General features: G+C 69.2%; 88 protein-coding genes, 6 pseudogenes and 1 riboswitch (1 of these 95 running past the window's edge). Of the genes and pseudogenes, 46 read left to right on the top strand and 48 right to left on the bottom strand.

Annotated elements, in window-relative coordinates; all coding sequences use genetic code 11:
• The 5 genes and pseudogenes from ACIBCU_RS35400 to ACIBCU_RS35380 form a co-directional block, all read right to left on the bottom strand.
• Positions 1-617, bottom strand: the 5' portion of a protein-coding gene (locus tag ACIBCU_RS35400) for an SGNH/GDSL hydrolase family protein (RefSeq protein ID WP_399236576.1). 457 nt of this gene lie to the left of the window's left edge; only the first 617 of its 1,074 coding nucleotides appear in the window; it begins with the start codon at positions 615-617; the stop codon falls past the left edge of the window.
• A pseudogene (locus ACIBCU_RS35395) lies at positions 614-1,591 on the bottom strand (glycosyltransferase); the annotation flags it as partial. The gene ACIBCU_RS35400 and the pseudogene ACIBCU_RS35395, both read right to left, overlap by 4 nt.
• A 178-nt stretch (positions 1,592-1,769) precedes the next feature.
• The gene (locus tag ACIBCU_RS35390; protein WP_399236574.1) at positions 1,770-2,900 is read right to left on the bottom strand and encodes a glycosyltransferase family 4 protein; all 1,131 of its coding nucleotides are present in this window, start codon (positions 2,898-2,900) and stop codon (positions 1,770-1,772) included.
• A gap of 133 nt (positions 2,901-3,033) precedes the next feature.
• Positions 3,034-4,452, bottom strand: a complete 1,419-nt coding sequence (locus tag ACIBCU_RS35385; protein WP_399236572.1) for a HEAT repeat domain-containing protein — start codon at positions 4,450-4,452, stop codon at positions 3,034-3,036.
• A 230-nt stretch (positions 4,453-4,682) separates the two neighbouring features.
• The gene (locus tag ACIBCU_RS35380; protein ID WP_362937946.1) at positions 4,683-5,075 is read right to left on the bottom strand and encodes an ankyrin repeat domain-containing protein; all 393 of its coding nucleotides are present in this window, start codon (positions 5,073-5,075) and stop codon (positions 4,683-4,685) included.
• Positions 5,076-5,400: 325 nt separating this feature from the next.
• On the opposite strand from ACIBCU_RS35380, the gene ACIBCU_RS35375 reads away from it, so the two are divergent.
• Both ACIBCU_RS35375 and ACIBCU_RS35370 read left to right on the top strand, forming a co-directional pair.
• A complete protein-coding gene (locus ACIBCU_RS35375) occupies positions 5,401-5,595 on the top strand; it encodes a hypothetical protein (protein ID WP_014044751.1) in 195 nt (64 codons plus the stop codon).
• A 37-nt stretch (positions 5,596-5,632) separates the two neighbouring features.
• The gene (locus ACIBCU_RS35370) at positions 5,633-7,234 is read left to right on the top strand and encodes a hypothetical protein (protein ID WP_399236569.1); all 1,602 of its coding nucleotides are present in this window, start codon (positions 5,633-5,635) and stop codon (positions 7,232-7,234) included.
• Positions 7,235-7,246: 12 nt separating this feature from the next.
• On the opposite strand, the gene ACIBCU_RS35365 is transcribed toward ACIBCU_RS35370, so the two are convergent.
• Positions 7,247-8,746 (bottom strand): PLP-dependent aminotransferase family protein, encoded by a 1,500-nt coding sequence (locus ACIBCU_RS35365; protein ID WP_362937940.1) that lies wholly within the window; start codon positions 8,744-8,746, stop codon positions 7,247-7,249.
• Positions 8,747-8,847: 101 nt separating this feature from the next.
• On the opposite strand from ACIBCU_RS35365, the gene ACIBCU_RS35360 reads away from it, so the two are divergent.
• From ACIBCU_RS35360 to ACIBCU_RS35345, 4 genes are all read left to right on the top strand, one after another.
• Positions 8,848-9,516 carry a YitT family protein gene (locus ACIBCU_RS35360; RefSeq protein WP_399236567.1) on the top strand — a complete coding sequence of 223 codons (669 nt, stop codon included), beginning with the start codon at positions 8,848-8,850 and terminating at the stop codon, positions 9,514-9,516.
• 5 nt (positions 9,517-9,521) lie between these two features.
• Positions 9,522-10,286: a glycerophosphodiester phosphodiesterase gene (locus ACIBCU_RS35355; RefSeq protein WP_362938000.1), complete on the top strand. Its 765-nt coding sequence runs from the start codon at positions 9,522-9,524 to the stop codon at positions 10,284-10,286.
• Between the two features lie 46 nt (positions 10,287-10,332).
• Positions 10,333-11,697 carry an MFS transporter gene (locus ACIBCU_RS35350; RefSeq protein WP_399236565.1) on the top strand — a complete coding sequence of 455 codons (1,365 nt, stop codon included), beginning with the start codon at positions 10,333-10,335 and terminating at the stop codon, positions 11,695-11,697.
• Positions 11,698-11,961: 264 nt separating this feature from the next.
• Complete coding sequence (locus tag ACIBCU_RS35345; RefSeq protein WP_078598328.1) at positions 11,962-12,336, top strand: RNA polymerase-binding protein RbpA; 375 nt, start codon at positions 11,962-11,964, stop codon at positions 12,334-12,336.
• Positions 12,337-12,426: 90 nt separating this feature from the next.
• Here the strand turns inward: ACIBCU_RS35345 and fxsA are convergent, their stop codons facing one another.
• From fxsA to ACIBCU_RS35325, 4 genes are all read right to left on the bottom strand, one after another.
• Positions 12,427-13,026 (bottom strand): FxsA family membrane protein, encoded by a 600-nt coding sequence (fxsA, locus tag ACIBCU_RS35340; RefSeq protein ID WP_399236563.1) that lies wholly within the window; start codon positions 13,024-13,026, stop codon positions 12,427-12,429.
• Between the two features lie 68 nt (positions 13,027-13,094).
• Complete coding sequence (locus ACIBCU_RS35335; RefSeq protein ID WP_362937928.1) at positions 13,095-13,862, bottom strand: polyprenol monophosphomannose synthase; 768 nt, start codon at positions 13,860-13,862, stop codon at positions 13,095-13,097.
• 535 nt (positions 13,863-14,397) lie between these two features.
• On the bottom strand, positions 14,398-16,038 hold the full coding sequence (locus tag ACIBCU_RS35330) for an amidohydrolase (protein WP_399236560.1): 1,641 nt from the start codon (positions 16,036-16,038) through the stop codon (positions 14,398-14,400).
• Positions 16,039-16,105: 67 nt separating this feature from the next.
• Positions 16,106-16,546 (bottom strand): Lrp/AsnC family transcriptional regulator, encoded by a 441-nt coding sequence (locus tag ACIBCU_RS35325; RefSeq protein WP_033304241.1) that lies wholly within the window; start codon positions 16,544-16,546, stop codon positions 16,106-16,108.
• Positions 16,547-16,748: 202 nt separating this feature from the next.
• On the opposite strand from ACIBCU_RS35325, the gene ACIBCU_RS35320 reads away from it, so the two are divergent.
• On the top strand, positions 16,749-17,159 hold the full coding sequence (locus tag ACIBCU_RS35320; protein ID WP_362937922.1) for a hypothetical protein: 411 nt from the start codon (positions 16,749-16,751) through the stop codon (positions 17,157-17,159).
• 402 nt (positions 17,160-17,561) lie between these two features.
• Here the strand turns inward: ACIBCU_RS35320 and ACIBCU_RS35315 are convergent, their stop codons facing one another.
• Complete coding sequence (locus tag ACIBCU_RS35315) at positions 17,562-18,734, bottom strand: acyl-CoA dehydrogenase family protein (RefSeq protein ID WP_362937919.1); 1,173 nt, start codon at positions 18,732-18,734, stop codon at positions 17,562-17,564.
• A gap of 351 nt (positions 18,735-19,085) precedes the next feature.
• Here ACIBCU_RS35315 and ACIBCU_RS35310 point away from each other — a divergent pair, with 351 nt between their 5' ends.
• Positions 19,086-20,360, top strand: a complete 1,275-nt coding sequence (locus ACIBCU_RS35310) for a glycoside hydrolase family 18 protein (protein ID WP_362937916.1) — start codon at positions 19,086-19,088, stop codon at positions 20,358-20,360.
• A gap of 81 nt (positions 20,361-20,441) precedes the next feature.
• Here ACIBCU_RS35310 and ACIBCU_RS35305 read toward each other — a convergent pair whose 3' ends face one another.
• Together ACIBCU_RS35305 and ACIBCU_RS35300 are read right to left on the bottom strand one after the other, a co-directional pair.
• A complete protein-coding gene (locus tag ACIBCU_RS35305; protein WP_329226518.1) occupies positions 20,442-20,588 on the bottom strand; it encodes an SCO1431 family membrane protein in 147 nt (48 codons plus the stop codon).
• 256 nt (positions 20,589-20,844) lie between these two features.
• Positions 20,845-21,750 carry a LysR family transcriptional regulator gene (locus ACIBCU_RS35300; protein ID WP_362937913.1) on the bottom strand — a complete coding sequence of 302 codons (906 nt, stop codon included), beginning with the start codon at positions 21,748-21,750 and terminating at the stop codon, positions 20,845-20,847.
• Positions 21,751-21,877: 127 nt separating this feature from the next.
• On the opposite strand from ACIBCU_RS35300, the gene ACIBCU_RS35295 reads away from it, so the two are divergent.
• Genes ACIBCU_RS35295 through ACIBCU_RS35265 form a run of 7 tightly spaced genes read left to right on the top strand, consistent with a single transcriptional unit; the run spans position 21,878 to position 28,736 of the window.
• Positions 21,878-22,876, top strand: a complete 999-nt coding sequence (locus tag ACIBCU_RS35295) for a fumarylacetoacetate hydrolase family protein (RefSeq protein WP_399236556.1) — start codon at positions 21,878-21,880, stop codon at positions 22,874-22,876.
• Positions 22,873-23,835, top strand: a complete 963-nt coding sequence (locus ACIBCU_RS35290; RefSeq protein WP_362937907.1) for a cyclase family protein — start codon at positions 22,873-22,875, stop codon at positions 23,833-23,835. The genes ACIBCU_RS35295 and ACIBCU_RS35290 overlap by 4 nt, the downstream gene beginning before the upstream one ends.
• Before the next feature lie 24 nt (positions 23,836-23,859).
• Positions 23,860-24,990, top strand: a complete 1,131-nt coding sequence (locus ACIBCU_RS35285) for an FAD-dependent oxidoreductase (RefSeq protein WP_399236554.1) — start codon at positions 23,860-23,862, stop codon at positions 24,988-24,990.
• Positions 24,987-25,991, top strand: a complete 1,005-nt coding sequence (locus ACIBCU_RS35280) for an amidohydrolase family protein (protein WP_399236552.1) — start codon at positions 24,987-24,989, stop codon at positions 25,989-25,991. Before ACIBCU_RS35285 ends, ACIBCU_RS35280 begins: the two co-directional genes overlap by 4 nt.
• Before the next feature lie 13 nt (positions 25,992-26,004).
• A complete protein-coding gene (locus ACIBCU_RS35275) occupies positions 26,005-26,943 on the top strand; it encodes a VOC family protein (protein ID WP_399236550.1) in 939 nt (312 codons plus the stop codon).
• Between the two features lie 27 nt (positions 26,944-26,970).
• Positions 26,971-27,942 carry a fumarylacetoacetate hydrolase family protein gene (locus ACIBCU_RS35270; protein ID WP_399236548.1) on the top strand — a complete coding sequence of 324 codons (972 nt, stop codon included), beginning with the start codon at positions 26,971-26,973 and terminating at the stop codon, positions 27,940-27,942.
• Positions 27,939-28,736 carry an SDR family NAD(P)-dependent oxidoreductase gene (locus ACIBCU_RS35265; RefSeq protein WP_399236546.1) on the top strand — a complete coding sequence of 266 codons (798 nt, stop codon included), beginning with the start codon at positions 27,939-27,941 and terminating at the stop codon, positions 28,734-28,736. Before ACIBCU_RS35270 ends, ACIBCU_RS35265 begins: the two co-directional genes overlap by 4 nt.
• Here ACIBCU_RS35265 and ACIBCU_RS35260 read toward each other — a convergent pair.
• Positions 28,701-28,895 (bottom strand): annotated as a pseudogene (locus ACIBCU_RS35260) (iron transporter); the annotation flags it as partial. The gene ACIBCU_RS35265 and the pseudogene ACIBCU_RS35260 sit on opposite strands and share 36 nt — an antisense overlap.
• Positions 28,896-29,021: 126 nt before the next feature.
• Between ACIBCU_RS35260 and ACIBCU_RS35255 the strand changes: the two are divergent.
• The 5 genes and pseudogenes from ACIBCU_RS35255 (at position 29,022) to ACIBCU_RS35235 (ending at position 34,362) form a co-directional block, all read left to right on the top strand.
• A pseudogene (locus ACIBCU_RS35255) lies at positions 29,022-30,270 on the top strand (cytochrome P450).
• A 134-nt stretch (positions 30,271-30,404) separates the two neighbouring features.
• Positions 30,405-30,530: pseudogene (locus ACIBCU_RS35250) on the top strand (molybdopterin-dependent oxidoreductase); the annotation flags it as partial.
• Positions 30,531-30,744: 214 nt separating this feature from the next.
• Positions 30,745-31,539 carry a molybdate ABC transporter substrate-binding protein gene (modA, locus tag ACIBCU_RS35245; protein WP_399236544.1) on the top strand — a complete coding sequence of 265 codons (795 nt, stop codon included), beginning with the start codon at positions 30,745-30,747 and terminating at the stop codon, positions 31,537-31,539.
• Between the two features lie 75 nt (positions 31,540-31,614).
• A complete protein-coding gene (locus ACIBCU_RS35240) occupies positions 31,615-33,564 on the top strand; it encodes an ABC transporter permease (RefSeq protein WP_399236542.1) in 1,950 nt (649 codons plus the stop codon).
• Positions 33,565-33,645: 81 nt separating this feature from the next.
• Complete coding sequence (locus tag ACIBCU_RS35235) at positions 33,646-34,362, top strand: MerR family transcriptional regulator (protein WP_399236540.1); 717 nt, start codon at positions 33,646-33,648, stop codon at positions 34,360-34,362.
• 320 nt (positions 34,363-34,682) lie between these two features.
• On the opposite strand, the gene ACIBCU_RS35230 is transcribed toward ACIBCU_RS35235, so the two are convergent.
• Complete coding sequence (locus ACIBCU_RS35230) at positions 34,683-35,267, bottom strand: TerD family protein (protein ID WP_104790466.1); 585 nt, start codon at positions 35,265-35,267, stop codon at positions 34,683-34,685.
• Between the two features lie 344 nt (positions 35,268-35,611).
• Here ACIBCU_RS35230 and ACIBCU_RS35225 point away from each other — a divergent pair, with 344 nt between their 5' ends.
• From ACIBCU_RS35225 to ACIBCU_RS35215, 3 genes and pseudogenes are all read left to right on the top strand, one after another.
• Complete coding sequence (locus ACIBCU_RS35225; protein ID WP_399236537.1) at positions 35,612-37,648, top strand: ABC transporter ATP-binding protein; 2,037 nt, start codon at positions 35,612-35,614, stop codon at positions 37,646-37,648.
• Between the two features lie 15 nt (positions 37,649-37,663).
• A pseudogene (locus ACIBCU_RS35220) lies at positions 37,664-37,762 on the top strand (IS5/IS1182 family transposase); the annotation flags it as partial.
• Entirely contained in the window at positions 37,757-37,900 is a 144-nt protein-coding gene (locus tag ACIBCU_RS35215; RefSeq protein ID WP_399236605.1) for a hypothetical protein, read from the top strand. The pseudogene ACIBCU_RS35220 and the gene ACIBCU_RS35215, both read left to right, overlap by 6 nt.
• Before the next feature lie 4 nt (positions 37,901-37,904).
• On the opposite strand, the gene ACIBCU_RS35210 is transcribed toward ACIBCU_RS35215, so the two are convergent.
• The gene (locus ACIBCU_RS35210) at positions 37,905-39,266 is read right to left on the bottom strand and encodes a peptidase C39 family protein (protein ID WP_399236535.1); all 1,362 of its coding nucleotides are present in this window, start codon (positions 39,264-39,266) and stop codon (positions 37,905-37,907) included.
• Between the two features lie 186 nt (positions 39,267-39,452).
• Between ACIBCU_RS35210 and ACIBCU_RS35205 the strand changes: the two genes are divergently transcribed.
• Both ACIBCU_RS35205 and ACIBCU_RS35200 read left to right on the top strand, forming a co-directional pair.
• Positions 39,453-40,067, top strand: a complete 615-nt coding sequence (locus tag ACIBCU_RS35205; RefSeq protein WP_399236533.1) for a uridine kinase — start codon at positions 39,453-39,455, stop codon at positions 40,065-40,067.
• 367 nt (positions 40,068-40,434) lie between these two features.
• Positions 40,435-42,342 (top strand): AAA family ATPase, encoded by a 1,908-nt coding sequence (locus ACIBCU_RS35200; protein ID WP_362937523.1) that lies wholly within the window; start codon positions 40,435-40,437, stop codon positions 42,340-42,342.
• 50 nt (positions 42,343-42,392) lie between these two features.
• Here ACIBCU_RS35200 and ACIBCU_RS35195 read toward each other — a convergent pair whose 3' ends face one another.
• The 12 genes from ACIBCU_RS35195 to ACIBCU_RS35140 all read right to left on the bottom strand — a co-directional run bounded on the left by ACIBCU_RS35195 (position 42,393) and on the right by ACIBCU_RS35140 (position 53,329).
• Entirely contained in the window at positions 42,393-43,478 is a 1,086-nt protein-coding gene (locus ACIBCU_RS35195; protein ID WP_399236531.1) for a hemolysin family protein, read from the bottom strand.
• Entirely contained in the window at positions 43,475-44,842 is a 1,368-nt protein-coding gene (locus tag ACIBCU_RS35190; RefSeq protein ID WP_362937529.1) for a hemolysin family protein, read from the bottom strand. The genes ACIBCU_RS35195 and ACIBCU_RS35190 overlap by 4 nt, the downstream gene beginning before the upstream one ends.
• A gap of 188 nt (positions 44,843-45,030) precedes the next feature.
• On the bottom strand, positions 45,031-45,510 hold the full coding sequence (locus ACIBCU_RS35185; RefSeq protein WP_362937532.1) for a PH domain-containing protein: 480 nt from the start codon (positions 45,508-45,510) through the stop codon (positions 45,031-45,033).
• Between the two features lie 40 nt (positions 45,511-45,550).
• On the bottom strand, positions 45,551-46,399 hold the full coding sequence (gene hisG, locus ACIBCU_RS35180) for an ATP phosphoribosyltransferase (protein ID WP_362937535.1): 849 nt from the start codon (positions 46,397-46,399) through the stop codon (positions 45,551-45,553).
• A 54-nt stretch (positions 46,400-46,453) separates the two neighbouring features.
• The gene (locus ACIBCU_RS35175) at positions 46,454-46,726 is read right to left on the bottom strand and encodes a phosphoribosyl-ATP diphosphatase (protein WP_031097852.1); all 273 of its coding nucleotides are present in this window, start codon (positions 46,724-46,726) and stop codon (positions 46,454-46,456) included.
• Between the two features lie 35 nt (positions 46,727-46,761).
• Positions 46,762-47,247 carry a 6,7-dimethyl-8-ribityllumazine synthase gene (gene ribH, locus ACIBCU_RS35170; RefSeq protein ID WP_356712634.1) on the bottom strand — a complete coding sequence of 162 codons (486 nt, stop codon included), beginning with the start codon at positions 47,245-47,247 and terminating at the stop codon, positions 46,762-46,764.
• Between the two features lie 25 nt (positions 47,248-47,272).
• Entirely contained in the window at positions 47,273-48,559 is a 1,287-nt protein-coding gene (locus ACIBCU_RS35165) for a bifunctional 3,4-dihydroxy-2-butanone-4-phosphate synthase/GTP cyclohydrolase II (protein WP_362937539.1), read from the bottom strand.
• The gene (locus ACIBCU_RS35160; RefSeq protein ID WP_362937542.1) at positions 48,556-49,200 is read right to left on the bottom strand and encodes a nicotinamide mononucleotide transporter family protein; all 645 of its coding nucleotides are present in this window, start codon (positions 49,198-49,200) and stop codon (positions 48,556-48,558) included. The genes ACIBCU_RS35165 and ACIBCU_RS35160 overlap by 4 nt, the downstream gene beginning before the upstream one ends.
• Positions 49,197-49,817 (bottom strand): riboflavin synthase, encoded by a 621-nt coding sequence (locus ACIBCU_RS35155; RefSeq protein WP_362937545.1) that lies wholly within the window; start codon positions 49,815-49,817, stop codon positions 49,197-49,199. The genes ACIBCU_RS35160 and ACIBCU_RS35155 overlap by 4 nt, the downstream gene beginning before the upstream one ends.
• A complete protein-coding gene (gene ribD / locus ACIBCU_RS35150; RefSeq protein WP_399236527.1) occupies positions 49,818-50,918 on the bottom strand; it encodes a bifunctional diaminohydroxyphosphoribosylaminopyrimidine deaminase/5-amino-6-(5-phosphoribosylamino)uracil reductase RibD in 1,101 nt (366 codons plus the stop codon). It abuts the gene before it with no gap.
• 161 nt (positions 50,919-51,079) lie between these two features.
• Positions 51,080-51,210: riboswitch (FMN riboswitch) on the bottom strand.
• A 203-nt stretch (positions 51,211-51,413) separates the two neighbouring features.
• Positions 51,414-52,040, bottom strand: a complete 627-nt coding sequence (locus ACIBCU_RS35145) for a hypothetical protein (RefSeq protein WP_399236525.1) — start codon at positions 52,038-52,040, stop codon at positions 51,414-51,416.
• A 62-nt stretch (positions 52,041-52,102) separates the two neighbouring features.
• Positions 52,103-53,329, bottom strand: a complete 1,227-nt coding sequence (locus ACIBCU_RS35140) for a DNA sulfur modification protein DndB (protein ID WP_399236523.1) — start codon at positions 53,327-53,329, stop codon at positions 52,103-52,105.
• A gap of 174 nt (positions 53,330-53,503) precedes the next feature.
• Between ACIBCU_RS35140 and ACIBCU_RS35135 the strand changes: the two genes are divergently transcribed.
• The 4 genes from ACIBCU_RS35135 (at position 53,504) to ACIBCU_RS35120 (ending at position 62,274) form a co-directional block, all read left to right on the top strand.
• The gene (locus ACIBCU_RS35135) at positions 53,504-55,660 is read left to right on the top strand and encodes an N-6 DNA methylase (RefSeq protein ID WP_399236521.1); all 2,157 of its coding nucleotides are present in this window, start codon (positions 53,504-53,506) and stop codon (positions 55,658-55,660) included.
• Positions 55,661-55,748: 88 nt separating this feature from the next.
• Positions 55,749-57,866 (top strand): N-6 DNA methylase, encoded by a 2,118-nt coding sequence (locus tag ACIBCU_RS35130; protein ID WP_399236519.1) that lies wholly within the window; start codon positions 55,749-55,751, stop codon positions 57,864-57,866.
• Complete coding sequence (locus ACIBCU_RS35125; RefSeq protein ID WP_399236516.1) at positions 57,863-59,098, top strand: restriction endonuclease subunit S; 1,236 nt, start codon at positions 57,863-57,865, stop codon at positions 59,096-59,098. The genes ACIBCU_RS35130 and ACIBCU_RS35125 overlap by 4 nt, the downstream gene beginning before the upstream one ends.
• The gene (locus tag ACIBCU_RS35120; RefSeq protein ID WP_399236514.1) at positions 59,095-62,274 is read left to right on the top strand and encodes a type I restriction endonuclease subunit R; all 3,180 of its coding nucleotides are present in this window, start codon (positions 59,095-59,097) and stop codon (positions 62,272-62,274) included. Before ACIBCU_RS35125 ends, ACIBCU_RS35120 begins: the two co-directional genes overlap by 4 nt.
• Before the next feature lie 73 nt (positions 62,275-62,347).
• Here the strand turns inward: ACIBCU_RS35120 and ACIBCU_RS35115 are convergent, their stop codons facing one another.
• The 3 genes from ACIBCU_RS35115 to ACIBCU_RS35105 form a co-directional block, all read right to left on the bottom strand.
• A complete protein-coding gene (locus tag ACIBCU_RS35115) occupies positions 62,348-62,593 on the bottom strand; it encodes a DUF397 domain-containing protein (protein ID WP_399236512.1) in 246 nt (81 codons plus the stop codon).
• Between the two features lie 8 nt (positions 62,594-62,601).
• A complete protein-coding gene (locus ACIBCU_RS35110; RefSeq protein ID WP_399236510.1) occupies positions 62,602-63,474 on the bottom strand; it encodes a helix-turn-helix domain-containing protein in 873 nt (290 codons plus the stop codon).
• 197 nt (positions 63,475-63,671) lie between these two features.
• Positions 63,672-65,810: an AIPR family protein gene (locus ACIBCU_RS35105; RefSeq protein WP_399236508.1), complete on the bottom strand. Its 2,139-nt coding sequence runs from the start codon at positions 65,808-65,810 to the stop codon at positions 63,672-63,674.
• A 222-nt stretch (positions 65,811-66,032) separates the two neighbouring features.
• On the opposite strand from ACIBCU_RS35105, the gene ACIBCU_RS35100 reads away from it, so the two are divergent.
• Entirely contained in the window at positions 66,033-66,332 is a 300-nt protein-coding gene (locus ACIBCU_RS35100) for an NIPSNAP family protein (RefSeq protein WP_399236506.1), read from the top strand.
• Positions 66,333-66,345: 13 nt separating this feature from the next.
• Here ACIBCU_RS35100 and ACIBCU_RS35095 read toward each other — a convergent pair whose 3' ends face one another.
• The gene (locus ACIBCU_RS35095; RefSeq protein WP_399236504.1) at positions 66,346-69,894 is read right to left on the bottom strand and encodes an AAA family ATPase; all 3,549 of its coding nucleotides are present in this window, start codon (positions 69,892-69,894) and stop codon (positions 66,346-66,348) included.
• A gap of 793 nt (positions 69,895-70,687) precedes the next feature.
• Between ACIBCU_RS35095 and ACIBCU_RS35090 the strand changes: the two genes are divergently transcribed.
• The 9 genes from ACIBCU_RS35090 (at position 70,688) to ACIBCU_RS35050 (ending at position 84,485) form a co-directional block, all read left to right on the top strand.
• Positions 70,688-71,725 (top strand): MarR family transcriptional regulator, encoded by a 1,038-nt coding sequence (locus ACIBCU_RS35090; protein WP_399236502.1) that lies wholly within the window; start codon positions 70,688-70,690, stop codon positions 71,723-71,725.
• Positions 71,726-71,862: 137 nt separating this feature from the next.
• Complete coding sequence (locus ACIBCU_RS35085) at positions 71,863-73,566, top strand: hypothetical protein (protein WP_399236500.1); 1,704 nt, start codon at positions 71,863-71,865, stop codon at positions 73,564-73,566.
• A 132-nt stretch (positions 73,567-73,698) separates the two neighbouring features.
• Entirely contained in the window at positions 73,699-74,193 is a 495-nt protein-coding gene (locus ACIBCU_RS35080; RefSeq protein ID WP_399236498.1) for an ATP-binding protein, read from the top strand.
• 48 nt (positions 74,194-74,241) lie between these two features.
• The gene (locus tag ACIBCU_RS35075) at positions 74,242-74,733 is read left to right on the top strand and encodes an SseB family protein (RefSeq protein ID WP_399236602.1); all 492 of its coding nucleotides are present in this window, start codon (positions 74,242-74,244) and stop codon (positions 74,731-74,733) included.
• The gene (locus ACIBCU_RS35070) at positions 74,730-75,377 is read left to right on the top strand and encodes a hypothetical protein (protein ID WP_399236496.1); all 648 of its coding nucleotides are present in this window, start codon (positions 74,730-74,732) and stop codon (positions 75,375-75,377) included. Before ACIBCU_RS35075 ends, ACIBCU_RS35070 begins: the two co-directional genes overlap by 4 nt.
• The gene (locus tag ACIBCU_RS35065) at positions 75,377-80,050 is read left to right on the top strand and encodes a putative T7SS-secreted protein (protein WP_399236494.1); all 4,674 of its coding nucleotides are present in this window, start codon (positions 75,377-75,379) and stop codon (positions 80,048-80,050) included. Before ACIBCU_RS35070 ends, ACIBCU_RS35065 begins: the two co-directional genes overlap by 1 nt.
• Positions 80,050-80,526: a barstar family protein gene (locus tag ACIBCU_RS35060; protein ID WP_399236492.1), complete on the top strand. Its 477-nt coding sequence runs from the start codon at positions 80,050-80,052 to the stop codon at positions 80,524-80,526. Before ACIBCU_RS35065 ends, ACIBCU_RS35060 begins: the two co-directional genes overlap by 1 nt.
• A gap of 157 nt (positions 80,527-80,683) precedes the next feature.
• Positions 80,684-82,273 carry a serine/threonine-protein kinase gene (locus ACIBCU_RS35055; protein ID WP_399236490.1) on the top strand — a complete coding sequence of 530 codons (1,590 nt, stop codon included), beginning with the start codon at positions 80,684-80,686 and terminating at the stop codon, positions 82,271-82,273.
• A gap of 46 nt (positions 82,274-82,319) precedes the next feature.
• Complete coding sequence (locus ACIBCU_RS35050) at positions 82,320-84,485, top strand: UvrD-helicase domain-containing protein (protein ID WP_399236488.1); 2,166 nt, start codon at positions 82,320-82,322, stop codon at positions 84,483-84,485.
• A gap of 196 nt (positions 84,486-84,681) precedes the next feature.
• Here ACIBCU_RS35050 and ACIBCU_RS35045 read toward each other — a convergent pair whose 3' ends face one another.
• Positions 84,682-85,881 (bottom strand): ROK family transcriptional regulator, encoded by a 1,200-nt coding sequence (locus tag ACIBCU_RS35045; protein ID WP_362937561.1) that lies wholly within the window; start codon positions 85,879-85,881, stop codon positions 84,682-84,684.
• 142 nt (positions 85,882-86,023) lie between these two features.
• Here ACIBCU_RS35045 and ACIBCU_RS35040 point away from each other — a divergent pair, with 142 nt between their 5' ends.
• From ACIBCU_RS35040 to ACIBCU_RS35030, 3 genes are all read left to right on the top strand, one after another.
• Positions 86,024-87,253 carry an MFS transporter gene (locus tag ACIBCU_RS35040; RefSeq protein ID WP_399236485.1) on the top strand — a complete coding sequence of 410 codons (1,230 nt, stop codon included), beginning with the start codon at positions 86,024-86,026 and terminating at the stop codon, positions 87,251-87,253.
• Between the two features lie 152 nt (positions 87,254-87,405).
• Positions 87,406-87,573, top strand: coding sequence for a hypothetical protein (locus ACIBCU_RS35035; RefSeq protein ID WP_399236483.1), 168 nt, complete (start codon positions 87,406-87,408; stop codon positions 87,571-87,573).
• A gap of 174 nt (positions 87,574-87,747) precedes the next feature.
• The gene (locus tag ACIBCU_RS35030; protein ID WP_399236481.1) at positions 87,748-89,130 is read left to right on the top strand and encodes a uracil-xanthine permease family protein; all 1,383 of its coding nucleotides are present in this window, start codon (positions 87,748-87,750) and stop codon (positions 89,128-89,130) included.
• Between the two features lie 72 nt (positions 89,131-89,202).
• On the opposite strand, the gene ACIBCU_RS35025 is transcribed toward ACIBCU_RS35030, so the two are convergent.
• The 6 genes from ACIBCU_RS35025 to ACIBCU_RS35000 all read right to left on the bottom strand — a co-directional run bounded on the left by ACIBCU_RS35025 (position 89,203) and on the right by ACIBCU_RS35000 (position 99,132).
• Complete coding sequence (locus ACIBCU_RS35025; RefSeq protein ID WP_399236479.1) at positions 89,203-89,805, bottom strand: TetR/AcrR family transcriptional regulator; 603 nt, start codon at positions 89,803-89,805, stop codon at positions 89,203-89,205.
• A gap of 62 nt (positions 89,806-89,867) precedes the next feature.
• Positions 89,868-91,181 carry an MFS transporter gene (locus ACIBCU_RS35020; RefSeq protein WP_399236477.1) on the bottom strand — a complete coding sequence of 438 codons (1,314 nt, stop codon included), beginning with the start codon at positions 91,179-91,181 and terminating at the stop codon, positions 89,868-89,870.
• Positions 91,182-91,425: 244 nt separating this feature from the next.
• Positions 91,426-95,190, bottom strand: coding sequence for a S8 family serine peptidase (locus tag ACIBCU_RS35015; protein WP_399236475.1), 3,765 nt, complete (start codon positions 95,188-95,190; stop codon positions 91,426-91,428).
• 705 nt (positions 95,191-95,895) lie between these two features.
• Positions 95,896-96,441, bottom strand: coding sequence for a MaoC family dehydratase (locus ACIBCU_RS35010; RefSeq protein WP_399236473.1), 546 nt, complete (start codon positions 96,439-96,441; stop codon positions 95,896-95,898).
• A gap of 533 nt (positions 96,442-96,974) precedes the next feature.
• The gene (locus ACIBCU_RS35005) at positions 96,975-97,232 is read right to left on the bottom strand and encodes a WhiB family transcriptional regulator (protein WP_399236471.1); all 258 of its coding nucleotides are present in this window, start codon (positions 97,230-97,232) and stop codon (positions 96,975-96,977) included.
• Between the two features lie 1,414 nt (positions 97,233-98,646).
• Positions 98,647-99,132 (bottom strand): DUF1269 domain-containing protein, encoded by a 486-nt coding sequence (locus ACIBCU_RS35000; RefSeq protein WP_362937584.1) that lies wholly within the window; start codon positions 99,130-99,132, stop codon positions 98,647-98,649.
• Between the two features lie 293 nt (positions 99,133-99,425).
• On the opposite strand from ACIBCU_RS35000, the gene ACIBCU_RS34995 reads away from it, so the two are divergent.
• Both ACIBCU_RS34995 and ACIBCU_RS34990 read left to right on the top strand, forming a co-directional pair.
• On the top strand, positions 99,426-101,168 hold the full coding sequence (locus ACIBCU_RS34995; RefSeq protein WP_362937587.1) for a pyruvate dehydrogenase: 1,743 nt from the start codon (positions 99,426-99,428) through the stop codon (positions 101,166-101,168).
• Between the two features lie 559 nt (positions 101,169-101,727).
• Positions 101,728-103,047, top strand: a complete 1,320-nt coding sequence (locus ACIBCU_RS34990) for a CHASE3 domain-containing protein (protein WP_362937590.1) — start codon at positions 101,728-101,730, stop codon at positions 103,045-103,047.
• A 32-nt stretch (positions 103,048-103,079) separates the two neighbouring features.
• On the opposite strand, the gene ACIBCU_RS34985 is transcribed toward ACIBCU_RS34990, so the two are convergent.
• Complete coding sequence (locus ACIBCU_RS34985) at positions 103,080-103,700, bottom strand: hypothetical protein (RefSeq protein WP_399236468.1); 621 nt, start codon at positions 103,698-103,700, stop codon at positions 103,080-103,082.
• A 561-nt stretch (positions 103,701-104,261) separates the two neighbouring features.
• Between ACIBCU_RS34985 and ACIBCU_RS34980 the strand changes: the two genes are divergently transcribed.
• Together ACIBCU_RS34980 and ACIBCU_RS34975 are read left to right on the top strand one after the other, a co-directional pair.
• Positions 104,262-105,503, top strand: a complete 1,242-nt coding sequence (locus ACIBCU_RS34980) for a helix-turn-helix domain-containing protein (RefSeq protein WP_399236466.1) — start codon at positions 104,262-104,264, stop codon at positions 105,501-105,503.
• Positions 105,504-105,776: 273 nt separating this feature from the next.
• On the top strand, positions 105,777-106,142 hold the full coding sequence (locus ACIBCU_RS34975; protein WP_362937599.1) for a response regulator: 366 nt from the start codon (positions 105,777-105,779) through the stop codon (positions 106,140-106,142).
• Between the two features lie 58 nt (positions 106,143-106,200).
• Here ACIBCU_RS34975 and ACIBCU_RS34970 read toward each other — a convergent pair whose 3' ends face one another.
• The 8 genes and pseudogenes from ACIBCU_RS34970 to ACIBCU_RS34935 form a co-directional block, all read right to left on the bottom strand.
• Positions 106,201-106,866: a response regulator transcription factor gene (locus ACIBCU_RS34970; protein ID WP_362937602.1), complete on the bottom strand. Its 666-nt coding sequence runs from the start codon at positions 106,864-106,866 to the stop codon at positions 106,201-106,203.
• Positions 106,867-107,010: 144 nt separating this feature from the next.
• The gene (locus ACIBCU_RS34965) at positions 107,011-107,865 is read right to left on the bottom strand and encodes a LysR family transcriptional regulator (RefSeq protein WP_399236463.1); all 855 of its coding nucleotides are present in this window, start codon (positions 107,863-107,865) and stop codon (positions 107,011-107,013) included.
• Positions 107,866-107,977: 112 nt separating this feature from the next.
• Positions 107,978-108,556 (bottom strand): DNA starvation/stationary phase protection protein, encoded by a 579-nt coding sequence (locus ACIBCU_RS34960; protein WP_362937608.1) that lies wholly within the window; start codon positions 108,554-108,556, stop codon positions 107,978-107,980.
• Between the two features lie 150 nt (positions 108,557-108,706).
• Entirely contained in the window at positions 108,707-109,930 is a 1,224-nt protein-coding gene (locus ACIBCU_RS34955) for an MFS transporter (RefSeq protein ID WP_399236461.1), read from the bottom strand.
• A gap of 307 nt (positions 109,931-110,237) precedes the next feature.
• Positions 110,238-111,086, bottom strand: coding sequence for a fumarylacetoacetate hydrolase family protein (locus ACIBCU_RS34950; RefSeq protein WP_399236459.1), 849 nt, complete (start codon positions 111,084-111,086; stop codon positions 110,238-110,240).
• A gap of 48 nt (positions 111,087-111,134) precedes the next feature.
• Complete coding sequence (locus ACIBCU_RS34945) at positions 111,135-114,062, bottom strand: FAD-binding and (Fe-S)-binding domain-containing protein (RefSeq protein WP_399236457.1); 2,928 nt, start codon at positions 114,060-114,062, stop codon at positions 111,135-111,137.
• Positions 114,063-114,272: 210 nt separating this feature from the next.
• A complete protein-coding gene (locus tag ACIBCU_RS34940; RefSeq protein WP_362937620.1) occupies positions 114,273-115,127 on the bottom strand; it encodes an alpha/beta hydrolase in 855 nt (284 codons plus the stop codon).
• A 111-nt stretch (positions 115,128-115,238) separates the two neighbouring features.
• Positions 115,239-115,343: pseudogene (locus ACIBCU_RS34935) on the bottom strand (alpha/beta hydrolase); the annotation flags it as partial.

Here is a 115,343-nt window from a genome sequence, read left to right as displayed (position 1 = left end):
GAGGCGTGCAGATGGACGGCGTCGTAGCGGGCGGACAGGTCGTGCACCACGGCGTTGACCGCCTGCTGGCGCCGCGCCAGGGGTCGGCGCAGCGGGCCGGGGAGCCCCAGCGCCGTCCCGGGATCGGGCAGACACGCCGTCAGGAGTACGGCGCCGCCCCCGGCGAGCAGGGCGCAGACCTCGTCGAGCCGCCCGGTGAGACGGCGGATGTCGAAGGACCGGCGCAGGGTGTCGTTGACCCCGACGACGACCGAGGCGATGTCGGGCCGGAAGTCCGCCGCTGCCTCTGCCTGGCGTTCGTGGACGTCCGCGGACAGCGCACCGGCGACGGCGAGGTTACGGAACTCCACGTCCCGCTCCGTTCCCCCGAGACCCTCGGCGAGGAGCGCCGCCCAGCCCCGCCAGCCGCCCTGGAAGGGGTCGCCGATGCACTCGGTCAGCGAGTCCCCGAGTGCGGCGAACCGGACGGTGGCCGGGGCGTGTGTGGTCCGGGCCGGGGCATTGGTGCGCGGGGCGGGCAGCCGGGCGCCGACGGGCGTGGGAGGCGCCGGGGCGCCCGGGGGTGTGGCACGGCCGCCCGCGGTGGCCGCCGCCCCGGGTGTCACCGCCCCGCTCATGGCCGCGCCTCCACGGCGCCGCGCCGCTGCGGGATGTCGTGGGCGGCCAGGAACGCCGCCGTCGAGCGGTCCCAGCCGAAGAGTCCGGCCCGCGCCCGGGCCGCGGCCCGCCGCTCCGGTTCCGGCCTGGCCAGCAGGTCCCGGAGCGCGGCGGCGAACGCCGGGCCCGTGTCGGCGGCTGCGAGTCCGGCGGAGCCGATCACCTCCGGGAGCGCGGAACTGCCGCTCGCCACCACCGGGGTGCCGCAGGCGAGCGCCTCCAGGGCCGACAGCCCGAAGGTCTCCGCCGGCCCCGGTGCGAGGCAGAGGTCGGCGCTCGCCTGGAGGCGGGCCAGGTGCGCGCGGTCGCGTACGTGGCCCAGGAACTCGGCCGGCAGCCGCTCGGCCCGGGCCCTGCGCTCCAGTTCCGCACGGAGCGGGCCGTCCCCCGCCACCACCAGGGCCGCCCGCACACCCTGGTGGCGCAGTGCCGCCAGGGCGTCCAGCGCCCGGCCCGGCCGTTTCTCCACGGAGAGCCGTGAGCCGAGCAGCAGCAGGACGTCGGCGCCGCGCAGGTGGCGGGCGCGGAGCGCCGTACTGCGCAGTCCGGGCCGGAAGCGCCGCAGGTCCACCCCGAGGGGGGCGCGCACCACGTTGCGTACGCCGATCCGTACGAACTCGCGCTCCGCCCATTCGGTGGTGCACACGATCCGCGCGTAGGCGTGTGCACTGCGCGCGTTGAGCCGGTCGGCCGTCCCTCCCGCCACAGCCGGGGGCGCACCCCAGGCGCGGAGCACCCCGTCGGCCGTCTCGTGGGACACCATGACGGCCGGGACACGGGCGCGGCGTGCCCACTCCCCGGTCCAGCGCAGTGTGGTCCGGTCCGACACCTCCAGACGGTCGGGGCGCAGCTCCTCCAGGAGGCCGCGCACCCTTGCCCGTCCGCCAGCACCCGGTACCCGCCGCTGCCCGGCAGCACCGGCCCCGGAAGGGTGACGACCCTGCCCTGCGGGGTGTGTACGTCGCTCGCGGTGGCGCCGGGGACGATCAGCACCGGCTCGTGCCCTGCCGCGAGGTAGCCGCGCCCGAGCTCGTCCAGTGCGGTGCGCAGTCCACCCGAGGCGGGCGTGACGAAGTTCGCCAGCCGGACGATCCTGAGTCCGCCGGGCCGGTTCACGCGGCCACCGCCGTCCGGCCGCGCAGGACCTCGTCGTAGTGGCCCAGGAGCTGGTCCCCGACGGCTTCCCAGGTGCGGCCCTCGACCGCGGCCCGCGCGGTCCTGCCGAAGGCGTCGGCGCGCGCCGGGTCCGCGACGAGTGCGGCGACCGCCTCGCGTACCGCCCCCGCGTCGTGGGGCGGTGCCAGCAGCCCGGTGCTCCCGTGGGCGACGAGGTCGAGCGGCCCGCCGACCGCGGGGGCGACGACCGGGACCCCGGAGGCCATGGCCTCCTGGACGGTCTGGCAGAAGGTCTCGTACGGCCCGGTGTGCACGAAGACGTCCAGGGAGGCGAAGAAGCGGGCGAGCTCCTCCCCCGTACGGCGCCCGAGGAAGACCGCGCCGGGCAGTGCCGAGCGCAGCGACGCCTCGCTCGGTCCGTCGCCGACGACCACCACGCGCACTCCCGGCAGCGAGCAGGCGCCGGCGAGGAGTTCGACGTGCTTCTCCGGGGCGAGCCGTCCCGCGTATCCGATGATCTTCTCGCCACCGGGGGCGAGGGCGCGGCGCAGTGCCTCGTCGCGCAGACCGGGGCGGAACCGCACGGTGTCGACTCCGCGCGGCCAGAGTTTCACCCGGGGCACGCCGTGGTCGGTGAGGTCCCGGAGTGCGGCGGAGGAGGGGGCGAGGGTGAGGTCGGCGGCGCTGTGCACGGCGCGCATCCGGCGCCAGGCGGTGCTCTCGCCGGTACCCAGGTAGGTGCGGGCGTAGCCGGCCAGGTCGGTCTGGTAGACGGCCACGGCGGGCAGCCCCAGCCGGGCGGCGACCGCCATGCCCCGCACGCCGAGGACGAACGGGCCGGCCAGGTGGACGAGTTCGGCGCGGTGCCCGGCGAGTGCGGCGGCCAGCCGCCGGCCGGGCAGGGCCACGCGGACCTGCGGGTATCCGGGCAGAGGCAGCGAGGGGACGCGCACCACGGGGCAGGGATCGCCGGAGGACGCGGAGTGGGCGGTGGCCGTCGCCCCGGCGGGGGCGATGACCAGCGGCTGGTGGCCGCGGGCGGCGAGGTGCCGGGCGGTCTGCAGGGTGCAGTGGGCCACACCGTTGACGTCGGGCGGGAAGGATTCGGTGACGATGACGACACGCATACGGGTGTTGTCACCGCGCCGGGCGTGCCCTCGCCGACTTGGATCTTTCCGTCCGGGAAACGTCCTATGAGCGTTTGCGCCGCGCGCCCCCGGCGCGCGGCATCCGGGCTCCGTGTGTCAGCGGAGCGCCGGCTCAGACGGCGGGTGCGTCGGGCCCGATCCTGCTGCGTACGGCGGTCTGGACCTCGGCCTCCTCGGCCGGGTCGGCGGCGAGCCGCCTCAGCCGTTCGGCGACCCGGATGTCCCCGGTCTCCGCGTGGTGGGCGGCCAGCTCCCGGGTGGTCTCCTCGCAGTCCCAGAGGCACTCGACGGCGAATCCGCTGGCGAAGGACGGGTCGGTGGCGGCCAGGGCCCGGGCGGCACGGCCCCGCAGGTGCGAGGAGGACGTCTCCCGGTAGACATGGCGCAGCACGGGTGCGGCACAGGCGATACCCAGGCGGCCCGCGCCGTCGACGAGGGTCCAGAGGCACAGGGCGTCGGGTCCCTCGCCCCGGACCGCCTCGCGCAGCGCGGCGAGGACGAGCGGGGCGTCCTGTACGGCGCCGCGGCAGGCCAGGACCCCGGCCGCCGAGGCTCCGAGGGCATCCGGCCGGTGGGCCCAGCGCCGGGCCCGGTCGACCGCCGCTTCTCCGCACATGCGCTCGAAGGCGGCGACGGCCGCCTCCGCGACGGTGGGCGACGGGCCTGCGACGGCCCGCTCGATCAGGTCGAGCACGGCGGGGTCCTGGACCTCGGCCAGATAGTGCAGGGCGGCGCAGCGCGCGCCCTCGGAGCCGCCGGCGGCGGCCTCGACGATCAGGGGCCGGTCCTCGGTCCCGGCGACGGCGGAGAGGCAGCGGGCCGCGGGGACATGGAGCGCGCTGCCGCGTTCCAGTCCGGCCTGGGCCCAGTCGAACACGGCCTGGACACTCCAGCCGGGGCGCGGTCCGCCCGGCCGCATCTGCCGCTGCCATCGGTCGAAGGAGCCCTGTTCCGTCGCCGCCCTGACCCGGGCGCCGACCGCTTCGCGCGGGTCGTCCGCCCAGAGCCGCCAGGGCCGGGGCTCGAAGGCGTCGCGCACGGAGGCGGCCAGCTCGGCGGCGCCCTCCGCGGTGGCGGGGAAGCGCCCGAGCACCGCCTCGGCGAGGGAACGCAGCCCGGCGTCGTCGTCACGCAGGGCGAGCTCGTCGAGCGCCCACGCCCAGTTGGACCCGGTCGCGGCGTACCGGCGCAGGAGCACGAGGGCGTCGTCGCGCCCGTATGAGGCGAGGTGGCCGAGCACGGCGAGGGCGAGACCCGTGCGTGAGTCGTCGGTGTCGAGGTGGTCCTCGGGATTCCACAGGTGCCGCTCGATCTCCTCGGTGCCACCGTCGAGATCGAGGTAGAGGCGCGCGTAGTAGAGGGAGCGGTTCTCGACCTGCCAGTCATGACGCGGATCGCTCAGGACGCAGTGGTTGAGAGCCGCGAGGGCCTCGGGGCGCGGGGCGGCGAGCGCGTGGAGCGTGCCGTCGCCGCGGCCCCTCTGCAGCAGGCCGAGCAGTGTGCCGCTCGGCGCTATGAACGGATCGAACATGGGGAAAGCCTCACATCAAGCTGTCGACGCAACCGGGACTGTGCTGTTCCATGTGCCGGGGTGACATCCCCTAGGCCGCGCAGCAACATGATCGGCCGACTGCCGTCTTCTGCCTGGTGCTCATCTTCCTCTGCCTCTCGTCGGTGGTCCGGAACGGACCCGCGACGTCATGATGACCCAGCCATTTCGCCGACGCGACCACATTTACGACGCACCGGCCGGCCGGCCTCTCAGCGCGCACCGAAGAGTTCCAGCAGGTCGTCCTTGCCGAACATGCGCGCGGTGTCCACGGCGGAGGGTGTCCCGGCGGCCGGATCGGCCCCCGCCGAGAGCAGCGCGTCGATCACTTCGCGCTCCCCCTTGAAGACGGCTCCGGCCAACGGGGTCTGCCCCCGGTCGTTGGCCCGGTCCGGGTCGGCGCCACGGTCCGCGAGCGCGACGACGGCGGGGGCGTGTCCGTGGTAGGCGGCGAGCATGAGCAGGGAGTCGCCCCGGTCGTTGGTGAGGTTCGCGGGGACACCCGCGTCGACATAGGCGGCGAGCGCGTCGCTCTCGCCCCGGCGGGCCAGGTCGAAGACCTTGGTCGCCAGCTCGATCACCTCGGGGTCGGGGGTCTCGCTCATCGGAGGGGCCGCCTTCCATTGCCGTTGTCGCGGTTGCTGACCTGGTGGGGAGTACGGCGGGGGGCCGTACGAGTGAATCGACAGAGTACTGCTCCTGGGCAGTCCTCAGCCTGCCCAGGACCGGCGGGGGATCACTCCGCCGACGTCACTTTCCGGTGGGGACAGGGCCTGCGCGGCAAGGGGAGCCCCTGGGGCTGCGCCTTTTCGCCCACCGGCCGGGTGAAAACGGAGGATATTCACTCAGTTGCACCTTTTATCGTATAGGTACATCTTGTGATCCTGGAAGTACTCATGGTGACTGTCCCCTCAACCAGGAGAACCGCTCATGATCCTCTCCATCTCGGGCGTGGTACTGCTCGGCATCATCGTCTTCCTGTTCTTCAAGAAGGACGGGCTCAAGGCGTCCCACGCCCTCATCTGCGCTCTGTTCGGCTTCTACCTGGCCGGCACAGCCATCGCCCCCAGCATCACGGCCGGCGGGGCGAGCCTCGCCAGCATGCTGGGCGGGATCAAGTTCTGACGCTCCCAGACCGCTCCCACCTCTCCAGGAGACCGACGTGGCCCGGCGACCACTCCCCCGCATCCTCCAGAGCGGCAGCGCTTCGATCACCCGCAGTCGCGAGATCGCGCGCACGGCCGCCGACAACGCCACCGACGTCCTCCATCCGCTGATCACGGTCACCTGTGGCCTGCGGCTGCTGGCGGGAGCAGGGCGGCAGAAGTGGGCCGCGACACCCAAGGACCGGCGCGGACACGTGCTGTTCCTCGTCGCGGCCTGCGTACTGGTGGTGGCGCTCATCCCCTACGGGCCTCTGCTGGCCCTCATCTCGGTGATGGGCGCTGCCGCGTGGCGGGGGCGCGACCGCACCCCCGCGAGGACCGGCCCCGCCGAGGCGGAAGCCGCACGGCTCACGGCGCTGTACGAGGCGCTGGTCCCGCACTTCTCCGTGGCCGACGACCCCGGTCCGCTGTTCTCCCACGGCGGCGACTGGGAGAAGGCCTTCGGCACGTCGTACGAGTTCGACGGCAACGGGCGTCTCACCCGGCTCCAGGTGAACTACCCGGCGTACTTCACCGACGGAGATCCCGCGTCCCGGGCCCGTGTGGAGCAGGTGCTCCACGCCAAGTCGGGCCGGGGCCGCGAGTACCACTTCGCCTGGGACGAGGAGAGCAACCACCTCCTCATGACCGTGCTCGCCGCACTCCCCACCACGATCGCCGCCCAGCGCTTCGTCACCGCGCCCGGCGAGACCGTGCTCGGCTTCACCGACACGGACGCGGTCCGGCGCACCGTTCCGGTCCAGGACGGCGACGCGACGCGGGACGCCTCTCCCGTGATCTGGCGGACCGGGGCCCGCTCGACGGAACCCCATCTGCTGATCGCCGGGCACCCCGGCAGCGGCACCACGACCCTGATGCGTTCGCTGGCCCTGCAGGCTCTCCAGCACGGCGACATCCTCGTCGTCGAGGGCGGCGGCACCGGCGAGTACGGCTTCCTGACCGGCCGGGACGGCGTACTGGCCGTGGAGTGCGGGCTGGCCGGTGCCCTCGCGACGCTCGAATGGGCGGCGCACGAGACCGAGCGCAGGCTCATCGCCGCCAACCGGGCCCGCCAGGCCGGGCACCCCGAGCCCGAGGACATCAAGCGCCCCCTCTGGATCCTGCTGGACCGCCCCAGCGCACTGGGGCACCTGGCGGCCGCCGACGGCAGGCAGGATCCGCAGGAGCTCCTCCAGGTGCCGCTGCGGCACGGCCGCGCCGCAGGGGTGACGGTCGTGGTCGCGGACCAGTTCGACAGCCTGGACGCCCTCACCGAGACCGTGCGGAGCCACACCAGGGCACGCGCCGTCCTCGGCCCCGCGGACCGGGAACAGGTCGAGGCGGTCCTCGGCATCCAGCCGCACACCACGCCCACCCCCGACGTCCCACCGGGCCGCGGCTACACCCGGCTGGGCAACGGGCCGGTCCTCCGGCTCCAGGTGCCGGCCACCCCGGACCCGTACGACGACGCCACGAGCGAGGCCCACCGGCAGGCGGTGCTCGACCTGCTCCCGGGTGGGGCGCCGGCCGTCGGGAAGGCCGCGCCGGAGGACGCCGCCGAGCCCGTGGCCGTGCACACGGAGCAGCTGGTCGGGACGCCCGCCGTCGTGGAAGGGTGACGTCGGGGCGCCTCAGGCCACGAAGGTCCGGGGCGCCTCGGCTCCCGCGCTCGCACCGGAGCCGACCAGCTCGGCGGCGGCGGCCAGCCGCAGGGCCGCCTCGTCCGCCACCGGGCCGCCCACCGTGAAGGGCAGCCGCACATAGCCCTCGAAGGCACCGTCGACCCCGAACCGGGGCCCGGACGGGACGCGGACGCCGACCCGTTCGCCCGCCACGGCCAGCCGGGATCCGGAGAGGCCGCCGCTGCGCACCCACAGGGTGAGGCCGCCTGCGGGCACCTCGAACTCCCACGCCGGGAGCTCCCGGCGCAGGGCGCGCACCAGGTCGTCCCTGTTCTCCCGGGCCTGCTCGCGCCTGATCTCCACGGCCTGCTCCCAGCCGCCCGTCCGCATCAGCCAGTTGATGGCGAGCTGTTCCAGCACGGGCGTCCCCATGTCGGCGTACGCGCGTGCCGCGACCAGACTGCGGATGACGTCCGGAGCCGCCCGCACCCAGCCGATCCGCATGCCGGCCCAGAAGGCCTTGCTCGCGGATCCGACGGTCAGGACGGTGCTGCCCGCCGGATCGAACGCGCAGACCCTGCGGGGCATCTCGACATCCGGGTCCAGACGCAGTTCGTGCATGGTCTCGTCGACCACCAGGACCGTGCCCGCCGACCGCGCGGCCTCGACCAGGGCGCGGCGCTGCTGCTCGTCGGCGAGGGCCCCGGTGGGGTTGTGGAAGTCGGCGACGACGTAGGCCAGCCTCGGGGCGGCGTCCCGCAGGACCTGCCGCCAGCGGTTCATGTCCCAGCCGCCGAGGCCCTCCTCCATCGCCACGGGCACCAGCCTGGCGCCCGCCTCGCGCATGAGCTGGAGGATGTTGGCGTAGCTCGGGGACTCCACGGCGATGCGCTCGCCGCGCCCGGCGAAGAGATGACAGATGGCGTCGATGGCGCCCATCGCCCCGGTGGTGACCATGATCTGTTCGGGCATCGTGGGGATGCCGTGCCCGGTGTAGCGGTCCGCGATCATCTGCCGCAGCGCGGGAAGACCGGCCGGGTAGTCGCCGTGCGTATGGGCGTACGGCGGCAGCTCCTCCAGGGCGCCCTGGACGGCCCGGGTCAGCCACGGCTCCGGGGCGGGCAGCGAGGCGCATCCCAGGTCGATCATGGAGCCGAGCGACTCCGGGGGCAGCGGTTCGAGGCCCCGGGCGGGCAGCGGGTTGCCCGCGGGGACCGCGGTCCAGCTGCCGGCGCCGCGGCGCGACTCCAGGAACCCCTCCGCCCGGAGCGCCTCGTACGCCGCGGCGACGGTGGTCCGGCTGAGGGACAGGGCCAGCGCGAGCTCCCGTTCGGCGGGAAGCCGCGCGGCGACCGGGACGCGGCCCTCCAGGACGAGCAGGCGCACACCGTCGGCCAGGGCACGGTAGGCCGGCGGCTTACGCGAACCCGGCGGCAGGGGGCGCGCCTGCTGGCCCTGGAGCTGACGGGCGAGCTGCGCCGCACCGACGGTCGAAGTCCACTGCGCCATATAAATCAGTCCACCTTCCTCTGATTGGCCATAGTTGGCAGCCAATCCCCTGCCACAGAGTGACATGCAGCAGTCCACTACCACCACACAGGGGGCACCACTTGTCCGACATCACCTCCCGGAGCGGCACCCGGGCCGCCCGGCGGCTGACCCACCTCTACGTGGGCCTGGCCCTGTACGGGGCGAGTTCCGCGCTCCTGGTCCGCGCCGGGCTCGGACTCGAACCGTGGGGCGTGCTGCACCAGGGCCTCGCCGAGCGGACCGGCATCTCCATCGGGGTCGTCTCGATCATCGTCGGAGCGGTCGTGCTGCTCCTGTGGATCCCTATCCGGCAGTGCCCGGGGCTCGGCACCGTCTCCAACGTCTTCGCCGTGGGCATCGCGATGGACGGCACGCTCGCCGTCGTACCGGATGTGCACGGTCTCTGGGCGCAGATCCCGGTGATGGCCGCGGGCATCGTGCTCAACGGCGTCGCCACGGGCCTGTACATCTCCGCACGCTTCGGCCCCGGGCCGCGCGACGGCCTGATGACGGGCCTGAACCGGCTCACGGGCCGTTCGATCAGGCTGGTGCGTACGGCGATCGAGGTGGCGGTGGTCGTGACCGGCTTCCTGCTCGGCGGTTCGCTGGGCGTCGGCACGGTCCTCTACGCCCTGGCCATCGGCCCGCTCGCCCAGTTCTTCCTGCGCTTCTTCGACCTCCCCGCGCCGGGATCCCGCACCGTGCCCGTTGCCGGGCGGACACCGCGAGAGGCGATACTTCCGCGGTGACCGCAGTGACTTCGGGGCGCCACCCCTATCTGGAACATCCCTCGACGATCCCGTTCGCCCACCGGGGCGGCGCGGCGGACGGCATGGAGAACACCGCAGCCGCGTTCCGGCGCGCGGCCGGCCTCGGCTACCGCTACTTCGAGACAGATGTGCACGCCACGGCGGACGGCCGCCTGGTCGCCTTCCACGACGCGACCCTGGACCGGGTGACGGACTCCCGGGGGCGGATAGCCGGGCTGCCCTGGAGCGAGGTGCGCCGGGCCAGGGTGGCGGGCAGCGAGCCCCTGCCGCTCTTCGAGGAACTGCTGGAGGAGTTCCCGGACGCCCGGTGGAACGTGGACATCAAGGCGGAGCCCGCCCTCGCCCCGCTCGTCGGCCTGATCCGCAGGACCGGTGCGTGGGACCGGGTGTGCGTGGGGTCGTTCTCCGAGGCACGCGTGGCCAGGGCCCACCGCCTCGCGGGCCCCGGCCTGGCCACCTCGTACGGGGTGCGCGGCGTGCTCGGCCTGAGGCTGCGCTCGTACGGCATCCCGGCGGCGCTCCGGGCGGGCGCGGTCTGCGCGCAGGTCCCGGAGAGCCAGAACGGCGTCCGTGTCGTCGACCGGGGCTTCGTCCGCACGGCGCACGCGCGCGGCCTGCAGGTCCATGTCTGGACGGTCAACGAACCGGAACGGATGGCGGCACTCCTGGACCTCGGGGTGGATGGCATCATGACCGATCACATCGAGACGCTGCGCACGGTGCTGAGCGAGCGGGGGGCCTGGGCCTGACGCCGGGACCCGCCGCGTCCGCACGGGACGAACGAGGGGGCGCGGCGTGAGCACCGACATCGCAGGAACGGAGGATCCGGCGGGACCGCCGGCCGAGGCCGCCGTCCGCAGACGAGAGCAACGCGGCTGGTATTTCTACGACTTCGCGTGCTCCGTGTATTCCACCAGCGTCCTCACGGTCTTCCTCGGCCCCTATCTGACGTCGATCGCCAAGGCGGCGGCCGACGCGGACGGGTTCGTACACCCGCTCGGCATACCCGTGCGGGCGGGATCGCTCTTCGCGTACTCGGTGTCGGTGTCCATCGTGGTGGCCGTGATCGTCATGCCCCTCGTGGGCGCGGCGGCGGACCGCACGGGACGCAAGAAGCCCCTGCTCGCGGCGGCCGCGTACACGGGTGCGACGGCGACGGCCTGCATGTTCTTCCTGGACGGCCACCGCTATCTGCTGGGCGCCTTCCTGCTGATCGTCGCGAACGCGTCCATCTCCGTGTCGATGGCCCTCTACAACGCGTACCTCCCCCAGATCGCCACCTCGGAGGAGCGCGACGCGGTCTCCTCCCGCGGCTGGGCCTTCGGGTACACCTCGGGCGCGTTCGTCCTCGTCCTGAACCTGGTCCTCTACACGGGCCACGACTCCTTCGGGCTGTCCGAGCCGGACGCGGTCCGGATCTGCATCGCCTCGGCCGGCGTGTGGTGGGGCGCCTTCTCCCTCGTGCCCCTGCGCCGGCTGCGTGACCGCCGGGTCGAACCGGGCGGCGACGGCGCGGTCGGCTCCGGCTGGCGGCAGCTGCGGGCGACGCTGCGCGACATGCGCCGCCACCCGCTCACGCTGGCCTTCCTGCTCGCCTATCTGGTCTACAACGACGGCATCCAGACGGTCATCTCCCAGGCCTCGCTGTACGGCTCCGAGGAGCTCGGCCTCGACCAGACGACCCTGATCACGGCGGTGCTGCTCGTGCAGGTCCTCGCGGTGGCGGGGGCCCTGGGTATGGGGCGGCTCGCCCGGATGTACGGGGCGAAGCGCACGATTCTCGCCTCGCTGGCCGTCTGGACGCTGATCCTCGCCGCGGCCTACGTACTGCCCGCCGACGCGCCGGTGTTCTTCTACGTCCTGGCGGCCGCGATCGGGCTCGTGATGGGCGGCAGCCAGGCCCTCTCGCGGTCACTGTTCTCGCACCTGGTCCCGCGCGGCAAGGAGGCCGAGTACTTCTCCGCCTACGAGATGAGCGACCGGGGACTCAGCTGGCTGGGGCCCCTGGTCTTCGGTCTCGGCTACCAGCTCACCGGCAGTTACCGGGATGCGATCCTGTCCCTGGTGCTCTTCTTCGCGGTCGGCTCGGTGCTGCTGGCGAGGGTTCCCGTACGGGCCGCGGTGGCCGCCGCGGGCAATCCCCTGCCGGACCGGATTTAGACGTTGAAGTGAAAGGCCGGTAGTGTACGCCTTTGGTGTGCTCGGGGGACCGTTACTGCGAGTGGAAGAAGCTGAACCGTTGGGTGACAACTTCGACCAAAGGTGACAAACCGGGCACCGGTGGGTAGTAGACCCAGACCAAGCAGCGGCACGACGGGCGACGCATGACCGGCAACGGGAATCTTTACCGCCGACCGGACGTTGACCGGATGACGACGACAGCGACATCTGTCCTGTGGGCGACAAGCCCGGGAGGCACGATTCATGAGTGAGCGAGCTCTCCGCGGTACGCGACTCGTGGTTACCAGCTACGAGACGGACCGCGGCATCGATCTGGCCCCGCGCCAGGCGGTGGAGTACGCATGCCCGAACGGACATCGATTTGAGATGCCGTTCTCGGTAGAGGCGGAAATTCCGGCGGAGTGGGAGTGCAAGGCGTGCGGCGCCACGGCACTCCTGGTGGACGGGGATGGCCCCGAGGAGAAGAAGGGCAAGCCTGCGCGTACGCACTGGGACATGCTCATGGAGCGGCGTACACGCGAGGAGCTCGAGGAGGTGCTGGCCGAGAGGCTGGCGGTTCTGCGCTCCGGTGCCATGAACATCGCCGTGCACCCGCGGGACAGCAGGAAGTCTGCCTGACCGCGTATCACCGCAAAGATCAAGAGCCGCGGGCCGCGACACAGAACATGTGTCGCGGCCCGCGGCTCTTCGTCGTCCGAGGCTGTCGTGTCAGGGGATCAGCGGCGGGCGGTCCGTGTCCTGGCCGTCGTCGGGGCGGGGCCGGGCGGGAGTGCCGTCCTCGCGGATGACCTCCCCCGGGACCACCTTGCCGTCCGGGCGGTGGATACGGGCCTGCTGGAAGGCGTCGGAGAGGCCTCCCGGCGTCGCCGCGCGCATCCGGCGCTCCAGGGAGCGTTCCGCGTAGCGTCCGAGCACGGAGCGGACCGGGGGCAGCAGGAGCAGGAGCCCCGCCGCGTCGGAGATCACGCCGGGGATCATCAGGAGCAGGCCGCCCAGCATCAGGAAGCCGTTGCCCTTGCTGCCGGCCGGGGCGGCGGCCGGGGTCGCGGGAGCGCCGGGCTGCCCCGGCATCTGCTGGAGGGTCTCGGTGAGGTTGCGGAAGGCCCGCCGACCCGCCCGCTTGATCACCGCTCCACCGAGCACGGCGCCGGCGACCAGGATCAGCAGCACGGTGAAGCCGTTCGTCGCACCGGCGACCACGGTCAGCAGCCAGATCTCCAGCACCAGCCAGGCTGCGACACCCAGCGGCAGGAGGGTACGGGCGCGTGAGCGCCGTGGACGGTTCGGAGGCGGTGTGCCGGTCGTCATGTCCCCAGTGTGCCTGTACGAGCGTGCAAGCGGCGTAAGGGGGTGATCATGAGGCCCCGGCAGGTCGGTCAGGAGGTCTTGCGACCCAGCACCTTGTTGGCCCGGCCGGTGATGCCCCAGCCGGTCACCCGCCACAGGGCCTCGACGAGGATGTCGCGGCTCATCTTGGAGTCACCGATCTCCCGCTCCATGAAGGTGATCGGCACCTCCACGACGTGATAGCCGGCCTCGACGGCCCGCCGGGCCAGGTCGACCTGGAAGCAGTAGCCCTGGGAGGCGACCTGGTCCAGACCGAGACCGTCCAGGGTCCCGGTGCGGAAGGCGCGGTAACCGCCGGTGACGTCCCGCACCGAGAGGCCCAGCAGCATCCGGGAGTAGAGGCTGCCGCCGCGCGAGATCATCTCGCGGTGCCGGGGCCAGTTGACCACGCGGCCGCCGGGAACCCAGCGCGAGCCGAGGACCAGATCGGCGCCCTTCAACGCGGTGAGGAGCCGGGGCAGTTCCTCGGGCTGGTGCGAGCCGTCCGCGTCCATCTCGACCAGGACGCCGTAGCCGTGTTCGGAGCCCCAGCGGAAGCCGGCCAGATAGGCGGCCCCGAGCCCTTCCTTGCCCTTGCGGTGCAGGACGTGCACCCGGCTGTCGCCGGCCGCGAGTTCGTCGGCGACCTTGCCGGTGCCGTCGGGGCTGTTGTCGTCGGCGACGAGGATGTCCGCTTCCGGCACGGCGGCGCGCACCCGGGCGACGATCAGCTTGACGTTCTCGGCCTCGTTGTAGGTTGGAATGATCACCAAGACTGTGCCGAGCGGGCCGAACTGCCTCTGACCGCCGTCGTTCACTACTGCCCCTTAAAGTCCGTACGCAGGTGCACACCATATCCAGCACGACGCGGCCGGACTCCGACGCGGTCACGGGGGTGGCGTGTGGCGCGCGGACAGAAGCGTGGAACTGGGGACAGAAGGGCAGCACTGCGGATCGGGGCCCGGCGTCCTTCGGGCCGACCTGGGACCCGCTGGCTGCGGGTCGACCGAGAGCCGTTGTCTACTGAACCTCCGGGCCCCACCCGGGTCGCACCTGCCGTCCGGACGAAACCTTCCCTCGCCCCCGAGGCGCGGGCGCTGAACCTGGCTGTCAGTGGTGGTGCACCGGTGCGGCACACCGCCCCGTGACCCAGCGGCGTTCGACGACTGCGTGGAGGTTTGACCGGTCGGACGTCCAGTGGTGGACCCGGCCGAACCTACCGGCCTGTGGGCACGTGCTGTCAACAGCCGTTCTACCTGCTGTTTCTCCTGAAAACGCCTGGTCAGCACCGAGGACGCGCAGGTCGTGGCAGAGTCCCGGCGCCTTCGATCGGCGGTACGAAATGTCCTGACGTCACTCGTTCGGCCGTACGTAGACAGTTTGTCCGAAGACCACCGTTCGCAGACAGACCGGAAGCTCTGCGCCCGGGGTCAGATCGGGCAGGCCGGGGGTGCCGGAACGGGGATCGGTGGACCACCGCGCCACCCGGTCGTCCGGGGCCTGGACCAGCAGGTCGCCGGTACGCCAGACGGCGTAGTCGGCCGGGGCTCCCGGGACGAGCACACCGCCGTCGTCCCGCCCGACGGCCCGCCAGCCGCCCCGTGTGTGGGCGGTGAAACCGGCGCGTACGGAGACACGATGGCCCGGTGTGCGGTGATGGGCGGCGGCCCGCACCGTGCCCCAGGGGTCCAGCGGGGTGACCGGGCTGTCCGAGCCGAAGGCAAGGGGCACGCCCGCGCGCAGCAGGGCCGCGTAGGGGTTGAGGGTCGCGGCGCGCTCGGCGCCCAGGCGCCGGGCGTACATGCCGTCGGGGCCGCCCCAGGCGGCGTCGAAGGCGGGCTGGACGGAGGCGGTGAGGCCCAGCTCCGCGAAGGCGGCGACGGTCTCCGGGGTGAGCATCTCGGCGTGCTCCACCCGGTGCCTGGCGGCCCTGATCCGGGCGAGCCCGAGGGTCTCGGCGGCGGCCCGGACGCCGGCGACCACGGCGGAAAGGGCCGCGTCGCCGATGGCGTGGAAGCCGGCCTGGAGCCCCGCCTCGGTGCACGCCGTCACATGTGTGGCGATCCGCGCGGCGTCGAGCCGGCCGGTGCCCGTGTGCGGGGCGTCGGCGTACGGCTCGTGCAGGAGGGCGGTGTGCGAGCCCAGGGAGCCGTCGACGAAGAGGTCACCGGCCGCGCCGACGGCACCGAGCTCGCGGATACGGCGGGCGCCCTTCTCGTCCTCGACGGGCTCGGCCCAGTATCCGAAGACCCGCGGGCCGGGCTGCTCGGAGGCGAGCTTCAGCAGCCCGGTGAAGTCCTCCTCGTCCGAGATGTCGGGGCCCGCGCACTCGTGCACGGTGCCGATCCCTAGGGATGCGGCGTGCGCCAGGGCGGCGCGCTGGGCGAGCGCCCGCTGCGCCGGTGTGACGGCACCGTGGGCGGCCGCGCGCACCGCGTGGTGGGCGTCGCCGGTCAGCGGGGCGTCGGGGTGGTAGCCGGTCAGCTCGGTGACGCCGGGCACCAGGTCCAGGAGCGCCGTGGTCACGACGGCGGAGTGGACGTCCACACGGGGCAGATAGACGGCCCTGCCGCCGGCCGCTTCGTCGAGCTCGCCGCGCGACGGGGGCCGCTGCTCCGGCCAGCGGGCGGCGTCCCAGCCGTGGCCGAGGATCACCCCGGCTCCCGCGTGACCGTTCGCGAACGCACGCACGAGTCCGAGGGCTTCGGCGAGCGAGCGCGCACCGGAGAGGTCCAGCCCCGTGAGGGCGAGTCCGGTCGAAGTGGTGTGGACGTGGGAGTCCGTGAAGGCGGGGGTGACCAGCGCCCCTTCCAGGTCGATCACCTCGTCGACGCCGCTCGCGAAGGCGTCGGCCGCCCCCTCCGAGCCCACCCACGCGACATGGCCGCGTTCGACGACCATCGCGGTGGCGAACGGGTCGGCGGGGCTGTGGACGTCTCCACCGCGCAGCAGCACGGTGCGGTGTTCGCTCTGGGGGGCGGTGCTCTCGGTCATGGGACCAGTCTCGCGCCTGCCGGGTCCCGCGCCTCCCCCGCCCCCTCCGCAACGCCGGGCGGAACCCTCAGATACGCGGCGGACGCGCCTCGTAGGGCGTGGAGAGGACGACGGTCGTGCGGGTGGAGACGCCGGCGAGGGTGCGGATGCGGGTCAGCAGGTGCTCCAGCTCCAGGGGGCTGGAGACCCGCACCTTGAGGATGTAGTTCTCGTCGCCCGCGACGCTGTGGCACGCCTCCAGCTCCGGCACACCGGCGAGCCGTTCGGCGATGTCGTCGGGTGCGCTGGGGTCGAAGGGTTTCACCGAGATGAACGCGGTGAGGGGCAGGCCGACAGCTTCGGGGTCGACGACCGCGGCATAGCCCCGGATCACCCCGCGCTGCTCCAGCCGGCGGACACGCTGATGAACGGCCGAGGTGGACAGGCCGGTGGCCTTGCCCAGGTCGGTGTAGCTCATCCGCCCGTCCTTGACGAGCAACTCCACAATCTGACGGTCCAGCTCCTCCATGCGGATCAACCTATGGCCCCGGGCCCTCCAGGCACAGCCGTGGGGCCCCCGGAAGGGCACGTTCGAGGGGCATGTGACGAATGCCACAGGTTTACGGGCCGGTAGCCGAGGGCGTCACGGTTACGGCCGACTTCCGACGGGAAGTGCTTGCTGTGGCCGAGGCCGTGGCGCCTTACCGGCCCACCCGAGGGGGGAAAGAACCATGCAGAGCCTGAAGCTCACCGGACGTACCGAACCGGAGTCCGACGATTACGCCGCTCCGGACGAGGACGCCGTTCCCGACGCGTACGACACGTTCGAGATGTACCGGGTGATCTGCCCGGACTGCGCCCAGCCGATCGCCCTGCTGGCGGACGAGGACGTACTTCCCGAGCACGCGCTGTGCCCCACGCCGTGGAACCCGTTCGTCCTCACCGTCTGCCCCGGTACGAACCGTGACGCCTCCAAGGCGCGCCCGGCCGACGAGTCGCTCGAGGCCCAGGAGCAGGAGACCGCGCTGCTGTTGACGCTCCCTCAGGGACTCGACTGGCGGATGCAGCCCTTCTCGCACGCCGGCGGCCCGGGTTCGCGTCCCCTGCGGTACGTGCCGCAGGCTCGGCGTCACGCCGCCTGACGTCTCCGCGCCCCGAGGGCGCACCCCTGCGCGCACCACGACGGCGGGGCCGGCGTGGTGCGCGGCAGGTGGCCGCGGCGCCCGAGGAACGGGCGCGCGAATCGGCCGGGCAGTGACCCGGGACCCCCGTGGCGCGTTGGCTCTGTATGACCACGCTGCATCCAACGGCCGGCCCCGTACGCCGCCGTCTCGCCGCACCGACGTCCGGAGAATCGGTTCCTCGGCCCGGACCGCCGACCGGGGAGGCCACGGGGCCGTCCGCGCCGCACTCCACCGACCCGCCCATCTACCGGGCCATGCTGCGCCATTGGGAGAGCTCGGGCCGGACCCTGCCGGGCCGCCATGACCAGGAGTGGAACCGGATCATGACGACACCGGTCTGGTCGGACCGGCCCGTCCGGGTCAGTGCGTCTCGGGACCCGCGAGGTGACGGGCGATGACCATGCGCTGGATCTGATTGGTGCCTTCGACGATCTGGAGCACCTTGGCCTCGCGCATCAGCCGCTCGACCGGGAAGTCGAGGGTGTAGCCGTAGCCCCCGAGGACCTGGACCGCGTCGGTGGTCACTTGCATGGCCGCGTCGGTGCAGAACAGTTTCGCCATCGCCGCCTGCCGCGAGAACGGGAGGCCCGCGTCGCGGAGCCGAGCCGCCTCCAGGTAGAGCGCCCGGCCCGCCTCGATCCGGGTGGCCATGTCGGCGAGCATGAAGCGCAGCCCCTGGAAGTCCGCGATGGGCCGGCCGAACTGGCGCCGGCCGGTCGCGTATCCGACCGCCTCGTCCAGGGCCGCCTGGGCGACGCCGATGGCGCAGGCGGCGATTCCCAGTCGCCCCGAGTCGAGCGCGGACAGGGCGATGGCGAAGCCCTGCCCCTCGTCACCGATGCGGCGGTCGCCGGAGATCCGTACGCCGTCGAAGTGCAGCTGGGCGGTGGGCGAGCCCTTCATGCCCATCTTCTTCTCGGGCAGGGCCGCGCCGAGGCCCTCGGCGTCGCCGGGCACGAGGAAGGCGGTGATGCCGCGCGGGCCGTCCTCCCCGGTGCGGGCCAGCACCGTGTAGAAGTCGGCGATGCCTCCGTGCGTGATCCAGGCCTTGGTGCCGGTGATGACCCAGTCCTCGCCGTCCCGGACGGCCTTGGTGCGGAGCGAGGCGGCGTCGGACCCCGAGGACGGTTCGGAGAGGCAGTAGGCGCCGAGCAGGCCGCCCGAGAGCATCGCCGGGAGGTGGGCGGCCCGTTGCGCCTCGGTGCCGTAGCCGGCGAGTGCGTGACAGGCCAGCGAGTGGACGCTGACGCCGAGGCCGACGGTGAGCCGGGCGGCCGCGAGCTCTTCGAGCACCTGGAGGTAGACCTCGTACGGCTGGTCGCCGCCGCCGTACGCGGAGTCGTACGGCAGTCCGAGCAGGCCGGCTTCGGAGAGCAGGGTGAAGACCGGGCGCGGGAAGGATCCCGCCTCCTCCTCCTCGGCCGCCCGGGGAGCGATTTCCTTCGACACGATGTCGCGTACGAGCTCGACGAGCTGCCGGGACTCCTCGGTGGGCAGACGGCGTTCCACCGGCTGCGGGGCACGGTCGGACATGACGGCGCTCTCCTCCCTGTCGGGCGTGACGGCGGTCGCGCGCGGGGTGTGCGCCGCACCGCCGGGTGGTCCCGGGCGATGCCCGGAAATCTACGGCTCCGCAGCCGATCCTGCCTTCCCGGATCACGGGAGGCGCTGGCCAGCGGCTGTGGCGCGTTGAGTATGCCCGATCGGAGCGCACGCGTCACCGGGTAGCCGGAGCCACGGCCAGGGAAATTGGTCCGAACCATTGACCCAACTGGTCTAGTCCTTCTACGGTCTCCCCCAATGCCTCATCGCGTCCATGCCAATTCCGGATGGCTCAAGGGCAGGCACCCCCCACACCCAAGCCCTCCCCCACGAGGAGCCACAATGACCGGACTTCACCGTCCTCGCGCCCGCCTCCGGGCACTCACCGCCACCCTCTGCACCGCCGCGCTCGGAGCCGCACTGCTCGGCGTCGCCGGTACGTCCTCCGCGGGTGCCGCCCCTTCCGCTGCCGAGGTCTCCGCACCGGCAGCCGCCGAAGCCGCCCCCACCGCGGCCGGCGACAAGGTGGTCGGATACTTCACCAACTGGGGTGTCTACGACCGCAATTACCACGTCAAGAACGTCGAGACGTCAGGCTCGGCCGACAAGCTGACCCACATCAACTACGCCTTCGGCAACGTGCAGGGCGGCAAGTGCACCATCGGCGACAGCTACGCCGACTACGAGAAGGCCTACACGGCGGACCAGTCGGTGGACGGCGTCGCGGACACCTGGGACCAGGAACTCCGCGGAAACTTCAACCAGTTGCGCAAGCTGAAGAAGCTGCACCCCGACCTGAAGGTCATCTGGTCCTTCGGCGGCTGGAGCTGGTCCGGCGGCTTCGGTGAGGCCGCGCAGAACCCCGCCGCCTTCGCCGAGTCCTGCTACGACCTGGTCGAGGACCCGCGCTGGGCCGATGTCTTCGACGGCATCGACATCGACTGGGAGTACCCGAACGCCTGCGGGCTGACCTGCGACACCAGTGGCCGAGACGCGTACGGCGGCCTCCTGTCGGCGCTGCGCTCGAAGTTCGGCACCGGCAATCTGATCACCTCGGCGATCACCGCGGACGGCTCCGACGGCGGCAAGATCGACGCGGTGGACTATGCGGGAGCGGCGAAGTACCTGGACTGGTACAACCCGATGACGTACGACTTCTTCGGCGCGTTCGCGGCGCAGGGGCCGACGGCTCCGCACTCACCGCTGACCTCCTACCCGGGCATCCCGACGGAGGGCTTCAACAGTGACGCGGCGATCTCCAAGCTCAAGGGCCTGGGCGTCCCCGCGGAGAAGCTCCTGCTGGGCATCGGCTTCTACGGACGCGGCTGGACCGGCGTCACCCAGGAGGAGCCGGGTGGCACCGCGACCGGGGCTGCCCCGGGGACGTACGAGGCGGGCATCGAGGACTACAAGGTCCTGAAGAACAGCTGCCCGGCCACCGGCACGGTCGCCGGGACGGCGTACGCCCTCTGCGGCACCAACTGGTGGAGCTACGACACCCCGGCCACCATCGCCACGAAGATGGACTACAAGAACGAGCAGGGCCTGGGAGGCACGTTCTTCTGGGAGCTCAGCGGCGACACGACGGACGGTGAGCTGATCCGGGCCATCAACTAGCCCCGACGGGGTACACGACCCGCAGGGCGGGTCAGGGGTGGGGTGCCGGGCGGGCGCCCCACCCCACCGGTCGTTCACGGGTCACATCAGTCCGGCCTGGGTGACGAACATGGCGAGGACGACCACGAGCGTCCAGCCCAGGATGTGCTCCAGGACCTTCGGCCCGTCCTCGGGGCCGCCGGTACGGGCGCGGGTGTGGGTCCGGTTCTCGGCTGTGGTCGCGGTCATGGCATCTCGCTCGGTCGTTCGGCAGTGGGCGTCCCCCGTGACCCGACCACAGTGCCAGCGGAGGCGGGCGACGCGGTAGAGATCCGGGTCACAGCGGCCGGCGGGACGGCAGGCCGGAGGAAGGGCCGGATCCGCGCTCCCGCAGGGGACCGGCCGGCGGAGACGCCCGGCGCGGGCGGGCCCGCTGTGTGCTACGCCACGCCCCCGCGCAGGACCCGGGCGGACATGTGGAAGCCGTCGCCCTCGCCGCCGCCGGTCATCCTCCCAGACGTCTGCCGACCCGGGCGGCGGTCTCCCGGAGCCAGATGTGGGCGGCGTCGTGTGTGTGCACCGGGTGCCACCACAGCGCTTCCCGCAGCGGCACCGCTTCGTACGGGGGCTCCACGATCCGCACGGCGGCGACCGGGGAGAGGAGCCGGGCGAGCCGGGCCTGGACCAGGGCGATGCGCCGCGTGCCGGCCACCAGGAGCGGCAGCAGCTGGAAGCTGTCGACGGAGACCTCCACGCGGGGCTCGATGCCGAGCATGCCCAACTGCCGCATGGCGGGGGCGTCGTAGGTGCGCTGGTAGGTGACCCAGGGCAGCCGGGCGAGGTCCTGCTGGGTCAGCCGGCCGTCGACGCTCGGGTGGTCGTCCGCGACGAGGAAGACCCAGCGGTCGTCGTAGAGGTCGGTGGCGGGGAAGTCGCTGATGACGCCGTGCGGCATCAGCAGGCCGTCGGTGGCGCTCAGCAGGGTGGCGGTGTCGTCGACCACCGTCGAGGGGGTGTGGGTGAAGCGGAGCCGGATGCCGGGCGCCTCCTCGTGCACGACGTGGGCCAGCTCTGTGCCGAAGACGGCGACCGCGTAGTCGGACGCGACCAGCTTGAACTCGCGGCTCTCCTCGGCCGGGTCGAAGTCGGCCTGGCTGGCGAAGAGGCGCTCCAGCACGGCGTAGGCGGTGGACGTGCGGTCGAGGAGGACCTGGCCGAGCGCGGTGAGCTCGTAGTGGCCGCCGACCCGCGCGAGCAGATCGTCGTCGAAGTGCCGGCGCAGCCGTGCGAGGGCCGCGCTCATGGCGGGCTGGCTGAGCCCGACGCGCTGACCGGCCCTGGTGACGTTGCGTTCCTCCAGGAGGGCACGCAGAGCGACGACCAGATTCAGGTCGAGGCTGGCCAGATTCATGGGACTCCTCCTACGGTACGGCGCCGACCAGGCATGAATAAATGTGGTGGATACCGATTATCCACGGAATCGATTTCCCTGATCGCGGGCGGCGGGTCCAGATTGGTTCCACCGCAATCAGGAGGACATGTTCGTGAAACCTGGATCCGCGTCCGCGCTCTTCGCCGGACCCTTCGCCCTCGGCACCCTGTCGGCCCCCGGCGGCCCGGCGTTCCCGGCTCTCGTCACCCCCGACGGACAGGTGACCGACCTGCGGGCCGCCTTCGGCGAGGAGCAGTTGACGGTCCGGGACCTGCTGGACCGCTGGGAGACGGCCCTGCCGCGGCTGCACGCCCTGTCGGGCGGAAGCGGCTCCGGCAGCAGCCCGCTGGAGGGCTTCCGGGTGCACGCGCCCGTCGACCCGCGGCAGGTGTTCCAGTCGGGAGCGAACTACCGGCAGCATGTGATCGACCTGCATGTCGCGCACCGGGCGCCGGACGACGACCGCTCCGAGGAGGAGCGCCGCGCGGAGGCGGCGGAGATCATGGACCGCCGGGCGGCGGAGGACCTCCCGTACGTGTTCATCGGCCTGCCGGGCGCGATCACCGGCCCGTACGACGACGTCGTGCTGCCCTCCTGGGCCGGCAAGCCGGACTGGGAGCTGGAGCTGGCCGTGGTGATCGGCCGCCCCGCCCACCAGGTGTCCGTCGAGGACGCCCTGTCGTACGTCGCCGGCTACACCATCGCCAACGACCTGACCGACCGGGCGACGGTGTTCCGCCGGGACATGCCGCAGATCGGCACCGACTGGCTGCGCAGCAAGAACGCCCCCGGGTTCACCCCGCTCGGCCCCTGGATCGTGCCGGCCGGGTCGGTCCCGGACACCGATGGCCTGCGGCTCACGCTGAAGCTCAACGGCGAGACCATGCAGGACGAGTCCACCGAGGACATGATCTTCGACGTGGCGCGCCTGATCTCCTACGTGTCGCAGTCCGCCCGTCTCCTCCCCGGCGACCTGGTGCTGACCGGATCCCCTGCAGGCAACGGGATGCACTGGGGCCGTCTCCTGCGTGACGGGGACGTCATGGACAGCTCCGTCACCGGGCTCGGCACCCAGCGCACCCGTTGTGTCGCGGAGGAGTCATGAGCATGGACCGCACCGACCCCGAGGGCTCGATCGCCGAGGCGGCGAAGGAGTGTTCCAACTGGGGCCGCTGGGGCCGGGACGACGTGCTCGGCACCCTCAACTTCCTCGACGGGGCCAAGCGCCGGGAGGGTGCCGCACTCGTCCGGCGCGGCGTCAGCTTCTCGCTCTCCCAGCGCTTCGACATCGACGGCCCGCAGAAGGGCTGGCGGCGACGCACCAATCCGGTGCACACCATGCTGGACACCGGGACGGACGCGGCCCTCGGGAACCAGGGGCTGCCGCACGGGATCGGCGGCGCCGACGACGTGATCGCCATGCCGCTGCAGTGCTCGACGCAGTGGGACGGGCTCGGGCACATCTTCGACCACGGCAAGGCGTGGAACGGCCGACCCGCCGAGCAGGTCGTCACGTCGGACGGTGACCTGGTCACCGGCATCGAGCACATGGCGCCGCACGTCGCGGGACGCGGCGTTCTCCTGGACGTGGGACGGGTGTTCGGCGAGAACGACGGGCTGCCGGACGGCTTCGCGATCACCGAGGAGCACCTGACGGCGACCGCCGCGTCCCACGGTGTGACCGTGGGACGCGGTGACCTCGTGGTGGTGCGCACCGGCCAGCTCACCCGGGTGCGCCGCGACGGCTGGGGCGACTACGCGGGTGGGCCCGCCCCCGGTCTCTCCTTCACCACCGCGGGGTGGCTTCGGAACAGCGAGATCGCGGCGATCGCCACCGACACCTGGGGCTTCGAGGTGCGGCCCAACGAGTTCGACCACGCGTTCCAGCCGCTGCACCAGGTCGCCATCCCGCACATCGGCCTGCTGATCGGCGAGATGTGGGACCTGGACGCGCTCGCCCGGGACTGCGCCGCCGACGGTGTGTACGAGTTCCTGCTGGTCGCCGCGCCCCTTCCCATCACCGGCGCGGTCGGCTCGCCCGTGAATCCGATCGCCGTCAAGTAATCAGCGGAACGAAGGAGTTCCCCCATGACCGATACCCGCACGATCCTCGTCGTAGGCGGCGGCGCGGCCGGCAACGCCGTGACGATCCTGCTGCGCCGCGCCGGCTTCGCGGTGGACCTGATCGAGGCCCGGGACGACTGGAACGCCACCGCCGGCTCCGGCATCACCCTCCAGGGCAACGCCTTGCGTGTGCTGCGCGAACTGGGTGTCTGGGAGCAGGTGGAGGAGTCCGGCTCCGGTTTCGGCTCGGTCGGCATCACCGCCCCCGACGGTACGGTCCTGCACGTCCAGGACGACCTCCGCACCGGCGGTGACGACCTTCCCGCCACGGTCGGCATGCAGCGCCCCCGGCTCCAGCAGATCCTGATCGAGGCCGTCGGCGCGAGCGGTGCCCGTGTCCGGCTGGGCACCCGGGCCGAGCTCTTCGACCAGGACGCCGACGGCGTCACGGTCCGGTTCACGGACGGCACCGAGGGCCGCTACGACCTGGTGATCGCGGCGGACGGCCTGGGCTCCGCCACCCGCGCGGCCATCGGCATCGAGGCCGGGCCGGAGCCGACCGGCATGGCCATCTGGCGCGTGGCCGCCCCGCGCCCGGCCGGAGTGTCCCGCACGGACCTCGCCTACGGCGGCCCGGCCTACATCGCCGGCTACTGCCCCACCGGCGACACCACGCTCTACGCGTACGTCGTCGAGGCCAACCGCGACCGCGCCTCGATCCCTCCGGAGTCGTACGCCGACGAGATGCGACGCCTGGCCTCCGCCTACGGCGGCAACTGGCCGGAGATCACCGAGCACATCACCGACCCGGCGCAGGTCAACTACACGTGGTTCGACCGCATGCTGGTCGAGGGCTCGTGGCACCGGGGCCGGGTCGTCCTCGTGGGCGACGCCGCCCACTGCTGTCCGCCCACCCTCGCCCAGGGCGCCGCCCTGTCCATGGAGGACGCCTGGGTGCTCGCCCAGATGCTGACCGACGCCGGTACCTGGGACGACGCGCTGCTCCAGGCGTACCACGAGCGGCGGATCACCCGCGTACGCCCCGTCGTGGAAGCCTCCGTGCAGATCGGGCAGTGGCAGCTCGACGGCGTACGCGACGCCGATGTGCCCGGCCTGATGGGCCGCACCATGACGATGCTCCGGGAGCTGCCGTGACCTCCCCCACCGTGGACGTGCACGCCCACATCCTGATCCCTGAGATCGAGGCGCTCGTGGCGGGCCTGCCCGGCCTGGCCGAGGCCAAGGAGCTCGACGCGCGGCGGAACGGCCCCGCGGCTCTCGCCGTCAGCGGCCCGATGGTGGGTGAGCGGATCCCGCGGCTGACCGACACCGCCGTACGCCTGGCCGCGATGGACGCACAGGGCGTGGACGTCCAGCTGGTCAGCCCCTCCCCCTCGCACTACCACTACTGGGCCGACGAGGAGACGGCCGAGAAGGTGTACCGCGCCGCCAACGAGGTTACGGCCGGGCACTGTTCGGCCGCCCCCGATCGGCTGCGCGGACTCGGACTCGTACCTCTCCAGCATCCGGTCCAGGCGGTACGCGCCCTCGATCACGCTCTGGAACAAGGGCTGACCGGGGTGGAGATCTCCAGCCACGCCCCGGGGCGGGAACTGTCCGACCCCGCCTACGAACCGTTCTGGTCCCGGGCCGGCGAGACGGGTGCGGTCGTCTTCCTGCACCCCTTCGGTTGCACGCTCGACGAGCGTCTGGACCGGTGGTACCTGTCCAACACGGTCGGCCAGCCCACCGAGAACGCCGTCGCGCTCTCCCACCTCATCTTCTCGGGGGTGCTCGACAGGCACCCGGGCCTGAAGCTGATCGCCGCACACGGCGGCGGCTACCTCCCCACCCACATAGGCCGCTCCGACCACGCCTGGTCCACGCGCTCCGACGCCGGTGCCGGCTGCGCCCACCTGCCCAGCAGCTACCTCAAGCGGCTCTACTTCGACTCGCTCGTCCACGACCCGCACGTCCTGCGGGAGCTGATCCGGGTGGCCGGGGCCGACCGCGTACTCCTCGGCTCCGACTTCCCCTTCGACATGGGCACCGAGGACCCGGTCGGCGCCCTGCGCGCCGCGGGGCTGCCCCGGGCCGACTTCGACGCCGTACGCGGTGACAACGCCGCCGCCCTGCTCGGCCCCACTCTCATCTGAGGAGGAACCCACCATGAGCGCACGCCTGCTCACCCACCTGCGTCACGTCGACCTGGCGGTGCCCGACTACGACAAGCAGCTCGACTTCTACGCCGGCGTCTGGGGCCTCACCAAGGTCACCGAGGACTCCGGGATCTCCTTCCTGGCCGCCGAGGGCTCCCCGGAGCAGTACGTCGTACGGCTGCGTAAGGCCGAGGAGAAGCGGCTCGACCTCGTCTCCTACGGCGCCGCGAGCCCGGCCGATGTGGACACCCTGGCCGAGCGGCTGCTGGCCGGCGGCGTGCAGCTGATCTCGCGGCCCGGCACGGTGGACACCCCGGGCGGCGGGTACGGTTTCCGCTTCTTCGACGTCGACGGCCGCACCATCGAGGTCTCGGCCGACGTCGAGGTCCGGCAGCACCGGAAGATCGAGGAGAAGGAGGCCATCCCGGTCAAGCTCTCCCACGTCGTCCTCAACTCGCCCGACCTGAACCGCACCCGGGAGTGGTACGAGCGCCACCTCGGTTTCGCCCTCTCCGACACGCTCTCCTCGCCACACATGGGCGAGGTCATGCACTTCATGCGGATCAGCAACCAGCACCACTCCATGGCCATCGCCCAGGGCCCGCACACCGCCCTGCACCACGTCTCGTTCGAGATGCGCGGCATCGACGAGTACATGCGCGGCTCCGGCCGGGTCATGCGGGCCGGCTTCCGCAAGATCTGGGGGCCCGGACGGCACATGGCGGGTGACAACACCTTCACGTACTTCCTCGACCCGCACGGCAACACCGTCGAGTACACGACCGAGCTGGAGAACCTCGACGAGGACACCTGGCACCCGCACGTCTACGACTTCTCCAAGCCCGAGGTCACCGACCAGTGGGGCACCGCCAACGCGATGAACGAACTCGTCGCCAAGGAGTCCTTCAACGACCCCGACCGCGGCGTGTTCGTCGCCCCTCCGGTCTGAGCCCGGCCGACCCCAGGAGAACGCACCATGCGCTTCGCCACTTATCAGCATCAGCATCGTGACCGGGTGGCCGTCGTGGACGAGGACGGCACGCTCTTCCCGCTGCCCGGCGTCACCTCACTCACCGCGCTGCTCGCGGAGACCGACGGGCTGCCCGGCCTGCTCGCCGCGGGCGCGGCGGCACTCGACGGGCCGGCCGGCCCTCCTGTCTCCCAGGTCCGGCTGCTGGCTCCGCTCCAGCCCACGTCGGTACGCGACTTCGTCACCTTCGAGGAACACGTCGAGGGCGTGCGCCGCTCCGTCGATGGTGTCGCCGGCGTGCCCGAGCAGTGGTACGCGGCGCCGACCTTCTACTTCACCAACCCGCACGCGATCTACGGCCCCCAGGACGGCGTCCCCGTGCCACCCGGTTCCGCCGTGCTCGACTTCGAGCTCGAAGTCGCCGCCGTCATCGGCCGGGAGGGGCACGACCTCACCCCACAGCAGGCGCGCGACCACATCGTCGGCTACACGGTCTTCAACGACTGGTCCGCCCGTGATCTGCAGTCCGCTGAGATGAAGGTCGGTCTCGGCCCCTGCAAGGGCAAGGACACCGCGACCACCCTCGGCCCGTACCTCGTCACGTCCGACGAGCTGGAGCCCCACCGGGACACCGAGGGCTTCCTGCGTCTCGCGCTGACCGCCGAGGTCAACGGCGTGACGGTCGGCGAGGACCTGCTCTCCCACATGAGCTGGACCTTCGAGGAGATGACCGCCTACGCCTCACGCGGCACCCGGGTCGTGCCCGGGGACGTGCTCGGTTCGGGCACGTGCGGCAACGGCGGATGCCTCGCCGAACTCTGGGGCGTACACGGCCAGCAGACCCCGCCGCCGCTCGAGCCCGGCGACACCGTCATGCTCACGGTCGAGGGCATCGGCTCGCTGACCAGCACCGTCGTCCCGGGCGCCGAGCCCGTGCCGCTGCCGGCCGGCCGACGCCGCGACAGGCGGCGGGCGTGACAGGCACGGGCGCCCCGCGGCTCCGGGACAAGGTCGTGGTCGTCACGGGGGCCGCCCGTGGCCAGGGCGCCGCCGAGGCGGCGGCCCTGGCCCGGGAGGGCGCCCGTGTCGTCGCCACCGACGTGGAACCCCGGGACGGCTGCCGGCGGCTCGACGTCACCAGTGAGGAGGAGTGGGCCGAACTCGCCGCCGAGCTGCGGGACTCGTACGGCGAGGTGCACGGCCTCGTCAACAACGCCGGCATCACCTGGCGGGCACGGATCGGCGACGTACGCTCCGAGGACATGGCGCGGGTCCACGCCGTCAACGTCACCGGGCCCCTCCTCGGCATCCAGCACCTCGCCCCGCTCATGCCCCGCGGTGCCTCCGTCGTCAACGTCGGCTCGTCGGCGGCCCTCACCGCCCACTACCCGGTGGCCTACACCACCAGCAAGTGGGCGCTGCGGGGCCTGTCGAGGACGGCGGCGCTGGAGCTCGGCGCTCGGGGCATCCGCGTCAACACCGTCCACCCCGGCTACATCGAGACCGAGATGACCGCCTCCGCGGCGCCGGCGTTCCGGGCCGCCAACGTCCGCGAGACGCCGCTGGGCCGCACCGGGACGGCCGACGAGGTCGCCCCACTCGTCGTCTTCCTGCTGTCGGACGAGTCGTCCTTCATCACCGGTGCGGATATCCCCGTGGACGGCGGACTCACCGCGCACGGCGGCGTCAAGTCCGTCTCCGACGCCCTGCGGGAGGGAACGCCGGAACCGGGCTGTTCAGGAGCTGAGATCCCGCAGCTCCGCGGCGAGTGAGCAGATGGCCGCGTGGTTGCGCGGGCTTTCGACGAGGACGACGATCCGGTCGTTCTTGACGGCGGACACGTGCGCGAGCGGCCCGTAGGACTTCAGGAACGTCCGCTTCCGGTCCGCGGTGGTGTCCCCGTAGTTGTTGATCACGACGACCTCGGGGTCCGCGGGCGACGACCGTCTCCCGGCGGACGGCTGCCCGTACGGGGAAGCCGCCGGACGGCGCCCACACGATTCCGGCCAGCCGCGCCGTCCAATTAAGTCAGCCGATTGATTTAACCGGAGAAGACCATGACCAGCACGCCCGCCACTCCCGTCGATGCCGGCACTCCTGAGGCGAGCGCCGACGGCATTCCCGACTTCCCCCCGCCGCGCGGTCGGAATGCCCCTTCGCCCCGTCGCCCGAGATGCGGGCGCTGTCCGGGTACGGCCCGGGGTCCGCTCCTGGGGCGGCAGCACTCCCTGGGCTGTGACGGGGCACGCCGAGCAGAAGGCGCTGCTGTCCGACGCACGTCTGAGCGTGGAGTTCACCCGGCCGGGCTTTCCCAGCCCCGTGGATCCCTCGCACGCCCATGCGGGCAGCACCGATCTGAGCTTCGTCGGCATGGACGACCCGGAGCACGCCCGGCTGCGCCGCATGATCAGCGGTGCCTTCACCATCAAGCGCGTCGAGGCGATGCGTCCCCGCGTGCAGAAGATGGCCGACGACTTCATCGACGCCATGCTGGAGGGCCCCGGCACGGCCGACCTCGTCCAGGCGCTCGCCCTGCCCATCCCCTCCCTGGCCATCTCCGAAATGCTCGGCGTCCCCTACCAGGACCATGAGTTCTTCCAGACGAACAGCAAGGTCATCGTCTCCGCCGTCGCCTCTCCCGAGGAACGGCGCACGGCCCACACCAACCTCGCCGCCTACCTCGACGAGCTCGTCGGCCGCAAGCTCACCGAACCCGGCGACGACCTCATCTCCAGCCTCTGCACACAGATCGAGAACGGCGAACTCACCCGCCGGGAGGCCGCCACGATGGGCGTACTCCTTCTCCTCGGCGGACACGAGACCACCGCGAACATGATCAGCCTGGGCACGCTCCTGCTCCTCCAGCACCCCGGGCAACTCGCCCTGATCCGCGACACGGACGACCCCGCCGTCATCCGCGACGCCGTCGAGGAACTCCTGCGCTACCTCTCCATCGTCCACCTCGGCCGCCGCCGCACCGCCCTGGAGGACATCGAGATCGCCGGTCGCACCATCCGTGCGGGAGAGGGCGTCATCCTCCTCGGCGAACTCGCCAACCGCGACCCCGCGGTCTTCCCCGACCCCGACCGCCTCGACCTCACCCGCAACGCCCGCCACCACCAGGCGTTCGGAGCCGGCGCCCATCACTGCGTGGGCCAGCCACTGGCCCGCATGGAGCTCCAGGTCATCTGTCCCACCCTCTTCCGGCGCATCCCCACCCTCCGCACCGTCGACGACCTCGACGCCGTTCCCTTCAAGTACGACGCCGTCATCTACGGCCTCCACGCCCTGCCCGTCACCTGGTGACCGCCCGAGAAGGGAAGCATGAGCTGCACCCGCGCCTGAAACGGTCAGCGCGACGGTAGAACCGCCCGCAGGCCGCATCGAGCGGCCTCGCACATGTCGGAGAAACTCGCGCAGAGGCTCACAGACCAAGCAAACCGCTCCTACGCGAGGTGATCCTCGACGCGCAGCCGCTGTTCGACGCCCGACGGCGCAAGGAACGTTCCCGCCTCGCGCTCGCGGTGTCCGGCGGAGACGGGCACCTCACCGTGCCGGCCCGGGCGCCCGGCACCGCCGGCCACCCCCGGAATCGGACCATCCTCCAGGTGCGAACGCATTTGCCATGGAGATTCGTATTAAGCTTTGTAAATACAAGCAGGGCTCCTTTAATCTGTCGCACATGCAGCCCCGCACAGGGGGATCGTCCCGCTCGGCGCGGCTCTCCGGCACCCGCCCGGGCGGCACAGGCCGGCCGCGTCCCCAAGGAGCCCCACCCTCATGTCTCTCACCTTCACCCGGCGGCGTACCGCGGCCGCGATCCTCACGGCGGCTCTCCTGGTTCCGCTGGCCGCCTGTGGCAGCGACGACGAGAAGGACTCGGGTGACAAGTCGGCATCCGGGGCGCCGCAGGCCGACCTGACGGTTCTGGCCGCCTCCTCGCTCACCGACGTCTTCAAGACGGCCGGTGCGGCCTACGAGAAGAAGCACCCCGGGACCGAGGTGACCTTCTCGTTCGCCGGCTCGCAGGAACTTGCCGCGCAGGTCAAGCAGGGCGCACCCGCCGACGCACTGGTGACGGCGGACACCAGGACGATGGACGGGCTGAAGTCCGACACCGGATCGCCGGCCGTCATCGCGAAGAACCGTCTGGTGATCGCCACGGGCAAGGGCAACCCGGAGAAGGTCGAGGCCCTGAAGGACCTCGCCGACCCCGAGCTGAAGGTCGTCCTCGCCGCGCCCGAGGTGCCGGTCGGGCGCTACAGCCGGCAGATCCTGGACGCGCAGAAGATCGACGTGAAGCCCGTCTCCCAGGAGCCCAACGTCCGCGCCGTCCTCAGCAAGGTCGAACTCGGCGAGGCGGACGCCGGCCTCGTCTACAGGACCGACGCCGCCGCCGCGACCGGCAAGATCGACGCGGTCGACATCCCGGACGCGCAGAACGCCGTAGCCTCCTACCCGGCGGCGACCCTGAAGACCTCCGGGAACAGCGAGGCCGCGACCGCGTTCGTGGCATGGCTGTCCACCCCCGAGGCCCAGAAGATCCTCGCCGACGCCGGCTTCCAGAAGCCGTAGCAGGCATCCGCCCCGTGCGGGCGTCCCGTCCCCGGGACGGGACGCCCGCACGGCACTTCAGCATCGGGGATCTTCATGAGACGCCTTCGCCGCCGCGCCACCGGCCCCCGCGCCCCGATCGCCCTGGCGATCCCCGCACTGCTGGCCATCGCCTTCCTGCTCCTGCCTCTGCTGGGGATCATCACCCGTACGTCCTGGTCCGACCTGGGCGCTCACCTGACCAGCCCCGAAACGACCCAGGCGCTGAAGCTCTCCCTGCTCGTCTCCGCCTGGGCCCTGGGGCTCTCCCTCGTCCTCGGTGTGCCGCTGGCCTGGCTTCTGGCCCGTGTCGATTTCCCCGGCAAGGCGTTCGTCCGCTCTCTCGTGCTCCTGCCGATGGTCCTGCCACCGACTGTCGGCGGCGTCGCTCTCCTTCTGGCCTTCGGCCGGCGCGGGCTCCTCGGCTCGTGGCTGGAGGACACGTTCGGACTCACGCTGCCGTTCCACACCTCCGGCGCCGTCCTGGCCGCGACCTTCGTCGCCATGCCGTTCCTGATCATCAGCCTCGAAGGAGCGCTGGGCGGACTGCGCCCCCGCTACGAGGAGACCGCGGCCTCCCTGGGCGCCTCGCCGGTGCGGGTGTTCTTCACCGTCACCCTGCCCATGGTCGCCCCCGGTCTCGCCGCGGGCGCGGCGCTGACCTGGGCGCGGGCCCTCGGCGAGTTCGGCGCGACCATCACCTTCGCCGGAAACCTCCCCGGCACGACGCAGACGCTTCCACTCCAGGTCTACCTGCTGCTCCAGGACAGCCCGGAAGCCGCGACCTCGGTCTCGCTCCTTCTGCTGGTCATCGCCATGGTCGTACTCCTCGCACTGCGCGGACGATGGACCGGCACCCCGGACACCGCCCGGCCGCGCGCCCTGGCCGACGATCCGGGCCCGGCCCCGCAGATGGACACGCGTGCCGCTCTGGACGTCACTCCCGACGCCGGTGACACAGGGGCAGGGGCAGGCTGGCCGCTGCACGCCACCGTCACGGGTTTCAACGACCTGACGCTGGACGCGGATGCCGGAACCACCATCGCGGTCGTCGGCCCCAACGGCGCCGGCAAGACCACCCTGCTACGCGCGCTCCTCGGCCTCACCCCGCGCGCCCACGCCGAACTCCGGCTCGGCGACACCGACGTCACCGCGCTCCCCCCGCACCGCAGGGGCGTCGCCTGGGTCCCCCAGGACGGGGCGCTCTTCCCCCACATGAACGCCTCGGCCAATACCGCGTACGGGCTCCGCGCCCGTGGCGTCCCGCGCGCCGAGGCCCGTCGCAGTGCGCAGATGTGGCTGGACCGTCTGGGCGTAGGGCATCTCGCGCACCGCAGACCGGGGCAGATCTCCGGAGGCCAGGCCCAGCGTGTCGCACTCGCCCGGGCGTTGGCCGCCCGGCCGCGGCTGCTTCTGCTCGACGAACCGCTCGCCGCCCTCGACCAGACCACCCGCGCCCACGTCCGGCACACCCTCCGCCGCCATCTCGACGGCTTCGGCGGCGTATGCCTCATGGTCACCCATGACCCCGTCGAAGCCGTGGCGCTCGCCGACCGGGTCCTCGTCCTCGACGAGGGACGCACCCTGCAGGACGCCCCGCCCACCGAGGTCACCCGCCACCCGCGCTCCCCCTGGGTCGCCCGGATGCTCGGCCGCAACGCCTGGCCCGGCACCGCCACCGACGCCGGCATCCGGCTCACCGACGGCGGCCTCCTCGTGGCCGCGGACCCGCTCCCGCCGGGCACGGACTCCCTCGCGATCATCGCTCCGGAAGCCGTCTCCGTACACAGGGACAAGCCCACCGGCAGCCCCCGTAACGTCTGGTCAGGCACCGTACGGGAGATCACCACCAGCGGCAGCCGGCTGCGGGTCCTGATCACCTCGGACCAGGTGCCGGACCTCGTCGCCGAGATCACTCCTCAGGCCCTCGCCGAACTCGGCCTCACCGAGGGGAGCCCGGTCTGGACCAGCGTCAAAGCCACGGAGGCGACCGTCGTCGCCCTGTGAGCAGACCGGGTGGCAGGAAGTCGTGGTGCCGAAGCAACCTGGACTTGAGTCTCCACCAGGGGGAGACACGAAGGTGGGGACATGGACGACGACACGCTCCACTCGATCGGCGAGCTGGCCCGGCGGACCGGGCTCACGGTCAAGACCATCCGGTTCTACTCCGATCGCGGAATCGTGACGCCGACCGACCGCAGCCCCGCCGGCTACCGCCTGTACGCCGTCGACGCCGTCGCACGCCTGGACCTCGTGCGGACCCTGCGCGACCTGGGACTGGGCCTTCCCACGATCCGGAAGGTCATGGACCGGGAGATCTCGCTCCCCGAGGTCGCCGCGGCGCACGCCGAAGCACTGGCCGTGCAGATCCGCACGCTGCGCCAGGCGTGGATGGAATTGGCCGAACTGTCCCAGGACCCCGATTTCCGCGCCGGCCTGCGGCGGACGGCCGAGGACCACGCGGCCGAGCGCGCCTCCGGAGGCACCACGGGGCCGCACCGCGACCTTGTCGGAACGGTCCGTGACCTGGTCGGCCCGGCCTTGAAAGACGGCATCGAACCGGCCTCACACCGAGCCGATCCCGTCGTCGCTGCGCTCGCGGCCCACTACGCCCGTGTCCTCGGCCGCCCCGACGACGTCGAACTCCGCCACCGGCTGCTGACGCGGCTGGAAGGGGTCAGCGATGCCCGCAGGGAGCGGTACTTTCAGCTCCTGGCGGTGATCAACCGCTGGTCGGCCCCGGAGAGGCTGACGCCGGTGCTCGAGTGGTCCGTCGAGGCTCTGCGTGCCAGGGTGCGGCGGTAGCCGGCACGCCCCGGTCCGCTCTCGCGGCCTCTCGTGGCGGGGATGACGGTCTGCCGTACCCGATGGGAGTCCGACGCCCGCCCAGGGCCGGTCCCCTCGCGGAGCGTTCAACGTCCGGACCCCGGGGGCTGACGTGAATGTTCCGCGTGCCGGCACGTACGCCCTGTCCGCCCGGAACTGGAACCTCGACCACCTTCGGCTCGCCCGGTGCGCCGCTGACGCCGGCCCGGCCGGATTCCCCTCGCGGGAGCTCCGGCCGGCAGAAGGCTTTCCGGCCCGGGGTCACATCGGCCCCGTCGGCGGGCGGTCCGCGCGAAAGCCTACTTACTGATCGCGAAACGCATCAGCGCGTGCTCGTCGCCCTGCTTGATCTTCCCTGCCGAATTGATCACTTCGAGTTTCCAGGCGCCGCCGACCCGCACGGCCTTGGCGACCGCGCAGCCGTTCTCCTGGGTCAGCAGGCTGGGCCAGATGTCGGCCACCTGCTGGGCGCTGCCGCCTGTCGCGTCGTAGACCTTGAAGCTGATGTTGCGGGCTTTCTGGAAGGAACTCCCCTTCTTGAAAGCGGCGGCGACGAACACGATCGACGTGATGTTGGCGGGGATGCGCGCGAATTCGACCGTGACGGTCTCGTCATCGCCGTCGCCGCGCCCTGTCTGGTTGTCGCCGCTGTGCACCAGGGAGCCGTTGCCCATGGGGTCCAGCGAGTCCAGGCCCGCCAGTCGCACCGGGTCGGCGCCCTGCACGGCAATGGCGATCAGGTCGAGGTCGGTGCCGGTCTTGCGGCGGAGCATGCCCATGACCCCACCGCTGGTACCGGCCGTGGGGTCCCAGGACACGCCGATGGACAGATGGGTGACTCCGTCCAGGTCCGCCGGTCCGTCTTCCTTGGTGAGCGTGATCATGCGTGGGTCATCCTCTGCTGAAAGAAATACGACACCCGCAGAGTGTGCCCGTCGCCTCGGCAGCGCAATACGCCGGGTCCTCCCGTCTTCGCACCCGCCGGGTGGCGCTGTCCCTGCCCAGGACCGCGACCCTGACCATTCCGTCCCATGCGTCCCGACCGACGGCGTTTCGGCCAACACCCACTCGTGGAGCGGCTCTTGTGGCGCAAGGGCCCATGCATCCGACATCTTTCGACAACCGCGCGGAACCGGGATTCGAAACTCGGCCGAAAGACACGTGTTCGAAAACTTGGTGCGCTCGTTGAACCTGACGATCCCGACACGGCCACCAGGAAGGAGCGACGTTGACACGCACCGGCCCACGCCGCGATACCTCGCAGGGCGCGAAAGGCACACCCGCGAAGGAGAAGATCTCGAACGCGGAGCGCGAGCTGTACGGGGGGCGCCTGCGCCACGACCAGTCCTACGTACGCCACGTGGGGCCGCTGACCCGGCTCTCGTTCCGGCACATGGCGGCCGCACTGCCGCGCATGGTCGCCCTGGTACTGCGTACCGGCTGGCGAACGGACCGGCGGGCGATGGCGGGAGTGGTGGCCGCGCAGCTCGGGCAGGGAGTGACCGCGGCCTGGGGACTGGTCGCGGTCAACAGTGTGCTCACGAATCTGTTCGCGGAGGGCCCGACGGCGGACAAGCTGCGCGAAGCCCTGCCGGCCCTGACCGTACTGGCGGCGACCGCGGTGATCGCGGCCCTGCTGACGGCGTGGTCGACGGCGATGTCCGGACGGCTGGAACCGCAGGTGGAGCGGGCCGTCTCGGCGCGCTACTACACGGCTGTCACCCGTGTCGAACTGGAGGCGACCGAACGCCCCGAGGTCCAGCGCGTACTGGAGGCCGGCCGGTTCGGCACGGACTCGGCCCGCAGCATGCTGATGCTGTCGGTAGGGGTCGGCAACGTCCTCATCTCGATGGTGGCGGCCGCGGTCGTACTGGCGTCGTTGCACTGGATGCTGCTGCCGATGCTCCTCGTGATCGCTCTGCCCAAGGGGTGGGGCGCGGTCAGCTCCGCGCGCCGCGAGTACGTCTCGAAGCTGCACTGGATCGATCACCGGCGGGCCATCGCCTCACTCCTGGGATTCCTGACCCGGCCGCACGCGCAAGGCGAGATCCGCGTGCACGCCGCCGGCACCAAACTGCTCAGCAGCTATGAGGAGATGTCCCACCAGACCGAGGCGGAGCAGCGCCGCCTGGCCCGTGCGCAGGCATCCACGGACCTGGTGGCCGGCGCGTTCGCGGGCGTCGCGTCGCTGGCCTGCTACGGGGTCCTGTGGTGGCTGCTGGCCGGCGGCTCGCTGCCACTCGCCGTCGGCGGCACCGCGGTCCTCGCGATCCGCGCGTCGACGGCACGGCTGACCTCGCTGGTCCAGCAGGTCAACCGGCTCTACGAGGAGCTGCTGTTCCTCACGGACACCGAGGACGCCATCGCCCTGGCCCACGAGAACGCCATCCCCACCACCGGCACCCCGCTGCCGTCCCGCGTCCATCAGATCCGCGTCGACAACGTGTCGTACACCTACCCGGGAGCCGACTCCCCCGCGTTGCGGGACGTCAGCTTGAGGGGCCGCCGCGGCGAGGTGACCGCGCTGGTGGGCGCGAACGGCTCCGGGAAGACCACCCTGACCAAGGTGCTGGCCGGACTGCTCGTGCCCCCGGAGGGCGATGTGTGGTGGCAGGACGCCGAGGGCAGCGACCGGGTCAAGCTCCGGGACGCCGACCGGGCCGGGATCTTCGCCCTGGTGGGGCTGCTCGCGCAGGACTTCCCCCGCTGGGAGATGACCGCGGCCGCGAATGTGGCGATCGGCGCCGGCGACCGCCTCCGTGACATGGACCGGGTGAGGTCCGCCGCGCTCTCCGCAGGCGTACTCAGGCTGATCGAGAACCTGCGCCACGGCTGGGACTCCATCGTCTACAAGGGCTACGAGCGCGGTGTCCAGCTCTCGGGCGGACAGTGGCAGAAGCTCGGTACGGCGCGAAGCCTGTACCGAGGAGCCCCCTTCCTCCTGGTCGACGAACCCACCTCGGCCCTCGACCCGCACGCGGAGATTGCCGCGTTCGAAGGCCTGTGGTCCCTCGCGGAAGAAGGCCACGCCGTCGTACTCGTGACCCACCGGCTCGCGGCCACGGCCGACGCGGACCGCATCTACGTCCTCGACCAGGGGCGGGTGGCCGAGGAAGGCACCCACGAACAGCTCATGGCCCGGCCCGACGGCATCTACCGCAGCATGTTCACCGCCCAGGCCGCCCAGTACGCGACGAAGGCCGGCATTCCTCCGCAGCCCGGTCACGCCCCGGCTCCGGACCCCGCGAAGGGCGGCCGGGAGTGAGCACCTCCAGTGGAGGCGGGTGGAAGGCCGGCTGTTGTCGACCGGCGGAAAACGGGCAGCAAACACCACCTGATCTGCGATGGACGCGGCACCCCACTCAAAGTCATCTTGACCAGCGGCTTCTCCATTCACGAGGTGTCCCGCCGGCTCGGGCACCGCTCGATCAAGGTCACGGTGGACCGTTACGGCCACCTCACACAGGACGGTCAGGAGCGCTGCCGTCAGGTCGTCGAGGTGGCCGTTGGTCCCTAGACGCTCAGGTCAGCCCGAGCGACCGGAGCACACGGCGCTGACCTGCTGCGGGGACAGCTGGCCAGTAGACGTAACAGACGCCTCCCGTACCGCCCCTGACCTGCCCGTTGGCGTCGTAGCGCTTCGTGCGCAGCCAGATGTTCTCCCACTCGCGCCGCCGGTAGACGCGGCGCACCACGTCGTTGGACGGGGACGCGGGGTCGTTGGCGATCACGTCACCGTCGGCCGTGAAGCCGATGACGGTCATCAGGTGACCCGATGTCCCGTAACCCGCCCCTGTCAGCTCGCCCTTGAGGAACGACTGGGACGTTATGACCGGGATGCCCGCGGCGATCAGCTTCTCCACATCGGTCAGCGACCCCAGCCGGGTGACCACGGCGTTCATGTCCTTGTACGTCGCGGCGTAGGCGGCGTTGAAGGGCCAGTTGCCACATCCTTCGTACTGGTAGTCGAAGGTGTGACGCGCCGCGTGGCACACCTGCGGGTCGGCGATGCCGGGCTTGACCCAGGCCAGGTCCTCGGGGGTGGGGGTGCGGCCCCAGTACTCGATGATCATCTGCGAGGAGGTGGGGCTGCACCAGGCCTCGCCGCCGTTGTCGTACTCGGGGTACTCCCCCACATGGACGTTCTGCGAGTAGCGGGGCACCGCCAGTTCCCGGGTGGTGCCGGGTTCCGTCGCGGGGACGGTGAAGCGGTCGGGGATGTCCGAGGCCATGGCGCCGACCCGGTGGACCGTGGGCGTGAGGCCGGTGCCGGGGGTGCGGTGGAGGGTGAGCCGCAGGCGGTAGGAAGCCAGCCGCAGCCCGCTCGCCGCGTCGTCCACGGAGAAGGTGTCGGTCCAGACCGAGCTCCTGCCGTCGGTCTGGTCGTCCACGGAGGTGCGGCGGATGTCCGTGTCACCGGCCGCCCAGCGGCCCATCATGTACCAGGGCGTGTCCGTCCCGTCCGAGTAGCTGCCGCGCAGCTCGACCTGGATCCAGGTGCCCTGCGGGGTGTGGGCGTTCCAGGAGGCGATCACCTCGGTGGCGGGGACGGCCGAGCGGTGGACCGGAGAGGTCCAGGTCGCGTACTCCCAGGTGCTGGTCCTGCCGGTGTGCGGGTCGGTGTAGTCGGTGCTCCCGGCGGGGGCGGAGATCTCCAGGCCCGGCCGGCGTCCGGCGACCGCGCGGGTCCCGGCGGACGTACCGCAGCGCCAGTCGGTGTACGTCGTCCAGAAACGGTTGTCCACGAGCGAGGCTGCCGCCGGTGATGGGGAGGTGCGGGAAGGGGCGGCGCTCGCGGGGCCGGCGGAGGCCACGGTGCCTGCCCCTGCCGCTGCCGCGAGCGCGGCGGTGAGCACGGTCCTGCGTGAAGTCGGTCTGGTCATGGGCGAGACCCCCGGTCGTTGAGCGGATTGGGGCTGCGGGTGCCGATCGGTGCGCCAACTATTGCGGGTCGAGGACGGATCCGGCCAGTGATTCGCCCCGTGCCGCGTCAGCAATATTGGTCTGGTCCACTGGCGTGACCTGGGCACAGGCGCGAGAGGCGCCGCGGACTCTCGTAGGGTGGGGACATGAACGACCTGGCGGACCACGCGCGCCGGCTGCGCTCCCTGCCCGCGTCCTGCGGGCCGGTGCGACTGATCGCCGTCGACGGGCACGCGGGGTCCGGCAAGAGCACCTTCGCCGACCGCCTGGCCGCGGCGCTCGGCGGCGCCCCCGTACTGCGCCTGGACGACCTGGCCACGCACGAGGAGCTCTTCGCCTGGACGGACCGGCTCCGGGTGCAGGTCCTGGATCCGCTCTCGCGGGGAGAGTCCGCACGCTATGCCCCGTACGACTGGACGGCCCGGCGCTTCGGCCCGCCGAGGACACTGGATCCCGCCCCCGTGGTCCTGATCGAGGGGGTGGGGGCCGGGCGCACCGCGGTGCGGCCCTTTCTCGCGGGGCTGCTGTGGATCGAAGGGGAGAGTGAGGCGTCCTGGGAGCAGGGCCGACTGCGGGACGGCCCCGGACTCTCGGACTTCTGGGACGGCTGGACCGTCGCGGAGCACCGCCATTTCGCCGACGACCCCTCATATCCCTTCGCGGATGCGGTGATACGGCGGATGCCCACGGGATACATGTGGCTGGATGGCCCTCACCCGACAGCGGTGACGAGTCGAATCATCACGGACAGTGAAGCGTGAGGGCCGCCATACCGGGCAGTACGAAAAAGCCCCGGAGCCGCCCCAACTCGGCTTGACCGAGGGGCCGTACAGGTCTTACGTTCTCAATGTGCGGCTTTTCGGAGCCCCCGCAGACGCGAAGCCCCCGGTTGTTCCCCCGTGATCGGGGGCTTCGTTCTGCCCTCGCACCTCGCCGGACCGGGCCGTTCCCTCACCCTCGGTCACGGCCGCCGAAGCGTCGGTTACGCACTTAACCGCTCACTCCCTGTACAGGTACGATGCGTCTCGGGTGTGGTCAATTCCCGTCCCCGGCACGGTGATTAGGGGCGCCGAGCTGGGCATGCTGTGCGGGCGGGACATTCTGGGGGCACGGTTTGTGGGGGACCTGATGGACATCGGCACGCCGGGCACGCAGGCCCCGGCCGACCTTGCCTGGCTGCGTGGGGTGGACGCCTACACGATGGGCGCGTACCCACAGGCCGAGGAGGAGTTCAGAGCGGCGGTGCGTCTCGACCCCGGCATGGCGGACGGCTGGCTGGGCCTGCACGCGCTGCGGATCGACACCACCACGGCGCTGTTACGCATGTACCGCCACCGCGACCGCTTCGGCGAGCAGCGCACCCGTCATCGCCGCACGCTCAACTCGTGGTACTGGCTGGGGTGGTGGGTCCAGCCCGTGCTGGAGAGTCCGCGCGATCTGCTCCTCGCGCACGCCTCGCACTGGCTGGACGGCCGCCATGTGCCGGAGCTGGACCGGGCGTTGGCGGGTCTTGCGCCAGTCGACACCGATCCCCAGGTCCGCTTCCTGCACGCCTGCCGCTCCTACCTGGTCAAGGACTGGGACCAGCTCGTCCGCACCACGGAGCCGCTGATCGACGATCCGCTGCTCGGTATCGAGGCGGGCCTCTTCGGCGGCATGGCACGGGTACGCCTGGAGATGTACGGGCAGGCGGAGCCTCTGCTCTCCGCCGCGCTGATGCGCTGCCGCAGCGAGCAGCCGCAGCGCAAGGAGCTGCGCTACTGGCTGGCACGGGCCCACGAGGGCACCGGCCGCAGCGCGGCGGCCCTGCCGCTGTACCGGGCGGTCCACCGCGTGGACCCGGCCTTCATGGACACCTCGGCCAGGCTCGCCGCGATCTCCGAGGGGGACGGCTACGACGAGGCCGCCGATCTCGCGGCGGTCTCACTGGCCGGCTTCGGCTCGGACGGCACGGGCATGGAGGGCCGGGCGGACGGCGACATGCCGCTCGGCACCGACCTGGTGGACGGCCGTGAGCCCTGGCTCGGCGGCGACCCGCAGGCCCTGCCCGGGGCCGTGGTGCCACCGCCCGGATCCGGTGCCGCCGGGGCGCGGCAGAAGCCCGGAGCGCCGCGGGCCGCCTCCTTCCCCGCGGGGCCGAGCGACCCGGTGATGCTCGCGGAGGCCCTGGCGGAGCTCGAGCGCATGGTCGGCCTCGAACCCGTGAAACGCCAGGTCAAGGCGCTGTCCGCGCAGCTGAACATGGCACGTCTCCGTGCGGAGCAGGGACTTCCGGTGCAGCCGCCGAAGCGCCACTTCGTCTTCTCCGGGCCGTCCGGGACGGGCAAGACCACGGTCGCCCGCATCCTGGGCCGGGTCTTCTACGCCCTCGGGCTCCTCGGCGGCGACCATCTGGTGGAGGCCCAGCGGTCCGATCTGGTCGGCGAGTTCCTCGGGCAGACAGCGGTGAAGGCCAACGAGCTGATCGATTCGGCACTCGGCGGGGTGCTCTTCGTGGACGAGGCGTACAGCCTCTCCAACTCCGGTTACAGCAAGGGTGACGCGTACGGCGACGAGGCCCTGCAGGTCCTCCTCAAGCGGGCCGAGGACAACAGGGACCACCTGGTCGTGATCCTCGCCGGCTATCCGGAGGGCATGGACCGGCTGCTCTCCACCAACCCGGGGCTCTCCTCACGCTTCACCACCCGGGTCGACTTCCCGAGCTACCGTCCCCTCGAACTCACCGCCATCGGCGGGGTGCTGGCTGCCGAGAACGGCGATGTGTGGGACGAGGAGGCCCTCGACGAGCTGCGCAGCATCAGCGGGCACGTGGTCGACCAGGGCTGGATCGACGAGCTGGGCAACGGCCGCTTCCTGCGCACCCTGTACGAGAAGAGCTGCGCCTACCGTGATCTGCGGCTGTCCGGTTACACCGCCGTGCCGACCCGGGACGATCTGGCCACGCTGCGGCTGCCGGACCTGATGCAGGCGTACGGCGAGGTGCTGTCGGGCCGGGGCCCGGTGGACCGGGGGAAGCAGGAGCCCGGCAGCCCGTAGGCCGCCGTCCGCCGGACGGCCCTGGCAAAGGGGCCGTCCGGCGACGGGGGTCAGCCCAGCGGGGCCATGGCCTTCGGCACCTCGACCGTGCGGCGGGGCACCGAGACGTGGTGGGCCGGGTCGCGGACCTCGCCCACGAGCATCTCCAGGACGTCCTCCATGGCGACCAGGCCGAGCACCCTGCCGGACGCGTCGGCGACCTGGGCGAGATGCGTGGCCGCGCGGCGCATGACCGTCAGGGCGTCGTCCAGCGGGAGCTCCGCCCGGACGGTCGCCATCGGGCGCCAGATCTGCTGCGGCACGGCCCGCTCGCCGTCCTCCAGCTCCAGGACGTCCTTGACGTGCAGATAGCCCATGAACGGGCCGCCGCCCTCGGCGCAGACGGGAAAGCGCGAGTAGCCGGTCCGCACGGTGAGCTCCTCTATGCGGCGCGGGGTGACGGAGGGGTCCACCGTCACCAGGGAGGCCCGGTCGAGCAGCACATCGGTGACGGGCCTGGTGCCCAGTTCGAGGGCGTCCCCGAGGCGGTCCCGCGCCTCCGGTTCCAGCAGACCGGCCATGCCGGCGTCCTCCACCAGCCGGTTGAGCTGCTCACTGGTGAAGACGGCCTCGACCTCGTCCTTCGGCTCGACCTTGAAGAGCCGCAGGACGAGGTTGGCGCAGGCTCCGAGCGCGGAGGTGACGGGCCTGCAGAGCCGGGCGAAGCCGACCAGGCCGGGGCTGAGCCACATCGCGGTCTTCTCGGGTGCGGCCATCGCCAGGTTCTTCGGGACCATCTCGCCGATGACGAGGTGGAGGAAGACCACGGAGACGAGGGCCACCGCGAAGCCGAGCGGATGGACGAACCCTTCGGGCACGTGTGCCGCGTGGAAGACCGGCTCCAGGAGGTGGGCCACGGTCGGCTCCGCGACGGCGCCGAGCGTGAGGGAGCAGATGGTGATGCCGAACTGCGCGGCGGCCATCATCTGCGGCAGGTTCTCCAGGCCGTACAGGACCTGTCTGGCCCGGCTCGACCCCCCTGCCGCGAGGGGTTCGACCTGGCTGCGCCGTACGGAGACGAGCGCGAACTCGGCTCCGACGAAGAATCCGTTCGCCAGCACCAGGAGACCGGCGAAGAGCAGCTGCACGAGGCTCATCGCACGGCCTCCAGCAGGTCCTGGGTGAGCCGTCCGGCCGGAGCCTGCGGTATGTCCGTCAGCCGGACGAAGCGGACCTGCTCGGCACGGTAGTGGCCGACCTGGCGGACGGAGATCCGCCAGCCGGGGAGTTCGGCACGGTCACCGGGGGCGGGGATGCGTCCCAGCAGGTCGGCGACCAGCCCCGCCACGGTCTCGTACGGCCCTTCGGGCACGTCGAGGCCTATCCGCCGCAGGGTCAGCACCCGGGTGCTGCCCTCCACGTCCCAGCCGGCCCGGCCGTCGTCGGCGACGACGGGTGCCAGCTCGGGGCGGTCGGCGCCCTCCGCGTCGTGCTCGTCCCTGACCTCGCCGACGAGTTCCTCGATGATGTCCTCGAGGGTGACGACACCGGCGGTGCCGCCGTACTCGTCGACCACGACGGCGATCGGCTGCTCGCTGCGCAGCCGCTGGAGCAGCTGTTCGACGGGCAGGGTCTCCGGCACCAGGAGCGGTGCCACGGCGATCCGGCTCACCGGGGTGCGCAACCGGTCCTGGGAGGGGACGGCCAGGGCGTTCTTGAGGTGGACCATGCCGACGACCTCGTCGATGCGGTCCTGGTAGACGGGGAAGCGGGACAGGCCCGTGGCCCGTGTGAGGTTGAGGACGTCCGCCGCGGTGGCCGACGTCTGGAGCGCGCTGACCTTCACGCGCGGGGTCATGACGTGCTGCGTGGTGAGTCCGGCGAGGGACAGGGTCCGCACGAAGAGATCGGCGGTGTCCTGTTCCAGGGTGCCGGCCTCGGCGGAGTGCCGGGCCAGCGAGACGAGTTCGCCCGGGGTCCTGGCCGAGGCGAGCTCGTCGGTGGGTTCGACCCCCAGCAGCCTGACCAGCCGGTTCGCGACGGTGTTCAGTGCGGTGATCACCGGGCGCAGGACGGTGGAGAAGCGGTGCTGGGGCCCGGCGACGAACCGGGCGACCTGGAGCGGCCGGGAGACCGCCCAGTTCTTGGGCACGAGCTCGCCGATCACCATCTGGACGGCGGAGGCGAACAGCATGCCGATCACGACGCTCACCCCGGGTACGGCCCCTTCGGGCAGTCCGGTGGCGGTGAGTGGTCCGGCGAGCAGCTGGGCGAGCGCCGGTTCGGCGAGCATGCCGACGACCAGCGAGGTGATGGTGATGCCGAGCTGGGTGCCGGAGAGCTGGAAGGAGAGTTCACGCAGGGCGGCGACGACGGTACGGGCCCGGCGGTCGCCTTCGGCGGCGGCGCGTTCGGCGTCCGGCCGTTCCACCGTGACGAGCCCGAATTCGGCTGCCACGAAGAACCCGTTGGCGAGGATGAGAAGGAATGCCGCGAGGAGCAGCAACAGGGGGGTGGTCATGCCGCCGCCTCCGGGGAGAGGGCGGCGCAGGTACTACCGGACGATCCGTCCATTGCTGGAGGGAGTCACTCCTTGGGTCGCAGGAAATGTGCCCCGCGGCCTCGGGGGCCTTCTGGTGCGGGGCGGGGCGCACCCGGTGCGCCGCCGGACCCAGAATAATCGGGAACGGGGCGTACGGGGCAGGGGGCTCAGCCGTTGTCCGTGGCGTCGTTCACTCCGCTGCCGTGGAATTCGGCGAGCGCGCGGAGTGTCCGGGCGTCACTGATGGCCCGTTCCCGGGCGATTCCGGGCTGGATGCCGAGGGCGGGCATGCTGGTGCCGTCGCTGAGGTCGAGAAAGACCCACGGGTCTCCGGCGCGCAGATTGACGCGGAGGATCTCGGCCCAGGCCAGTCGGCGGGTGCGGGTGATGTTGACCACCGTGACCCCCGTCTCGTCGGCGGTGACGCGGGGCCTGCTCAGCATGGCGAGGACGCCGAAGAAGAGCAGGGCGACGAAGACGAAGCTGGTCCGCTCCCCCGCGCTGAGATTCTCCAGTATCAGCGCGACCGCGGTGATGACGACGAACATCGCCGCCCCCACGGCCAGCAGGACCACTCGGGTGAGGGTGGGCCTGAAGGTGGCCGGAAGAGTGGGCAGTTCGGTCGGCCGGGGCGCGGGGGCGGACATGGCGGCGCAGTCGTCCTTCGGTGTGCTCGTGGTCCGGCCGTCAGAGGCGGCAGGCGTGGATGGCCGTCGTGAGGATGGCGCGGGCGCCCAGCTCGTAGAGGTCGTCCATGATCCGCTGGGCGTCCTTGGAGGCGACCATGGAACGGACGGCGACCCAGCCCTCGTGGTGCAGCGGGGAGATGGTCGGCGACTCCAGGCCCGGCGTGAGGGCGACAGCGCGCTCCAGGTGCTCGACCCGGCAGTCGTAGTCCATCATCACGTAGGTCCGGGCGACCAGGACGCCCTGGAGGCGGCGCAGGAACTGCTGCACCTTGGGGTCCTCGGCGTCGGCGCCCTTGCGGCGGATGACGACGGCTTCCGACGTCATGATGGGCTCGCCGATGACCTCGAGTCCGGCGTTGCGCAGGCTGGTGCCGGTCTCGACGACATCGGCGATGACCTGGGCGACACCGAGCTCGATGGCGGTCTCGACCGCGCCGTCGAGGTGCACGACGGATGCCTCCACGCCGGCGTCGGCGAGGTGCCCCGCGACGATGCCCTCGTAGGACGTGGCGATCGTCATGCCGCCGAAGTCCTTGGGGCCGGTGGCCGTGCCGGGCTTGGTGGCGTAGCGGAAGGTCGAGCGCGCGAAGCCGAGCTGGAGGATCTCCTCGGCCTCGGCACCGGAGTCCAGCAGCAGGTCGCGGCCGGTGATGCCGATGTCGAGGCGGCCGGAGCTGACGTAGATCGCGATGTCGCGCGGCCGCAGGTAGAAGAACTCGACCTCGTTGGTCGGGTCGACCAGGACGAGTTCCTTCGACTCCTTGCGCTGCTGGTAGCCGGCCTCATGGAGCATCGCCATCGCAGGCCCGGAGAGTGAACCCTTGTTGGGGACGGCGATGCGCAGCATGAAGTCGGGTTTCCTTTGTGCGGAGGGATGTTCGGGGGGCGTGCGGGGCGTGGCTCAGAGGTGGGCGTAGACGTCGTCGAGGGAGATCCCGCGGGCGACCATCATCACCTGGACGTGGTAGAGCAGCTGCGAGATCTCCTCGGCGGCGGCTTCCTTGCCCTCGTATTCGGCGGCCATCCAGACCTCGGCGGCCTCCTCGACGACCTTCTTGCCGATGGCATGCACACCCTTGTCCACCAGCTCGGCGGTGCGGGAGGTGGAGGGGTCGCCGTCGGCGGCCTTGAGCTGCAGCTCGGCGAAGAGCTCTTCGAAGGTTTTGTTGGCCATGATGGTCCTAAGAATACGGGGTCCGGGAGCGCTGCTCAGCGCCAGGGTTCGCTGACGGTGCGCAGTGTGGCGGCGGTGGCCACGGCGGCGGTGACCGCTTCGTGCCCCTTGTCCTCGTTGGAGCCCTCGAGTCCGGCCCGGTCCAGGGCCTGTTCCTCGTCGTCACAGGTGAGCACGCCGAATCCGACGGGCACGCCGGTGTCGACCGTGACCTGGGTGAGGCCGTTGGTCACGCCCTGGGACACGTATTCGAAGTGGGGAGTGCCACCGCGGATGATCACCCCGAGGGCGACGATCGCGTCGTAGCCCCGGCCGGCGAGGACCTTGGCCACCACGGGGAGCTCGAAGCTGCCGGGAACCCGGAGCAGCGTCGGCTCGTCGATGCCGAGGTCACGCAGGGCGCGCAGGGCCCCGTCGACGAGCCCGTCCATGACCTTCTCGTGCCACTGGGCAGCGATCACCGCCACCCGCAGGTCTCCGCAGTTGCGTACGGACAGTTCGGGTGCGCCCTTGCCGCTCATGTCTCTCCTGTGTGTTCGTCGGTGCTTACTGGTTGCCGCAGGCCGACGCCGCGGCGTCGAGCCAGGGCAGGTCGTGCCCCATCCGGTCCCGCTTGGTGCGCAGGTACCGCAGGTTGTGCTCACCGGCCTGGACGGGCATCGGTTCACGCCCGGTGATCTTGAGCCCGTGCCGTACGAGGGCGGCGGTCTTGTCCGGGTTGTTGGTCATCAGACGCAGGGTCCGCACACCGAGGTCGCTCAGGATCTGGGCGCCGGCGGCGTAGTCGCGGGCGTCGGCGGGCAGCCCGAGTTCGAGGTTGGCGTCCAGGGTGTCGGAGCCGCGCTCCTGGAGTTCGTACGCACGCAGCTTGGACAGCAGCCCGATGCCGCGGCCCTCGTGCCCGCGGAGGTAGACGACGACCCCGCGGCCCTCGGCGGTGACCCGCTCCATGGAGGTGTGCAGCTGGGGGCCGCAGTCGCAGCGCTGGGACTGGAAGATGTCCCCGGTCAGGCATTCGGAGTGGACCCGGACGAGGACGTCCTCGCCGTCACCGATGTCCCCGTGGACGAGTGCCACATGCTCGACGCCGTCGACGATCGAGCGGTAGCCGTACGCGGTGAACGCGCCGAAGGTGGTGGGCAGCCGGACCTCGGCCTCGCGGCGCACGGTGGGCTCGGAGCTGCGGCGGTAGGCGATCAGGTCCTCGATGGAGATGATCGTGAGGCCGTGCTTGCGGGCGAACGGGACGAGTTCGGGGAGCCTCAGCATGACGCCGTCCTCGCCCGCGATCTCGACGATGGCGCCCGCGGGGCGCAGCCCGGCGAGCCTGGCCAGGTCGACGGCCGCCTCGGTGTGGCCGTTGCGGACGAGGACACCGCCGGAGCGGGCGCGGAGCGGGAAGATGTGGCCGGGGCGCACGAAGTCGCCGGGGCCCGCCCTGCCGCCTGCCAGCATCCGGAGCGTGGTGGCGCGGTCGGCCGCGGAGATCCCGGTGGTCACTCCGTGTGCGGCGGAGGCGTCCACGGAGACGGTGAAGGCCGTCTGCATCGACTCGGTGTTGTGCGTGACCATCTGCGGGAGTTCGAGGCGGTCCAGCTCGTCGTTCTCCATGGGCGCGCAGATCAGACCGCGGCACTCGCTCATCATGAACGCGATGATCTCGGGGGTCGCCTTCTCGGCGGCGATGACGAGGTCGCCCTCGTTCTCCCGGTCCTCGTCGTCGACGACCACGACGGGCCGTCCGGCGGCGATGTCGCGGATCGCCTGTTCGACGGGGTCGAGCGAGAGGTCCTCGAGGGTGCGGTCGTGCAGCCAGGTGGGCTGGGCAGTCATGCCGTGGCTCCTTCCAGAGCGGGTGTCCGCGTACGCAGCCACCAGTCGCGCATGCCCCACAGGACGAGGGCGCCGTAGACGACGTAGATGAGACCGGAGAAGGCGAGTCCGCTGTGGAAATTGAGCGGTACGCCGACGAGGTCGACGAGCAGCCAGGCGAACCAGAACTCGACCATGCCGCGGGCCTGGGCCAGCATCGCGACGAGCGTGCCCGCGAAGATGTACGCGTCGGCCCACGGGCTCCAGGAGAGCGAGGGGAAGGCGGTGAAGAGGCCGCCGACCGCGAGGGTGCCGACGACGGCGCCACCCAGCAGGTAGGCGCGCTCGCGCCAGGTGGCGAAGCGCACGGCGATGGATCCGTCCTGCGCCTGCTGCCGGCCGCGGGTCCACTGCTGCCAGCCCCACACGGCGACGGCGATGACGATCAGCTGCTTTCCGACGCTGCCCGCCTGTTGCACGGAGACGTTGGCGGCGACCAGGACGACGCCGGACAGGAGCTGGGCCGGCCAGGTCCAGACGGAGCGGAGCCAGCCGAGGGCGAGGGCTATCAGGCCGATCGTGTTGCCGAGCATGTCCGACCAGATGATGTGCTGCCCGAAGGCGGTGAACGCCTCCGAGTTCAGCCAGTCCAGGGCGTTCATGCGACCGGCTCCCCGGACTCGGGCGCGGCGCCGTGGCCGAGCAGCCGTTCGACGTACTTCGCGAGGACGTCCACCTCGAGATTGACCGGGTCGCCGGGCTCCTTGATGCCGAGCGTGGTCAGCGCGAGGGTGGTGGGGATGAGGCTGATGGTGAAGTGGTCGGGGGCCGCGTCGACGACGGTCAGGCTCACACCGTCGACGGTGATCGATCCCTTCTCCACCACGTAGCGGGTCAGACCGGCGGGCAGGGAGATCTTGACGATCTCCCAGTTCTCGGAGACCCGGCGCTCGATGATGTGACCGGTGCCGTCCACGTGCCCCTGGACGATGTGGCCGCCGAGGCGGCCGCCGAGGGCCATGGGGCGCTCCAGGTTGACGCGGGAGCCGGCGGCGAGCGCGCCCAGGCTGGAGCGGTTCAGCGTCTCGGCCATGACGTCGGCGGTGAACTCGTTCTCCCCGAGGTCCACGACGGTGAGGCAGACGCCGTTGACGGCGATGGAGTCGCCGTGTTTGGCGCCCTCGGTCACGACGGGGCCGCGCAGTCGGAAGCGGGAGGCGTCGTCGAGCTTCTCGACGGCGGTGACCTCACCCAGTTCTTCGACAATTCCGGTGAACACTCAGTTTCCCTTCCGAGCAGGAACGGGGACGGCGGTGATGCGCAGATCGGGGCCGATACGGACGGTCTCGGTCACATCGAGGCGCAACGCCTGGGAGATGGTGGAGATTCCGGCGTCCCCGAGGGCTGCCGGGCCCGCGCCGAGGAGAACCGGAGCGAGGTAGCCGACGACGGTGTCGACCGCTCCCGCGGCGACGAAGGAGCCGGCCAGGACCGGCCCGCCTTCGAGGAGTACGGAACGGATGCCGCGGCCGTGGAGGGCGGCGAGCAGCGCGTCGATGTCCAGGCCGGGCCCCTGGGCGGCGCGCGGCAGGCGCAGCACGGCGTCCTCGGGGAGGTGGCCGGCCTCGGCGTCCTCGGCGACCGCGATCAGGGTGGGCGCGGTGGAGTCCAGGACCCGGGCTCCGGGGCGGACGGCGGTGGCGCCGGTGTCGACGACCACCCGGAGCGGCTGGACGGCCCCCTCGATGCCGCGCACGCCCAGCTGCGGGTCGTCGGCCCGGGCGGTTCCGGAGCCGACCACCACGGCGTCGGCCTCGGCGCGCAGCCGGTGGACGTCGGCGCGGGCCTCGGGGGAGGTGATCCAGCGGCTGGTGGCGTCGGCGGCGGCGATCCGGCCGTCGAGGGTCGCCGCGTACTTCCACAGGACGTACGGGCGGCCGAGGCGGACCGAGGTGAGCCAGGCGGTGTTGCCGGACTCGGCCTCGTCGGCGAGGAGGCCCTGTTCCACCTGGACGCCTGCGGCGCGCAGGGTGTCCGCACCACCGGTGGCCTGCGGGTTCGGGTCGCTCACCGCGTACACGACACGGCTGACGCCGGCCTCGACGAGCGCCTGGGCGCAGGGACCGGTGCGTCCGGTGTGGTTACAGGGTTCGAGGGTGACGCAGGCGGTGCCGCCCCGGGCCCGCTCGCCGGCCTCGCGCAGGGCGTGGATCTCGGCGTGCGGCCCACCGGCGCGCTGGTGGAAGCCCTCACCGGCCTGTTCCCCGGCGGCGTCGAGGATGACGCATCCGACGACCGGATTCGGGCTGGTGGCGCCGATTCCGCGGGCTGCGAGCGTGATCGCCCGCCGCATGGCGGCTGTTTCGGCTGCGGTGGCCACCGGGTCCTCCTGCCTCTTCGGGCACGGACTCCGGGGCCTGTCGATGACGACAGATGAAGCGGAACGCAACAGGGGAACGCCGAGAACCGAAGACACGGATGTGGGCGTCCCGGAACCTTCCGGAACACATCCGCCGACGGCGGCGTACCTGTGACGGCCCGCCGCGCACTGCCTCCCATCCGGACTTTCACCGTCGGTCCAGGAATCTCACCTGGTCAACCGGCCGCTGGATGCGGACGGGTCGCGGACTATAACCGCCGGTTCGGAATTACACCGACCCCGGAGTGCGCTGCTGCTGGTACACAGGTCATTCTGCCACGTCAGGCAACGGTCCATACGGGTGGCTTCTGTGGGACGGCTCACAGAGCCTGTTGCAGCTGCACGGATAGTGGTCGCGGCCAGGCTTGACGACCGGGCGCATTCCTGCTGGGGAGCGGCGCGGCGAGTGAACCGAGTCGTTCTCCGCCGCGCTTCCCGTCACTGTCTCGGTGCTGCTCAGCCGACGCGCTTCCACTCCTGGCAGCGGGTGGACTTGAAGATTTCGCCCTTGTTGACGGTGACCCGGCCGCTTCCGTCCAGGTTGCCGTTGGCGATGATCGCGTCGAACTCCCCGCTGGCGTTGCTCGCCCGCTCCCAGTAGCACCCGAAGCTCCCCTCGGGCCCTGACGTCTTGTACGTTCCCGCCTTCATGTCCTCCCCCACCAGGTACTCGCCGTCTCCCTCGACGGTGGTGGGCGGCCCCTTCGGCTTGGCGGGCTTGGGCGGCGGGGCCGTGACTGTGGCGGTCTTGGTCACGGTCACCGTGGGCCCGGGCACCTCCACCTCCTTGGTGACCGTCTTGGTGACGGTCACCTTCGGTGCGGGCCCGGCGGAGTCCGTGGCCTGGGCCTGGTCGTCCGAGACGCCGATCCCGACTCCGAGGAACAGGGCGACGAGACCGACGGCTCCGTGGGTGAGCCACTTCTTTCCCTGCGACGGCTTCGCGGGCGGGGCGGGCGGGGCCGTGAACCCGCCCGGGTACGGACCGTGCGGCGGCGGGGCGGACTGAGTCGGGTACGCACCGAAGGAGGGAGTGCTGGTGGGACGGGGCGTGCCGGGCTGCTGCGGGCTGTCGGAATTCATCGTGCGGGCTCCTGCTCGTCGTGATCGGGCGTCGGTGGTCGGGGCGAGGGCGCTCACTGGCCTCACTGGCCCCGGATGCGCCGCCCTGCCTCCGTGCCCGGGTAGAGCATCGCGTCGGCGACCCGGCCGCCGGAGTCGCGCACGCCACCGGCGAAGTTGAGCCGCCCGGCGGCAGTCGCCTTGGCCGCCACGCCGTCCCAGTAGCGCACCTCGCGATCCCACTGGATCTCGGCGAGAAGCCGCTGCAAAGCCTCGGTGCTCAGCGCGTTCGCAGGGTCGGCCCACGGGGTCGTGTGGTGGACGGCGATCCCGAGCCCGGCGAGCACGGCGGGTGCGGTGAGGGCGCTGCGCGAGACGAAGTGGGAGCTGTGCTCGGAGATGAGCCGGGCGAGCAACGGCACGACGCAGCCCTCGACCTGACCGGCGTCGGTCCCTGCGGGCAGCTCGTCCTCCTGGACGGTCTCCGCCGATCGGGACAGCCCGTTGCGGCCGTAGACGGCCGTGATGACGAGAGCGCGCAGCGCGGAGAGGGTGATGACCTCGGGGTCGGACTTGCCGACCTGGCGCTTGCTGGCGTTGACGAGTTTCGTGAACGGCACGAGCTTGCCGTCCACGTCCACCTTGACGGCCTCGGCGACGCGGTGGGCGAGGCGGGTGGCGAAGTCCCGCTGGTCCATGGACATGGCCAGGTTCTTCGCCACGGCGACGCCCTGCACGTTGCGGTCGTAGAAGATCTGTCGCGCGTCCGCCACGCTCAGGTCCACGTACAGCTCGAACGGCACGCGAATCGCCGCGAGTTCGGCGTAGGTGAGCCCGAAGTGCTCGGGGTCGTCGTACAGCTCGTGCCAGGCGGTCGTCTGGGTCTCCCCGTCGATGGCGACGACCGCGGTGCCGGGCGTGATCGTCAGGGTCCGCAGTCCGGTGCCGGGCAGCAGTTCGTCGCTGAGCGCGGCGAGCGGTCCGGCGTGCCAGAAGGTGATCGGCGGCGTGGACCAGCCGGCGCCCAGCTCGCCCTTGACGCCGTCGGCGATGTACTCGGCGTACGAGCCGACGTTCTTCCCCTTCTGCGTGGACTTCAGCGCCCGCTGCACCAGCGACCGCAGTTCGGCGTGGCGGCGCACGGCGCCGGAGGCGGCCTTGAGCGTCTTCGTGTCCTCCTCCCGGCGAGGCGAAGGGACGAGCTGGACGAGTGTCGGGACGGACATGGTCCCGATCACGGCGTCCGCCCGGAACGGCATGACGGTGAGCTGAGTGCCTTCGACGACAGCGGTCGGCATGGTGATGCGCATGGCGATTCCCCCCACGGGATCGACGAGTCGCTCAGCCCCCTCGGACCGAGCGCCTTCACTTGGAAGCAACACCAGAGAAGCATCACCGTGAAAGCATTGTCAAACAGCTTGACGCGTTTGACCGACGGTGTAGGTTGTGAGCTGTCAGCTACCGAGAGGCCCAGGACTCCCGCCATGCCCCAGCCACCCGTCCAGGTGACCGCCGCCGAGATCTCACGCATCGCCGGAGTCACGCGCGCCACCGTCAGCAACTGGCGCCGTCGGCACGACGACTTCCCGGCACCCTCCGGGGGCACCGACTCCAGCCCTCTGTACGACCTGATGGACGTCCGGAAGTGGCTCGGCGCCCGAGGACACGCCTCGACGGCCGACCCCGCGGAGGAGCTGCGCACCACGTTGCGACTGCACCCCGGGGGTGGCGGCATGACCGGCACCCTGCTCCCCCTGGTCCTGGCCACGGCCCGGCGCACTCCCGAGGAGCGCACCGCGCTGGCCGGCCTGTCCGACGCCGAGCTCGTCGCCCGCGCCGACAGCGTGGTGGCCGACCTCGCGGAACTGGTCCCCGACGCGGAGGCCGTCCACTTCGCGGCGCCTGACGTCGATGCCCTGCGGGCGCTGCTGCGCTGTGTACAGGACGACGCGAGCGGCGAGGCGGCGCTCGCCGTCCTGGCGGAACGGGAGCTGGAGGACAGCGCCGCGAGCGGCACCTACCGCACCCCGGCACAGCTCGCCGACCTCGTCGCCCGACTGGTGCCCGGCCCGTACGCACGGGTCATGGACCCGGCGTGCGGCAGCGGCTCACTGCTTTCTGCTGCGGCCCGCCAGGACGCGACGGTGTTGTACGGCCAGGACAGCATCCCCGTGCAGGCGCAGCGCAGTGCGGTGAGCCTGCTGCTGGCCGCCCCGCACGCCGCCACCACGGTCCGCACGGGCGACAGCCTCCGCTCGGACGCGTTCGGCGGGGTGACCGTCGACGCCGTCCTGTGCAACCCGCCCTACGGCGACCGCGACTGGGGCCACGACGAGCTGGCCTACGACGCCCGCTGGGCCTACGGCGTACCGCCGCGCGCCGAGTCCGAACTCGCCTGGGTCCAGCACGCCCTGTCCCACCTGGTGCCCGGCGGCCACGCCGTCCTGCTCCTCCCCCCGGCCACCGCTTCCCGCGCCTCGGGCCGCCGCGTCCGCATGGAGCTGGTCCGCAGCGGGGCCCTGCGCGCGGTGGTGGCGCTGCCTCCGGGAGCTGCGGCGCCGTTCCATGTGGGGCTGCAGATCTGGGTGCTGCGACGTCCTGATCCGGCCGGGCCCGCGCACGCGTCGGTCCTGTTCATCGACACGTCGGACACAGCGGCCGATGCGGGCACCCGGACGGGCGGCACGGCCCCCGGCACGCGCGGCGGCCGCACCCCGCTGAACTGGACGGCTCTTACGGAGACGGCCCTCACCCAGTGGTCGGCCTTCGCGAAGGACCCGGACGCGTACGCCGCCGAGCCGGGCATCGCCCGCGCGGTCCCGGTCGTCGACCTGCTGGACGACGTCGTGGACCTCTCCCCCGCCCGCCATGTACGCGCCTCGCGCACGGACATCGCCCCGGCGGAACTGGCCAGGGAGGCTGATGACGTACGCCGTCGGCTCGTCACCGGCGCCAAGTCCCTGGGCAAGGCGGCCGGTTACACCGACTGGAGCCCGGCCGGCCCGGCTCCGCGCGAGTGGCGCACGGCCACGGCGTCGGACCTGGCCCGAGGTGGTGCGCTCACATTGCTGCGCACGGCGCCGGACGCCCGGGAGCCCCAGGGTTCCGCAGACGGCGTGCCGGCGACGGCGGTACTCACCGGCATGGACATCGCGCGCGGCACAGCCCCTTCCGGCGACCCGGGAGGCCTGCGGGCGGACGCGGCGCCGGTGATCGCGGCGGGTGACGTACTCGTACGGGCCGTCGCGGGCGGAAGCGGAGCCATGGCCCGGGTCGCGGACGACGCGGACGCCGGGGCACTGCTCGGCCCGCAGGTCCACCTGTTCCGGCCCGATCCCGCGCGCCTCGACCCGTGGTTCCTTGCGGGATTCCTGGGCGCGGAGGAAAACATCGCGGGCGCGTCGACGGGCAGCACGGTCCTGCACGTCAGCCCGGGGCGGCTGCGCGTTCCGCTGCTGCCACTGGAAGAGCAGAGACGCTATGGCGAGGCGTTCCGCCGCGTGCACGCGCTGCGCGCGGAGGCCGCGCGCGCCACGGAGCTGGCCGAGGAGACGGCGCGGCTGCTGGTCGGCGGGCTGACGGGGGGCGGGCTGGTTCCGTCGGCTCCTGCGGCGGCCAAGAGGGACGCCGAGTCGGCCTGAAACAGCAGTACGGCCTTCACGTAACCATCACACTTGTCAGTACCCGCTCCGGTAGGGCGGGGGGTCCGAAAGGAAACCGGGGAATCCCTTGAACAGCAGCAAGCACACGGAGCTGGCGAACCACGCCTGGTCCGTCGCCGACCTTCTGCGCGGCGATTACAAGCAGTCCGACTACGGAAAGGTCATCCTTCCGTTCCTGGTGCTGCGCCGCCTCGAATGCGTCCTGGAGCCGACGCGGGAGAAGGTCGCGGAGACGGCCGCCCGTTTCGAGGGGCAGGAGATCGACACGGACCACTTCCTGCGCCGGGCGTCGGGCCACTCGTTCTACAACACGAGCAGCCTGACCCTGCGGAAGATCGCCGGCGACGCGAGCAACGCGGCAGCGAACCTTCAGGTGTACGTCGGGGGCTTCTCCCCCAACGCGCGTGAGGTCATGGAGAAGTACGAGTTCGCCCAGCAGATCCGCAAACTGGACAGCGCGAACCTGCTCTACCAGGTCATCGGCAAGTTCACGGACCTGGACCTGCGCCCGGAGGTCGTGCCCAACCACAACATGGGCTACATCTTCGAGGAACTGATCCGGCGCTTCTCCGAGCAGTCCAACGAGACCGCGGGTGAGCACTTCACCCCGCGCGAAGTCATCAAGCTGATGGTCAACCTGCTGATCGCCCCGGACGGCGACGCCCTCAGCCTGCCGGGTGTCGTACGCACGGTCATGGACCCAGCCTGCGGCACGGGCGGCATGCTCAGCGCGGCCGAGGACCACATCAAGTCGTACAACGACGACGCCACGGTGGAGGTCTACGGCCAGGAGCTCAACCCGGAGTCCTGGGCGATCTGCCGGTCCGACCTGATGATCAAGGAGCAGGACCCGGAGAACATCGCCTTCGGCAACTCCTTCTCTGACGACGGCCACGCACGGGAGAAGTTCGACTACCTGCTGGCCAACCCGCCGTTCGGCGTGGAGTGGAAGAAGGTCAAGGAGGAAGTCGAGTACGAGCACACGAACCTCGGCGACTCCGGCCGCTTCGGCGCGGGCCTGCCCCGCATCAACGACGGCTCGCTCCTCTTCCTCCAGCACATGATCTCGAAGATGAAACCGGTGGACGTGAACGGCGGAGGCGGCTCGCGCGTCGCGATCGTCTTCAACGGCTCGCCCCTCTTCACGGGCGCGGCCGGCTCGGGCGAGTCGGAGATCCGCCGCTGGATCCTGGAGAACGACTGGCTGGAGGCGATCGTCGCCCTGCCGGACCAGCTCTTCTACAACACGGGTATCTCCACGTACTTCTGGATCCTGACGAACCGCAAGGACGCCCAGCACAAGGGCAAGGTCGTGCTGCTGGATGCGCGCGACCAGTGGGTGAAGATGCGAAAGTCCCTGGGCGACAAGCGCAAGGAACTGGGCGACGGAACGGGCAGCAAGCCGAACCACATCGGCGACATCACCCGCCTGTACGGGAACGCGGTGGCAGCCGCGGCGGACCCGGAACACCCGATGCACGCCAAGGTGAAGGTCTTTGACAACACGGCGTTCGGCTACCAGCGGATCACGGTGGAGCGGCCGTTGAAGCTGCGATTCGACCTGACGGAGGAGACGCTGGCGGCGCTGCTCGCGTCGAAGCCGGTGCAGAAGTGGGCGGAGGAACGCTTCCTGCCGCGTGAGCCGGAGCTGGCGGCGAAGGCGAAGGCCCGCCGGAAGCTGACGGACGAGGAGCAGGCCCAGTTCCAGAAGCTGGCCGACGCCGAGGCGCAGGTGCTGGGCGATGCGTTGAGGCCGCTTCTGGGCAGCGAGTGGGGCACCAAGTCCGAGGCGCAGGTGGCGGTACGGAACGCCATGGCGGAAGCCGGCGTCCAGGGTCCGACGGGCGCACCGTTCACGAAGGCGCTGCGTGATGCGGTGGGGGTACGGGACCCGGAGGGCGAGAAGCAGCTCCTCAAGGGCGGCGAGCCGGAGCCGGACAGCGAGCTGCGGGACTACGAGAACGTGCCGCTGGGCGAGGACGTGGAGGAGTACCTGAAGCGGGAGGTGCACCCGCACGTGCCGGATGCGTGGATCGATCACACGAAGACGAAGGTGGGCTACGAGATCCCGTTCACGCGGCACTTCTACGTGTACGAGCCGCCGCGGCCGTTGGCGGAGATCGATGCGGAGCTGAAGACCCTTGAGGCGGAGATTCAGGCGCTGCTGGGAGAGGTGACGGAATGAGCTGGCCTACTACAAAACTGAAATGGGCGGCTACCACCATTGCCGGCGGAACACCCTCAGTCTCCGACCCTGCGTACTGGGAGGAAGACGATAAGAATGGGCTGGACTGGATCTCAATCAGCGACATGTCAGGACGCACTTCGGTAGCTGCCACAGGTCGCAGAGTTTCGATGGATGGCATCAGAGCAGCGCGATTGCCGATCGGGAACCCCGGCACACTCATCATGAGCATGTACGCCAGTCTCGGGCACACCGCTTTCCTCACCAAGCGGGCCAGCTGGAACCAAGCGATCCTCGGAATAATTCCCTCAATTACACACGATGTGCGCTTTCTCAAGTATGCGCTCGAGAAGATTAAGCCCACACTGACTGAAATCGCACGGAGCAACACTCAAGCAAACCTGAACGCCGAACAAGTCGGAAACTTGGTGATCCCAAACCCCCCGCTGGAGGAGCAGCGCCGCATCGCCGACTTCCTCGACACCGAGACCGCCCGCGTTGATGCACTGGTCAAAGCCTACGAGCGCGTAAAGAGTCTGGCCTCCGAACGCTCTCAGACCGTGATTGACGCAGAGATCGACCGCGAGCCAGCAGACACTCCACTTCGCTACATCGTCAGGTTCCGAGAGGGGCCCGGCATCATGGCTGTCGACTTTCAACAACACGGCGTGCCGCTCATCCGAATTTCTGGCCTGCAGGAAGGCGAAGTTACTTTGCGGGGATGTAACTTCCTGAGCCCCGAAAAAGCGGCCCGCCAATGGCATCACTTTCGACTGCAACTTGGGGATCGCCTAATCAGCGGCAGCGCAACCATGGGATCTGTTTCGATCGTTCGCGACCCTGAAGTCGTCGGGTCCATTCCGTACACCGGCCTGATCATTCTCCGCCCGGCGCGATCTGGCGTGGAAATGGACTACGTGGAAGCCTTCCTGAAGTCGTCGCGCTTCTCGCGTCAGATTGACGTGCTCAAGACCGGGGCCACCATGCAACATTTCGGCCCGACTCATCTGTCGCAAGTGCAAGCGTCGCTTCCGTCAGTGGAAAATCAGCGTCGAGTAATTGCCAAGGTCGGAGATGCGCTGCGGTTCTCGGGACAGGTCACTCGTCTGGCGAACCGGCAAATCGCCCTACTCACAGAACGCCGCCAAGCCCTCATCACCGCCGCCGTAACCGGCCAGTTCGACGTCTCCACCGCCAGCGGCCGCAACGTAACGGACGGAGTATCGGCATGAGCCCCATCCACGACGAGTCCGCCTTCGGCGACGCCATAGTCGCCGCGATGACCGAGCGCGGATGGCGCGAAGCCCGCCCCGAGGACTACCAGGCCGACCTCGGCCTGGACACCAACGAGCTGTTCACGTTCCTCGGCGAGAGCCAGCCCCGCGAGTGGGACGAACTCCTCGCCGTCTACGGCAACGACCCCAACGCCGCCCAGCGCGGCTTCGCCCAGCGCCTCGACAAGGCCATCAGCGACGACGGCCTCCTCCACGTCCTCCGTAACGGCGTCAAGGACCGGGGCGTCCGCCTCCGCGTGGCCTACTTCAAGCCGAACCTCGTCGCCGACGACTCCGTCCTGCACGGCTACCGCGCCAACCGCCTCACCGCCGTACGCGAGCTCGTCTACGCCACCAAGCAGGCCGACTGGGGCAACAAGCTCGACCTGACCCTGTTCCTGAACGGCATCCCCGTCGCCACCGCCGAGTTGAAGAACCCGCTGACCCGGCAGGGCGTCGAGCATGCCAAGGAGCAGTACCGCACCGACCGCGACCCCACCGAGCTGATCTTCACCCGCCGTGTCGTCGCCAACTTCGCGGTCGACCCGGACCTCGTCTTCGTCGCCACCCAGCTCCGGGGCAAGAACACCCGCTTCCTCCCCTTCAACACCGGATCCAACGGCCCCGGCCTGCCCGGTGGCGCCGGAAACCCGGCCCCGACCGCGTACGGCACGTACGCGACCTCCTACCTGTGGGAGCAGGTCTGGGCGCGGGACAACTGGCTGGACCTGCTCCAGCGCTACGTGCACCAGCAGAAGAACAAGACCCCCGGCGGCGGGACCACCAAGTCGACGATCTTCCCGCGCTTCCATCAGTGGGACGTGGTCAAGAAGCTCACCACCCACGCAGCGACCTTCGGCGTGGGCCAGAACTACCTCGTCATGGCCTCCGCCGGCTCCGGCAAGTCGAACACCATCGGCTGGCTCGCCCACCGCCTGAGCGACCTCCACGCCGACGCCGACCCCCGCACGCTCGCCCCCGAGGCGCTGTCCGCCGGCCGGATCAAGCCGGGCGCACCGGTCTTCGACAAGGTCATCGTCATCACGGACCGCCGCAACCTCGACGCCCAGCTCCGCGAGACGGTCGGCAGCTTCTCGCAGACCGAGGGCCTGGTGGTGAAGGTGGACGAGAAGCACGGTTCGAAGAGTGAGCAGCTCGCCCGCGCGCTCTCCCGTGACACGGGCAAGATCGTCACGGTCACTCTGCACTCGTTCCCGGCGCTGCTGGACTACATCCAGCGCAACCCCACCGAGATCAAGGGCACGAGCTTCGCAATCATCGTGGACGAGGCGCACTCCTCCCAGTCCGGTGACGCTGCCACCGCCGTACGCGCCGCCCTGCGTGACCTCGGCCTGGACTCCGACTCGGAGGACCAGGGCGCGACGGCCGTCACGCTCGACGAGAAGCTGAAGAAGAAGGCCGCGGAGCGCTCCCAGGCCGCGAACCTCTCCTACTTCGCCTTCACCGCCACCCCGAAGGCGAAGACGCTCGAACTCTTCGGCACGGAAGACACCGTGGACGGCAAGGCCGCCTACCGCCCCTTCCACACGTACTCCATGCGCCAGGCCATCGAGGAAGGCTTCATCCTCGATCCGCTGCGGAACTACGTCACGTACAACACGTACTGGAAGCTGGTGAACGAGAACCCCGACGAGCGTGAGGTTGACCCCTCCAAGGCCAACGGTCTGCTCGCCCGGTTCGCACTCACCCACGAGTACACCGTCTCCCAGCACGCCCAGGTGATCGTCGAGCACTTCCTGACGCATTCCCGCGGCCGGCTCGGTGGGCGGGCCAAGTCGATGGTGGTGACGGCCTCGCGGCAGTCGGCCGTGGAGATGGCGCGGGCCGTCAAGAGCTACATCAAGGATCGGGAGTACGACACCAAGTACCCGGACCTGGGTGTCCTGGTGGCGTTCTCCGGCTCGCTCACAATCGACGACGAGGAGACGACGGAGCCGAAGGAGAATGGCGGGATCGCGGAGAGCGCGCTGCCGAAGGCCTTCGCGTACACGCGGGCCGACGACAAGGCGGTCGGTGCGGGCGGGCGGGGCCCGCAGGAGTACAAGATCCTGGTGGTCGCGGAGAAGTACCAGACCGGCTTCGACCAGCCGCTGCTGACGACCATGTACGTCAACAAGAAGCTGACCGGTATCTCAGCCGTGCAGACCCTCTCCCGGCTCAACCGCACCGCCGACCGCAAGAACCAGGCGGACCTGGCGGTCCTGGACTTCGCGAACGACGCCGAGGACATCCGGGACGCCTTCCGCCCGTACTTCGAGGAGGCCAACACCCTCCCCTCCGACCCGAACCTGCTCTACACCGCGCAGAGCCGGGTGATGTCGGCGCCGATCATCTCGGAGTCGGAGATGGACGAGTTCGCCGCGGCGTACTTCGCGGCGAAGGAGAAGGCGGCCGGTTCGCAAGCGAAGTGGGAGAAGCTGCACGCGGAGCTGTACCGGCTGCTCTCCCCCGCCGTCGCCCGCTTCACCCCGCTCCTGGAGAGCGAGGAGGAGGACGACGTGGAGACGGCGGAGGACTTCCGCGCGGACCTGAACGACTACGTGCGCAAGTACGGCTTCCTGGCCCAGATCGTCCCGTACCGCGACGCCGAGCTGGAACGGCTCCACCTCTACGGCCGCTACCTCCTCAACCGGCTCCCGCGCCGGGCGGACGGTGGCGTGGACATAGGCGAGATCGACCTCAGCCACCTGCGGGTGGAGAAGACGGGCGAGTACGACGTCTCCCTGACCCCCGAGGGCTCCGCCCAGCTCCCCGGCTTCGGCGACGGCACGGGCGGCGCGGCGGAGGCGGAGAAGTCGCTGCTGTCGGAGCTGATCGAGGCGTTCAACGCCAAGTTCGGCACGGACTTCACCGAGGAGGACGTCCGAAAGCCGTTCAACAAGACCACGGAAGACCCCAAAGTCCGGGCGGCGGCCGTCGTCAACGACGAGGCCAACTTCGGCAAGGTCTTCGACCGGGCCTTCGCCGACAACATGGCCGACCACATCGAGACGACCGCCGGCATAGGGCGCCAGTACTTCGGCCCCGACAAGAGCTTCCGGTCCAACCTTGACCGCAGTGCGCGCCGGGCGGCGTGGCGGATGATCCGCCGCGAGGAGGACGTGGACGAGTAGGCCCCGTACAGACGGGAGGGCCCCGCCGCAGCGCTGGACCAGCGCTGCGGCGGGGCCCTCCCACGTAGGTCGCTCAGCCAGCGACGAGCCCGACAAACCTGCCCCACGCGCCTGGCCCCACGGTCAGCACGGGACCGCTGGTCTGCTTCGAGTCCCGGATGTGCACGTGGGTGGCTGCGGCAGCGAACTCCACGCACTCGCCGCCGTCACCCGTGCTATAGCTGCTCTTGCGCCAGGCGACCTCGACACACTCCCCGCCCTCGCCACTGCTGTAGCTGCTCTTGAACCAAGCCGGTTCGGGCAGGCTCGGCGCATTCATCCGGCTCATCATCCTTCTCCCAGGAGTCCCTCGACAGCGTCCAGCGATTCACGCGGTGTCAGAGCCTGAGCTCGGATGATCCCGTACTGCTCCTCGACATCCCGTACCAACGCCCAGTCGGTGTGCAGACGGCTGTCTCGCTGAACCTCAACGTAAGCCATCCTCCGCCCGTCGTGTTTCTCGATCAAGGTAAACGGCCCCGCGAGACCACAGTGCTCCATTCGGTCAGTCGGCATCAACTGAACCTCCACGTTGCGGCGATGCCCGTGAAGGATGATCTGTTCCAATTGCCCCCGCAGTACGGAGCGTCCCCCAACAGGCCGCTGCAGCACCGACTCCTCGATGACGAAGCTCAGAGTTGGCATGGGTTTACGAGCGAAAATCGCCTGGCGCGCCATGCGCGCCGAAACGCGCTGCTCAATAGTCTCCTCGTCAAGGAGGGGACGTCGCATAGCGAACACAGCACGTGAGTACTCCTCCGTCTGCAGCAAGCCTGGCACAGCCAGCGTCGCGTAGACGTGAAGCGTGACGGCCTCAGCCTCCAAGCGCGCCATGTCCCGGAAGAACGCGGGATACTGCGATCGCGCCAGCTCCTCCTTCAGCGCCACCAGCAGCCCACCGGCTTTCAGCGCCCGGTCCGCCTTGTCGACGAACTCCGGCTGCGGGATGCGTCGTCCCTGCTCGAACGAGGCTACCGACTGCGCCGCGTACCCGACCCGCTTCCCGAACTCCACCCGGTCCAGACCTGCACGTGTCCGCAGCAGTTTCAACTGCCGCCCGAACGCGACCGCAACCCCGTTCTCCGGCTTGCCCTCCGGCTGTGCCCCCGACGAGCGCTGCTCCACGCCCTCCCCCGTCGTACACATCTCGTCCTGCGTCATCGCCACCGCCTGTCACATACGCGTACAGGTCAGACGCACACCACATCCATCTGACCACCTCGCGACCCGCCACGACATGGTTACGCTACGACACGAGTGGGGCACAGGTAGACATAACTGGGGATCTTGCCCTCCCTAGGGGGACTCTTCTGAACGCGCCAACTGTCGAATACACCTGACCACAGCACAGAGATCACTCACTCCTGCTCGGCCTGTTCATCAAGGAGCACTCGTGCCATGTCGGAGAGGGTCAAGCCCGCTCCACCCACCGCCCACCGAGCAGGGCCCTGGACGGCAACTGGAGCCTCCTCCCAGCCTGCGAGTTCGTACATGTGCAGGACCAGGCGCGTAGGCGAGTAGGCACGATTATCCACGGCCCACAGAAGGCACTTGGAACGATCATTGACCCACGTCGCTTGACTCCGTCGGGGGTCTTGGGCGAGCCATGCATCAAGGGCCTTGATCTCCGGCTTGTTCCCAAGGCGGAGACGCAGCGGAGCTCCGTCCGCGATCTTTCCGTGATCGACGAGAGTCGGTACGGCGTTAGGGCGCCGGCTCTTGCGCTTCACCGCTTTGGCGGGGCGGTATTCAGCGGGTAGATCGGGGATGACACCTGCACGCTGCGCGTCACGGAGCACCAGTGCCGTGAGTTGCTTGCAGCGAGCCACGTCCGTGAGGGTCCCGCTGAGGAACGACGTCGGGCCGAACTCACTGTCGATGTGGTGGATCAGCCAGGACAGCACCCGGCTGGTCAGGTCGGGTACCTCTGCAAGCACCGTGTCCCAGTCGTAGTCAGGGTCGTCAATCTGATCCTGTTCGATGAGCTGGAAGACCAGGTGTGTGATCAGCAAGTCACCCCGCTGGGCGACATCTGCCGCGCGCTTCTGAAACTTCTTACGCTCCTCATTGAGTGATGCACCGACCGCCCTGTGAACCATCACCGACCGCCAGATCTGGAAGGCGCTCGGTCGCTCCGTGAACAGCCGAGGGTACGCCCCGGCGGCTCCCCGTTCCCACAGCAAGTCGGTATCCCGCTTTGCACGTACAGTCAGTTCGGTTCCGTGATGGGCGCAAGCCAGGGCGATGGCGGCGTGCACCACCGAACACCCCTCTTCCGGCGCGGGGTCCGGCTCGCCGCGCTTGTACACATAGGACCTCTGGAGCGACAGCGCGAAGTCCTCGCGAATCATCGCCTGCACTTCGTCCAGGGCGATGAAGTCGCGTTGTTCCACATGGTTCTGGGTGTTGGTTGTCTCGGTGATCCGTCGCGCAAAGTCCGGCATGTTCTCACCGACAACGATGACCTTGACCGTGACTTCGGCGTCTTCGACAGCTTCGGCGGACGACTGCATCGCGCGATGCGCGGCGCTCACCGTTTGCGCACCGTTGACTACGCTGACGCCGCTGAGTCGCAGATGCACCGGCTCGTCCGGCCTGCGTCGGCCGGGCCAGTCCTCTTCCAAAGAATCACACAACACGGTCACGCCGTTGTTGAAGAGCCAGAAATTCTCCGGTTCTTCGGCGAGCGTAATGAGCATGCCTGAATTAACCCGGGTGGTGCCAAGAGACTGCCGCAAATTCTGTGCGTAGAGGCGATCCTCGTACTGCCCGTACCACTCAGCAATATTGCTGGCCGGGACCGTGCCCTGGTAGGCGATGAGAGGAGTGTTTCGTTTGAGCCAGTTCGTCATGCGCACAGTGACGCGCACCGGCTCGGGAGCAAGGTCCTCACGGACCTGCCGCAGTACGTCCGCCGCGTTGACCACCCGGTAGTCCAGTACCGGGCCCAGCCCGTTGAACTCCTTCTGGGCGTCTTCGAGGACCGTTGTGACCTCGTCGCTCAGCGTTCCCGTTCCCATGACTGCAATCACCAGGGTGACCTTCAACCGGGCGTCGTGCATGGCGGAGTTCACTCGGGCCGCGATCGGCTCAAGGCGGTCGTTGAAGCGGTCGAAACTGCGCTGCTCGATCAGGCGAAGACCGTGTATGAATTTGTGAGCGGCGTCGGTGTTGAACTTCCCCTTCCCCTCATCACTCCACTTGGCCTGGGCAAGCCAGACCTCCTGCGTGCCCTCGGTCACTGCCACGCCGTCGATGCCCTGGTCGAGTTCGCCGTCGATGACCGACTGGCCGGCAGCCTTGCGGTCGCATCCGGTGACTACCCGAATGGCCGCAGCAGTGAGTGCTCGGGACAGAAAGCGCTGCTCGTAGCCGCGCTCGTCATAAGATTTCAGGTCATCGTCGTAGATGAGCCCGGCATACTGCTCGAGCAACGCGGTCCGAATCTGGTGCAACCGGATCGGAGTCGTAGCGTGCCTGCGCTCTGCATCGTCCATCTCATCCCCCGGTGCTGCTCAGCCTGTCTGTTGACACATAGTAGTGGCGTCGTTCCTCTACTCGAAGAACACCCGCTTTCCCAGGGAGGGAACCCGTATGCTCAGGGGCACGCAACGCCCTGCGCTCCCTCCCCTCCCGGTCAGCGCGAGCGCAAGCCTGTCCCACTAGTTGCCTGGGGGGCGGCGGCATCCCCATCGAGTCGACCTAGGAGCACCTCGCCCATGGCCAAGACCACCCAGCTCCGCACCTACACCGTCCGCGACGGTCTGATGGACGAGTGGGTGCAGCGGTGGAAGGCCGACATCCTCCCGCTGCGGCTTGAGTTGGGGTTCACGATCGGCGGGGCCTGGGTCGACCGGGAGCGGAACCAGTTCGTCTGGCAGATCTCCTACGAGGGCCCGGAGACGTTCGCGGAGCGCAACGCGATGTACTGGGACTCCCCCGCCCGCAAATCGATGGATCTCGATCCGGACGACTACCTCGTCAGCACCGACGACCGGACAGTGGAGCAGTGGTACTGAGCTGACGCGCCGGTCACGCCCCCGCCAGGGGCAGCAGGTGGCGACGCCGTTCGTCCTCGTCGAGGGTCCGGAAGACGCGCCCCCGGGCGTGGGCTTCGAGCCGGTCGTAGTCGGGGTCTGCGGACCAGATGCGGGCCGTGCCGTCGAAGGAGGCGGTGAGCAACCGGGCGCTGTCACGGGACCATGCGACCGACGAGACCTTGTCCTGGTGGACGCCTACGACCGCGACCTCCTCGAAGGTGTCGGCGCTCCAGACACGTACCGTCCGGTCGTCCGAGCCGCTGGCGATGAAGCGGCCGTCGGGAGACCAGGCCACGCAGCGGACGCGCCCCTCGTGGCCCTTGAGCACGTCGATGCGGCGGCCCGTGGTGACCTCCCACACCGCCAGCGTCCAGTCGCCGGAGGCCGTGACGACCCGCTCTTCGTCCGGGGACCAGGCGACGTCATCGACGTAGTTGTCGTGGCCGCGCAGGACGGTGAGCTGCCGGCTCTCGGCGACGTCCCAGAGGCGGCAGGTGCGGTCGTCCGAGGCGCTGGCGAGGAATCCTCCGCCGGGCGACCAGGCGATGCGGCCCACCCAGTCCTGGTGGCCGGCCAGAGCGGTGAGTTCGGTGCCGGCCTCCGCCCCTCGTACGCGCACGATGCTGTCGTGTCCGCCGGTGGCGATGCGGCGACCGTCCGGAGACCAGGCGCACGATTCGACGACCTCTCCTCGCTGCTCCACCAGCACAGCGCCGGTGTCGTCCAGGATGCGGAAGAGACCGTCGTTCGTGCTGAGCGCGAGCCTGCCGTCTCGAGGCAGCGGGCAGAACGCCACGCTCCAGACCCGGTCGTCGAGCCTCAGCGGCTCCGCCACGGGATTCCCGTCGCCGGAGGACCACCGGCGTACGGTCGCGTCGTCGCATGCGGTGGCGATCCACTGCTCGTCGGCGGACCAGGATGCCTGGTTCACCGGGCCGCGGTGTCCGTCGGCCGCGACGACCTCCGCTCCTCGCGGCCGTAGATCCCACACGATCGCCGAACCGTCGGTTGAACTCGTGGCGAGCTGGGTTCCGGAGGGCGACCAGGTCACACCCCAGACCGTGTCGCTGTGGCCCCGCAGCACGGCCCGCACCTTCGCGTCCTGGGCGCTGACGAGACGCACAGTGCGGTCGGAGGACGCGGAGGCGAGGGCCCGGCTGTCCGGGGACCAAGCCAGGTTCCACACGTAGTCCGTGTGGCCGCGCAGCAGCAACCGCAGTGCACCGGTCCGGGCGTCCCAGATGCGGGCCGTATGGTCTCCGCTGCCGGTAGCGATGGATAGGCCGTCCGGCGACCAGGCAACGCCTTCGACGAAGTCCGTATGACCTTCCAGAACGACATCGGTGGCACCCGTGGCAAGGTCCCACACGCGGGCCGTCTGGTCGTGTGAGGCCGAGGCGAGCCGGGTGCTGTCCGGCGACCAGGTAACACCCCAGACGTCGTTCCGGTGCCCCTCCAAAGCCTGTACGAGGCTCCCCGTCCCGGCCTCCCACACGCGCACGGCACAGTCCTTCGAACTGGCGGCGACATAGCGTCCGTCGGGTGACCAGGCCACCTGTCTCACGACGTCTGTGGGACCGGTCAGCAGCCGGACGGCCTCGCCCGACGAGGCGTCCCAGATGCGTACGACACGTTCTCGTCCCGCAGTCGCGACGTATGCGGAGTCCGGCGACCATGCGACCGACTCGACCATCGCCCCGTCGGACGGCAGGACGAGCAGCGACTGCCCGGACCGGGCGTCCAGTACGCGGGCGCTACCGTCACGTGACGCGGTGGCCAGCCGTCGGCCGTCCGGTGACCAGGCGATGTGCCGGACGGTGTCCGTGTGCGCGTCCACACGCGTGTGGAGGTGGCTCGCTGCCAGCGCCGCCATGAGGCCGCGGCGGGCCGAGGGAGTCGGCGTGCATTCACCGAGAGCGGCCAGGGACAGGAGTACGGCCCGCTCCGGATGGGTCTCCGCGCTTCCGAGCGCGTACTGGCCGATGCTGTCCGACACGCGACGGAGGAAGGCCAGATCGCGCCGCTGCGAGGACTGCACGAGCACACGGACCGGCTCGGACGCGATGCCGGACTCCTCCAACGCGGTGAGCCTGCGCTGGGCAAGGGTGAGCCGCTCCCCGGCGAGGAGGTAGTCGTCACTGCGGCCGGAGCGTTCCCAGTCCTCGGCCCACCGCTCCAGCTCGGCGCGCTCACGCAGTTGGTCCACGCGTGACTCGACCTCCTGGCGGAGCGGGGCCCACTGGCGGAACAGCGCCTCGTGCGTCACCTGTGCGTAGGGCTCCTCCTGGCCGGGGGTTCCGCCGCCAGCCGCGTCGGACATCAACAGGCGTGCGTCGATGAAGGCGTCCACGACGCGCCGCTCCCGGTCGGTGAGCTCGGACAGCGGGACGCGCTTCCGGGCCACTTCCTGGCCCTGGACCGTCACGAACCGGAGGAGGACGCGCAGGACGAAGGTCATCCCGTCGGCGTGGTCGAGCTCTGACACCGTGTGGTCCGCCTGCCGAGCGAGGGCGCCTGCAACGCCACCCAGGTCGCGGTACAGCTCCTCGGTGACCGTCCCGCCCGGGCCGGAGGCGAAGTAGAGCTCCTGGAGGAGGTATGCGAGCAGCGGCAAGGCGTCATCCGTGCCGGCGTCGTCGACGATGGCGTCGACGACGCCCGGTGCGAAGGAGAGGTCCACCAGTTCAGCGGGTCGCTCCACGACCTGCGCGAACTGGCTCCTCCCGAGCGCGCCGACCGTGACAGGTTGTTGGCAGATCTCGGCGTGGCCCGTAGTCAGGAGCCGGCCGAGGAAGTCCACCCGGAGGGTGGCCAGGACGCGGACGCTCGCGTCCTGCTCCACGCACTGGCGGAGCGCGTCGAGGAACTGGGCGCGTTCCCGTTCACCGGCAAGGGTGACGACCTCTTCGAACTGGTCCACCACCAGCAGTACCCGCCGGAATCGTCCGCCGCGCAGGCGGGCCAGTTCTGCTCTCAGCGCGGTTGGGCCCTGCCGCAGACGCCGCAGGACCGCACTCGCGGATTCCTGTCCTCCACTCGCGGATGCGATGGCGGCGGCCATTGCGCTCAGCGGGTTCGTTCCTGGAGTGAATGCAGGGATCAGCGTCCAACGACGTTCTCGGAGACGAGGCATGACGCCAGCTCTGACCAGGGAAGATTTTCCGCTCCCGGATGCGCCGACGAGTACGAGAAAGCGGTCGGTCGGCCTGTCCGGGGAGGCGTGCAGCCTGCGTGTCAACTCGGCTGCCAAAGTCTCCCGGCCGAAGTACACAGCCGCCTCGTCCTCCGCGAAAGCGTCCAGTCCGGGGTACGGGACCCGGTCACGTGGCCAGTCGACCTGTGGCGGCGTCGGGTTCTCCAGCCGGTACACCACGACCTGGCCCACTACCATCGCGACAACCAGCACGCCGATGGCGGGGACGGACGCTTTCTGGATGACCTGTAACAACCAGGGGGCTTCATCGGCACCGGTGGCGTAGTTGGTGACGATGCCGAACAGGCTCGCGACCAGTACCAGCATCACCTGAAGCGCGAGTTGCATGCGCTGCCTCATGACGCACCGACGGTTGAGCCGGTTTCGCTCCAAAGCACAGCGTGCCCCCGTTCCCTGTTGCCCCAGCCATCTTCGGGCCCGCAGCAGTCGTTCTCAACAGCGTGTGACAGAACAAGCCACCGGGGTGCGGACGTGAGCCATGCGTCGGGACGGGCCCTCTGTGACCGCGATGCGGTGCCATCGCGGAGTCAACCCGCCTTAGCCCGCCGCCCTGCGTCATCGCCACCGCTGTCCCACGTGCGTACTCACCGCGGGCTATCGCGTACAACCAACCAGTGAAAGGCGAGACTTGCAGGCTCCGCCGCACCGATGACGCCCAGCCGGAAGGCAGCGCCCGTCGCCGGCTCGTCCCACTCGGGGCGCGCAGACAGCCGTGCGTTCGCAAGCACAGCATTTCCACCGCGTTCAATCGGAGGAGCGGCCAGACGCTCGTAACTCGGCGCTCGGGACTCAGGCCCCGAGCTTCGAGCGTCGGAATCAGATCGTTCACTCGTTGGGAGGACGCGATCACGGGCGCGGGCCCGACGCTTGAGCTTCGGGATTCGGGGGTCGGGATGCGAGCTTCGAAATCCGAGCGGTGTTGTTCACCCGGTAGGTAAAAGAAGGTTTTGGGAAAACCTCCCCACCCTCCCTACCCCGTCACGGCCAGCCGGTATGACTAACCGTGACCAGCTTGCGGCGTACCGTCACGCCTGCTTACGGTGCCCCCAACGAATCGACCCCGACACGGTGCGCAAACACCAGGCCGGGGTCTCACCCCAAGATCGAATCGAGCGATCTCGTGGCTACCGAGCACCTTAGCCCTGCCCTTCACGCACCCGCATCCTCACGCCCGTACGCGAAAGCCCGCCCCGGCTACGGCAAACGAACCGCAACAGGCCAACGCGCGCCCCGGGCAGACGACTTCGCCTTGATGCCGGAGCGCGAGCGGTACGTCGCCGGATACGTCGACCGGCTCCCCGACGGTGCGGCCATGGACATCAAGTCACTGGCCAAGAGCCTCCCGCTGTACGGCCAGATGGCCGTCTCCAGCGCGTTGAAGGCCCTCGGAGTGGCCGGACATCTACGGCGCGTACGCTGCCTGGCCGGCGAGGGGGAACAGGTCCGCTGGGTCTCCCGCACCTACTGGTCCCGTACAGCACGCGACAACGAGTGGTGGGACACGTTCCTGGCCACCGAGGGCAGCCACTCCACGCCGGAAGCCCCTCCTACCGACGCCGAATCTCACGTCGCGGCCCCGACCTCATCCCTGCGGGCGACAGCAACACCAACCACCACACCCGAACCCACCGCGCCCCCGACGCCGCCTGCTCCCGCGCCCGCATCACCCGCCATGCCCAAGCAGCGCACCTCGGTGACTCCAGCGGTCGCCGCCTCCCCCGCGTACCTCGCCCTGGCCCAACTCGGCCGCCGGGACACGCGCCTGGCACTCTCCGCAGCCGACTGCCGCACCCTGGAGCCCCTGGCCGCCAGCTGGTTCGCACGTGGCGTGGATGCCGACTACCTCACCCAGGCCCTCACCGCAGGCCTCCCTGCTCAGGTCGGCTCCCCCGTCGGCCTCGTACGCCGCCGCCTCACCGACAAGCTGCCGCCGCACGTGGCCAGCAGCAGCCCGGCCCCTGCCACGACCGTCGCCCCGAAGCGCCGCCTCCTCGCGGAGTGCACCGAATGCGGCCGCCCCGGCGCGCCCGAAGCGCTCCCCGACGGTCTCTGCCGCCCCTGCCGCACCACCCCGCCGGAGGTGCCCGCAGCTCCACCCGCCGAGCGCGACGTCCACGCACTGGTCGGACAGCTACGCGACCTGACCCGCCTGCCCTGACCCTCCGCAAATCACCTCGGGGCATTCGTGCTGAACCGCAGAACGTCGAGCCATGGACTCCGACCGTGAACGCCGACGACGTCTGACCGTTGGGCGTCCCCGCAGGAGGAGATCGCATGCAGGACCCTTCGGACTCGATGGAGACAGCCGAGCCTGAGGAGGACGGCCGGAGCGATACCGGGTCGACGCCGACCTCGACGGTCCTGGCGGAGGTACTCCCGGGGGTGGCAGTCGTGTGTGGTGAGGTCCCGGCGGAACTCAAGCCCGATCTGATCGACTTCGGTATCGTGCCGGCTGCCGACCGCAAGCAGATCTCCGCAGTTCTCGCCTCGCTCGGGAACGCGGCGACCGTGGCCGGTAACCTCGGAAACGCCTTCGCAAGCTTGCAGGGGCTCTACAGGATCGGCGACACGGCACAGGCCCTGCTGAAGAGCGGCGCAACGCTCGCCGTCAAGGACGGCGGGAACCTCGGAGCGGTAATGGTCCCTGGCCGCATCCTGCATCAGGCCCGCTTCCATTCCGTCAATGCGGTGAGCAAGGCACAAACCGCGGCCTCGATCGGGCCGGGGCTGGCCATGATCGCCCTTCAGGTGATGCTGAGTGAAGTCTCCGGCCTCGTCAGAACCAACCTCGCGACGACACGTCAGGTCATCAGCGCCATAGGCAAGGACCAGTGGGCCGAACTGACAGGGCTCGTCGCCGCCATCGACCGCCCGGTCGACCAGGCGCGAGAGATCGAATCGGTCCCCACCTCCTTGTGGGAGGACGTCGCGGGCAGTGGAGCGCTGCTACAGAAGCAGCTTGAGCTCTACCGAGGGCATGTCGGCGACCACGTCAAACAGATCGACCGGGCCGACGCACGCAGCCACCACGAGTACCTGCAGACGAACGCCGAGGCGATCGCCTTCGACGCCTACGCCCTCCTGTCCGCCCTCAAGGCATGGACCGGCTATCACGCGCTGCGCGCCGCGAGAGCGCGAGCCGCTGGACGAGAAGACGCGGCCGAGGCGCAGTACGCGGAGGTCATCGCGCGCGACACCCGCACGGAGTTCGACTCCTCCCTCGCCGAGACGACGAGCCTCGTCGACTCACTGACGCGGGAGCTACGCATCATCGCGGAGCTCCCCGGACGCGACACACTGCCGCTGCCCGGGAAGCGGAAGGACTCGAAGGCAGCCCGCCAAACCTCTGCCCGCCTCCTGGAGGCGATCGAGCCCCTTGCCGATGCTCTCCGTACGCCGACTCCTCCCCTCGATGCTCCGGACGTCGTCTGCGCACCCAGCTCGCCGGATCTCAAGCCGTACCTTCTCATCCTGCGATGGCTCCTCAAGGACGGTGAGACCCTGCGTGTCCTCGGCTTCCCCGATCAGCTCGATGCTCTCGGTCCAGTCTCTGCGATCTTCAGCGGGGCCAAGGAGAAGTTCGCAGCAGCAAGGGACAAGGCTGCTGCGAACACACTGGTCGCCATCACGGATCGCCGCATCATCACGGCCAAGGCCGGCGCATTCCTCGAGCAAGCCGAGATTCGTGCGGACATCCCGATCGACCAGGTGCGATACGTCCGCGCAGTGGCCACCCAGGAAAAGAGCGCGCGTATGGCTGTCGACCTCATCACGCGTGACGAGAACATCCGTTGGCTCTTCCACGCCGGCACGGTCAGCACGCAAGTGGACGCGTTCGCCGCCGTGCTTGCAGAGTCGATGGCGATCCCGGACGCGGAACGCGACGAACTGCAGCAGCGGCGCCACGCGGCCATCGAGGCGGACAAGAAGAAAGAGAGCACCGACGCGAGCGCCACGGTACCGACTGGAACCGAGGCCGCGGCCTCCGGCGCAGAGTAGCCCCCAGGCCCGCTGACCTCGGGGATCGCGCCTGCCCCTCCTGCGTACAGGCTGTTCCAACTCACGTACACCCAGGACGTGACAGTACGTAACCTCTAGTGACGTGCAGTCATGGCTTGTCAGTGTGAGGGAATGACCGACAAGCAGCCGCTCCTCCCCGTACGGCCGATGCGCGCCCCGCGCACCCGATTCTCCTGGCACCACTTCACGATGCGTTTCAGCTCCACGCCGCGGGGAGCCCGGCTCGCCCGACGCCTGGCCGGCGAGCGCCTCGACGCCTGGGGCGTCCCGTACGGGACAGACGCGCACGATGCGTTGCTGCTGACCGTCGCCGAGCTCAGCAGCAACGCCGTACGCCACGGTCACGTGTCCGGCCGCGACTTCCGGCTCCGCCTCTCCGCCGAGGGCACAGCCATCCGCATCGAGGTCACCGACACCCGGGGTGAGCGCCTTCCCACCCCCACCGGCCCGGCTTCACCCGATCAGGAGGGCGGTCGCGGCCTCCTGATGGTCGCCGCCCTCGCCGACCGCTGGGGCTGGTATCCCTGCACGGACGGGCCGGGCAAGACGGTGTGGGCGGTCCTGGAAGTCTCCCCGCGCCCGAAGCAGCAGTATTCCAGCCAGTAGGCGATGTCACGTTGCACTCGAAAATCCGTGCGTGTGATGATCCTGCGTATGACCACGGGTGGGGACGGGATATCGGAGCAGCAGTACAGGCGTTCGCGGCTCGCGGACCTGGATGATCTTTCGGGGCCGCCTCCCGAGCGGGCGCCCGCTGTGACGTCGGTGGAGGCCGAGCAGGAACAGTTGCGTACGGCCCGCCGCGAGTTTGCTGTGTTGCTGGGTGAGTTCCGGCGGACGGCGGTGCTGGTGCCTCTGGACGAGGCCGGTGACCTGTGGTCGGCGGAGCAGAACGGTGTGCGCTGGATCTGCGCCTTCTCGGACGAGGAGGCGCTGGCCCGGTTCGCGCTGGCCCGTGGCGATGCCGGGCGGGAGTGGACGTATCAGGCCGTTCTGGGCGCCAGGTTGCTTGATGTGATGGTGCCGTTGTTGCCGGGTCCGGCAGGGGTGGCGCTGGATGCGGGCAGTACGGACGGGATGTTGTTCCCGCCGGTGGCGGGCATCGTGCCGGATGCGGTCGCGGTTGATCTCGGGGGGATGCGGTGAGCGGAGAGAACGCTGATCTTCAGGTTCCGCCGGAGGCGTTGGCTGAGATCGCGAAGGGGATCGATCTGGCGCATGCGGAGCTGAAGGAGCTCGGCATGATCGGGGAAGCGTCGACGGGCCGGGGGTTCTCGGATCTTGCGCTGTCGGGGCTGGAGTTGGGGCACGGCGGGCTGACGTCGGAGTTCGAGACGTTCTGCAACCGGTGGGAGTGGGGTGTGCGGGCCCTGACGCAGAAGGGGAACGGTTTCGCCCTCGGCGTGGGCCTGTCGGCGGGTTCGTACGCGGAGCAGGAGCAGTACGTCAAGGACTCGATCAAGATCGGTGTGAACTCCTTGAACGGGAATCCCCATGCGTCCGAGGACGAGGTCAAGGCGATGAGCTGGGACACGATCAGCACCCAGTCCGCGTATGACAACCCGGACTACAGCTGGGAGTCGATGAGCCAGGCCCAGGACGAGGTGAACCAGACCTGGAAGAACACCGCCTACGACGTGGAGGACGCCGCCCTCGACTCGATGGAGCGCAACGGGCTGGTCGACCCGGAGGTGCGTGCGGCGGCGGATGAGCGGCTGAAGGAGCACTTGGATCCGTCGCAGGAGACGATCGATCAGGCTGAGCAGCCGCGGTGGGGGGAGAGCCGCTGATGGTGGACTGGGGGAAGTGGGGCGACGCCCTCTACGACGGTGCAGGCGATGTGGTCGACAAGGGCAAGGAGATCGTCGGCACAGGCATCGACAAGGGCACTGATGTGCTCGGCTCGGGTCTGGAGAAGGTCGGTGCCGATGAGTGGGCCGACAACGTCGAGGACTGGGGCGATGAGACAGCGTCCTCGCTGGGTGCGGAGGTCGGGGAGCAGCAGCTCGGTCAGACCGAGGAAGCGAACGAGCTGATCCATGGCAGGCCGGAGAAGATCAGCGCGGCGGTGAAGAACCTCCGCGATTTCCAGAAGGCGTTCGATCTCGTCGGCGGCGGGATGAAGAAGCTCGACTCCGGCCACTGGAAGGGTGAGGCCGCCGACGCCTTCCGCGCCAAGTTCCAGACGCTGCCCACCGACTGGTTGCGCGCGGCGGACGCATTCGAGGACGCGGCCACAGCGTTGGAGACGTACGCCAGGACGGTCACGAGCTCGCAGGCCAAGGCCGGTGAAGCGATCGCTCTCTACAGGGAGGGCAAGCAGGACTACGAAACTGCGGCGGCCGCTTTCAAGGAGAAGGCGGAAGCGTACAACGCCGTCCGCAACACCGACCATCCGCTCCCGCACCCAGGCACGTTCACCGACCCGGGCGCGGCCAAGCGCCGGCACGCGCAGGAAATCCTCCAGCGTGCCAGGCGAGCACGTAACGATGCTGCCGAGGCGGCCAAAGGCGCGATCACCGCCGCGATGGCGCACGCACCCGAGGAACCTACTGGGCTGGACCGGGCCAAGCAGGAACTCGTCGACTACGGCGTCGGCCAGGGAATCGAGCTGGCCCACTTCGGTGGCGGTGTCATCAAGGGCACCGCGGGGCTGCTGAACTTCGTGCGCTCGGTCAACCCGACCGACCCGTACAACGTGACGCATCCGGCCGAGTACTACAAGGGCGTCAACATGACGCTCGCCGGCCTCGTCTCCACTGCCGCCAACCCCGACCGCGCGCTCAAGAACGCCTGGGACGCAGCCAAGGGCGACCCCTCCGAATTCCTCGGCCGGCTTGTGCCCGAGCTGGTCGGCACCAAGGGCGGCGGCCTCCTCAAGGGCGGCCTTCGTGCCGGGATGAAGGACCTGGTCAAGAACCCACTGGGCAAGGGACGCCACGGTCACGACAAGAACCCTGATTCAAACAGCCAGCCGTGCAGCGCGGTCAAGTGCGAGCGAGACCCTGTCGACGTCGCAACCGGACGCATGCTGCTGCCACAGACCGATATCACGCTGCCCGGCTCTCTGCCGTTGATCTTTCAGCGCACGTTCGACTCCTCCTACCGGGCCGGCCGGTGGTTCGGCCCCACTTGGTCCAGCACGATCGACCAGCGCCTGGAGATCGACGCAGAAGGCATCATCTTCAGCTGCGACGAGGGCAGCCTGCTCGCCTATCCTCACCCGGCGCCAGGCGTCCCCGTCCTGCCCACACACGGGCGACGCTGGCCCCTTGACCGTACGAACGACGGCTACACCATCACCGATCCAACCAGCGGTCGGACCTGGCACTTCGTCATCGTCAAGGCCGATTTGGCTCTACTGGCCCAGATCGACGATCGCAACGGCCGCTGGATCGCCTTCAATTACGATGAGATGGCAACCCCCACCTCGATCGTGCACCATGGCGGATACCAACTGAAAATCAGCGTCGACGGAGGCCGGATCACCGCACTCCACCTTGCGGGTGCCGCGCCGGACGGCACCGATCAGGAAATCCTCCGCTACGGCTACACCGAAGGCAACCTGACAGAGGTGACCAATTCCAGTGGTCGCCCCCTTTGCTTTGGCTACGACGAACACGGCCGGATCATCTCGTGGACGGACACCAACGGAAGCCACTTCGATTACGTCTACGATGGCCTCGATCGCTGCGTGTTCCAGTCGGGCACCAACGGACATCTCGAATCCCGCTTCACTTGGGACGACACAAATCCTGACACCGGCCTGCGTATGACGTCCGTGACGGATGGCTTGGGGCACACGAAGCGGTTCGTCGTCAACGCGCGCGCGCAGGTCATTGCCGAAATGGACGCGTTGGGGGCGGTCACCCGCTTCGAGTACGACCGCTACAACCACCTGGCGTCCCGGACGGACCCACTGGGACGCGTAAGCCGCTACATCTTCGACGAACACGGCCACCTCACTGTGGTGAAACGGCCCGACGGCCGTGAGGCACGGGCCGAGTACAACGAGCGCGGGTTCATGGTCCGGTCGGTCGGCACTGATGGCAACATCACGCGTCAGACGTTCGACCCCTGCGGCAATCGGAGATCGGTCACGGAGCCGTCCGGTGCAACCACCCACTTCGCCTATGACGAGACCGGCTACCTCACCTCCATCACGGATGCGCTCGGGCACACTTCGACGGTGGCCTCCGATGAGGCAGGCCTCCCTCTGGCCATCACTGATCCACTAGGGGAAGTCACACGCTGCGAGCGCGACGCCTTCGGTCGGCCTGTGTCGATCACCGACCCGCTGGGGGCCGTCACGCGCCTGGAATGGACGGTCGAGGGGAAACTCGCCCGCCGTATCGAGGCGGATGGCAACAAGCAGTCATGGACATACGACGGTGAAGGTAACTGCGTCCGCCACATTGACCCTATCGGCGGAGTCACTACCTTCGAGTACTCCGACTTTGATCTCCTGACCGCCCGCACGGGTCCGGACACTGTCCGCTACGAGTTCAGCCACGACACGAATCTCAACCTCACTCAGGTCACCAACCCCCAGGGGCTGACATGGGAATACAGGTATGACCCGGTCGGCCGGCTCATATCGGAAACCGACTTCGACAACCGGACGCTGACGTACGAGAGGGACGCGGCGGGGCGTCTCGTCTCCCGAATGAACGCCCTGGGCCAGGTCATCCGCTATGAGCGGGACGAGCTGGACCGCGTTGTTCGTAAGGACGCCGCAGGGGTCATGACGACCTTCGCGTACGACTTCGCCGACCAACTTGCGGAAGCCGTGAACTCGGATGCCACGATCACACGCCTCCGCGACCAGTACGGCCGCCTCAAGTCTGAGACCGTCAACGGTCGGACAACGGCGTATGAGTACGACGACCTCGGCCGCCGAACGGGTCGCACGACTCCCACGGGGGCAGTCAGCACCTGGGCTTACGACCCGGTCGGCTGTCCCACCTCGCTGACTGCGTCCGGCCGCACCATGGCCTTCGACTACGACGCGATCGGCCAGGAGATCACCCGCGGGATTGGCGACACGATTTCACTGGTGTCCCAGTACGACCACACAGGCCGTCTCATCACCCAACATGCCATCGGTGCGGGTCACAGCATCCAGCGCCGCGACTACGCCTACCGTGCGGATGGCAATCTGATCGGCGTGAACGACCAGCGCTCGGGCTCGAAGACCTTCGACTTGGACCCGACCGGCCAGGTCACCGCGGTCCACTCGACGGGGTGGACCGAACGGTATGCCTACGACGAGGCGGGCAACCAGACGGACGCTTTTTGGCAGGCCCCCCACCCCGGACAAGAAGCTGCGGGCCCCCGCAGCTACACGGGCACGGCGATCAGCCGCGCGGGCAGGACCCTCTACGAACACGACGCACTGGGCCGCATCACCACACGACAGAAGACCCGCTTGTCCCGCAAGCCGGACACCTGGCACTACAAGTGGGACGTCGAAGACCGCTTGCGCTCGGTGACCACCCCTGATGGCGGGGTTTGGCGCTACGCTTACGACGCACTCGGCCGCCGCACATCCAAACAACGCCTCGCTGCCGACGGCACGACTGTCCTCGAACAAGTCACGTTCACCTGGGACGCCACAACTCTTTGCGAACAGACCACAGAGTCACTGGAATTGCCTCATTTGATAGTCCTCACCTGGGACCACAGAGGCCTCCAGCCGCTTTCTCAAAGAGAATGCCTCTTTAACCGAGAAGCACCTCAGGAGGTTGTAGACTCCCGATTTTTCACGATCATCACCGACCTGGTAGGCACCCCAACAGAACTGATCGATGATTCAGGCCTACTGGCATGGCATACCCGGAGCACCCTCTGGGGCACCACAACCTGGGCGTCCACCAGCACAACGTACACACCCCTTCGCTTCCCCGGCCAGTACTTCGACCCGGAAACGGGCCACCACTACAATTACTTCCGCTACTACGAACCCGAAACTGCCCACTACCTCAGCCCTGACCCCCTGGGCCTCACCCCAGCACCTAACCCTGCAGCTTATGTTCCCAACCCTCACACCTGGGCTGACCCCATGGGGCTCTCAGGCTGCAAGACCTTCACGCCTGGATCCAGCCTGGGAGACGTCGCCAATACTCCCGGATGGGTCCCGAACTCTATTCCCAAGGAGTCCATGCAGGTCCTTCGGGACATGGAGAAATACAACTTCGGGTGGTGGGGTGGTCCAGACTTCCACGGACCGAAATGGTGGACTGAGCCATTTGAAAACAGCGGCGCGAAGGGTGGCTACCAACTTCCAACCCATGAACCCTCAGGCAAGCCGATCACATATCAAGAATATGGAACCTACCCGTCACCGGATAATCCCAAACCAGGCGGCGAGCGTTGGGTATTTGGCAGCGACAAGTCCGCCTACTACACTCCGACTCACTACCAGACGTACATTGTGGGCAGAAGCCCTGAATGGGTGCATTAATGAAAGACGAAACACAGGCGATTCATGTCGCCCCATGGATGCACATCATCACGCCAGACGCCGGCCTAAATCTTGATCAACTTCTGCCCGCATCGGGTAGCGTTCATGTGGCACGTCTCAATGGCGAAGACATGCCTGACGAGTCGTCAGCTTTTGAAAAATTCTGGGAAACGCTGAAGTTCCCCGACTATTTCGGGTGGAACTGGCATGCTTTCTACGACTGCCTTCGAGACCTCCAATGGCTTTCTTCGGACTATCATATTCTGATCATCGAATCAGCCGAGAGTGCCCTTTCCGAGGATGACGCTGCTCGCGAGGAGTTCTTCAAAGCCCTCTACCGAGCCGGTCAACGATGGTCTTACACCAAGCGGCCCGAAGGGATCACGCTCAGCAAATTCTGTGTCGTCCTGTCATGCGGCGAGGAAGCGGTGTCAACCGTCGCGAGAAGTCTTGTCGAACTCCAGAAGCAAGCCTGACCCGGCGCTGCTGCCCGGTGACCGAAAAGTGACGCCACCTCACTCACTCCCACGACTTCGCTGGACTGGAGATCGCCGCCCGGAGAGACTTGTCCCCACGATGTCGGCGCGGGCCGTATCAAACGCCTCGACCAGCACACGCACACACGGGGGCAAGGTGCCAGACCAGCCGATCGCCGGGCGGTACGAGCTCCTGGAGGAGCTCAACAGCGGCGGCATGGGTGACGTGTGGCGTGGTTACGACGCCGTGCTGGACCGGCCGGTCGCAGTGAAGGTGGTCCGGCGGCAGGCCGTCGCCGGCTCTCCGCAGCTGGCCGACGAGTTCGCCAAGCGGTTCAAGCGCGAGGCCCGCATCACCGCGCGCATCCAGCATCCCGGCGTGCCGCAGGTGTTCGACGCCGTGCTCGATGACGCCTATGAGCGGCTGTTCCTCGTCATGGAGCTGGTCGACGGCGTCCCGCTGTCCGCGTACATCCACCCTGATCACCCGCTGTCCGTCAGCTGGGCCGTCGCCGTCGCCGCACAGGTCGCCACCGTGCTGTCGTACGCCCACGAGGTGCCCGTCATTCACCGCGACCTCAAACCGGGGAACATCCTGGTCGCACATGACGGGACGGTGAAGGTCCTCGACTTCGGAATCGCAGCCATCCTGCGCACGGACGTCACCAAGCTGACCGCGACCGGCAGCCCCATCGGGACGTACCAGTACATGGCGCCGGAGCAGGTTCGCGGCGGGCGGACCAGTCCGCAGACCGACCTGTACGCGCTCGGCTGCGTATTGCACGAACTGCTCAGCGGGCGGCACCTGTTCACCGCCGACAGCGAGTACCTGGTGATGTACCAGCACGTGAACGCCGCGCCGACCCCGCTGCGCTTGCTGCGGCCGGACGTACCGGCGGCCCTGGAAGAGCTCGTCCTCCACCTGTTGCTCAAGGCGCCCGAGGCCCGGCCCGTCGACGTACAGGAGGTGTACGAGCGGCTCCGGCCCTTCCTGCCGTCGCCCGGCGAGAGGCCTGCGCCCGATGAGGCAGGGCCGCGGGGAGCGCCCGATCCGACGGGCGTCTTCCGTCAGCCGTACGCGCCACGCGCCCGCGCCGGTACGGACCGGGCCGTACCCACCACCCTCGATCCGAACGCCGCGCCTCCGGCTCCCGTGGCCGTACCGGAGCAGCTGCGGGAGGAGATCGCGGAGGCGTACGCGCACTCCGACGCTCTGCTGGACGAGGAGCGGTTCGCCCAGGCCGCCGAGGTGCTGAGCGAGATCATCGAGCCGGCCGCGCGGGCCCTCGGTGCCGAGAACAGGAAGGTTCTGGAGCTCCGCACGCAGCGCGCCGCGATCCAGCTGCTCGGCGGGGACTACAGGGCAGCCCTGCCCGAGTTCGACGCCTTGGCCGACGCGTACGCGCGTACCGGTGGCCCCAGCAGTACACAGGCCCGTGCGTGCCGGGCCCAGGCTGCCCGGTGCCGTGCCGAACTGGGCCAGGCCACCGACGCGCTGGTGGCGCTGCGGGCGGTTCTGGACGTCGCCCGGGCGGTGGACGGCGACGTGAGCGAGGAGGCGGTCGAGCTGCGCCGAGACATCGGCATGCTGTTGCTGGCCAAAGGGGAGGCGCCTGAGGCGCAGTTGATGCTCGCGCCCCTCCACGACGACCTGTGCCTGGTCTACGGCCCCACGGACGACATGTCGGAGGAGGTCGCCGAGGCCCTGGCCCTGATCGAGCTCGATCTCGACGGCCCGGCCGCCTGACCCGCCATCACCTCCGACGTCAACCGCTCCCCCGGAGAGTCCGCCCATGCCCCACCTCGCGTTCGACATCGACTTCTGCGCACAGCTCAGCAAGCTCCAGGGAAGCGTCAAACAGGGGGTGTTCGACGCCTGGGAGAAGTTCGAACGTCTCACCCTGGACCAGCTCTTCAAGGACCAGGGACTGAAGCTGGAAACCCTCAAACGGGCCCGCGACCCGCACATCAGGACCATCCGCATCGATCAGAGCACGCGCGGTGTCGTCCTCGCACCGGACAGCGGGGACACCTACGTACTGCTGCGGGTGATGCCGCATGACAAGGCGATCGCTTGGGCGATCAAACAGAAGGCCAGCATCAACACGGTCACCCGGGCCGTGGAGATCCGGGACATCGCGATGCTCGACGAACTGACGCCGGCGTACGAACGCATCGCCCCAGCCCCCCATCAGCGCCTGTTCGCGCACGTGTCCGACGGCGACATGACAGCACTCGGCATCGACGCGACCACCCTGCGCCAGGCCCGCGCGCTCACCGACGCGGAACAACTGGAGATCTTCGCCCCGTACTTCCCGCAGGACCAGCGAGAGGTCCTGGAATACCTGGCGGCGGGCTTCAGCGTGGAGGAGGTGTGGCGCGATGTGGTGTCCGTCAGCATGTCCGACGTGTCCGCCGGCGACCCACCTGTGGACACCGAGGACTTCGCGACCGCCATTCGGCGCACCCGGGCCCGTATCGCTCTCGTCACCGCCTCCGAGGAACTCCGCGACATCCTCGCCAAGCCGTTCGCCGCCTGGCGGGTCTTCCTTCACCCGTCTCAGCACAAGGTCGCCTACCGGCCCTCGTACTCAGGTCCCGCTCAGGTCACCGGCGGTCCGGGCACCGGCAAGACAGTTGTCGCCCTCCACCGGGTGCGCCACCTGCTGGGGTATCTGCGCGACGGGGACCGGATTCTGCTCACGACGTACACCAACACGCTCGTGGCCGCGCTGCGCACCGGACTGGCGGCACTGGTCGAGGACGAGGTGCTGCGTGACCGCGTCGACATCATGACCGTCGACGCGTTCGCGGGAAGGGTCGTGTCGACGTCGCGGCGGCCGTTGCGGGGCGGTGAGGAGGAAGCGCGGTGGGAGCAGGCGGCACAGGCCACCGGTTTCACCGGCACCGCACACTTCCTCGCCCAGGAGTACAAACACGTGGTTCTCGCACAGAACCTGCGGACCCTGGAGGAGTACGAGGGGTGTGAGCGGCGGGGGCGGGGCAGTGCGCTGCCCACGTCCTCCCGCGGGCTCGTCTGGCGCACCATCGAGGAGTTCGACGAACAGCTCACCACGGACGGGCTGCGCACCTACTTGGGCACGTGTGCGGAGGCCGCTGACCTGCTGGAGAGCGTGGGCCCCCGCTTCCGGCATGTGGTCGTCGACGAGGCACAGGATCTGCACCCCGCCCAGTGGCGGCTGCTGCGCGCAGCGGCTCCGGCCCGGCCGGACGACCTTTTCATCGCGGGCGACCCGCACCAGCGCATCTACGACACGAAGGTGTCGCTGAAGGCGGTCGGCGTCCGGGTCTCCGGGCGGTCCACGAAGATGCGCAAGAACTACCGGTCCACTCACGAGATCCTCAGCTGGTCGACCGCCCTCCTCGTCGGCCGGCCCTTCGAGCAACTGGCGGACGATGCCCGCAACGAGACGCTGCTCGGCTATCGCTCGGCCCTGCACGGCACCGGACCCGAAGTGTTCGGCGGGAGCTCGGAAGCTGCCGAACTCGACGCCCTCGTCACGCTGGTACGCACGTGGCTCGACAGCGGGATCGAGCCGGGTGAGATCGGGATCGGCTCCCGGTTCAACAAGAGTTGCGACAAGGCGGTTGAACGGCTCACAGCAGCGGGGATCCCCGCCGCACGCCTGCGGGGCGATGCCGTCTCCGACCCGGCCGCCGTCCAGGTCGGCACCATGCATGCGTTCAAGGGGCTGGAGTTCCGGTGCGTTGCCGTCGTAGGCGTGAGCAGCGGCGCCCTGCCGTATCCGAGGGCCGTGACCCCGGTAGACGTCGACCGGCTTCAGCACGAGGCCGACCTTCTGACTGAGCGCTGTCTGCTGTTCGTCGCGTGCACTCGCGCGCGGGACAGTCTGTACGTGTCGTGGTGGGGCGAGCCGAGCGAGTTCCTGGTGGAGACGGGCGCCGTGAGCCACCAAGTCCTTCCGGACCGGGGCTGAGGAGCCGTCCCGGGCCCGAACCGGACGCGGCCCGACGCCGCGCTCCGGCGTCATCTGAGGAGCCGTTCTCAGGCGCGTACGGCAGGGCCTGCGGGACTGGCAGCGACCGGTTACGGAGCCTTGCGCGCTGACATGCCCGTGGCCGGATGCTTCCTCCCGTCCGCCGGCCGCTATCGTCCCGCACCCCCGGTTCGCCTCACCCTCCCGGGGTGAAGAGGGCGTCCTGGGCGGCGTCCCCGGCGGCGAACAGCGCACCGCGCAGGACCGCGCCGCCACCGAGCGTCCCGGCCCTGACCTCCGTACGCAGCGGTGACATCCGGGCCAGTCGTTCCTCCACCCGCGCGGCGAGCGCGTCGCCTCCGGCGCGGCCGACCTCGCCCGCCAGGACGAGGCAGCCGGGGTCGAGGACGGAGACGACGGAGGCGGCCCCCAGCGCGAGGCGGTCGGCGAGCGCCGCCAGGAAGGCCTCGCCGTTCCCGTCGCCCGCACGCAGCGCGGCCCGGACGGCGAACGCGGCGGCGGGGTCCTGCTCCTGCGCCCCGTCCGGGGCGGGGCCCCACGTCCCGATGCCATGGTCCGCGGCCAGCCGGCAGACGGCGGCAGAACCCACCAGGGAGTGAAAACCTCCGTCGCAGTTGACCGCGGAGGGGACCCCCGAGGTGCCGGGCACCGGCAGGAAACCGATCTCCCCCGCTCCGCCCGAGGCACCGCGGCGCAGCTTCCCGTCGAGCATCACGGCGGCGCCGATGCCGTTGCCGAGCCAGAGCAGCACGAAGGTGTCGCGGTCCTGGGCGGCCCCGATGCGGTGTTCCGCGACGGCGGCGAGATTGGTCTCGTTCTCCACGAGGACGGTGGCGGAGAGCCGCTGCTGGAGCTCCTTGACCAGGCCACCGTGCCAGGCGGGGAGCCCGGCGGTGTTCCTGAGCTCGCCGGTGACCGGGTCGATCAGGCCCGGGGCGCCGATGCCGACGCTGTGCAGCGGGGCCGTGCCCGCGGTGCGTGCGGTGCGCTCCAGCATCGCCACGGCGCGCTCGACGGCGGGCCGCGTCCCGGTGTCGCCGCCGATCGGCAGCGTGGCCTCGGCGAGCGTGACGCCGAGCAGGTCCGCGACGGCCACGGCGACGCTGTCCGTACGTACGTCGAGGGCGGCCAGGTGCGCGCGGTCGGCGACGATCCCGTACAGCCGGGCATTGGGTCCCCGGCGGTCCGAGCCGCTCTCCCCGACGACCCGGACCAGGCCGGCGTCCTGGAGCCGGTCCACCAGATCGGCGACGGTGGGGCGGGACAAGCCGGTCAGGGTCTTCAGCTGAGTGGCCGTCAGCGGGCCGTCCTGCTGGAGGAGTCGCAGGGCGAGCCGGTCGTTGATGGCCCGGGCGGTGCTCGGGGATGCGGGCATGCCGGGATCCTTCCAGATCACTGAGAGACCGACGCCGTGGGGGTTATTTATCAGGCAGGGTTCCTGATAGTTTACGCTCCGCACCGCGCGACGCGGCGCCGGGGCACCGGCGGGCCGCAATTTTCAGGGGAGGGCACGGCGTATGACAGAGGATCAAGCGGTCCCGGTATTCGGCACGGAGCGGATAAGGCGGGCCAGATACGCGGTCGCCGCGGTCTTCGCCGTACACGGGGCGGTGACCGGCAGCTTCGCGACCCGGGTCCCGTGGATCCAGGACCATGCCTCGGTGAGTGCGGGCCAGCTCGGTCTGGCACTCGCCTTCCCGGCCATCGGCGCCTCGCTGGCCATGCCGCTGGCCGGCAGCGTCAGTCACCGCTTCGGGGCGCGGACGGCTCTGCGCGGTCTGCTGGCGCTCTGGACGCTGGCGCTGATCCTGCCCGCCCTGGCCCCGAATCTGCTGACGCTCTGCCTCGCGCTGTTCGTGTACGGGGCAACCGCGGGGATGTCGGACGTCGCGATGAACGCGCTCGGCGTCGAGGTGGAGAACCGGCTCGACAAGTCGATCATGTCCGGGCTGCACGGCATGTGGAGCGTGGGCGCCCTGATCGGTTCGGCGGCGGGCACGGTCGCGGCGCACATCGGGGCCGACGCCCGGCTGCACCACACCCTGGCCGCGCTGGTGCTGACGGCGCTCGGTCTGGCCGCCTGCCAGGGGGTCCTGGACCTGCGCAGCCCGCCCGACGAGGAGCCGCCGCCGCGCTTCACCCTGCCGCCGAAGTCGGCGCTGGTCATCGGGGCGGTGGGCTTCTGCGCGGTGTTCGCCGAGGGGGCCAGCATGGACTGGTCGGCGGTCTATCTCCGGGACATCATGGGCAGCTCCGCCGGGCTCGCCGCGGCGTCGACCACGGCCTTCGCCCTCATGATGGCCATCGCCCGCATCGCCGGCGACAGGATCGTCGACCGTTTCGGTGCGGTGCGGACCGTACGGGTCGGCGGCGCGCTGGCCACGGTCGGCGGACTGCTCGTGGTCCTGGCGCCCGGTCCTGCCCTGGCGCTCACCGGCTTCGGAATGCTGGGCCTCGGCGTGGCGGTCGTCGTTCCGCTGGCGTTCGCCGCGGCCGGGCGCAGCGGCACGAACCCGAGCCGGGCCATCGCCGGCGTCGCCACCATCACGTACACCTCGGGGCTCATCGCCCCGTCCGCGATCGGCTCGCTGGCGGAGGCGACCTCGCTGCTCGTGTCGTTCGGCCTGGTGACGGTGCTGGCGTTCGGCCTGGTCCTGGGAGCCGGGGTGCTGCGGGCCGGCGACCGCAAGGTCGCGGCGGGCGGCGCCCCGCAGCCGGCACCGGACAGGAGCCCGGCCGGCGGCTGACGGCCGGGCGGCACGCGGGGGGAGCGGAACGACAGGTTCCACCGGCGACGGGGCCGAGCGCGGGGCCGCGCCGCCTCGGCACTACCATGGCTCTGATCTTTTCCGCGGGTGGACCCCCAGGGCGCACCGCACACACCAATCAGGGAGCGACCATGGGCCTCGGCGTGCGCTGGACCTTGCACGGCGACGGAAAGACGCCCGCACCGGGCGCCGAGGTGCGTCCCGACGAGCGGCTCTCCTGGCCCCGGACGTTCGGGCTCGGCGCTCAGCACGTGGCGGCCGTGTTCGGCGCGTCCTTCGTCGCGCCGTCACACCCATGATGAACACGGACGGCCAGCACTCCCCCACAGGACAGGGGGTGCGCCAGGCGGGTGTTCACCCCACGGCAGGCCCTGTAGTGGTACCGCTGAACCGTATGTCGCCAAGGATCGAAGCTGTCCGACCTCATCGGTCGGACCTCATCACCACCCAGCAACACATCAAGGAGCAAGACCATGGCGGGCTTCGGCTGGAAGCTGCACGGCGACGGCAAGAGCCTCGCACCGGGCGAAGTCGTAAGGCCTGACGAGCGGCTCACCTGGGGGCGCACCGCCGGCCTCGGTGCGCAGCATGTGGTCTCCATGATCGGAGCCTGCTTCGTCGCCCCCATCTTGATGGGTCTGGACGCCAACCTTGCCGTCATGGCATCCGGTGTGGCCACCATCCTGTTCCTGCTCATCACCCGTGGCCGTATCCCCAGCTACCTCGGCAGCAGCCTCTCGTTCATCGGCGTGGCTGCCGTCATCAAGACCCAGGGGGGCGACGCTGCAACCCTCACCGGCGCTCTGCTGGTCGTGGGCGCGGTCCTCTTCCTGTGCGGGGCAGTCGTCCGCGCTCTGGGCGCCCGCATCATCCACGCGGTCCTGCCGCCGGTGGTCACCGGCGCGGTGGTCATGCTGATCGGGTTCAACCTGGCTCCCGTGACCGCCGGCACCTACTGGCCCCAGGATCAGTGGACCGCGTTGCTCACCATGCTCTTCACGGGGTTCGCCCTCGTCGTCCTGCGTGGCTTCTGGTCCCGTATCGCGATCTTCCTCGGCCTGGCCTTCGGCTACCTGATCTCCTGGGTCTTCGACCGCGTCTTCGGCAAGATCCACTCCCCCGCCGGAGGTACCGAATCGGTCGACCACTGGCGCCTCGACCTCTCAGGGGTGGCCAAGGCCGACTGGATCGGCTTTCCCACCTTCCACGCCCCGAGCTTCTCCCTCTCCGCAGTTCTCGTCGCCCTGCCCGTCGTCATCGCGCTCATCGCCGAGAACGCCGGACACGTCAAGGCCGTGGGCGAGATGACCGGCGACCCACTGGATGACAAGCTCGGCACGGCGATCATGGCCGACGGAGCCGCCACCGTGATGGCGACCTCCGTCGGCGGCCCCGCCACGACTACGTACGCCGAGAACATCGGCGTCATGGCCGCCACCCGCGTCTACTCGACGGCCGCCTACTGGTGCGCCGCCGGCTTCGCGATCCTGTTCGGGCTCTGCCCCAAGTTCGGTGCCGTCGTGGCCGCCATCCCCGGCGGGGTCCTCGGAGGCATCACCGTCATCCTCTACGGCATGATCGGCCTGCTCGGCGCCCAGATCTGGGTCCGCTCACGGGTCGACCTGTCCAACCCACTCCACCTCGTGCCCGTGGCCGCGGGACTCATCGTGGGAATCGGCAACGTCAGCCTGACGCTCACCGACAACTTCGAGCTCAGCGGCATTGCGCTGGGGACGTTGATCGTGGTCGTCGGCTACCACGCACTTCGGGCCCTGGCGCCTGCCCACATGAAGGACGAACCGCCGCTCTCCACATCGGGCAACGCGGGGTACGACCGAGGTCTGGGCGAATCTTGATCCCAGGCGGTGCAGCGTCTCGAGGCGATCAACTCTGGCTCAATACTCCAGCCGGACTTCGGCGAGTGCTGGTCATCGGCTTGAGTCTGAGGCCAGGGCCGCGTCCAGGAGGACTTCGGCGGTCGCGCGGGCCATAGCCGCCGAGGCCGTGTCGCCGTCCATCCTTACCGAGACCGTGCACCCGTCGTAGAGCAGCTGGAGTTGGCGCCCGAAGGTCTCAGCATCGGGGACTTCCGCCTGCTGGGCCAGTTCGGTGAGCAGGCCACGCACCCAGGCCCTGTAGTCGCTCGACACCTGTTCCGTCCTGCCGCCAGGAGTCGCCTCGGCACTCGCCGCGATGAACGCGCAGCCGCGGTGGCTTGGACCCACGAACAGTTCCGAGAGCGCGTCGAAGACGCCGAGCAGGCGCTCTCGAGGAGACTCGATGTGCTCGATCGCGGCAAGAATCCGTGCGGCGGTGGCCGCGTGCCTGGACTGCAAGTAAGCGATGACCAGTTCGTCCTTGCTTCCGAAGGTGTTGTAGAGGGATGCCTTGGCCACCCCTGCGTGTTCGACGATCCGGTCGATCCCGACCGTGTGCACGCCTTCCTCGTAGAACAGTTCGTTGGCGGCGGACAACAAGCGTTCGCGCGCGGACGGCCTGCTTTTGTCCAGACCCGTCCGACTCGTGGTCATGGCGGCCGTCTCCTGTCTCCTTCGCCGTGAAATGACTTCTGGTCGCTGCGACTGCCGGGGTTTCACCCTATTGCTGCGTTCTGACTCACGCCGCGGCGTTCGGACAGCAAACCGACCAGAGCCAGCAGGGCAAGAGCGATAACGGCGGCACCGTACTCGCGCGCCGTGCTCAGCAGACCCCCGGCATGGACAACCAGGTAACCGGCTACCACTGACGGCACTCCCATGCCGAGGTAGCACACCACGTACAGCAGCGACAGGACACCCGAGCGTTCGTGGGCGGCAGTCAGCGGCATCACCGTGCGGATACCCCCCTGGAAACCACTGCCGAAGCCGAAGCCGGCGATGGCCGAACCGAAGAAGAACAGCGCCGGTGAACCGTCGCCTATGGCGACCAGAGTCAACGCGACACCGGCGACGAGAGTGCCGATTCCGGTGAACATCACTCTGCGCGGCGGCGCCGAATGAAGCACGAGAGTTGCGGCGGCACCAACTCCGGCCAACACGAACAGCGCCAGTCCACCGTAGACGGCCGATGTGGAGTGGGTCAGTGTCCGGGCCAGGGCCGGGCCCAGAGAAGCGTAAAACCCTGCCAGTGCCCATACCGCAAACAGGACCGGCGCCGCGTTCAGGACTGCTCGCCGGACGGTCCTCGGCAACTTGATGACCGGAACCAGCGAAGCCAATGCCCCCGGCTCGGGCGTCAATGTCTCACGCATCAGGGCCACACCCACCGCCTGCACGGCCATGACGACCACCAGCGCGAGATAGACCAGGTGCGTCGGTGCCGGCAAGTACTGAACCAGGAAGGCCGATGCCAGAGATCCGGTGGCCGTGCCCAGCCCAGGGGTGAAGGAGTTGGCGATGGTCCCGCGGGGCCGGTCGATGTCCAGCATCCCGGCACCGACAGCACCCAGTGCAGCCCCTGCCGAGAGGCCTTGGACGACGCGGCCGATCATCAGTTCCGGCACACCGGGCGCGGTCGCGAAAAGCACCATCGCGCCCGCTTGCGCTGCGAGAGCCACCAGCAGTACCGGTCGGCGGCCGAGGTGGTCCGACAATCGCCCGAGAGTAAGCAGCGCGACCAGGACGGCGATCGCGTACACGCCGAACACCACGGTGGTGGTCAGCGGAGTGAAACCCCATTCCGCCTGGTACACGGCGTACAGCGGTGTAGGTGCGCTGGAGGCGGCCAGGAACGACACGATGATGGAGGCCAGCAGGTAGAACGCCACGCGCGGGGGCAGCGCCCTGGATTTCCCAGTGTTGGGCCGGGCCGGACCGGCCGACAGCGCGGCTGTCCTGTCGTGGTCCCGCATGGTTGGCTGCTTCCGCATGTGGTTCCTCGCATTGAGTAGACCGGTCTGTTCAGTCATGCGAAGCTGCCAACACCACTGCGGCCACATTCCTTCCCGGGGAGCACCACGACCGCCAGCGGTATCTGACGCGCTGTGACGGCGCGCGGATCCGGAGGGGCCCGGTGAGCGGCCCGGACTCCACCGGGCGACGCAGAGGTCGGTCAAAGTCCCCGAGGCTGGTCAGGATTCGCCTGCTCGGGGAGCCCGGGCCGGCCGCCCGGCGGTCACCATGGACCACCGGACGGTCTTTGTCACCTTCAGGTCATCCGGAGATACCTGCGGCGCGAACGATGGTCTGTGTCACGCTGTTACCGCGACTGTCACCGGCCTGCACCCGCAGGGTCAGATACCGGGCTGAGGCGGGGGCATGCAGCAACACGCTGACCCTGCCGTTGCCCTTGCCGCTCAGGCGCGCTGTGGTCCAGGTGGCACCGTCGTCGTAGGAGAGCTGCACCTTGCTGGTGTGCAGAGCCGCCGTCGCGCCGCCTTCGATGTGCAGCGGGGTGACCAACAGTGACGCGTTCGCCGCCGCCTTGCCGCTGTCGGAGGTCGGCAAGGCGTAGTCCATCTGTACGAGTGGGAGTTGCTCACTGTCGTTTGCGCGCCTGGGCGCCGTGGAGGCGAACGTCCACTCGGAGCGCGTGGCGGTCGAGTAAGGGAAGGCGGCCGTGGCGGTGCGAGTCGCGGTGTGTACCAGCCGGTACGTGGCCTTCTTCGGTGGAACCGTCGCGGTCACTCCGGCATCGCCGCCGGCGACGAGGGTGTCGCCCCGGTACAACGAGGTCTTCTGCGTGGTGTCGGTACTGCCGAAGGCGACGTAGTTGGTGTGGTCGCCGCCGGAGTCGCCCCAGGAGGGCAGCACGATGTCGATGTCGTTGCCGGTGCGCAGGGGTGGTTGGGCACCGGCGTTGATGCGAGGCCGCACCACCGGTCCGAACCACTCGACGTCCGTGGTCTTGCCGGCCGGATAGACGACTGGTCCCGACACGCTGGAGGCGAGGGACTGGAGCTCGCCCTCCTCGGTCCAGGAGAACGACTGGTCAGTGCTGACATAGTCGGTGCGATGCGCGCCGGCCGTGCTCAGCCTGTTGGAGTCCACCCGGTAGTTGGTCCATGGATGCACGTCGTAGCGGTTCTCGTGCACATCGCGGCCGGTGGTGTTGTGGAGGGATGTCTCGACGCGGGCCAACTCCCGGGTGGTGGGTGCGTAGACCAAGTGGGTGGGGATGCGTCCCTTCCAGGTGCGAACCAGGTCGTACAGGTAGTCCGTGTCGGGTCGGGATACAGCGCGCAGCGGCACGCTCTTCGTTGCGCTGGAGTCCACCCGGGAGATGAGTTGCTCGCCGCTCGTGCGAGAGAGTCCGACCACCTCGGTGGACGACTTGATAATGGGTTCGCGCAGGCGTCCGTCGAGGTCATTGACGAACAGCAGCATCTTCACGCCTGCAGCCTGGGCCGCCCTGATCTGGTCGTCCGCTGCGTCCTCGTCGTCGGAGTCCCATCGCACCACGGCTGCCTTGCCTGCGGCGTCGGCGTTCTCGTAGTCCTCGGTGAACCCGTCGCCGGGGTGGATCACGTCGAGGGCGTAGTCACCTGCGGGCAGTTTCGCCGAGCCGGGCATGATCCACAGATCGTCGAATTCCTGTCCGCCGGAGGTCACGGACAGGAGGGGTTCCTGGTTGCGCCAGCGAGCGGTGAGGAACTGTTCCCCATCGCTGCCAGGGGCCGTGGGAGCTGTCCAGATGCTGTCGTAGCCGTCGCCGATCTGCATGCTGTCGGTGACTGACGAGCCGTCCTTGAAGGCGCGGTGGTAGTCCAGGCGCTGGGAGAAGTTCTCCGTCTTACGTGGTGTGACGGGTGTGATCTCGCGCAGCTTGGTGCCGTCGATGACCAGGTCGGTGGTGCCTGTCACTTCGACTTGCGGAATGACCATGCGGGCGAACCCCGCCGAGGCAGCGCCGTGCGTGCCCTCCACCCGGAAGTCGGCGTAAACGGTGTAGCGCCCGGGCGGCAGTATCTCGTCGGACAGACCTCCGTTGTACAGGAAGGTGCCCGCGTACTCGTCGCCCTTGCGGAAGAAGGTGATGGTGCCGTTCGTGATCTCGTCGGACCTGCCGGTGACTTTGGTACGGACGTGGAAGAGCTGCTGGCGGGTGCTGACTCCGAGCAAGGTGCGGGTGAGCACCGTTCCGGCGGCGGACGCGGTGAGGTGGCCGGTCCAACGCTGCGAGGTCCCCGACTTGGCGAGGTCAGTGCTGACCGTGGCACTCGCGGACCCGTGGGCGGGGACGTCGACCCTGTTCGGGGCAGCGGTGAAGACGCCTGCAGGTGCACCTGGCGCGTCGACGGCGAGGTCGACGGTGACCGCGTGATCTGCGTTGTTGGTGAAGGTCGCCGTGGACCTGACCATGCCGTCGTCGGCGCCTGCGGGGTGAATGCCCGCATCGATCTTGCCGGTAGCGGTGAATGTCGTGGTCGCCGTCGCGGCGACGTCCACCCGGCCGTTTCCGCCGTCGTCCGCGGTGATGTCAGGAGTGGACTTGGCGGTACTCACCAGCGCGTCCTTGATGCGGCTGCCGGGCCAGTCGGGATGAGCCGCAGCGACGAGTGCTGCTGCACCAGCCACGTGCGGGGTGGCCATGGAGGTGCCGCTGGCACTCATGTAGTAGCCAGAACCGGTGCTGCTGTACTGGGACCGAGCGGCCACGATCCCGACGCCCGGTGCGGTGATCTCGGGCTTGAGTGCGTCGTCACCATAGCGGGGGCCACGGCTGGAGAAATCGGCAATGGCGTCTGAGGAGTCCACCGCGCCAACGGTCAGAGCAGCATCGGCGGTGCCGGGTGACCTGACAGTTTGGGCACCGGGCCCTTCGTTTCCTGCGGCGATGGTGAACAGAGCGCCGGTTTCGGCGCTCAGCGCGTTCACGGCCTGGGCGAGAACGGTGTCGCCGTCGGCGTTCTCGCTGCTGCCCAGGCTCATGCTGATGACCCGGGCGTGGGCATCGCGGGCAGCCCACTCCATGCCTGCGAGGATCCAGGAGTCATAGCCATAGCCCTCGTCGGAGAGGACTTTGCCGACGTGCAGGTCGACGCCAGGGGCGACGCCCTTCTCCTTGCCGTCGGAGGCTGTGCCGCTTCCCGCGATGGTGGAGGCGACATGGGTGCCGTGGCCGTTGCGGTCGGTCACTTCCTCGCCTGGGACGAAGCTCTCGCCCTCCTTGACCGCGTTCTTCAGGTCGGGGTGGTCCAGGTCGTAACCGGTGTCGAGCACGGCGACGTCTACTCCATCGCCGGTGTTGCCGCCCGCCCAAACCTTCGGTGCGCCGATCTGCGTCACCGAGTCACTGAGGGTGGCTTCGGCTCTGCCATCCAGCCATACCTTGGCGACGCCTCCGTGGAAGGTCCCGTCGGCATTGTCCTCGGGCACCGTCGTCGAGCCGGGTTGAGTACCGGTGAGCGTGGTCCACAGCTTGTTGGTGTCCTCGCGGTCGGCGGCGAGAGCAATACCGTTGACACTCGTGAGGGGGCGTACGTCCGTGACGTTGCCCGGGATCGCGGCGCCGCGTTCATGCAGTATGGAGGCGGACGCTTCGTTTCCGTCGTAGGTGACGATCAGGGGCAGATGGTCCAGCGCCGCATCGTCGTAGCCGTCGGTGACGAGACGGGTCACGTTGAAGAGTTGGTCGTCCAGGGCGCCGGAAGCCAGGTAAGGACGCGCGGAATCAGGATAGACATACGTGTCGCCGCCCACAGTCAGCACGCGGGTGCCCGTGGGCTCACCGTCAGGCCCCTGGACGCTGAGGGCCCCGGGACCGCCGCCGGCGTCGGGGGTGATGGTGACCTTGTCGCCAGTGATCAGGGTGATGACGGACGGAACAACGTTGTCACCGGTGCGGGTGGGAGAGGCCGGGGTGTTGGCCGGTGAGGCGTCTGCGGAAGCGGTCACGTGCGGGATCGCCGCGGTGACCAGGAGGGTGGCCGCGAACACGAGCAGGCGGCGTCCTCTTCCGGACGGGTGGTGTGTCAAGGGACTTCCTCGGCTTGGACGGGTGTTCAGATCAACGGGAATCTATGCCGCCCCGGATGATCTCGGGAAGAGCCAGGGTGGGCAGACCTCTACAGCAACACCACTGGAACACAACGGAATTGACGGCCTGCGGGAAAGCGCTGGGCGAGGGCCAGGGTTCACCTGCCCTTCGTCCTCTACGACGACATCGTCTGACAACCCGGTTTGAACTCGGGGCAGACCTGCTGCCGCCCGGACCGGTGCAGCAGACAGGGGCCTCCGACCAGATGCACCGACTCCTGCTCGGAACTGACGGCCCTGCCGGAGAGCTGGTATCGGAGGGACATCGTCGACACGGCCGCAGATAAGTCCTCGCCTGTCCCGCGGCTGTTCACTCACCTACCCGTGCACGCCGAAGGTGCCTGCAGAACCCTTCTCGACCTCGCGGACGAACCCGTTCACGCGGAAGGGTCAGGTGCGTCTTCTCCTGCCGACCGCACCTGGTCGGCAACCCTGATTGCAGGACCTGCCGAGGCATCGAACGCGTGAGTCACTTCCGGCGACGTGTGGGGCACGAGAAGGCGACGAACCTGCTCTTCAATGGAGTGGTCGGTGGATGTGAGTCGGTAGTGATGCTGAGCCAGATGGTCGGACGCGCGGTCCGAAGCCCTCGAGTTCGTCGTGGGGGCGCGGGGCTAGAACCGCGTGCTGGGTTGCCCGGCGGAATCAGACTCCGTTCCCCGGGCCGGAGGACTCACCTTCCGAACGCTGGCGTCGCAACAAGTACTTGTGCTGGCCGGACAGAACGAGTACGCCACGCTGGTTGTGGATGGTGGCCTCAGTGATCACGACGCCGTCATCGCCCTGGTGGTCCAGGCCGGTGATGGTGAGCGCCGGATACAGAGTGTCCCCGGAGTGGACTTCCTTCAGGAAGACACAGGACAGTTCCAGGAAGGCAATGAACACCTCACCGATGAAGTGGGGGAACAAGGTGGCACCAGGTGCCGTGAAGGCGAGCACTTGCAGGCCGTGCACCACTGGTGCAGCGTGCCCATGTCTGCGAGCCCACTCCGCGTCGTAGTGCACCGGATGGTTGTCTGCAGAGACTGCCTGGAATGCGGCAGCGTGAGCATCGGTCAGGGTGCGGCTGGGCGCACGAAATACTTCGCCGACCCGCAGATCTTCGAATGTTCTTGCCGGAACGACATGAAACGCCTTCGGATCGAAAGAATCCGATGTGGCGGCTACCGACTCTGTGCTGAACTGGGCCATCAAGCTGTCCTTCGTCTGATGTGCATAGCTGGTCTGGAGGGAGCGGTTTGATCTGCCCCGTGATATGCCTGGAGGTTGCCGGCTTGGGGAGTACGACCTGTGCGGCAAGCAGATTGAGATCGTGCCTTGGCAGGACTGCTGACAGCTTCGCAATTCGCAGAGCGGGCTGGAACCGGGAGGATGAGCCGCCGAGCAGAACCGTGCCGCACTGGTCGCCATTGGCACAGTTGGCTGCACACCAGGCCGCCGGGTCATGGGCGGGAGCCTCAGAAAGGGGGGGCGTGCATGACCAGGTGCGAGGAGTCGACCTTGATGGTGGTCTTGCCTGCACGCACGTAACCGAAGCGCTCCACAACGGAGTTGATCGTGTCGTCCGAGGAGGACACCAGACCGAAGGACGGCTTCGACTTCCAGACCGCGGCCGAGCAACAACCGCGGATGCCTCCGCTGCCAGCGGACGCCGCGAGACCGCCGGCACCGCAGCAAGATGCTTCCGGTTCAAGGGGCGTGCTAACTGCCGCCCGCCTGCTGTTCTACGTCCGGTCCCGGCGCTCTCGCTCTGTGGTACCACCCCAAACGCCGTACTGTTGACGGTACGTTTCAGCGAAGTTCTGGCAGTCCAATCTCACCGGACAAGCAATACAAACAGCACGCGCACCGTCTTCCCTCCGCTTGCGTGCGCTTCCTCGTTCTCGCGGAGGAGAAAAGAAGACTGAGCTTTTCATGCCCCTACAAGCCGCTTCGACCTGCCACTCCCAGGCACGGAGAAGCGGTTTAGTTTTTGATTTCACGATTCTCCCGTCCGGTGCTACTCCTTGATTTCAGGAGCCGATACCAGATTTCTGACCATACGCCACACGGATGCGGTGACAACTTCAGGAATAATGATTTGACGTCAACGTCGCAAGAGATATTTGTGCTGCCCGGAGAGGACCAACTCACCGTTATGGTTGTGAATCGTGGCCCGCGCGGTAACAACGCTTACCTCATCCTGCGACCGAAGATCAGTCACTATGAGCATCGGATGAATGATGTCCCCCGAATGAACCTCAGCCATGAACCTGAAGGACATCTCCAGGAAGCGGACGGAGAATTCCCCTACGAGACGCGGGAACAGGTTGGCTTCGGATGCGGTGAACACCACATTCTGCATGCCGGAAGATGCCGGCGCGGAGCGCGCGTGACGTCTACCTCCTCCGGCGTCGCCGGGGGCCGGGCGACCGTCTACAGATACCGCTCGAAAGACTCCGGCGTAGGAGTCAGTCAGCCTACGACTCGGGGCTCTCAAGATGTCACCCACCCGAACGTCGTCGGCCGCGTGTACCGAAGTGGCCGAATGGGCGGCAGCACCGAAGAGAGCGTGACGAGGGGAAGTCCTCCTGGATTTATCTTCGATCCTCATACGACTTCCTTTCAGTTTCGTCGGACGCGGTACAGATCGCATGAATCCGAACCGGCACCGCACCACTCTCCCCCACTTGCAGTTTCGGAATTAGCTTCTGCACCTTGAGTTCACGATGCAGTCTACTGACAGACCGCCATCTCTTCTTTCTCGGAACGCACACCTCTTGCCCGTAAGGGAACTCGAGCCGCTCACATCTAGCTGCTCCTTGGTCCGCCATCATGAAAATGGGTCGTTCAGCGCTCCACTGCGCCGAGCGACCCCTTCACGGCATCAGCGCCGTGACACCTTCCGATCCTTCTTGACTTCACGCCAGTTGGGCACACGTCAAGATGGGCAACCATGTCGCGGCTAAGGTCCTCACCTCCGGGACGACTTTCGTTTCGATTTCCGGCCCACCACGGCACGCTTCTCAGCGGGTCGAGAAACAAGCACCCCGCCAAGGAGCACGCCATGGCCGGACAACTCGACACTCTGTGACAGCCATCGGCACCAAGCGACGGCCTATGGACACCTACTTGCCGCCAGGGAAACCGGGAGGCGATCGCAGTCCGGGGAGGCGGCCGATGCCTCACCCGAACTGCCCTTATAGGCAGGTTTCCTCGATATTCCGTTGCCGTCACATCCAGAGGACGATGACTACGACGTGAAGGGGCGCCCTCATAGGCGATAGCGGCTTTCCTGAATCGGCCGGCATCAGCTCCGACATCTCACCAGGGACCACCAACCGGCCGGACACATCCGATCAATCGACGGCCCCACCAAGAGACGCTGTCTATCCGGCCGACTGATTTGCTGGCGAGTCAGCCTTCGAACACCTCCCGCAGGATGGCCTCCTGCTCCCTGCCGAGATTCGATCGAATCAGCTCCGCGTGCTCCTTGGGAATGGCCTCCTTCACACGGTCCACCACCTCGCCCTCGGACAGCAGGAAGAGCGCCGAGGTGCCTCGTGTCACCTGGGAGGTGACCGACTTGATGAAGTCGTCATCGATGCCCACATCGGCCAACTTGCCACCCAGAGCGCCGGCAGCGGCGCCGACGGCGGCACCCAGGAGCGGCATGAAGAAGATCAGACCGAAGAGTAGACCCCAGAAGGAGCCTGACAGAGCACCTACCCCTGTCAGGTCGGTGAGCTGCTTCGTCCTGGGCTTTTTGGCCTCTGTCGGCCAACTGACGGTAGCGGCGTCCACCACCTTGATCAGCTCCTGCTTCTGCAGGTCGAGCAGTGCACTTTCCACCTGATGCGCGCTTTCGGGCGCGTCGAACTTCCAGACCGTCAACGTGGCCATGTCCATACCTTTCCAAAGCATCGATTTCCGCACCCAGTAAAGGCCCGTCAGAACCTGTCCCGAGCGGCAAATCCCACACTGTGCAGTGTCGTGACACGTCTATGCACGCGGAGGCAAAGATCGCCCTCCACGACACAGAGCCGAGGCGTGCCGGCCCGTGACAAGCATCCGTTTCTCGCGAGCCTCGGGGGTTTGTGCGTTCTGGGGCCTGAAGAAGTGCACTGACGGGACAGGTCCCCTTCGCCTGCTCACTAATCTGACCCGTCCCATGACCAATCGGCTGGAGGAAAGCAGTGACCAAGCAGAGTGTTGCCGAGCAGTATGTCGATCTCCTGGCCCGTGCAGGCGTGCATCGCATGTACGGCGTCGTGGGTGACAGCCTGAACCCCGTGGTGGACGCCATTCGGCGGCATCGGTCTCTGGAGTGGGTACAGGTGCGTCACGAGGAAGTCGCGGCATTTGCCGCCGGCGCCGAGGCGCAACTCACCGGGCGGCTTGCAGCCTGCGCCGGCTCTTGCGGGCCGGGCAACCTGCATCTGATCAACGGCCTGTACGACGCCCATCGGTCGATGGCACCGGTCCTCGCCCTGGCCGCGCAGATACCCAGCGGTGAAATCGGCACCGGCTACTTCCAGGAGACTCATCCGGACCGGCTGTTCGCAGAGTGCAGTCACTACTCGGAGCTGATCTCCTCTCCCCGCCAGATGCCTCGAGTGGTGCAGACGGCGATCCAGCACGCGGTGGGACGGCGCGGGGTGTCGGTAGTGGCCCTGTCCGGGGATGTCGCGGAAGAAGACGCCCCTGACGGTGGAGCCGAGCTGGCTGTACAACTGGACCGGCCGTCCGTCCGGCCTGCTGACCACGAACTGGCCCGGCTGAGGGAGCTGGTGGACGCCGCCGGAAGAGTCACGCTGTTCTGCGGCCGGGGTGTGGCCGGCGCGCACGCCGAGGTGATGGCCTTCGCAGAGAAGGTCAAAGCCCCCGTGGGCCACGCGCTCCGCGGCAAAGAGCACATCCAGTACGACAACCCGTTCGACGTCGGCATGTCCGGCCTGCTCGGTTACGGCGCCGCCTACGAGGCGATGCATGAATGCGACCTGCTGATCCTTCTTGGCACCGACTTCCCATACTCGAACTTCCTTCCGCGGAACGTGAAAACGGTGCAGATCGATATCCAGCCTGAGCGGTTGGGTCGACGCACTCAGTTGGAGCTGGCCGTCTGGGGAGACGTACGCGAGACGCTGAGGTCGCTGACCCCGGTCGTGCAGGAGAAGACGTCGCGGCGCTTCCTCGATCACATGCTGCACAAGCATGCGCACGCCCTGGAAAAGGCGGTCGGCGCCTACACGCACAACGTAGAGTCACTCACCCCGATCCACCCCGAGTACGTGGCCTCGGTACTGGATGAAGAGGCGGCCGACGATGCGGTCTTCACTGTGGACACCGGCATGTGCTGTGTCTGGGCGGCCCGTTACCTCACCCCGAACGGTCGTCGCCGTGTACTCGGCTCCTTCGTGCACGGCTCGATGGCAAACGCCCTGCCCCAGGCAATAGGTGCTCAGTTCCTCGACAGGAGGCGGCAGGTTGTGTCTCTCTCTGGCGACGGCGGCTTCTCCATGCTGATGGGTGACTTCCTCACCGCCGTCCAATACGACCTGCCCGTGAAGGTCGTCGTCTTCAACAACTCCTCCCTCGGCATGGTCGACCTGGAGATGATGGTCGACGGACTGCCCCCGCACGGCACCGGCTACCCGCACACGAACTACGCTGCCATCGCCACCGCTGCCGGCGCGCGCGGAATCCGGGTGCAGACTCCGGCGGAGGTGCGCGGCGCTCTGCGTGAGGCGTTCGCTCATGCCGGGCCTGCCCTTGTCGACGTGGTCACCGATCCGGACGCGCTCGCCATACCACCCAGGACAACCGCCGAACAGGTCAGTGGCTTCGCCCTGTCCGCAGGCCGCACCGTCCTCACAGGCGGTGTCGGGCGCATGGTTCACCTTGCGCGCACCAACCTTCGCAACATTCCTCGCCCGTGAGGCACGACATCGACTCGTGTTGCCGGAGCCGAGATCCGTCTACGTCCAACCGCTCATGGAGGTAACGGTCGAAACCCCAACAGCCCTCTGCCGTAAGAGTGGTGACGAACCAGGCCGAAACTGCGCCGGTGATCACGCATCGCGTACACGTCGTAGTACGTGAAATCACCGGCTGCAGACCAGCCTCGGCTTGATGACGTCGGCATCCGTGCCCCCTGTACTCGACGACAACCGACGACAACCGGCGGCACGCGAGCCCGGCCGCGGTCCCCCGCAGATGCGGCGGAGCACGACCCCACACCGGCGATGGCCCTGCACTGTTAGACGGATGATTCATGCTGGAAAGTGATGTGTGCTGACAAATAGGTTGATTAAGTCCGAAAAGCCGCCCTGCAGGGACACTATTCGGACATGTTTTCTTTCGTCCGCAGATGCGTTGCACACTTTGGGTGTCTCCATTCTTTCCATCGGCAGGCGGACCATGCGCGCAGGGCGGGAACACAGAGGTCGACTACTGGGGCTGACAAGCCTCACCGTCGCGGCGAGCAGTCTGCTCGCCTTGCTCATCGGTGTCGGCTTCGCCGTCCTCATGTGGGCGATCGCCGACTCGAACAGCGCCACTTCAGCCAGACGCGCCTCCCGGTCAGCCCTCGTCGAAGCCGGGGCGATGGAACAGCTGCTCGTCGACCTGGAGACGGGACAGCGGGGTTACGTCATCACCAAGCACGAAGATTTCCTCGCCCCGTGGATCGCGGCGCGCGACGCGCTGCCGGAGGAGCGACGGCGGTTCACCGAGAACACCACCTCCACCGAGCAACGGCGTGCCGCCGAGCGGATCGCGCAGGGGGTGCAGTCCTTCCTCGACGTCTACTCGATCCCACTGGTCGAGATGGTCCGGCGCGGCGACCCTGCCGCCGCTGACCTGAAGGAGACGTCCGAGGGAAAGGACAGCGTCGATGCCCTGCGAGTGCAATTCGACCTTTATGTGAAGGACGAGCGCATTCAGTTGGCAGAGCGTGAGGACGCCGCTGAAGCCAACAGCCAGCAGGCCGTACTCGCCGCTGCCCTGGGGCTCGCAGCCTCGATGGCGCTCGTGGCCGTCTTCACGGTGCTCCAGCACCGCGCGGTGGTACGGCCGGTGCGCGGGGCCGCGGCAGCGGCACGGGAACTGGCCGGCGGTGACCTGAGCGTGCGAGTTGCCCCCAGCAGGGTGGCGGAGATCAGGACGCTGGGCTCCTCCTTCAACAACATGGCGTCCTCCCTGCAGGACAGCCGCCGCCGCATCATGGAAAGCACCGAAGCTGTGCACCGCCGAACCGCCAGAGACCTGCACGACGGGGCGCAGCAGCGCCTGGTGAGCCTGATGATCGGACTGCGGCTGGCGCGGGAGCTGATTCCCGACACGGAAACATCCGCGGTCGACCTGCTGGACCAGTCGATCGACAACGCCCAGACGGCGATCAACGAGCTGCGGGAACTCGCCTCGGGGATCTACCCGCTTGTGCTGACGGTAAAGGGCCTGGTCGCGGCCGTGAAGGACCTGGCGTCCCGATGCCCGGTGGCCACGGTCGTCGAGAGCAAGGACGAGCGCAGGATCTCCACGACGGTCGAGTCGAACGCGTACTTCGTGGTGGCCGAGGCTGTCACCAACGCGGTCAAGCACGCCCAGGCGTCCAGAATCGACGTCTTCATCGAGTTCGACGACATGCTGAGGATCACGGTCTCCGACGACGGGATCGGAGGCATGGACATGGCCAACGCAGGCAGCGGGATGACCGGCCTGGCGGACCGGGTGGCAGCCTTCGACGGCAAGCTGGCCGTCGACTCCCCGCCCGGCACCGGCAGTGCCATCCAGATCCGGATCCCGATTCCGGACTGACCGCCCCCGGCCCCGCCCTCGGTCCGGAGCAGTCAGTCGTTGGCGTGCTGGATGCGGGGTCGCCGACGCGCGGCGGCGGCCGCCTCGACCGACCCGGCGACCACCAGTACGGAGCCGCCGACGTCGGCCAACTGCCCCACAGAAGAAAAGGGGAACGCGGTCATGAGCAAACCCGCCGAAACGGTTGCAGCGTTCACCAGGTCGTCGTAGACGAAGAAATGGCTCACCGAGTGCGAGGTGACCGAGACCGAGACGGATACGAAAAATCCCCGCAACAGCCAGCCGCAACCGGTCCACACGCCCAGCAGCAACACTGGGTCGGCCCAGCCCCGGACGAGGAGGGCGCCCAGCAGAAAGACGGCCGGGCCCCCGACGCGCAGCAGCCGACGAACCGACGCCGGCACCTTGGACTCGTGCAGCGCCAGCAGTTGCAGCACGCTCTGCACGGCCATGTGCACCCCGAAGAGCACTCCGGCCACTGCCACGGACCGGACGTGCGCGACGATCAGTGCGGCTCCCACGGCTGCCGAGATCAGTGAACCGGCCAGTATGGTCCTCCGGGTGAGCACGCCTCGTGGGCCGGCGACCACCGGGGGTCCGGGGCGCTCCCGAAGGTCGCGGGCGTCGCCCCGGAAGGTGTCCAGCTGGGCCATGTTCGGTTCCGTTCCTCAACCCGCGTGCCGCAGCGGACCGCGACGCGGCCATGTCCTGTCCTATGAGCTCGTCGGTCCGTCCGGGGGACCGCTCGCAGGGTGTCCGGAATCAGGTGAGCCGGCAGCCCGGTTACCGATATCAAGTCTCGAACGAAGCGGCGTCCGGGTCTGTCATGTGCTCCCTCGCCCTTCGGCCAGGCACCCCCACCGCTTCCCTAGGGCCCGCCCCACGCTGGCGCGTGCGTCAACCTCCTGACCTGCAGCGGAGCCGTCGCGCCGGCTGGGCCCGCACCGGCCAGCCGGATCGCAGCGCACGCAGACCTAGGGTTGTCCCCACAGGGTCCGTAAGGTGCACCCCCAGGCGTATCTCAGGTGTCCTTGACAGCCATCGGTCCCGGTGATGACAGATCCTGTGTAACGACCGAGGACATCACACCTGTAAAAGCCGATGACCAGGCACGAGGGCTCGCTCCCTCCCTGCCCTGCGCAGCTCGCGGACCGCGACCTCAGAGCGCTCGGTGCTGCCCCGGCCACACGGCTCATGTATCACTGGAGGCTGCCATGTTCCGCGCCACTGACATTCCGCCGGCCACGAACGGCACTCGGAAGCCGGGTCCCCATGATGACCGAGCGTCCGCACCGGCTTGGCAAGGCGTCCGAAGGCACACCGACCGAGAAGCAGAGAACGTGGCGTCGGACGCGACACCACCGGGAACGAGAGGAGGGCTGACGGATTCCCTCTACACCACTGAGGCGGTGCCCGGTCACCGAAGACTGGCCTATTGGCACGACGCCGTGTCGCGCATGTTCCCCTCGGCCGACGTCTCCTTTCCCCACGGTGAATGCCAGGGGACCCTCCGACTGTCCCAGCTCGGTCCGGTGCTGGCCGTCACCGTGCGGGGCGACGCCATGCGTGTATGCCGGCCCGCTCGACCGGTCGGCTCCCGTCACGACGAGCCCCTGGTTGTCGTGGCACCGGTCGAGGGGATCGCTGTCGTCGACCAAGGTGACGGAGGCACCCAGGTGCGTCCCGGAGCGACGGCCTTCTGCGACATGGCCCGCCCGATACGCATCGGCTTCTCCCACGCCCATCACGTGAAGTTCCTCGTCGTGCCGCGGTGGCTCCTGAGCTTGACGGAAGACGAACTACGGCAGCTGACGACGGCACCCATCCATGCGGACACTCCGTCGGGTTCGCTCCTGTCCCCACTGCTGACTCAACTGGTGGACGTCGCACCTGCCCTGCCCTCAGGCACCGGTGAGACGCTGGTGCGCAATGTCGTCGACCTCATCTCCGTCCTGGCGGGCGAGCGACTGCACCGGGCGGCGGACGGTATGCCGGAGGCCACGCGGCACTTGCTGCCACGAATCCAGGAGCACATCGACCTGCACCTCGGGAATCCGGACCTGACTCCCGAATCCATTGCCCAGGCCCACCACATCTCCGTCCGCTACTTGCACAAGCTCTTCGAACATGAGGACATCACCGTCAGCCGGTGGATCCAGCGCCGACGTCTCCATGAGTGCCGCCGAGAACTGGCCCGCCGAACAACATCGAGCCGGACGATCTCTGCGGTGGCCCGGCGATGGGGATTCACCAGCGCCGCCCACTTCAGCCGCGCGTTCCGGATGATGTACGGCATGTCCCCTGCCGAGTGGCGGCGGCTGGCCCGTCAGAACTCACATCCGCAGGCTGCGACCCGTACGGCCGCGGAGTACGAGGCGGCCCCCAGGCCTCTGTCACGAAGCTCGGACCTTCGCCAGACAGGGACCGGAGTCGGCGTCGGCACCACGGCAGCCTGATACCCAGGCTGCCTCTCGCCGCCCGGTCCCACCTCTCGGACGAACTTTCCCGCGGCCACGCCGGCAGTCCGCGTCATGCGCCTCCAGGAGGAGATCGTTTTGCCGTTGTACGCCGCCTGCCCGTCGACGCTTGATGCAACTGGTTCTGACGGGGATCAGCAGCGAACATCCACTACTCGTGGACATCGGCAACGAGGTCTTGTGCGCGGTGGCACACAAACCGTAGGGATCCCCCTATGGTCCGGCCGCCGTAACGTTGTGCATGCTGGGTTGATGTGCATCAACATCGTCGTCGTTGACGACGACCCTGGGTTCCGGCGCATCGCCACGACACTGCTGATGGCGCGGGGACTGCGCGTCGTGGCGGTATCCGGCGATGGCGCCTCGGCCCTGGCCGTAGTGCGGGCTCATCGCCCCCACGGTTTGCTGCTCGACCTGCACCTACCTGACCTGGACGGTCTCAGTGTCGCTCGACAACTGGCAGAGGAGGACAACCCGCCACGGGTCGTCCTCACCTCTACCGACAACCTGCTCTGGACGCAGGAGGAACTGGTGAGCGCGGGAATCGAGTCCTTCGTCACCAAGGACAAACTGTTCGATGCTGATCTGCGGGGCCTGTTCGCCCCCTCTTCGCCCTGACGCCCGACCTCAGGCAGCGACCTCGCCGGCACGGCCCTCTGCACCACCGCGTGTTTCGCTACTGCCCGAGGTAGCGCAGCACAGCCAGCACCCGCCGGTGCTGACCGTCTCCAGAGGCGGACTGGCTCAGCCCCAGCTTCAGGAAGATGCCGGTCACGTGCCGTTCCACAGCCGCGACGCTCACGAAAAGCTGCTTGGATATCCCCGTGTTCGAGTGACCTTCGGCCATCAGTGCCAGGACCTGCCGCTCCTTGGGTGTCAGCGCGGCCAGCGGATCCTGCGGACGTTTGCGCCCCAGAAGTGCCGAGATCACGTCCGGGTCGAGTGCCGAGTCCCGGGCCACCACCCGCTCGACGGCATCGATGATGATCTGAGGGCTGGCCACCTTCTCCTTCAGGAGATAGCCCACTCCGCTCGGGTCGTCCCCCACCAGGTCAAGCGCGTAGGAAGCGTCAAGGAACTGGGACAGGACGATGACAGCGGTCTCCGGTCGCTCGGCGCGGATCTTCCGAACGGCCTCCAGGCCGTCCGCTTCCAGGTTCGGCGGCATCCGGATGTCGGTGATCACCACGTCGGGGAGGTGCTTCTGCGCGACGTGGACGAGGTCCACCGCATTGTCGACGGCCGCGACCACGTCGATGCCCGCCTTGCGCAGGATGGTCGCGATTCCTTCGCGCATGATCGGCTGGTCTTCACCCAGCACCGCCCGCAGTGGTTGGCTCATGGCCGCATCCTAGCCTGGGGAAGAGTCCGACCTTGCCGACGAAGCGCACACGTGTGCGAAATGGGGCGTAACGCGGAAGTGCCCTCGATTTCGACACCTCCCACGCGTACGTTGTGTACGCGCCGTTTCTCTTCCCGTTGTCCGTCAGGCGAGATGCCGCAGCAGAGCGGCGACGGCGGGCGACGGATCCCCGGGCGGGCGTACCACCATGATCTTCCACCTCGGCGCATGCCGGCGGACGTGATACTGGCTCAGATCGGGGAATCGGTCGGCAATCGACAGGGGCATGATGCATACGCCCAGGTCGTTGCGGACCAGTTCGGCCGCCGCGACGATGTCGTTCACCTCGAAGGTGGTGGCACGGTCCAAGCCCGCGGCTCGGAAGGAACGGTCGACCGCGTAGCGGATAGCCCAGCCCGGCGAGAAGTCCACCAGCGGCAGACGGGCGATGTCGTCGAGTTCCACACCGCCCCCAGCCATCGCCCCGGAGACGATGCGGCTGGGCGCCGCGAGCAACACCATCTCCTCCTGGGACAGCAGTCGGGTGGTCAGGCCGCGCTGCTGTTGGCGGTCGAGCGCCACGACGGCCAAGTCGACCGACCCGTCCCGCAGCGCCTGACGAATGTCGGCGACCGCGGCCTGCCGTAGCTGGACCGCCACGCCCGGGTGCTCGCTGCGCAGCGCGGCCAGGGCATGGTGGAGTCCCGCCCAGACCCCCTGCATCGTGCCGACCGTGACGCGACCTCGCAGTTGCCCCCGGACTTCACTGACTGCCTCCTGGACCATTTCTGCGGCGCGCAGGGCAGTTCTGGCCGCGGTGACGAACGCTTCGCCGGCGGGGGTCAGGGCGACCCGGTGCGTGGTGCGGTCGAACAACGGGGTGCCGAGTTCTCGCTCCAGGGACTTGACCGTGCCGGACACGGCCGACTGCACGACGTGCAGTCGGCGTGCCGCGGCTGTGAAGGTACCCGCCTCGGCCACCGCGACGACGACCTCCATCTGTCGCAGATCCATCATGCGCTCCTGATCGAGGGCTCCCCCGCCGATACGAGGGCGGCCGTTGGCCCGGCCGGGCGACATCGTAGGTGGCCGTGACGGTCCAGGCGTCTACTCAGACGCGCACCAGCGGGGTGTCGACCAGATGCTCGGCGAGGAACCACGCCTGGAGTTCGCCGGTCCGGATGATCTGCGAGACCAGCAGGTCGTTGGTGCCGTCGTCACCCATCTCATTGGCGCGGGCGGCGGCGTCGTGGGCCTCGATGAGGATCGTCTCGTGGGCCTCCAGCAGACGGGAGAGCATCGCCGGGACCTCCTCGACGCCGTCCGGGGGTCGCGGTATCGACGTGATCTCGGCGACGTGCCGGGGGTCGCCCACCGCGACGCCGCCCAGCGACTGCACGCGCTCGGCGATCGTATCGACCAGCTCGAGCTGTTCACCAGCGTGCTTGTCCAGCAGCAGGTGGAGCTGATAGAAGGTCGCGCCGCGCATCAGCCAGTGACTCTTCTTGTACAGGCCGTACAAGATCGAGGTATCCGCCAGAGCCTTGTTCAGCCGCTGGCAGGAATACATCCGGGCGTCGTGGGACAGGCCGATGGGGTACTGCCTGACGGTCCCGAACTCCTGGATCACCTTGCCCTTCTGGTGCAGCCTCGGCTGGCTGCTGAGCGTGTGTTCTGTGCTGGTGGTCATGGTTCGCCTCCTGGTGTGCGGTTGTTCTGTGGTGAGGCTAGGCCGGGTCTTTGTTACCGGATTGTCCTGCGGCGCACGCGGATTGGTCCGACAGTGCACACACCGTCGCAGCGCCGGAAGGCGCCTGACATCTGCTGTTTCCGGTCGGGGTCAGCCGGCCGCGTCCTGCCGCGGCCCCCGTTCGAACGCCCAGTAGGCCAGGGCGATCAGCGGCAGGGCAGCACCCAGCACGGTCAGTCCACTCCAGCCGACCGCGTCGTAGACGACCGTACCGAGCTGGGAGCCGATCGCGCCGCCGGTGAAGAACATCGCGATGAAGACGCTGTTGAGGCGAGAGCGGGCACCGGGATCGAGGGCGTAGACGGTGTGCTGGCCGAGGATCAGTGTGGTCTGCACCGCCACGTCGACGAGGATCGCCGCGAGAGCGAGCAGCGCGATGCTGTGCCCGCCGAAGCCCGCGAGGGCGAAGGCCAGCGCGGCGACCACGAGGGCGATACCGGTGGCGGGACGCGCCAGCCCCCGGTCGGCCCAGCGCCCGGCGAGCGGGGCCACGGCGGCACCCGCAGCACCGACAAGGGCGAAGACGCCCACCCCGACCGCGGAGTAGTGGAAGCGGGGCCCGGTCAGAACGTAGGAGACCGTGGTCCAGAAAGCACTGAAGACAGCGAACATGGCCGCTTGGTACAGACCTCGGCGCCGCAGTATCGGATGCGCGCGCAGGAGCTGGAAGGTGGAGCGCAGTACGTGGTGGTACGGGAACGAGGTGGTAGGGGCGTGCTGCGGCAGGGCCACGCGCAGGGATACCGCGAGGACGGCCATGAGGACGGCGGAGCCGAGGAAGACCACCCGCCAACTGGCTATCTCGGAGACCAGGCTGCTCAGGGTGCGAGAGAGCAGGATGCCGGTGAGCAGACCGCTCATGACGCGGCCCACGACGCGCCCCCGGGCATGGTCGGGCGCCAGGTTCGCGGCGAACGGCACCAATATCTGGGCGACCACGGATGTGGCCCCGCTGATCAGCGAGGCAGCGAGCAGCACAGGGAAGGTCGGGGCGAGGCCCGCCACCACGAGTGCCACGGCGGTGATCGTCAGCAGGACGGTGACAAGCTGCCGCTTCTCCAGACGGTCACCGAGCGGCACCAGGAAGAGCATGCCGATGACGTATCCGACCTGGGTGAGCGTGATCAGCGCCCCGGCCGTCGCCGCGCCGACGCCGAAGACGTCACCCAGCGACGACAACAGGGGCTGGGCGTAGTAGAGGTTGGCGACCGTCATGCCGCAGGCAACGGCCAGGAGCGCAATCAGCCATCCGGGCACGTCCCGAGTGGCGCTCGTCGCCTGAGACGGTGTGGGCACCTTGCTTGTGCTGGACATGTGCACCTTCTTTCGTCACACATCTGCAACCGGCACGCCGGGCTGCCCCTTCCTCACCCGTCACGATGATGTGCGATGTCAGTTATCTCGACAACAGATGGGGAGGGGCAGTGTGTGGTGCGTTCTCCCACGGGAAGACAGGGACGCGTGAGGGCGCCCCGCGACCGCCCTTGCGCACTACTCCTCTCCTCGCGTTACAGTCCGCCGGCGCGTGGAAAGACGGGTCGTGGACGAAACGGCGTGCCTTGCGTGTACGTCCTTCGCCCGGCGCGACAGACACGCCCTGCCCCCACCCGCGGCCGAGGGCTCAGGCCGGAAGCAGCCGCTGCCGCAGTTCGCCGATGCCGTGGATCGAGCTGACGAGTTCGTCGCCGGGCTGCAGCCAGCGTTGGGGCGTGCGGCCGAGGCCGACACCTGCGGGCGTACCCGTGTAGATGACGTCGCCGGGGAAGAGCGTCAACACCTCCGACAGCTTCGCGATGAGCGCCGGGACGGGGAAGATGAGCTGCCGAGTGGAGCCCTGCTGCACCTCTTCGCCGTTGATGCTGCAGGTGAGTTCGAGGGCGTCGGGGTCGTCCAACTCGTCCGGGGTGACCAGGGTCGGACCCATGGGCGAGAAGCCCGGGTAGGACTTGGCGAGACCGAACTGGGGTGCCGGGCCACTCATCTGAAGGACTCGCTCCGACAGATCCTGTCCGACGGTCAGGCCGGCGACATGGTCCCAGGCGTCCGCCTCGCGCACGCGGCGGGCCGCCTTGCCGATGACGGCGACCAGTTCCACCTCCCAGTCGGTGTGGCCGCCGTCGGGCAGCACCACGTCAGAGAGGGGGCCGGTGATGCTGCTGACGAACTTGGTGAAGACCGGCGGCATGTCCTCAGGCTGGGTGAACCCCGCCTCGTCGACGTGCTCGCGGTAGTTCAGTCCGATGGCGAAAAGCTGGCGCGGAGCCGGGGCCGGGGCACCGAGGTCGGCCGCGTCGAAGTGCCGGCCGGCGTCCCCGAGATCGGCTGCCCCGGCCCAGGCCCTGAACTCTTCCCACTGCTCGTAGATCGCCTGCGGGTCGGCTGGAAACCGGTGACCGCTGGCATCGTGGACGTCCACGGCACGCTCGCCCAGGACAAGCGTCAGTCGTCCCGACAGGTTGGCGATTCGCATGAGGTTTCTCCTGTGCTGGCTTCTTCGAGAGGGTGGGTGGAACTGTTCTCAGACGGGCCGGGTGACCCGCTCGAGGAGCAGCAGCACCGACTCGTAGGGGCGGCCGGTGACGTGCTCCATACCGATCTCGCAGGTGCGGTTCGCCGAGAGGTAGGCGTCGTAGTCGCCCGCCAGGACCTCTTCGGCCTCATGCGCCGTGGCCGACTCGGCGAGCTCCTTGTGGAGCATGCCGCGGTCGCCGGCGAAGCCGCAGCATTCCGCGTAGACCGGGACAACCACCTCATGGGCCACGAACCGGGCCAGCTCGTCCAGCTGCTCCACGTCACCCAGGTGCCGCATGGAACACGTCGGGTGAATGACCGCACTGTCGACCTTCCGGGCGGCGGTGAGGTGGGGCAGGAGCTCGCGGGCGGCCCACACCAGGGAGTCGACCACATCGAGCTTCTCGTGCTTGCGTCTGTTCTCGGGCGTCAGGTACGGGATGATCTCGTGTCCGATGCCGAGGGTGCAGGACGAGGCGTCGACCACGAGGGGCAGCCTGCCTCTGTCCGTCCACCCCCACGCCCGTTCGACGGTCTGGTTGGCCATGAGCCTGTTGCCGTCGTCGTATCCCTTGGAGTGCCAGATCGTGGCACAGCAGGAGCCGACGATGTCGGAGGGGACCCAGACGGGGCGGCCGGCACGCTCGGAAAGCTTCACCACGGCCTCAGGTAGAGGGAGATCCTCCCCGCCCTCCGGTCCGGCAAAGATCCGGTTGACGCAGGCCACGAAGTAAACGGCCGCGGCGTCCTGGCGCCGGGTCAGGGGCAGTCCCGAGGAGGCGGGGCCCGGGATCGCGCTGATCCACTCCGGTACCAGGTCGGGGGTGACCGCCTTGCGGGCCAGGGCGGTGGCGCGGGTGAGCACGCCGTCGTTGACGTGTTCGGCGACACCGAGGGCGGCGCGGACGGATTTCTCCACGGTTGCGAAGTGTCCGGCGACCCGCTCAGCGTTCCGCTCGGCAATGCCCCCGTGTCGCTGGTGCCGGAACTGCTTCATCATGGCGCCGGTGTCGATACCGACCGGACAGGCGATCTTGCAGGTCGAGTCGCCGGCGCAGGTGTCGACGGCGTCGTAGCCGTACGACTCCAGCAGGCTGTCGGTCACGGGTGAGTCGACGGGCTGGCGCATCATCTCGCGTCGGAGCACGATTCGCTGCCGGGGCGTCGTCGTCAGATCACGGCTGGGGCAGACCGGCTCACAGAAGCCGCACTCGATGCAGGGATCGGCGACAGCTTCGATGGTCGGGATCGTCTTCAGGTGCTTCAGGTGGGCCCGGGGGTCCCGGTTCAACACCACCCCCGGTGCGAGGACCCCGTGCGGGTCCAGGGCCTGCTTGACGCGCCACATGATCTCGGTGGCCTGGGAGCCCCACTCGGACTCCAGGAACGGCGTCATGTTCCGACCAGTGGCGTGCTCCGCCTTGAGGGAGCCGTCGAACCGGTCGATGACCATGGCGCAGAACTCGTCCATGAACGACGCGTACCGCTCGACGTCTTCGGGCCGGGCTGCGTCGAAGGCGAGCAGGAAGTGCAGATTGCCGTGGGCCGCATGTCCGGCCACCGCTGCGTCGTAGCCGTAGCGCCGCTGCATTTCCAGCAGCGCCTCGCATGCCTCGGCCAGACGAGAGGGAGGAACGGCGAAGTCCTCGGTGATCAGCGTCGTCCCCGTGGGCCGGGCCTTGCCTACGGCTGTCATGAACGCCTCGCGGGCGTGCCAGTAGGTGCGCACGGTACCCGGGTCGGTGACGAAGGCGTTCGAAACCGACGGCACAGGGGCCACCAGCGTCAGCCCTTCGACCACCTCGGCAGCCGCCCGCCGGTGAGCGAGGTGGTCCTCTTCGGTCGCGGCACGGAACTCGACCAGGAGCGCGGTGCTCTCCTGCGGTATGTCCCGCCAGTCCCCGGGAACGCCGTCCACCTCGGCGCAGGCACGCAGGGTGTTGCCGTCCATCAGCTCCACGGCGCGCGCCCCCGCCCGGTTGAACAGCGTCACGGCGGCGGCGGCGGCGGGCAGGTCGGGGAAGAACAGCAGCGCCGTGTAGGTCCTCCGGTCCAGCGGAACTGTGTCGAAGACGGTCTCGGCGATGAAGCCCAGAGTGCCCTCGGAACCGACCATGAGACCGCGGAGGATGTCCACGGCGGTGGTGCCGTCGAGGAAGGCGTCCAGCCGGTAGCCGCTGGTGTTCTTCAGCTCGTACTTGGCACGTATGCGCGCGACCAGTTCGGCGTCGCTCTCGATCTCTTCCTTGAGCGCCAGCAAAGTCGCGTGCAGGTCCGGTTCGGCCGCCCGCAAGCGTGCCTCGGCGTCCGGGCCGGCCGTGTCGACGACCGTTCCGGACGGCAGGACCGCGGTCAGCGAGGACAGCAGGCGGTAGGAGTTGCGGGTGGTGCCGGCGGTCATGCCGGAGGCGTTGTTGGCCACGACGCCGCCGACGGAAGCCGCGCTGGAGCTGGCGGGGTCGGGGCCCATCAGCCGACCGTGCCGGGAGAGCGTGATGTTGGCCCGGCCGACGGTGGTGCCCGGTTTGATCCGCGCCTTGGCACCGTCGTCGATGACTTCCACTCCGGTCCAGTGACGGCGGACGTCTACGAGGATGTCGTCCCCCTGGGCTTGTCCGTTAAGGGAGGTACCGGCCGCGCGGAAGACCACGTGGCGACGGTTCTCCCGGGCGTAACGCAGCACGGTCGAGACATCGTCGATGTTCTCGGCGATGACTACGACGCGGGGCACCAGACGGTAGGGGCTGGCGTCGGAGGCATAACGCACCAGGTCCGAAATCTTGTGCAGGACCTTGTCCGTACCGAGTTCCGCGACCAGCGCGTCCCGCAGCTCGTCCGGGGTACCGGACGCCTGGTCGTCGGCGACCCGGTCGATGGACGGGCCCTCCGCGGTGTGAGGGCGCAGCATTCCAGGCTTCGGTTCGAGCAGCGGCATGGGTGTTCTCTTCCTCCCTTTTCGTGGGCTGGTGCTGTGACCCGTGCTGGTCGCGATCCGGCGGGCGGTCCGGCCGGCCCTCGCGGAGCCGACCGGGTGCCCGAAGCGAACTCCTTCGGGCACCACGGATGCGGCGCGGCTCGGAGACGCAGCGCAGGCGCCGGTGTCGCCGCAGAGGGCATGTGCCGCTCCGGTCTGTCCGGTGTGAGGTCAGTGACCGGTGGAGACGGCGTGCGCGGCCTTGTCGATCAGGTCGGCGACAGCGCGCGGGTCACTCACCGCGGCCGCGTGCGGTGCGTGAACGGTGACCGTGTGCGCCTTGGCGCGCGCGGCCATCCAGCGCTGTACCTTCGGCGGGATGTTCCTGTCCTCGGTAGCGATGAGGTACCAGGTGGGCAGCTTCTTCCAGGCCGCTGCAGTGGCCGGTTCGTTCAGCGCCGCCACGGTGATCGGGCGCTGTCCGACGGCCATCGTCTGGGTAGTGGCCTTGGCGACGCCTGCCGCGAACTGCTGGGGGAACAGGTCCTGCCTGATGACCAGCTCGTCGCCCTGCCCGCCGCCGGACAGCGGGTATTTCTGGACGACTGTGGTACTGGCGAGCGAACTGCCCGGGTACTTGTCGCTCAGCTCGGCAGCGCTCTCACCGACGTCCGGGACGAAGGCCGCGATGTAGACCAGCCCCTTGACCTGGGCGGAACCGACCGCGGCTCGGCTGATGACAGAACCTCCGTAGGAGTGGCCCGCAAGCAGGACCGGCCCCTCGATGCTGTCCAGGACGCTGCGCACGTAGGCGGCGTCGCCGGCCACGCTGCGCAGCGGGTTCGGCGGAACCACGACGCGGTGGCCCTGACGCTGGAGCCGCTGCACCACGGGAGTCCAGCTGGAAGCGTCCACGAAGGCGCCGTGCACCAGCACGATGGTGGGAAGCTGCTTCCTTCGCTCGGACGCCTTGTCGGCAGCCGTGGTCTCGGCGGAGGCCGAGTGGGCGATGCCTGTGACGCCGAGAGCGGCGGCTCCGGCCACCGCGGACAGGGTCATGGTGCGACGCGAGATCGATGGGTTCATCGTTGTCTTCCTGCTCGGGACGGCTCGCCCGCAAGCCGTGCGGCCACCGTGGGCGCGGGCTTGTGGGTGGTGCCGGGGAGAGATCCTGTGGTGGAGGATCTGCGAAAAGGGTTACTTGGAAGTGGCGTTGATGGCTTCTTCGATGAAGGCGACGACCTTCTTCGGGTGAGCGAGCATGACCAGGTGCGAGGAGTCGACCTCGATGGTGGTCATGCC

Origin of the sequence: Streptomyces sp. NPDC051064 (assembly GCF_044455985.1) — a bacterium.
Taxonomy (GTDB): Bacteria; Actinomycetota; Actinomycetes; order Streptomycetales; family Streptomycetaceae; genus Streptomyces.
The sequence above is the reverse complement of the archived record's forward strand: the minus strand, read 5'-3'. Positions and strand labels throughout refer to the sequence as shown.

What these genes read in the sequence shown, in the direction of transcription:
- ACIBCU_RS35235 (WP_399236540.1), top strand. Translation starts at nt 33,646, where the DNA reads ATGGACGACGACACGCTCCACTCGATCGGCGAGCTGGCCCGGCGGACC.
- ACIBCU_RS35305 (WP_329226518.1), bottom strand. Translation starts at nt 20,588, where the DNA reads ATGACCGCGACCACAGCCGAGAACCGGACCCACACCCGCGCCCGTACC.
- ACIBCU_RS35375 (WP_014044751.1), top strand. Translation starts at nt 5,401, where the DNA reads ATGATCCTCTCCATCTCGGGCGTGGTACTGCTCGGCATCATCGTCTTC.
- ACIBCU_RS35120 (WP_399236514.1), top strand. Translation starts at nt 59,095, where the DNA reads ATGAGCCCCATCCACGACGAGTCCGCCTTCGGCGACGCCATAGTCGCC.
- ACIBCU_RS35050 (WP_399236488.1), top strand. Translation starts at nt 82,320, where the DNA reads ATGCCCCACCTCGCGTTCGACATCGACTTCTGCGCACAGCTCAGCAAG.
- ACIBCU_RS34940 (WP_362937620.1), bottom strand. Translation starts at nt 115,127, where the DNA reads ATGAACCCATCGATCTCGCGTCGCACCATGACCCTGTCCGCGGTGGCC.
- ACIBCU_RS35065 (WP_399236494.1), top strand. Translation starts at nt 75,377, where the DNA reads ATGGTGGACTGGGGGAAGTGGGGCGACGCCCTCTACGACGGTGCAGGC.
- ACIBCU_RS35195 (WP_399236531.1), bottom strand. Translation starts at nt 43,478, where the DNA reads ATGAGCCTCGTGCAGCTGCTCTTCGCCGGTCTCCTGGTGCTGGCGAAC.
- ACIBCU_RS35075 (WP_399236602.1), top strand. Translation starts at nt 74,242, where the DNA reads ATGACCACGGGTGGGGACGGGATATCGGAGCAGCAGTACAGGCGTTCG.
- ACIBCU_RS35210 (WP_399236535.1), bottom strand. Translation starts at nt 39,266, where the DNA reads ATGACCAGACCGACTTCACGCAGGACCGTGCTCACCGCCGCGCTCGCG.
- ACIBCU_RS35240 (WP_399236542.1), top strand. Translation starts at nt 31,615, where the DNA reads ATGAGACGCCTTCGCCGCCGCGCCACCGGCCCCCGCGCCCCGATCGCC.
- ACIBCU_RS35330 (WP_399236560.1), bottom strand. Translation starts at nt 16,038, where the DNA reads ATGACCGAGAGCACCGCCCCCCAGAGCGAACACCGCACCGTGCTGCTG.
- ACIBCU_RS35160 (WP_362937542.1), bottom strand. Translation starts at nt 49,200, where the DNA reads ATGAACGCCCTGGACTGGCTGAACTCGGAGGCGTTCACCGCCTTCGGG.
- ACIBCU_RS35110 (WP_399236510.1), bottom strand. Translation starts at nt 63,474, where the DNA reads ATGACGCAGGACGAGATGTGTACGACGGGGGAGGGCGTGGAGCAGCGC.
- ACIBCU_RS35345 (WP_078598328.1), top strand. Translation starts at nt 11,962, where the DNA reads ATGAGTGAGCGAGCTCTCCGCGGTACGCGACTCGTGGTTACCAGCTAC.
- ACIBCU_RS35045 (WP_362937561.1), bottom strand. Translation starts at nt 85,881, where the DNA reads ATGCCCGCATCCCCGAGCACCGCCCGGGCCATCAACGACCGGCTCGCC.
- ACIBCU_RS35200 (WP_362937523.1), top strand. Translation starts at nt 40,435, where the DNA reads ATGGACATCGGCACGCCGGGCACGCAGGCCCCGGCCGACCTTGCCTGG.
- ACIBCU_RS35295 (WP_399236556.1), top strand. Translation starts at nt 21,878, where the DNA reads ATGTTCGTGAAACCTGGATCCGCGTCCGCGCTCTTCGCCGGACCCTTC.
- hisG (WP_362937535.1), bottom strand. Translation starts at nt 46,399, where the DNA reads ATGCTGCGCATCGCCGTCCCCAACAAGGGTTCACTCTCCGGGCCTGCG.
- ACIBCU_RS34945 (WP_399236457.1), bottom strand. Translation starts at nt 114,062, where the DNA reads ATGCCGCTGCTCGAACCGAAGCCTGGAATGCTGCGCCCTCACACCGCG.
- ACIBCU_RS35325 (WP_033304241.1), bottom strand. Translation starts at nt 16,546, where the DNA reads ATGGAGGAGCTGGACCGTCAGATTGTGGAGTTGCTCGTCAAGGACGGG.
- ACIBCU_RS35080 (WP_399236498.1), top strand. Translation starts at nt 73,699, where the DNA reads ATGACCGACAAGCAGCCGCTCCTCCCCGTACGGCCGATGCGCGCCCCG.
- ACIBCU_RS35185 (WP_362937532.1), bottom strand. Translation starts at nt 45,510, where the DNA reads ATGTCCGCCCCCGCGCCCCGGCCGACCGAACTGCCCACTCTTCCGGCC.
- ACIBCU_RS34960 (WP_362937608.1), bottom strand. Translation starts at nt 108,556, where the DNA reads ATGACCACCAGCACAGAACACACGCTCAGCAGCCAGCCGAGGCTGCAC.
- ACIBCU_RS35145 (WP_399236525.1), bottom strand. Translation starts at nt 52,040, where the DNA reads ATGAATTCCGACAGCCCGCAGCAGCCCGGCACGCCCCGTCCCACCAGC.
- ACIBCU_RS35030 (WP_399236481.1), top strand. Translation starts at nt 87,748, where the DNA reads ATGGCGGGCTTCGGCTGGAAGCTGCACGGCGACGGCAAGAGCCTCGCA.
- ACIBCU_RS35020 (WP_399236477.1), bottom strand. Translation starts at nt 91,181, where the DNA reads ATGACTGAACAGACCGGTCTACTCAATGCGAGGAACCACATGCGGAAG.
- ACIBCU_RS35140 (WP_399236523.1), bottom strand. Translation starts at nt 53,329, where the DNA reads ATGCGCATCACCATGCCGACCGCTGTCGTCGAAGGCACTCAGCTCACC.
- ACIBCU_RS35365 (WP_362937940.1), bottom strand. Translation starts at nt 8,746, where the DNA reads ATGGCGCAGTGGACTTCGACCGTCGGTGCGGCGCAGCTCGCCCGTCAG.
- ACIBCU_RS35060 (WP_399236492.1), top strand. Translation starts at nt 80,050, where the DNA reads ATGAAAGACGAAACACAGGCGATTCATGTCGCCCCATGGATGCACATC.
- ACIBCU_RS35100 (WP_399236506.1), top strand. Translation starts at nt 66,033, where the DNA reads ATGGCCAAGACCACCCAGCTCCGCACCTACACCGTCCGCGACGGTCTG.
- ACIBCU_RS35190 (WP_362937529.1), bottom strand. Translation starts at nt 44,842, where the DNA reads ATGACCACCCCCCTGTTGCTGCTCCTCGCGGCATTCCTTCTCATCCTC.
- ACIBCU_RS35270 (WP_399236548.1), top strand. Translation starts at nt 26,971, where the DNA reads ATGCGCTTCGCCACTTATCAGCATCAGCATCGTGACCGGGTGGCCGTC.
- ACIBCU_RS35310 (WP_362937916.1), top strand. Translation starts at nt 19,086, where the DNA reads ATGACCGGACTTCACCGTCCTCGCGCCCGCCTCCGGGCACTCACCGCC.
- ACIBCU_RS35115 (WP_399236512.1), bottom strand. Translation starts at nt 62,593, where the DNA reads ATGAATGCGCCGAGCCTGCCCGAACCGGCTTGGTTCAAGAGCAGCTAC.
- ACIBCU_RS35385 (WP_399236572.1), bottom strand. Translation starts at nt 4,452, where the DNA reads ATGTTCGATCCGTTCATAGCGCCGAGCGGCACACTGCTCGGCCTGCTG.
- ACIBCU_RS35105 (WP_399236508.1), bottom strand. Translation starts at nt 65,810, where the DNA reads ATGGACGATGCAGAGCGCAGGCACGCTACGACTCCGATCCGGTTGCAC.
- fxsA (WP_399236563.1), bottom strand. Translation starts at nt 13,026, where the DNA reads ATGACGACCGGCACACCGCCTCCGAACCGTCCACGGCGCTCACGCGCC.
- ACIBCU_RS35275 (WP_399236550.1), top strand. Translation starts at nt 26,005, where the DNA reads ATGAGCGCACGCCTGCTCACCCACCTGCGTCACGTCGACCTGGCGGTG.
- ACIBCU_RS35010 (WP_399236473.1), bottom strand. Translation starts at nt 96,441, where the DNA reads ATGGCCCAGTTCAGCACAGAGTCGGTAGCCGCCACATCGGATTCTTTC.
- ACIBCU_RS34955 (WP_399236461.1), bottom strand. Translation starts at nt 109,930, where the DNA reads ATGTCCAGCACAAGCAAGGTGCCCACACCGTCTCAGGCGACGAGCGCC.
- ACIBCU_RS34975 (WP_362937599.1), top strand. Translation starts at nt 105,777, where the DNA reads ATGTGCATCAACATCGTCGTCGTTGACGACGACCCTGGGTTCCGGCGC.
- ACIBCU_RS35230 (WP_104790466.1), bottom strand. Translation starts at nt 35,267, where the DNA reads ATGATCACGCTCACCAAGGAAGACGGACCGGCGGACCTGGACGGAGTC.
- ribH (WP_356712634.1), bottom strand. Translation starts at nt 47,247, where the DNA reads ATGAGCGGCAAGGGCGCACCCGAACTGTCCGTACGCAACTGCGGAGAC.
- ACIBCU_RS35165 (WP_362937539.1), bottom strand. Translation starts at nt 48,559, where the DNA reads ATGACTGCCCAGCCCACCTGGCTGCACGACCGCACCCTCGAGGACCTC.
- ACIBCU_RS35390 (WP_399236574.1), bottom strand. Translation starts at nt 2,900, where the DNA reads ATGCGTGTCGTCATCGTCACCGAATCCTTCCCGCCCGACGTCAACGGT.
- ACIBCU_RS35175 (WP_031097852.1), bottom strand. Translation starts at nt 46,726, where the DNA reads ATGGCCAACAAAACCTTCGAAGAGCTCTTCGCCGAGCTGCAGCTCAAG.
- ACIBCU_RS34980 (WP_399236466.1), top strand. Translation starts at nt 104,262, where the DNA reads ATGTTCCGCGCCACTGACATTCCGCCGGCCACGAACGGCACTCGGAAG.
- ACIBCU_RS35035 (WP_399236483.1), top strand. Translation starts at nt 87,406, where the DNA reads ATGGGCCTCGGCGTGCGCTGGACCTTGCACGGCGACGGAAAGACGCCC.
- ACIBCU_RS34970 (WP_362937602.1), bottom strand. Translation starts at nt 106,866, where the DNA reads ATGAGCCAACCACTGCGGGCGGTGCTGGGTGAAGACCAGCCGATCATG.
- ACIBCU_RS35315 (WP_362937919.1), bottom strand. Translation starts at nt 18,734, where the DNA reads ATGTCCGACCGTGCCCCGCAGCCGGTGGAACGCCGTCTGCCCACCGAG.
- ACIBCU_RS35205 (WP_399236533.1), top strand. Translation starts at nt 39,453, where the DNA reads ATGAACGACCTGGCGGACCACGCGCGCCGGCTGCGCTCCCTGCCCGCG.
- ACIBCU_RS35300 (WP_362937913.1), bottom strand. Translation starts at nt 21,750, where the DNA reads ATGAATCTGGCCAGCCTCGACCTGAATCTGGTCGTCGCTCTGCGTGCC.
- ACIBCU_RS35025 (WP_399236479.1), bottom strand. Translation starts at nt 89,805, where the DNA reads ATGACCACGAGTCGGACGGGTCTGGACAAAAGCAGGCCGTCCGCGCGC.
- ACIBCU_RS35320 (WP_362937922.1), top strand. Translation starts at nt 16,749, where the DNA reads ATGCAGAGCCTGAAGCTCACCGGACGTACCGAACCGGAGTCCGACGAT.
- ACIBCU_RS35040 (WP_399236485.1), top strand. Translation starts at nt 86,024, where the DNA reads ATGACAGAGGATCAAGCGGTCCCGGTATTCGGCACGGAGCGGATAAGG.
- ACIBCU_RS35085 (WP_399236500.1), top strand. Translation starts at nt 71,863, where the DNA reads ATGGAGACAGCCGAGCCTGAGGAGGACGGCCGGAGCGATACCGGGTCG.
- ACIBCU_RS35285 (WP_399236554.1), top strand. Translation starts at nt 23,860, where the DNA reads ATGACCGATACCCGCACGATCCTCGTCGTAGGCGGCGGCGCGGCCGGC.
- ACIBCU_RS35000 (WP_362937584.1), bottom strand. Translation starts at nt 99,132, where the DNA reads ATGGCCACGTTGACGGTCTGGAAGTTCGACGCGCCCGAAAGCGCGCAT.
- ACIBCU_RS35135 (WP_399236521.1), top strand. Translation starts at nt 53,504, where the DNA reads ATGCCCCAGCCACCCGTCCAGGTGACCGCCGCCGAGATCTCACGCATC.
- ACIBCU_RS35290 (WP_362937907.1), top strand. Translation starts at nt 22,873, where the DNA reads ATGAGCATGGACCGCACCGACCCCGAGGGCTCGATCGCCGAGGCGGCG.
- modA (WP_399236544.1), top strand. Translation starts at nt 30,745, where the DNA reads ATGTCTCTCACCTTCACCCGGCGGCGTACCGCGGCCGCGATCCTCACG.
- ACIBCU_RS35125 (WP_399236516.1), top strand. Translation starts at nt 57,863, where the DNA reads ATGAGCTGGCCTACTACAAAACTGAAATGGGCGGCTACCACCATTGCC.
- ACIBCU_RS34950 (WP_399236459.1), bottom strand. Translation starts at nt 111,086, where the DNA reads ATGCGAATCGCCAACCTGTCGGGACGACTGACGCTTGTCCTGGGCGAG.
- ACIBCU_RS35095 (WP_399236504.1), bottom strand. Translation starts at nt 69,894, where the DNA reads ATGCAACTCGCGCTTCAGGTGATGCTGGTACTGGTCGCGAGCCTGTTC.
- ACIBCU_RS34985 (WP_399236468.1), bottom strand. Translation starts at nt 103,700, where the DNA reads ATGGCCCAGCTGGACACCTTCCGGGGCGACGCCCGCGACCTTCGGGAG.
- ACIBCU_RS35380 (WP_362937946.1), bottom strand. Translation starts at nt 5,075, where the DNA reads ATGAGCGAGACCCCCGACCCCGAGGTGATCGAGCTGGCGACCAAGGTC.
- ACIBCU_RS34965 (WP_399236463.1), bottom strand. Translation starts at nt 107,865, where the DNA reads ATGGAGGTCGTCGTCGCGGTGGCCGAGGCGGGTACCTTCACAGCCGCG.